Origin of the sequence: Promicromonospora alba, from assembly GCF_042654905.1 — a bacterium.
Lineage (GTDB): Bacteria > Actinomycetota > Actinomycetes > Actinomycetales > Cellulomonadaceae > Promicromonospora > Promicromonospora alba.
Map to the genome: position 1 here is coordinate 339,334 of NZ_JBHSFI010000002.1, position 112,386 is coordinate 451,719.

Below are 112,386 nucleotides of genomic sequence, written 5' to 3' on the forward strand. Positions count from 1 at the left end.
GCGTCTACGTCGCGGACACGCCGGTCGGCGTCGACAGCCGCCAGCTCTACGTGAACGGGATCATCGCGCAGCGCGCCTCCTTGCCGCTGGCCAACTCCTCCGTTACGCCCACCCCGACCGGCCTGACCATCAACAACCAGCAGCTCGGCTACCTGAGCGACCTGCCGGACCAGGGGCGGATCGAGTTCCAGTCGCTCGGGGACTTCACCAACCGCTACTCCCCCGTCGAGTCCATCGACGGCTCGACGATCACCATGGCGCAGCCCGCGTGGGACAACAACACCTGGGGCTGGGACACCGTGCAGAACTCGTTCCTGGCCGGGCCCACGTGGTCGCTGGAGAACTCCCTCGCGTTCCTCGACACCGTCGGCGAGTGGTACCTCGACCCGTCCGCGGGGAAGCTCTACTACAAGCCCGGCGACGGCGTCGACCCCGACGACCTGGACGTCGAGCTCCCGCAGGTGGAGTCGCTGGTGAGCATCGGCGGCACGTACGACGAGCCGGTGACGGGCCTCGCGTTCGACGGCATCGAGTTCACCGGTACCTCGTGGCTGGGCCCGTCCAGCCACGGCTACGCGACCCAGCAGAACGGCGCCTTCATCAAGGACGCGTACGACTACCGCCCGGACGATGCCTTCACGAGCTGCTCCCGCGGCTGCGAGATGTTCGAACGAGCCCGCTTCGACGCCTGGTACCAGGAGCCGGCGGCGGTGCAGGTCTCCGCGGCCCACGGCATCTCCCTGACGAACAACCGCTTCACGAACCTCGGGCAGACCGCGCTCGGCATCGGCAACGACGCCAACGCGATGCTCTCGGGCGTCGGCCTGGGCGCCAGCGGCATCGACGTGATGGGGAACGTCTTCAACGAGGTCGGCGGCCACGGGATCGCCGTCGGCGGGGTGCGGGAGGACGCGCACCACCCGAGCGACCCGCGGATGATCAACAAGGACATCCGCATCGAGAACAACACGGTCAACCGGGTAGCCGTCGAGTACAAGGACAACTCGGGCATCCTCAGCACGTACGCGACGAACGTCCAGATCGTGCACAACGAGGTCGCCAACGTCGCCTACGACGGCATCGACACGGGTTACGGCTGGGGCATCAACGACGCGGGCGGCTCCGCGGAATACGTCCGCCGCGGCTACTACAACTGGCACCCCCGGTACACGACGCCGACGACGCTCAAGGACAACCTCGTCGCGGGCAACCTCATCCACCACACCAAGGCGCGGTTCGCGGACGGCGGGTCGCTGTACAACCTCTCGGCCAGCCCGGGCACCGTGGTGGAGCGCAACTACCTGTTCAACGTCTCCGGCGTCGGCCTCTACCTCGACGAGGGGACGCGCTACACGACCTACCGGCAGAACGTGCTCCAGGGCACCAACCCGTGGATCTTCACCAACGCCTACAGCGACGGCAACAACACGAGCGACAACATGATCCGCGAGAACTGGTTCAACTCCGGCGGAGCCCAGATCCCGAACGCCGAGGAGCGGAACAACCAGCTCATCGACAACGTCTCGGTCGCGGGCACGAGCTGGCCGCAGGGGGCGCTGGACGTGATGTGCGAGGCCGGCGTCGCGCCGCAGTACCGCACGACGCTGAACGCCAACCTGTTCGGGCTCGCCCAGTGCCCGGCGGACGCACCGGTCGGTGACGGGTACGAGACCACTGCCGCCTCCGCGAGCGACAGCTACTTCGGGCAGCAGGGCGCCGCCTTCGGCGTCGCGGCCGCGGGCGCTGACGTGTGGGGCGGGGGCGGCCAGCGGGACGACGCGTTCGGAGCGCTCTACCGGACGGGGTCCTTCAGTGCCCGGTCGAGCGTGTCCGTGCGCGTGGACACGATCAACGACACCAACGCCTGGGCCAAGAGCGGGGTCATGGTCCGCAACGACATGACCGCCCCCGGGGCGTCCTCCGGGTACGCGATAGCGGCAGTGACGCCGCGCAACGGCGTCGTCTTCCAGTGGGACGCGAACGGCGACGGCTACCTGGACGGCGCGAGCCAGGTACGGGTCGACACGCACCGCGCGGTGTGGGTCAGGCTGGACCGCGTCGGCGATCAGGTGTCGGCGTCCTACTCCTACGACGGCGTCAACTACCGGCAGGTCGGGTCGCCGGTGACGCTCCCGGGCGCGGCCGAGGTCCAGGACGGCGGCGTCTTCTCGACGTCGCACGACGCCGCCCGGGCCGCGATCAACGTGTTCAGCGACCTCGCCCCAGCTGCGCCGGGCAGCGCCACCCAGCCGTAGCATCCTGCCGAAGTAGAGCGCCTGTCCGGACAGGCGCTCTACTTCGCCGACCACCGATCGGCGAAGTAGAGCGTGCGTCCGGACAGGCGCTCTACTTCGGCAGCAGGGGGTTAGGGGCCTGAGTGATTGAGAGAACCGCCCAGGGCGGGAGGTCGACGTCGATGTCCAGAACACCGGCCTCCGAGACCGTCAGCGTCGACGTGCGCAGCGCGTCGGCAGTGGTGCGCAGCTCGGCCGTCTGGGCCGGGGTGAGGTTGAGCGGCTCCCCCATCCGGTGCCAGGCCTCCGCGACGTTGCCGTGCTCCCAGTCGACCGACTCGACCCGGAAGACCGTGCCGGGGGCGAGGCCCTCGACCGTATGGCGGATGCTGCGGTCCGGCCCGATGTGGGCGAGCTTGCGCGTGGCCTCGTAGGTCGTCTCGGAGCCGACCGCCCTGGTACCCATGTCGTCGGGGTAGTTGAGGAAGACCGCGGACAACGCCCCCGTCGCCGAGTCCCGGGTGATCACCCCGTGCGGGGTGGACGTCAGCACCGTGTCGCCGAGCCGGGACAGCATGGAGAAGGCGTGGAACGTCGGCTTGTGCAGCCCTTGCTCGTTGACCAGGCCGAACCCGCCGTGGAACGGGCCGATGCCGGCTCCGCCCTCCTCGAACACGTCGGTGAAGGTCCAGTACGCGATCGAGTCGGCCAGGGCTGCGCACCGCAGGTAGGCCCGGGTGATGTAGGTCGCGGCGAACACCGTGTCGTGGATGGTGTCGCGGCTCGACGGCGAGCTCGACCACTCGGTGATGTGCAGCTCGGCCTCCGGGAACGGGCTGCCGGCGATGATCTTGCGGAGCGCGACCAGGTCGTCATAGGTCGCGTCCACGTGGCGCCGGATGTGGCGCGCCTGCCCGGAGGCCCCGAACGCAACATCCGTCGGGTACAGGTGGGTGGACAGGAAGTCCAGCGGGACGTCGCGGCGTGCGCACCAGTCGATGAACTCCTCGATCCACACGGGACGCCAGTCGAGCGCGTCGACGTCGTCCGCCTCCGCTGCCGCGTGCTCGACGGAGCGGTCCTCCCACTCCCCCTTGTAGCGGTCGTCGGGGACGAACACGCTCGTGGACGGCCCGCCCACCTTGAGCTCCCCGTCGACCGCCTTGATCGCCAGGGCCGTGGCCTCGTACAGCTCGAAGTACTGCGTCCGGGTGCCGGTCCAGAAGTAGGGCACCAGGTTGGGTTCGTTCCACACCTCGAACCGCCACTGGCGCACCTCGTCCAGGCCGTACCGCTCGACCCAGTGCGTCACCGTGGACGTGACCAGGTCGACCCAGCGCGCCATGTCCTTGGGCGGGCTGCAGTGGGCCTTCCACCAGAACAGCGTCTCGGTCTCCGTGGCCAGCTCGCGCGGCATGAAGCCGAGCTCCACGAACGGGCGCGCGCCGGTCTCCAGGATGAAGTCGAAGACCTTGTCGACGTAGGAGAAGGTCAGCACCGGCTCGTCGAGGGGGGTCTGCGGGCCGAAACCCCCGCCGTCGCTGGCGCGGTACACGAACATGTCGTCGTGGAACAGCCCGTGGAAGCGCACGAACCGCGCCCCGAGCTCCGTGACGGCCTCGCGGAAGTGGCCCTGCCAGTCCGCGCGGAGCGCCTCGTTCGCGCGGCCGGCGCCGACGCACTCGTTCCACACGTGCCGGAGCGGCGCCTCGGTCGGCGCCACGCCGTCGATCGTCAGTGCCGTCGATCCTGTCAGTTCCGGCAGGGTCATCTCGGTCTCCACCACGCTCTCTCTGTTCTCTCTCATGGATTCGGGTCAGCCCTTGACGGCGCCGAGGCTGAGCCCGGACTGCCAGAAGCGCTGCAGGCAGATGAAGGCCACGATCAGCGGGATGATCGTGAGCAGCGACGACGTCAGGACGAGGTTCTGCAGCAGCTCCCCGTTGCCGGCGGTGGAGGCGAGCTTGTTCCACTGGTTGATGCCCACGGTCAGCGGGTACCAGTCGGGGTCCTTGAGCATGATCAGCGGCAGGAAGTAGTTGTTCCAGATCGACACGAACGAGAAGAGCAGCACCGTCACGGTCGCCGGGACGAGCATCGGCAGGGCGATCTGCCAGAACGTCCGGAACTCGCCCGCGCCGTCGATCTTCGCCGCCTCCAGCAGGCCGGTGGGTACGGCCTCGGCCGCGAAGACCCACATGAGGTACAGCCCGAACGGGTTGAGGAACGACGGGATCAGCACCGCCCACGGGGTGTTCGTCAGGCCGAGCTGCGCGAAGAGCAGGAACTGCGGGATGGCCAGCGCGATGCCCGGGACCGAGATGGCACCGAGCACCACGAACAGGAAGACCCGCTTGCCCGTGAACTCCAGCTTCGCGAGCGCGTAGCCGCCGAGCGCGGCGAGGAACGTCGAGACCACCGCCCCGGCGACCACGTACAGGAGGGTGTTGAGCAGCCAGCGCCCGAAGATGCCGCCGTCGTAGGTGAAGACCTCGGCGATGTTGTCGAACAGCGCGAACCGCGTCCCGAACGAGAAGCCGAAGCTGGTGACGAAGTCCTCCTGGGACTTGGTGGAGTTGATCGCCAGCCAGACCAGCGGCACCAGGCAGTAGAGGGTGAACAGCCCCGTCAGGAAGGTGAGCGTGCCGCTCTTGCGGGGGTTGGTGAGGGTGTACAGGTGCCGGCGCGCCGTGCGGCCGGGACGCCGGACATCAGCGGTTGTCGTCATGAGGGGTCTCCGGCGGCTACTGGTCGAGGGCATTTCGCATGCCTCGGATCTGGACCACGTACGCGATGGCGATGGTGAACGCGGCCATCACGAGCGCGAGGGCGGCGGCATAGCCCTGCTGCGAGCCCGTGAACGCGAGGTTGAACGCGTAGAGGTTGGGCGTGTAGTAGGTAGTGATGCCGCTGTTGGCGACCATCGACGGGAGGATCTGGGGCTCGTTGAAGATCTGGAACGTCCCGATGATCGAGAAGATGATCGTGATCACGAGCGAACCGCGCAGCGCGGGCAGCTTGATGGCCCGGATCACCCGGAACTCCCCCGCGCCGTCGATCGCCGCCGCCTCGTACAGCTCGTGCGGCACCGCCTTGAGCACGCTGTCGAAGATCAGCATGTTGTACCCGGTGAAGGCCCAGGTGACCATGATCCCGATGGCGATGAGCGTCGTGCTCGGGCGGAACGGGTCGAGGTCGGTGCCGAGCCAGCCGTTGATGCTGCCGAACAGCCCGTAGCGGACGCCGAGCATGAAGCCCCACATGAGCGTCGAGACGATCGCCGGCACCGCGTACGGCAGGAAGATCGCCACCCGCATGAACCGCATGCCGCGCAGCCGCATCGAGTCCATCGCCAGTGCCAGCAGCAGGGCGAGCACCAGCATGATCGGCACCTGGATCAGCGTGAACCAGACGACGCGGGTGACGCCGTCCCAGAACTGCGGGTCCACGAACAGCTTGCTGTAGTTGTCCAGGCCGACGAAGGACCTGCCGCCCACCATCTGGTCCTGGAAGAGGCTGAGATATGCGGCATAGGTGATCGGCACGATGAACACCAGGGCGAACAGGATGCCGAACGGAGCGACGAACGCCCAGCCGATCTGCCGCCTGCGCTTAGTCAACGGTGAACCCCTGCTCGTTGCCGTACTCGATGGATCGCTCCTGCCAGGTCTGCAGGACCTCCGCGAGCGAGCCCTCGCCCGAGGTGTAGAACGGCGTGGCGATGTCGGCGTAGGTGCTGCGGGCCCACTCGAAGAACGGCGGGTACTGCCAGCCGACGGCGGCGATGTTCGAGGCCTCAGCGAGGACCTCGCCCGTCTTCTGGTCGCCGAAGTAGGGGTTCCTCACGTCCTGGAACTCCGGGCTGTCGAGCACCGACGTGTTCGGCACGAACGCACCGGCGTCGACCCGGGGCTGCAGGCCCTCGCCGTGCGTGAAGTACTCGAGGAACGTGAAGGCCGCCTCCTTGTTGGCCGCGGCCTCCGGGATACCGAAGGCCGAGCCGCCGTTCTCGGCGCCGACCTTCTCGCCCTCCTCCCACTGGGGCATGAGGGAGACGCGGAAGTCGCCCTTGGCGTCCGGAGCCCGCTCGGGCAGGGTCGAGGTCAGCCAGCCGCCCATGTTCTGCGAGGCGAGCGTGCCGTCGTTGAGCGCGCGGTTCCAGTCGTCGGACCAGGCGCTGATCTTGGTGTTGACCAGGTCCTCGTCGAGCATCCTCTGCCAGAAGGCGACCGCCTTCTGGGTGCCATCGTCGGAGAAGTCGATGTGCACCGTGGTGCCGTCGACCTCGAACGGGCGCCCGCCGGCCTGCCAGATCAGGGAGAGCAGGAAGAAGAGGTCGTTCGTGTCCTGCGTGATGTAGTAGTCGTCGCCCAGCGCGCGGATCTTCTTGGCGGCCTCGTAGTACTCGTCCCAGGTCGCGGGCGCCTCCTTGATCCCCGCCTTGGCGAACGTCGCCTCGTTCCAGAACATGACGGCGGGGCCGTAGTCCGAGGGCAGGGCGTAGACGCCGTCGTCGATGGTGACGTTGTTCCACGCCGAGGGCACGTAGTCGGCCTCCAGCTCGGTCGCGCCCAGCGGGCCCAGGTCGGCGAGCTTGCCGGGGATCGCGAAGTACGGGACCGCGAAGTACTCGAACATCACCAGGTCGGGCACTCCCGAGCCGGCCTGGATCGCGTTGTCGAGCGCCTGGTACTCGTCGGAGGACGAGCCGGCGTTCACGACCTCGACCTCGATGCCGGGGTTGGCCTTCTCGAACCCCGGTACCGCGAGCTCGACCGTGCCGTCCCAGCTCCACACGGTCAGCTTCACCGGGTCGTCAGCGGTGCCACCACCGCCGCCGGCGCTGCTCGGCGCACCTCCCGCACCCGAGCACGCGGCGAGCGCACCGGCCGTCGCGAGCGCGACGCCGGCCGTCCATGCCTTGGTGAAGAGCCTCATCACCCTGTCCCTCCTCGTTGAGAGCGTCGCGAAAGACTTTCGCAACTTTATCGATCAAGCAGGGACTCTATCGACGACTTCCACCACCCGTCAACGGTCGAGAAGCCGGGGCTTGAAAGCGAGATTGACGCCGTGCGCGACGACCGGTAGGGTTCGAAATAGTTTCGAGGAAGGAAACATCATGGTCGGCAGGCCTTCCACCGGGCGCCCGACGCTCGCCGATGTCGCACGAGAGGCGGGTGTCTCCCCCGGCACCGCCTCCAAGGCGCTCAACGGTCGCCTCGACATCGCCGAGGACACCCGCCAGCGGGTGCTGGAGGCGGTCGCGATGCTCGGCTACCGGCCCACCACCGCGCAGTGGGAACCGACGCGCACCCGCACCATCGCGGCGGTGACCGACGTCGTGACGTCGCCGTACATCTCGAACGTGCTCCAGGGCCTCCTCGCGGCAGCCACGGGCGCCAGGACCGACGTCCTGGTGCGGCTGGCGCCCGACCGCGCGGTGCGTGCCACCAAGGCCGCCGCGCGGGCGTGGGTGGCCGAGCAGAAGGAGTCCGGCGTCGTGGGCATCGTCGGCATCACGCTGGCGGAGCCCAACGCCGTGCTCCAGGCCGCGAAGGAGGTGTACATGCCGTTCGTGATGATCGACCCGGTCAGCCTGGACGACCCTCGGACCATCAGCGTCGGGTCGGCCAACTGGGCCGGCGCGCGCACCGCCACGGAGCATCTCCTGGAGCTGGGCCACCGGCGCATCGCCTGGATCGGCGGACCCACCGCCTCGGCCGCCGCCCGCGAGCGCTTCCATGGTTACCGGGCGGCGCTGGACTCCGCGGGGATCAGCCTGGACCAGACCCTGGTACGCAGCGACCCGTTCTCGATCGAGACCGGACTCGTGCACGGCCGCGAGCTGCTCTCGCTGCCCGAGCCGCCGACAGCGGTCGTCACCGGTGACGACGAGATCGCCGTCGGCGTACTCGCCGCGGCGCGCGAGCTACAGGTCTCCGTGCCCGAGCAGCTCAGCGTCGTCGGCTTCGACGACACGCCACAGGCCAGCTGGACGACGCCGCAGCTCACCTCGGTGCACCAGCCCCTGGCGGGGATGGGTCAGATGGCCGTCGAGACGGTGCTCGCCATGGCGGACGGCGTCCAGCCCGCGTCACGCCACATCCAGCTCGCCACCAGCCTCACCGTCCGGGACTCGACCGCGCCACCGCCAGGGGCGACCGAGGAGCGGGCGACCAAGGACTAGTGCACGTTCCGACGCCGGGTCAGTGCTGGGCGAACTGGACCCCGGTCGGCTGCACGACGTCCGCGCGCACCGGAAGTGCGCTGACGGTCAGCCGTTCGCCGTAGATGTCCGTGAGCCTGATGTCGCCGCCGCACCCGCTGCCGTTCTCGGAGAGGAAGTAGTTGTACCCGGTACGGGGCAGCGCCCGCCAGCCGTCCCCGCCGTCGACCTCCAGCTTCGCTACCGGGTTCCGGTGGTCGATCGCCTGGATGCCGCACCACCACTGGCTCGACCCGTCCTTGTACCGGATCGAGATCGTGTCGGCCGTGCCGGGGCTCAGCAGGCTCCAGGTGACCGGGATCCGGCCGAGCATCGGGTCGTCGAGCTCGGCGAACGCCTCCTGGCTGAGGTCGAGCTGCCCGGGTGCGCAGGGCAGGGGGCACACGTTGGTGACGCGCACCGTGACGGAGTTGCCGTTCGCCGCGGTGACGAGCACGGTGGCGCCGCAGGCCCTGGAGGTCTCGTAGTCGGTCTCGTTCATCGCCACGATCATCATGTCGTCGCTCGGGCCGAAGCTGCAGGCGCCGTTGCCGTCCTCGGCCTCGTAGACGGTGGCGTCGCCCTCGTACGTGGTCCCGGGGCTGATCCGTCCCGCGGACGCGGCGGTGGTCGACGACGACGGCGGGGCGGCGCTGGGCGAAGCCTGCTGCGTCCGGGCGAAAGCACGGGACTTCGGAGCCGGGGAGGCCGTCGGGGTCGGGCTGCCTGTGGGGGTCGGGGTGCCCGACGCGGTAGCGGTCGGCGCGCTCGCCTGCGCGCCGCCGGCGGCTGCAACAGCCGCGGTCCGCGTAGCGTCGGCCGCGCCGCCGGAGAGCGACCCGATGACCGGGTAGGCGAGAACGGCCACGACTGCCACCGCGAGCGCTGCGCCCCACACGGCCCGGTACCTGAGCGCGGTGTTCCGCGCCGAGTGCCTCGCTGTCTTCATGGTTGTCCGTTCGAAGGATCGAGGCAGTGATACGCGGTTCGGTGACCACAAGCCGCGCAAAGGTTACCAACGCCGCAACGCTTCCGAAAGGCCCAATGTGAGCGCTAACAGGACACGGCGGCGCCCGGCGATTCCTCGCCCAAGGACGGGACCGGGCAGTCGGCCGGGCCTCCGTCCTTGGTCATCTCGCTAGGTCCGGTAGCGGAAGAGGATCCGGCCGCGGTCGAGGTCGTAGGGGCTCAGTTCGAGCAGGACGCGGTCGAGCGGCATGATCCTGAAGTGGTTACGGCGGATCTTCCCGCTGATATGAGCGAGCACCAGGTGCCCGCCGACGACTTCCACGCGGAAGGTCGCGTTGCGAAGGCAGCCCGGGTTCGAACGCCCGGCCTCGTCGACGCTCAGGCGCCGATCGTGGCGGTGTCGATGACGAAGCGCCCCGGTCGGCGAGATGTTCGGACCGCGGTACGCCGTGCTGATCGGCACCGTGGCGACCTTGCTGGTGGCCTGACGACGCTCCGCGTCGACCTGGCGCGCACGGGTACCCAGTGATTAGGCCCGAACTCGCGCTGAGTGCGGGCCCAATCCCTGGATAGAAGCGTGCATTCGATAGCCCCGGCCCCGCACGGCGGCCTCATGCGGACCTGACCGTCACCGGTAGCCTGCGAGGGGCGACAGGGCCGGAACTCGTGAGAAGGGCAACGGGAGAATGCCTCCGATCAATGAGATCCATGGGCTGTTGATCGCCGATCGTGAGCGCACGACCGGCCTGATCTCCTCTCTTTCCGGCAACATTGCCTCGATGGTGGAGGCGTCGCGGCTCACCGCCACCGACGACGAGCACGACCCCGAAGGGTCGACGATCGCCTTCGAGCGCTCACAGGCGAGCACTCTGCTCGCTGCGGCCAGAAACCACCTGACCGACGTGGACGCCGCGCTCGCGAGGATCGCCGCCGGCAGCTACGGCCGCTGCGAACGCTGTGGACAAGAAATCGCACGTGACCGCCTGATGGCCCGGCCTACGGCCCGCACCTGCATCGGCTGCGCCGCCGCCGGCTAGCTGACACCGCGCTGTCGACGGAGGTACGCCGAAAGCGGCTGGGCGCACCCGACCGGGTTCTGTCAGGGACACTGGAGAACAGCAATGTCTGCCGAGTTGAGGAGTTTTAGGGTGCCCCAGGGAACTGTCCGATGGTTCGACGCCGACAGAGGGTTCGGCTTCATCGACGTCGGGAACGAGGCCGAGGACCTGTTCGTGCACGCGTCCGAGATCGTCGGCGACGACGGACCGAAGCTGCTCCGCGAGGGGCAGGCCGTCGAGTTCGAGGTGGGCGAGGGCGAGCGTGGCCCGCAGGCGCGCCGCGTCCGGGTCACGGGCGACCGGGCCGCCGACGCGCCAGTGGGTGTGCTCGGCACCGTCAGCTGGTACGAGCCGGCCAAGGGATACGGCTTCGCCACGCCCGACGACGGTAGCGGCGAGATCTTCGTGCACAGCTCGGCCATCGTCGGGGGCGGCGTGATCTCGGAGGGGCAGCGGGTGGCGTTCCTCGTCGTCGACGGGGAGAAGGGGCCGCAGGCGGACCACCTGCTACCGCTCGGGGCGCAGGCCGCACAGGCTGCACCGGCCGGACGGTCGGTATCCGACGGCGCGGACGGCACGGTGTCCTGGTACGACGACACCAAGGGCTTCGGCTTCATCGCTCCCGACTCGGGCGACGAGGACGTCTTCGTCCACGTCCGTGCGCTCGGCCCGGGCCTGACCGAGCTTGCCGAGGGTGCCCGCGTGACGTTCGACGTCGTCGCCGGCGACAAGGGGCCGAACGCCCGCAACGTGCGGCTCGTGCGCGGCTCCGGGAGTGCGCGCACGGCCACGGACCGCGGCCGGCCGGGCCGCCCCGCGGCATCGGGCGGGCCTGTGCGCGGCGGTGAGGGCACCGTCGCGCGCTACGACGCGGACCGCGGCTTCGGCTTCATCACCCCCGACGCCGGGGGCGCGGACCTGTTCGTGCACGTGTCGGTCGTGCGGGGCGACGAGGTCCTGGAGGAGGGTGACCGGGTCCGGTTCAAGGTGCGCCAGAGCGACCGGGGGCCGCAGGCGGACGGCGTCGAGCTGCTGTGAGCTGAGGGCGCCTGGCCTGCTCGCTCGCACGGAGCGAGCAGGTTTACCCGGCTGTCCAGAGAGCGGGGCACAGCTCGGCGTGGTCGCGAAAGACGATGTCTTTGTGGTCGAGGAACTCCACTGCCCACTCGTCGTCGTCGACGCGGGCGGTGATCACGCCGATGCCCCACTGCCCTGGCCGCCAGCGTGCGGCGAACACCGCGGTGCCGACCGGATACGGGTCCTCTCTCTGCAGGAAGTCCTGCACGAGCGCCTCCGGAGGCCGCGGACCGCCGGGGGCGGCGTCGACCCACCGCTGCATGGGCTCGAGCAGGGCCCATGCTTGGGCGAGCTCGCCGACGTACTTCACGCCGGCATCTTCGGAGGCCGACCAGGGTGGGAGCGTCATGGTGCAACGGTTCCACCGCGCCGGCTGGTCTGCCTCTTATCTAGGTCATATGAGCGGGTGAACCCGCCGGCCGCTGGATAACGGCTGTCCAGACGACGTCGCGACCCCCGATACTCGAACGTTGCACCGACCGTATGCATCTGCATCTCAGGTGCACGGCACCAGCCGGCCGGCCGTTCGGACAGGGGAAGCATGATCGACGTAGACGGATACCTGGCCGTGCTGGGTATGGACCGACCGACCGCACCGACCGTCGAGCATCTGCGCGCGCTGCACCGGGCGCAGGTGGAACGGGTCGCGTACGAGACCATCGACAACCAGCTGGGACGGCGGACGGGCATCGGCGCCGCGGAATCCGTGGCCCGGATCCTGCGGGGACGCGGCGGCTACTGCTTCCACCTCAACGGAGCCTTCGCCGCGCTGCTGACGGCCCTCGGCTACGACGTGAGCCTGCACAAGGCCGGAGTACAGGACGAGGTCGAGGATCCCGAGGGTCCGGGAGGCGACCATCTGGCCCTCACCGTAGAGCTCGACGGCGAGCGGTGGCTGGTCGACACCGGGCTCGCCGGCGGCATGTACGAACCACTGCCCCTGCGCCAGGGCAGCTACACCCAGGGGCCGTTCACCTATGCGATGGCCCCGTCGGTGGTGGTGCCCGGCGGCTGGCGGTTCACCCACGACCCCCGCGGTGCCTTCACGGCGATGGTCTTCGCGCCCGAGCCGGTGGAGCTGTCCTCGTTCGCCGCGATGCACCACCGGTTGTCCACCTCCCCCGAGTCCGGGTTCGTCCGGGTGCTCCAGGCCCAGCTCCGCGACGCCACGGGCGTGGACATGCTGCGCGGCTGTGTGCTGCGCCGGATCGACGCCGCGGGCACGTCCGAGCGGACCCTCGACTCGGCCGACGACTGGTACGACGTGCTGGCCGAGGTGTTCCACCTGGACCTGGCGGACGTCGAAGCCCCCGAACGGGCCGCGCTGTGGCACCGCGTCTACCGCGCGCACCAGGAGTGGGAAGCCACGGCACAGCGCGCGACAACGCCCTGAACCTGCGGGAAAAGACCGGGGCAACCGGTGCGCCTGCTGGTCTAATTCGAGGATGGTCGACGTCCCGAACCTCGAAGCCTCGCTGACCGACCCGTGGCCTGCGTACTTCGCCGGCCGCGGGCACCCAGGTGTCCGTCGTGTCGGCGCCGGGGTCGAGGGTGTGGTCTACCGGTTGAGCGCAGGGCTGGTCGCCAAGGTCTGGAGCGGTCGGCCGCCTACCGGTCTCGACCTCACTCGACAGGTGTACGCGGACATCGCCCGGCACCCTCTGCCGTTCGCCACCCCCGAGATCCTCGAGGTCGAGGACCACGGGGGCGTCCTGGTGACCTACGAGCGTGAGCTGCCCGGGGTCTCGGCAGAGGTCTCCTCCCCGCCCGCGGATCACGAGCGCCGACTACCCGCGCAGCACGGTGCGGCGCTGCTCACCGTGCTGCGCGGCCTGGCCTCGGTGCCCGGCACCGAGGCCATGCGCCGCCTGTCCGTCCAGGGCGACGACCGTCCGTTGTGGCAGGGGCACGACCGCTTCCCCGACGCGCTCGCCGACCTGGTCGCACGGGCCGCGGCCAGGCACGGTGCCGCCCTGGCCGGCCTCGTACCGGACCTCGACGCGGGAGTCGAACGCACGCGAGAAGCCCTGCGCTCGCTCCCCGACGCCCCGGTCACCACGATCCACGGCGACCTCGTCCCGCCCAACATCCACGTCGACGCCACCGGACGGCCGGTCGCAGTGCTCGACTTCGGGTTCTTCACGACCGCGGGCGATCCGGCCTTCGAGGCCGCCGTCACCGCCGCAGTCTGGGACATGTACGGTCCGCACGCCGCGGAGCACACCACGGAGCTCACCCAGCTCTTCGCCCACGAGCTCGGGTACGCGGAGGCGACCCTGGAGACCTACCAGGCCGCGTACGCACTCACTACCTACGACCTCTTCGGCACGGGCGAGGACGACGGGCACTTCCGGTGGTGCGCAGCGCAGCTCCGCCGCAACACCGTGTTCAACGCATGACAGGCGAGCGACGGCCACCAGCCGCCGCTCGCCGCCGTCCGGCCGCACCTCGATGACTCCCGTGGCTCCACGGCGCGGGCCGGAGCCCTCATGCGTCGCCGTGAACCGATTCCGTCCCCCGCGCGGATACCTGGATGACAGTGGTTCCGACGGGCAGGGAGACACGATGCGAAGGAAGCACCTCAAGACCAGGGGCGGGACGGCGCCATGACGGCGGCCGCCGAGCTGGCGAGCACCGAGCTGATGAGTACCGGCGCCGCGCCCGAGGTGGGCCGGACCGACGCGCAGCTCATCGCGTCGTCCATGCACGAGCCAGAGGACTTCGCGGCGATCTACGGCCGGCACGCGAGCACGGTGCACCGGTACGCGTACCGGCGCGTGGGTCCGGAGCACGCCGAGGACGTGGTGGCCGAGACGTTCGTGGCGGCGTTTCGCCGTCGGGCCTCCTACGACCTGGACCGGCCCGACGCCCGTCCGTGGCTGCTCGGGATAGCGACCAGGGAGGTCGCCCAGCACCGCCGGGCGGAGGAGACCCGCTACCGCGCCATGGCGCGAGTCGGGACAGCGCTCCCTGAGGACGGTCTCGCCGACCTGGCGACGACGAACGTCGCCGCCCGGGCCGCGGGGAGCGCGCTCGGCGCGGCGCTCGGTGACCTCCGGCCAGGCGACCGGGACGTGCTGCTGCTCTGGGCATGGGGCGACCTCAGCTACGAGGAGATCGCGACGACCCTCGACATCAAGAAGGGCACGGTGCGCTCCCGGCTGCACCGGGCACGCAAGCTGGTCCGCGCGGCACTTCCGGGTGGGCTCTGGGACGAAGAGGAGGACGCGCGATGAGCACGAGCACCAGGTGGACCGGGCACGAGCCCGGTGGGACCGAGCTGGACGCACTGCACACGACGGGCGCGCTGCTCGACCCGTCGGAGGCCGAGCAGGAGGCCGCGCTCCGGTCGGCGCAGGCGCGGCTGACCGCTGAGCTGGGGTCGCCCGGCGCCGCGGCAGACGGGCAGCACGCGCACTCGGCCGGGAGCGGCCTGCTCCGGGCCGTGCGATGTCCGGGCGCCCGCCGCGGGTCGGCCGACCGGCGCCGGCCGGGCGGCCGGCGCCGGACCGGAGGCGCGCGCAGGCCCGCGGTCCGCGCTGCTGTGGGGCTGGGCCTCGCGGCCACGGTCGCGGGGGGCCTGCTCTTCGCGCCCACGGCCACGCTGTCGATGCCGTGGGAGGACGACGGCGGCCCGGCCGCGGTACCGCCCGGATCGGCGTCGGCCGCGGAGATCCTGCAGGCCGCCGCCACCCGGACCGTCGCCGCCGCGGACGACTCGTGGGACGAGGTCCGGGGCGACCAGTTCGTGTACTACCGCACGACGGGAACCAACCGGTACCAGGTCATGGGAGGGGAAGAGGGCGAGGGCGTCACGAAGATCTCCGAGGACTACACGGGCTGGTTCTCGGTCGACGGCACCCAGGACGGCCGGGCCACGGCGACGTACTCCGTCGGGGATCCGCTCGACACGCCGCTGTACACCTGTGAGGACGGTGGGCTCGAGCGGGCCCTCGCGGACGGTGGCGGCGACTGCAGCTCGGAGCCGGCGCTCAAGCTGGACGCACCCACCGACGCCGACGCGATGTACGACTACCTGCGGGATCTGCCGCAGATGGAGGACGAAGGACCTGCGGCGTCGATGGTCATCAACGCCGGCGAGCTGCTGCGCTCCCTGACGCCGAGGGCGCAGGCCGCGGTCTTCGTGGCGCTGAGCCGGGTGGACGGGCTGATCGTCACCCCAGGGGTCACCGACGCGATCGGGCGGCCCGGCATCGCCGTGGGCGTCGAGCTGCAGTACTACCGGCAGGACCTGATCTTCGATCCGGAGACCAAGGACCTGCTCGGTGTGGCGAACTCCTACCCCGACGGCATGACGGACGCGCACGCGATCGTCGAACGGACCATCGTGGACGAGGTTGGCCAGGAGCCCTGACCGAGGGCGACTGACGAAGGTTCGCCAACCCAGTGATCTGGCCCGGAGCTCCCATGAGTTCCGGGCCAGATCGCTGGGTCGGCGGACCTTCGCCTCGCGGCCCGGGGCGTGACGGACCTGCCGCCCGAGGCTGGCGTCGCGGTGTACGTCCGGGGCGAGTCGGGGCTGCTGAGCGCCGCCCGCATCTACGACGACTCGAACCCGCCGCTGTCGGCCTGACCATCGCCGCGGAGCCCCGCGTCTCGTGCCGCCGGTCCGCTCGGCGGCACGAGCGCACGCGGGACACGCTAGATCTCGAAGACCCGCTCCGCCGTGCCCGCCATGACCGCCTGCCGCTCACCGGCGGTCAGGTCCGCCGTCGCGTACCGGAACGCCTCGATCACGTCGGTGTAGCTGGAGTACAGCCGCTCGACGGGCCAGTTCGACCCGAGGAAGACCCGGTCGGCGCCGAACGCCTCGATCGGCGCCAGCACCCACGGGCGGCGGGACACCGGGGTCCAGCCCGGTTCGGTCATGCCGAGCGACGACACCTTGCAGAACGTGTTCGGCTCCGCCGCGAGCGCCCGCAGCATGGTCCGCCACACCTCGAACGTCTCCGGGGTGCGGTCCGGCGGCATGCCGGCCTGGTCGAGCACGAAGCCCGTCCCGGGGTGGGACCGCACCAGGTCGAGCGCCGCCGCGGTGTTCTCCGGGCCGACGGTGTGGAAGAACAGCCCGCCGACCCGGCCGAGCTCGGCGTACCCGCGGCGGAACGCGGGATCGGCGAACCGGGCGGCCGGCCCCATCTCGCGCACACCCCGGAACACACGGTGGGCGCGGTGCCGGGCGAGCTGCTCGGCGGCGTCGGCTGCGGCGAGGTCGCACCTGACGACGGCGGCGTCGGGCCAGCCGGTCTCGTCGGCGAGCCGCTGGAGCCAGGCCGTCTCGGTGACCGGGTCGCGGGCACCGAGGGCCGCGTTCATGTGCACCACCTTGGTCAGGCCCGCGAGCCGCCCCTCCGCGCGCAGCTCGGGCACGGAGAAGCGGGCGGTGCGGACGGCGACGAGGTCCCCGAAGGGGAAGTCGTCGCCGTCCAGCCACCCGTACCCGAGGTCGTGGTCGCGCCGGTCCCACAGGTGCACGTGGGTGTCGACGAACGGGGTGCCGCCGACCATCAGGCGTGCGGTTTGATGTTGAGGTTGACCCCCAGTGCGGCCTCGGTGTCCAGGACGGTCCAGGAGCCGCCCGGGTAGTACGCCTCGACGCGTTTGGCGAAGCCTGCCATCTCGAGGCCCTCGACGACGGCGTCGCGGGCGTCGCCGACCGCGAACCCGAGGTGGTGGACTCCCTCGCCGTGCTCCGTCAGGAACTCGCGAAACGTCGACGGGTTGGCGTCGGGCTCGTTGAGCTCGATGACGACCTGGCTGCCGGGGACCGTGATGACGGCGAGCCGCAGCCGGTAGCCGGCGGGCTGCCCGCGGTACGTCTCGTCGGGGTTGGGCTCCAGTGTGACGACCTCGGGCCGCTCGACGTCGAACAGGGCGCACCACCGGTCGAGCGAGGCCTCGATGTCCTCGACCGCGAGCGCCACCTGGATCAGCCCGCCGACGGGCACGGGGGCGCTCATGCCCACGGCTCGTCCGCGACGACGACGTCCTGGTGGGTGCGCGCCGACTCCTCGATCGCCAGGCCGAGGGCGTGGTCCTGGCAGGCCGCGGCGAGCGAGTAGGGCCCCTCGGCCTCCCCGCGCGCCCAGGCGCCGACGGCGACGAGGTTGTCGGCCACCGCCAGGTCGTCCTCCGAGAGGCGGGTGCCTACCCAGGCGTTGCGCCACACGACCTTGCCGTTGAAGGAGGCGTGGACGACCTCGTTGCCCTCGAGGTTCATGTCGACGCCCGTGCGGCGGTACTCGATGCGGGAGGTGACCGGGTCGTGGCCGTCCCACGAGGTCACGGTGTCGTCGACCAGCTCGCCGAGCGTGCCGCGCACCACCACGCGGCGCGCCAGCAGCGGGTTCCACCACTGCATGTTCATGAAGTCGTAGACGCCGACCCGGCCGTCGCCGAAGTCGAGCGTCGCGTAGGTGGACGTCTGCACCTCGGGCTGCGGGTCGGTGTTCCACCCGTCGAACCCGAGCGGCAGCGCCATCCGGGTGTCGAAGGTGCGCCCGGACACGACCGCGCGGTCGGTGCCGACATCGAGGAACGCGCGGATGAGCGACGTCGCGTGGTACAGGTGCGTCGAGGCGATCTCAACGGCCTGCGGCGTGCCGATGACGCCGTCGGCGATGACCGCCAGGCGGGCCGCGTGGCCGGGCATGAGCACGTACTGCTCGGCCACCTGGACCAGGGACTCGTCCTTGATGGTGGTCCACAGGTCGCGCAGGCCGGCCAGGTCCGGCGCGGGCGGGGTCTCGGCGAGCACGCGCACGCCGCGGGCGGTCAGCTCCTTGAGGATGCCGGGCATGGCGGGCCAGGAGACGTCGGCGATCACGAACTCCGGCTCGTGGGCGAGGAGGTCGTCCAGCGAGGTGACGCCGGGCACGCCGTACCGGGCCTGGATCGCGTCGGCCTTGGCCTGGTCACGTGCCATGACGGCGACCGCCTCGAGCCGGGCGGGGTCGGCGGCGGCGACACGCAGGTGGAACTGCGCGCGCCACCCCGTGCCGATGACGGCGAAACGTGCGGGGTTGCTCATGGGTGCTGTCCTCTCGGTCATACGTCAGTACTTTCTTTCGGGTCGGACGGGTCAGACCTGGCTCATGCCGCCGTCGACGGTGAGCTCGATCCCCGCGACGTAGCTGGACTCGTCGCTCGCCAGGAAGCAGACCGCGGCGGCGACCTCCTCGGGGAGCCCGACCCGGCGCAGCGGGATCTGCGCGACGACGGCCGCCTCGACGTCGGCCGAGCCGCCGGTGAACGCGTCGAACCCGGCCGTACGGGTGGGGCCGGGGCTCACCGCGTTCGCGCGGATCCCCCGGTGGCCGAGCTCGGCCGTGAGGGTGCGCGCCAGGGAGCGCACCGCGGCCTTGCTCGCGTTGTAGACGGCGTGGCCGGGACCGCCGTTGGTGCCCGCGATCGACGACGTGAGCACGATCGATGCGCCGTCCGCCAGGTGCGCGGCCAGCGCCTGCACCGTCAGGACCGTGCCGCGGAACGTCAGCCCCGCGACGGCGTCGAACTTCTCGGGCGTCAGCGAGCTCACCGGCGTGGGCTCGACGTCGCGGCCCGCGTTGACGTGCAGCACGTCGATCTTGCGGCCCAGCCGGGCGACGGCGTCCGCCAGCCGGGCGAGGTCCTCGACGCTGCCCGCGTCGCCGACCACGCCGACGGCCCGCGGCCCGAGCCGGGTCACCGCGGCCTCGACCGAGGCGGCCGAACGCGACGTGACGACGACGGTCGCGCCCTCGGCGACGAAGCGGGTCGCGACCGCCAGGCCGATGCCCGCCGTCCCCGCAGTGACGACGGCGAGCCGCCCTTCGAGCATGCCCACGGGGCTCTCCTTGGTGTTCACTTCAGCGCACCCGCCGCGAGCCCGCGCTCGAAGTACTTCTGCAGCGCGAGGTAGGCGACGAGCATGGGGACGGCGGCGATGACGGCCGCGGCGAGCACCCCGGTCTGGTCGTTCGTGTACTGGCTGACGAAGTACGACGGGAGCAGCGTCAGGACCTGCCGGCCGGGGTCGTTGAGCATGAGCATCGGCAGCAGGTACGCGTTCCACGCCGCGATGAGCGTGAGCACCACGATCGCGGCGGCGATGGGCCGGGTGAGCGGCAGGACCACCCGCCAGAAGACCTGCCAGATGTTGGCGCCGTCGACACGGGCGGCGTCCATGATCTCCGACGGGATGCCGTCGTAGAAGTTGCGGGCCAGCAGCGTCGTGAACGGGATCTGCAACGCGGCGACGGGCAGGATGACCGCGACGAGCTGGTTGTACATGTCGAAGGTCGAGGCGGTGACGAACAGCGGGGTGAGCAGCACGGCCTCGGGCATGGTCAGCGCCAGGAGCAGCGCCCAGAACCAGATCTCCTTGCCCGCGATGCGCAGCTTGGAGAACCCGAACGCCGCGAGCATGGTGCAGGCGTACACGATCAGGATCGCGAAGACCGAGATCAGCACGGAGTTGAGCAGGTAGGTGGGCAGGACGCCGGTCTCCCAGACCTTGACGTAGTTGCCGAGCCCCCGGCCGCCGAGCGACCCCTGGACCATCGCCACCAGCGGCAGCAGGAACGGGAGCGCCATCAGCGTCACGACGAGCTGGATGACGATCTTCGAGCCGAGCGAACGTGTCACGAGCATGGTCAGGCCTTTCCCTCGTGGCGGTTGCGCAGCGACATGAAGACGCCGCAGGCGAGTGCGAGCACCAGGAGGGCGACGGAGATCGCGGCGGCGTAACCGAACCGCTTCTCGGACAGCATCGTGTGGTAGATGTACGTGCCCAGGAACTCGGTCGCGTAGTTGGGGCCGCCCTTGGTGATGAGGTACGGCCAGTCGAACGTCTTGAGCGCGCCGATCAGACCGAGGGTCGCGAGGGCCACCGTGGTGCCCTTGCACATGGGCCACACGACCGACCACAGGGTGCGCAGGTTCCCGGCGCCGTCCATACGGGCCGCTTCGAGGATCTCGGTGTCGATCTGGCTCATGGCGGCGTAGAAGAGGATGAAGGTCAGGCCGGTCCACTGCCAGATCGTGGCGAGCATGACCACGCCCATCGCGGTCGTCCCGCCGGCCAGCCAGGTCTGCGTGAGGCCGTCGAGCCCGACGGCCCGCAGGAGGGTGTTGAGCTGGCCGTCCGCGTCGAAGATCTGGCGGAAGACGGGCGCCATGGTGGCAGGGGCGAGCACGGTCGGTACGAAGACGACGACCTTGTACACCCCGCGCAGGTAGACCTGGGAGTGCATGAGCGCCGCGAACGTGAAGCCGAGCGCCGTCTGCACGGTGAAGGTGACGACGTAGAAGACGGCGGTGTGCGTCAGCGCCTTCCAGAAGACCGGGTCGCCGAACATCTCGGCGAAGTTCGCCAGGCCCAGGAACGTGGGCTCGGTGAGGATGAAGCCGTTCCAGTCCAGGGCGGAGACGTAACCGGTGTAGCCGATCGAGAAGTAGATCAGGCCGACCACGACGACGATCGCGGGCAGGATCCACGGCAGGCCGTTCGCCGTCGGTCTCAGCCCCCGGCGGCGTCGCGCCACCACGGGCGCACCTCCGGTGGGTGTCGCGGCGTCAGGCAGCGTTGCGCTGATGCTCATTGCTTGTCCTTCGGGTCTTGGATGACTCGTGCCTGATGAGGGGGTGGACCGGCCGCAAGGGGTCGGCCGGCCCACCCCGGTCCGTCACTCCGCGGCGGCAACGCCCTGGAGGGTCTGCAGGGCGTCCGGGATCGACGTGTCCCCGCCGGCGACGCCGACCAGGGCGTCACGGAACGCGGTGTTGAGCTCGGCGCTGACGGTGGCGAAGCGCGGCTGCGTCGAGGCCGCGGCCGTCTCGGTGTACGCCGACAGGACGTCGGCCTGCGCCTCCGGGTCCACCAGGTCGATCTGGTCCCAGTCGGGCGTGATGCCCGCCAGCGCGGGGATGTTGTTCAGCGTGTCCGCGACCGACTGCTGGCCGGCCTGCGACGTCGCGAGCCAGGTGACGAACGTGGTGGCCGCCGCCTGGTTGTCCGAGCGGCCGGAGACGGCGAGGCCGTAGTCCGCGTCCCCGAACATGTTGCCGACGTTGCCGGTGCCCGCGAGGTCGGGGAAGTCGACGGGGACGAGGGTGATCGGCTCGGGGTCCGACACGCCCGCTGCCTCCATGGCCGTGACCATCGAGTCCTTCACGGCGTACTGCGTGTACCAGGAGCCCATCATGATCATGGCGTACTTGCCCTGCATGAACTCGTTGTTCGCGTCGGGGTACTGCTGCAGGCCGACGGCGCCCTCCTGCATGATCCCCTCGTCGAACAGCGACTTCCAGGTCTCCATCGCCTGCGTGAACTTCTGGCCCGAGTCGCCCTCGGTGAACGACGCCTCCCCCACGGTCGCCTTCTGGTAGAGCCCGGGCTCGATGTTCTCGACGATGGCCTCGAACGTGTCCATGTCGAACGCCCACTGGCCGGCACCCTGGACGAAGCAGCCCTCGCCCGCCGCCTCGAGCGTGTCGCACACCTCCTTCCAGGAGGCGAGGTCGGTCGGGGGCTCGAGGTCGTACTTCTCGAAGATGCCCTGGTTGATCCAGAGGTTCCCGGAGTAGACGGCGCCGGCGGAGAGCCCGACCAGCTTGTCGTCGACGGTGAGGCCGCTGATGCCCAGCTCGGAGACCTTGCTGGACCAGTCCGGCCCGAGCGCCTCCTCGACGGCGGGAGTGAGGTCGATCGCGCCCGGCCCGAAGGTGTCGACGCCGCCGTTCGCCGAGCCCGGCGCCACGTTGAACACGTCCGGCCCGTCCGACGACGTGATGGCCGGCGAGAGCACCGAGTCGTAGCTGTCGATCGGCTTGGAGACGAACTCGACCTCGATGTCGGGGTACTCCTCGTTGAACGCCGCGATGAGCTTCTCGGCGTTGATCGCGTCCGGGGTCCAGCCCCACCAGGTGATGCTGCCCGCGGTCGCATCCCCGGTCGTCGCGCCGCCCTGGCTGCCCGGCGTGCACGCCGCCAGGAGCAGGCTCGCCGTGGCCACCGCCGCGACGGCCCCGACTCGGCGGGCCGACAACGTCTTCTTCGACGTCTGCATCTCTGCGTCCTTTCCTCGTCCTCGGGACCGATGCGGCACCTCCGAGGTGCGAAAGTTTCTTTAACGCTTTCGCTTCCCGGTACGATAGGGTGCGGTCACGACGACGTCAACACCCGTCGTCAGCACGGTTCGGCGACGAGGAGGGGCGCGAGATGACAGGGACGGCCACGAGGCCCGAGGCCGGCGCGGGACGCAGGGAGCGACGCGGCGGGGTCACCATCGCCGAGGTCGCCGAGGCGGCCGGGGTCTCGACCCCCACCGTCTCCAAGGTGCTCAACGGCCGCCCGGGGGTGTCCGCGGCCACGCGCCGCCAGGTCGAGCAGGTGCTCGCCGAGCGCGGCTACGAGCAGCGCCGCCCGCACCCGGGCGCCGGCAGCGGCCTGGTCGACTTCGTGATCGAGACCCTCGACACCCAGTGGGCCACGACCCTGCTGCGCGGCGCGCAGACCGAGGCCGCCCGGCTCGGCCTCGACCTGGTGCTCACGACCAGCAGCGGCGACTCGTTCGGCACCGCGGCGTGGGTGAACCACCTCGCCGAGCGCGGCTCCGAGGGCGTGGTGCTCGTGGCGGCGCACGTGCACGACTCGGTCGAGGCCGAGCTCTCCCGCCTGCGCATGCCCGTCGTGCTGGTCGACCCGGTCGGGGCCGCCGCCCCGGCGCTGCCCACGGTGGCCGCCACGAACTGGGCCGGCGGGCGGGACGCCACGGAGCACCTCATCGCGCTGGGCCACACGCGCATCGCCGTGATCACCGGGCCCATGGACGAGGAGTCGCACCGCGACCGCCTCGACGGCTACCGCAGCGCGCTCCAGCGGCACGGGCTGCCCGTCGACGACTCGCTGATCCGCCACGGCGACTCGCTGGTCACCGGCGGCCGCACGCACGGGCGGGACCTGCTGGACCGCCCGGACCGCCCCACCGCCGTCGTCTCCGGCTCGGACGAGCAGGCGTACGGCGTCTACCTCGCCGCCGAGGAGCTCGGGCTCACCGTCCCGGGGGACCTCTCCGTCGTCGGGTTCGACGACGTCGAGCTGTGCCAGTGGGTCACTCCCCACCTGACGACGGTGCGCCAGCCGCTGCTCGAGATGGGCCGCGAGGCGGCCCGGATCGTGATCGAGATGTCCCGCAACGAGCTGCGGCCCGCTCCGCGCACCGAGCTCGCCACGTCGCTCGTCGAACGCCACTCCACGGCCGCCCCGCGGCACTGACGCATTCGGCACTGAAACACTCAAGGAAAGTTTCCATGGCCCAGACGGTCGAGATCTCCGCCGATCCCCGCTTCGCGCACCGGCACACCCGCGCCACCGTCACGGTCTCGGACGCCACGGGACAGCCGCTGGCCGGCCGCGAGGTGCGGGTCGAGCAGACCCGTCACGCGTTCTTGTTCGGCAACATCGGCTTCGACTTCGTCGGCCTGGCCAACGGTCTGGGCACGACGCCGCTCTACTCCCCGTTCGGTGGTGCCACTGTCAAGACCGCCCGCACGCTCGCGCCGCTGTGGTTCGACCTGTTCAACCAGGTGACGCTGCCGTTCTACTGGCGCGGGTTCGAGCCCGAGCGCGGCGCGCCGGACACCGACCGGCTGCGGCGCACCGCCGTCTGGTTCGCCGAGCGCGGCGTCGCCGTCAAGGGCCATCCCCTGCTCTGGCACACGATGGCGCCCACGTGGCTCCTGGAGCTCGCCGACGAGGACGTCGAGCGCGAGATCCGCCTGCGGATCGGCCGTGAGGTCTCCGGGCTCGGCGACGCCGTGCCCACGTGGGACGCCATCAACGAGACCGTGATCATGCCCGTGTTCGACCGCGAGGAGAACGCGGTGACCCGTCTGGCGCAGCGCCTCGGCCGGGTCGGCATGGTTCGGCTCGCCGTCGACGCCGCCCGCCAGGCCGACCCGTCCGTCACGCTCCTGCTCAACGACTTCAACCTGTCGGCCGACTACGAGCGGCTCGTCGAGGAGGTGCTCGACGCCGGGGTGCGGATCGACGCGCTGGGGCTCCAGTCGCACATGCACCAGGGCTACCGCGGCGAGGAGTACTTCGCTGACGTGCTCGACCGCTTCAGCCGCTTCGGGCTACCACTCCACCTCACGGAGAACACGCTGCTGTCGGGCGACCTCATGCCGGCCGACGTCACCGACCTGAACGACTACGTGGTGGACTCGTGGCCCTCCACGCCGGAGGGCGAGGCCCGGCAGGCCGACGAGATCGTGCGCCACTACGGCCAGCTCGTGGCGCACCCCGCCGTCCAGGCCGTGAACTACTGGGGTCTCACCGACGAGGGCGCGTGGCTGGGCGCGCCGTGCGGGCTGGTGCGCGCCGACGGCACGCCCAAACCCGCGTACGACGCCCTGCACGGCCTGATCAAGGATGCGTGGTGGCTCCCGCCCACGACGGCGCGGACCGACGAGCACGGCCGGATCCGGGTGGACGCCTTCGCCGGCGACTTCCGGGTCACGGTCGGCGACGACACCGGCGAGCTCACGCTGCCCGCCGGTGCGCAGTCAGGGTCGGTCACCCTCGGCCGGGGTGAGCGCTGACCCGACGGGCATCGGGCCGACCAAGCTCACGATCCGGGCCGGCCGCCATGCTCGCCGTCGATACGGTGCGCGGCCAGGTCCAGGCGTACCGCACGATGAGGGCGAGAACGATCAGCTCCAGTACGACGCCGAGACCGTAGAAGTACAGCCAGAACCCGCCCGCCACGTTGAAGACCGTGACGGGGACGTAGAGCGAGGCCACGACGAGGTTGGCGATGCGGTTCGCCCGGGCGGGCAGCGTCGCTGACAGCACGACCATGAAGATCGGGACGGCCATGAGGGTCAGTGCCGTGGTCGAGAAGGTCTGGGAGAGGTCGAACTCGAAGACCTTGCCGTCGAGGATGTCCTCGACGATGCCGGGTGTGAAGAAGCCGAGAATGTCCACGTAGGCGTACAGGAACATGAAGCTTGTCCACGCTGCGGCGAGCTTGACTCTGACCGGGACCGGCTGGTCGTCCAGCGTGGTGGTGGGTTGGCGTGTTCTCATCGTGGGCTCCGTTGTCGTGGTGAGGATCGGTGCGTCCACGATCGCCGAGCCGGGGCGGCGGGCGCATCGGCACGGAGGCCGGAGCTCCCCCGGCCGATGTGATGGTCTCTCTCTCGTCCTTTCGGCGGGTACGCCGGAGCGCGCCGATCTCTAGGCTGGAGCTGTGAACATCGTCCGGCGCGCCATCTGGCACGAGCCGCGGCCCGCTGACGCCCCGCCCATCGGTCGTCTCGACTGTCTGCTCGTGGGCGTGTTCGCAGCCGCCGTGCTGATCGAGAGCATCGTTCGGCCGGACCTGGCCTGGCGGCCCCTGGTGACGGTGCTCGCCCTGGCGCTGATACCTGCCCTGCTCTGGCGGCGGGGCCGACCCCTGGTCGCCACCCTGGCCGGATGGGGCGTCGCCGGTCTGCTCTCGGTTGTTCAGCTGACCACGCACGCCGGTGATCTCGGCCCCTACTCCATGATGGCTGTCCTGATCCTGCTCTACTCCTTGGTGCGGTGGGGCTCGGGACGGGAGATGGTCCTGGGGACGGCGTTCGTGGCAGGCGTCGTCGTGCTGGGGATGTACGCCTCCTCCGGGGGCTGGACCGACATCTTCGGCGGGAGCGTCCTCCTGCTGTCGCTCGTCGCTCTCGCGGCGGTGTTCCGCTACCGCGCGGACCTCTGGCACCGCAGACAGCACGAGATCCGCAACCAGGAGCGGGCGGCACTGGCACGCGAGCTGCACGACACCGTGGCCCACCACGTCTCGGCCATCGCGGTGCAGGCGCAGGCCGGTGGCGTGGTCGCCGGCACCCATCCCGAGAAGGCTGCCGAGGTCCTGGCCGCTATCGAGTCCGAGGCGTCGCGCACCCTCGCGGAGATGAGATCCATGGTGCGGGTGCTGCGCGAGGAGGAAGCCGTCGCCTACTCACCGCAGCCGGGCGTCGCGGACCTGCCGGCTCTGGCGCGCGCCGACGCGACGCCCACCGTCGAGGTCTCGCTGGACGGCTCGTTGGCCCGGCTGGCAGGACCCGTGAACACCGCGCTCTACCGGCTCGCGCAGGAGTCGCTGACCAACGCCCTCCGGCACGCCCGGGGGGCGAGCCGCGTCGGGATCGACGTACGCAAGGAGGGCGACGCCGTCAGGCTCCGGGTCAGCGACGACGGACAGACCGAGCCGGGACCGGCCCCGGAACGCGGGTTCGGCCTGCTGGGCATGGCCGAACGCGCCCATCTCCTCGGCGGATCGCTCTCCGCGGGGCCAGGGCCCGCGGGCGGCTGGGTCGTCGAGGCCCTGCTGCCGCTGGCGGCACTGCCATGAGCATCCGTGTGGTCGTGGCCGACGACCAGGACCTGGTCCGGGCCGGGCTGGTGATGATCCTCGGCGCGCAGCCCGACCTCGAGGTCGTCGGGGAAGCAGCGGACGGGCTCGCAGCGCTCGACCTGGCTACCCGGCTGCGTCCCGACGTCGTCCTCGTCGACATCCGGATGCCCGGTCTCGACGGCGTCGAGGTGACGCGGCGCCTGGCCGGGCCAGAGGTGGCGGACCCGCTGGCGGTCGTCGTGATCACCACCTTCGACCTCGACGAGTACGTCCTCGGCGCCCTGCGCGCCGGCGCCCGAGGCTTCCTGCTCAAGGACGCCGGGCCGGAGCTCCTCGTGCAGGCCGTCCACGCGGCGGCGAACGGGGACGCGCTGATCGCCCCCAACGTCACCCGCCGGCTGCTGGCGACTCTCGCCGACCAGGCACCGGTAGCACCGGTCCAGCCCACCGACCCGCTCACCGGCCGCGAGGAAGAGGTGCTCGCGCTGGTCGCACGGGGCCGGACCAACGCAGAGATCGCCACCGAGCTCTTCGTCGGCCTGAGCACCGTCAAGACCCACGTCGCGTCGTTGCTGACCAAGCTCGGCGCCCGCAACCGCGTCGAGATCGCGATCTGGGCCTACGACACCCGACGCATGAAAGCCACTTAGTGGGTACAGATCGCGACACAGGCCCCGCGTGACGCTCCCCCGCAGGGCTACGACGCGCGGCCGCTCCCGGCCGGCGAGGCACTGAGCTCCCTGGCCAGCTGCCGCCTGCGGGCAGCACCACCGAGCCGCAGGACGAACGACCGCACCGCCTCGGTCCCCCGGCCCGATGGGACGAACATCTGCTGTTTGAGGTGCGCGATGCGCTGATGCCTCAGGATCGACGGACGCAGCGCCGCCTCCCAGGCGGCCAGCGCGGCGCGGACGTCGTCCGGCGTGCTCCGCAGCGCCTTGCCCAGCTCCGCGCCACCCCGGAGCGCGCTCGTGGCGCCCATGCCCGAGTAGAGGTTCAGGCACCAGGCCGCGTCGCCCACCAGCACCACCCGGCCCGTGCTCCACCGCGGCATCCTGACCTGGTGGACCGAGTCGAACAGGAACTCGGGCGCTCGTTCGAGCTCGTCCAGGACGTACCGCACGACCGGATCGTCCATACCGGAGTAGACCGAACGCAGCCGCTCGATCCGGTCCCCCGTGAACTGCCCGGAGATGTCCGCCGTGCGGTAGGTCAGCAGGGCCGTGGGCGCCCGGTCGGCGAAGCCGAACACCCAGGCCGCACGCCCCGCGCGGGCGCTGATGATGCTGTCCTGGTCGTCGTAGCCCGGGACCTGGCCCGGAAGCTGGAAGGCACAGATCATGGCGTCCCAGTCCTGGATGTACCGCGCGTGCGGACCGAAGGCCAGGCGGCGCACGTCGGACCGCAACCCGTCCGCACCGACGACGAGGTCGAACTCCTCGCGGTACTCCTCCCCGGTCCCGCCGTCCCGGAGCAGCACCCGGACGATGTCGCCCGCGTCGCTGAGCTCGACGGGTCTGGTGGCGAACCGCACGTCGATCCGCGCGCCGGTGCCCGCCCGGCCGAGGCCCTGCCAGAGCGCGGCCTCGATATCGCCGCGGACCACCGCCGCGGGCTGCCCGGGCTGATGCAGGAACCCCAGCCCCGGCGCGCGGTTCCCGCGCCGGTCCAGCTCCCAGGCCCTTCCGCCGTCGGCGGGGTTGCGGGTGTGCAGGTCGTCGGCGATGCCCAGATCGATCGCCGCCTGCCTGCCGTCGGGCAGGAGGCCGACGAAGTACCCGCCCTGCCGCCGTTCCGGCGCCCGTTCGACGACCACCGGCGTCCACCCGGCCGCCCGCAGCCCGATCGCCGCCGACATGCCCGCGATCCCCAGCCCGACGACCAATGCTCGTTTCCGCATCGCACTCTCCCGTTCCTTAACTAAGTTCAGGACCTGAGAGACCCAGACTGCCTGAACTTTGTTAAGGTGTCAACCACGGGCGGGTAGCTGCACGGACCAGGCCCGCCGTTCCTCGCTGCGTGGGTCCTCCACCACCGCCCACTCCGCGTCGATGTGCATGGTGGACCGGCGCCGGTCGTCGTACCGGGCCCACCCCGGGTCGCCGGTGCGGGCGAACCGCACCCAGGCCCCGTGCACACGCGCCGCGAGTCCGGCCGGAGGGCGCCGGGGGCCGAGCATCGCGTGCGGCCCGTTCAGGACCGGCAGGCCGGTCGTGTCGAAGACGAAGGGCAGCTCGATCGCGTGGGTGGCGCCCAGCTGTCCGTCGAGCGCTTCCGAACGCCATGCGAACTCGTAGGCGAACGTGGACGACGGCGCACGGGTGGCGTGCGCCTCGGCGAGCGCCCAGCTGCCGGCGCCGAACAGGGCGTCACCCATGATCGCGGAGCGCAGCTCGCCGGGGGACGCACCGGGCCTGGACGCGCGGTAGGTCTGGACGAGGCGCGACGGGCTGGGGTGGGACGCGTTCGCCGCACGTGTGACGTCCGCCGCGTCCGAGGACGCGAACTTGTCGACCGGGACCAGGTAGAGGTGGCCTTCTTCCGTGTTGGTGCCGATGAGCAGGTCGACGTCGGCGGAGGCTCCCGCAGCGACCGACACGGCGGGTTGTTCGTCGAGGACCAGGCTGAACGGGCTCAGCCCGATCAGCGGGTCGTAGTGGGTCCCGGTCCGCAGGTCGATGCCGCCGAGCCGGGACGCGGCCTCGACGAGCTGTGCGTCCGAGAGCTGTGCAAGCTGCCCGACTCGGGGCTCGACACCGAGCGCCTCGGCCGCCGCCCTGGTGACCCGGGAAGCCTGCTCGGTGGTGAAGGCGCCGAGCCCGCTCCCGCTCTGGACTATCGCGCGACGGAAGAGTCCCGACGCCGGACGGTGCGCGAGGACCCCGCCGACGATCGTCGCCCCAGCCGACTGCCCGAACAGGGTGACGTTGCGCGGGTCTCCCCCGAACGCCGTGATGTTCCGCTGGACCCAGTGCAGCGCCGCGACGACGTCGAGCAGACCGCGGTTCGCAGGGGCTCCCGGGACGTCGAGAAACCCGGCGATGCCGAGCCGGTAATTGACGGTCACCAGGACGACGTCGTCCCGGGCGAAGGCGGAACCGTCATAGATCGCGGCGTTCGTCGATCCGGCGACGAACCCGCCCCCGTGGACGAACACCATGACCGGAAGGTCGCTCGTCGTTCCAGCGGGCGTCCAGACGTTGACGGTCAGGTAGTCGTCGCCGCGGCTCCAGCCGGTGCCGAAGTACGGCGACATGTCGATGCTGCCGAGGCGGCGTTCGGCCTGAGGTGCGGTGGGACCGGGCCGGGTCGCGTCGCGGACCCCGTCCCACGGCGCATGCAGCTGCGGCGGCGCGAACCGCCCCGCACCACGGGGCGGGGCGGCGTACGGGATGCCGAGGAACACGGCCGCGGTGTCCCCGCGGGTACCACGAACGGCTCCCCGGTCCGTGGTGACGACGACTTCGGTATCGCTGGTCATCTGCTGGGTATCGCTGTTCATCTGCTGCCTCTTCACGGGGGTCAGGACGGCTCGGTCGGGTACAGGGAGAACGGCGCCCAGCTCTTCACGGCGAAGGCGCTGCCGTCGCGCGAGACCTCCGCGGCGCCGTGGCCGCCGAGGTGCGCGGGGATGACCAGCGCGTTGTTGTCCGCGGCCCAGCCGAGCACCTTGCGCCGGGTCGCACGGGCGAGCGCCGGGTCCTCGCAGAAGCAGCTGTTGGAGTCCGGCTCGAGGAGCTGCACGGGGTTGTGCAGCATGTCGCCGACGAAGACGGCGCGGTCGCTCCCCGACGTCAGCGTGAGCGTGGACGATCCGGGCGTGTGCCCGGGTGCCGCGTCGAGCCGCAGGTGCTCGTCGATCTGGTGGCTGTCCTCCCAGAGCAGCACCTGGCCGGCCTGGTGCACCGGAGCGACGCTGTCCTCGAACACGTTCTGGTTGCCGCGGCCGAGAGCGGGCCGGTGGTTGTTGGCCGGGTTCCAGAAGTCGAAGTCGTCCTTCGGCATCAGGTAGGTGGCGTTGGGAAAGGTCGGGACCCAGCTCCGGCCGTCCAGGTACGTGTTCCAGCCGACGTGATCGACGTGGAGATGCGTGTTGATCACGACGTCGACGTCCTCGGGCCGGACGCCGGCGCGAGCGAGGTTGTGCAGGAAGTCCGTCTCCAGGTGGCTCCAGACCGGAGAGTACGGACGCTCCTTGTGGTTACCGACGCCGGTGTCGACGAGGATCGTCCTGCCCTCGCTGCGCAACAGCCAGGTCTGGATCGCCGAGTTCACGATGTTGGTCGTGGGGTCCACGAAGTGCGGTGCCAGCCAGGGAGCGCCGTCCCACACCTCCTTGGAGCTGTCCGGGAAGAACGTCTCGGGAGTCATCTCGACGGGGCCGAAGTACTCCAGGACCCGGGTGATGGTGACGTCCCCGAGGGTGATCTGCGACATGGGTGTCCTTGTCTCTGCGGAAGCCTGCTCCGCGACCCTAGGAAGCCGGGCCGCTCCGCCGGTATCCGTCAGTCGACTGCACCTGGCGGTCGCGCACGGGGCCGATCCGCGGGCTGACCACCGGGCTCGTAGGATGATCAGTCATGAAGCCGCAGGACGGTCGTCGGGACCAGGTCTGGGACTTCGCCCAGCTCACGAGCGCGCGGAGCGCGACATCGGCCAGGGTGGACGGCGTGGCTCGACTTCTGCACGCGGTCGAGGAGCCAGGCGGTGCTGGCACCGTCCAGCTGCTCGTGGGCGACGCCGGGATGGGCAGGACCACCCTGCTGGACTCTCTGGCCGGCCACGCCGGGTCGCGCGGATCCGTCGTGCTGCGCGCTCAGGGGAGCGAGTCCGAGCGAACACTCGCCTTCTCCACGCTGCACCAGCTGCTCCGTCCCGTGACAGACCGGATCGACCTGCTGCCCGGGCGGCAGGGGGCCGCGCTGCGCTCGGCCACGGGTACGGACGCCGGAGCGGACACCAGCTCGCCTCGCCCGGACGTCATGGCGACGGGGAACGCGGTGCTCGAGCTGCTGTCCGACCTGGCTGCCCAGCGGCCGGTCCTGCTCCTCCTGGACGACGCGCACCTGTCCGACCAGGTCTCGCTCGACACCCTCGCCTTCGCGGCACGACGGCTGGGCGGGGAGGCCGTCACGCTGCTGATGGCCGCCGAGACCGGACATGCGCTCAGGGGTGCAGCGCGTGACGCGCCGGTCACGGTGCTCGAACCCCTGGACGATGCCGAGGCCTCGCGCCTTCTCGAGGGTCTGCCGGCACGCCCCACGGCGCGGCTCAGCGCCGACATCCTCGAGCAGGCTGCCGGCAATCCGCTCGCGCTCACCGAGCTCTCCAGGGCCGCCGCTCTGGACGCGGCAGGTCACCAGACCTCGGCGGGTCCGCTCCCCCTCACCGACGAGCTGGCGCGCGTGTTCGGCGCGGGAGCGGCCGGGCTGCCGCACGTCACCCGGCAAGCGCTGCTGCGCCTGGCGGCGATGGACCCTGTCGACGTGGCGATCATCCCCGCGCCGACACCGCCGGGCACCGCGCTCGACGCCTGGGAGCCCGCGGCCCGGGCAGGGCTGATCGTTCGCACGGACAGGCGTGTGCGGTTCCGTCACCCTCTCGTCCGCTCCGCGATCTATCAGACAGCGGCTCCAGACGATCGGCGCGCGGCCCACCAGGCGGTCGCGGAGCTGCTGCACGACGAGCCGGACCGGCAGGCCTGGCACCTCGCGGCATCCTGCACGGGACAGGACGCCGCGATCTCGGAGCTGCTGGAGCGGTCCGCCGAGCAGGCCCGCCGTCGCGGGGGCCCCGCGGCCGCAGGCAAAGCCCTGCACCGCGCGGCGGAGCTCACCCCCCACGCCGGGCACGACGTCCGACTGCTCGTCGAGGCGGCCAGGAGCGCGGTGCTGACCGGCGATCTCGCCTGGGTGGAGCACCTGGCGCGGGCGGTGCACACCCGGACCGGGGACACCTCGCTCATGGCCGCCGCCACCGTCCAGGTGAGCCGGCTGACGGTGCTGACCGCCCGCCACACCACGGCGTTCGCTCGACTGATGCGGGCGGCCGGCCAGTTCGCGACGGAACAGCCCGACAGCGCGCTGAACATCCTCGCGGACGCCGCCGTGGCCCGGTTCTACTCAGGAAGGGAGGCCGAGCGGCACGCGATCCACGACATGCTGCGGAGCGTCCCCGAGCACGCCGGTCAGGACTGGCTGCGGGCCTGGGTGCGGATCGTCTGTGATCCGATGCACGACAGGCGCGCGGATCTGCGGATGCTGGGCGCGCGGCTCGCCGCCGAGAGGCGCACCCGACCGGAGCAGCTGACGTACCTCGGCATCGCGGCGTGGCTCCTGGACGAGACGCCGCAGGCGGTCGACACGTTCGACCTGGCCCTGGACGCCGTGCACGCGGGAACCACCCTTCCGAACGGCCTGGGCGGCGCGGCTGCCTGGGCCTACCTGGAGCGCGGGAGGTGGGACCAGGCGCGCGAGGTCGGCGCCCGCATCATCACGACAGCGAAGGCGGCCGGGCTCGACCATGCCGTGGCCTGCGCGACAGCGGTGGACGCCATGGTGCTCGCGCTCCGGGGCGACGTCCTCGGCGCCCGGGCCCAGGCGGCGCGCGCCATCGCGCTCGTCGATCCTCTGGAGAGCCGTTCGGTGTTCGTGTACGTCCGGCGCGCCCTTGCCGCCGCCGCGTCCGCCGAGGGCGACCACGAGACCGCTTACCACCAGCTGCGGACGGCCTTCACCGAAGACGACGGGCCCTTGCACTACCACGCCTCGTACGCCGCCCTCGCTGACCTCGCGGCCGCCGCGGCGCGCAGCGGTCATCGGCAGGAGGCCGCCGAGATCGTCGAGACCGCGGCGCAGGACCTGGGCGAGGGTGTCTCGTCTCGGCTCCGTGCGCTCCTCCACCGGGCGCGCGGTCTGCTGGCCGAACCCGAGAGCGCGGAACCGCACTTCCGGGCTGCCCTGGACGACCCGTTCACCGAGCACTGGCCGTTCGAACGGTCGCAGGCGTCGCTCGACCTCGCGGAGTGGCTCCGTCGTCGCCGACGGGTGGCCGAGGCCAGGGCGCCGCTGGCCGAGGCGCTGGAGACCTTCCGTCGCCTGGGCGCCGAGCCATGGGCCGAGCGGGCGCGAACGGAGTCACGGGCCGCCGGCGTCGACCTGGGCACGTCGACGAGCGAGGCGCTCGCCGACCTCTCGCCGCAGCAGCAAGAGATCATCCGGCTCGCCGCCCGCGGTCTCACCAACCGCGAGATCGGGGAGAGGCTCTTCATCTCCCCCCGCACCGTGGGCTCTCATCTCTACCGCAGCTTCCCCCGTCTGGGGGTCACCGCGCGATCGCAGCTCCGGGCCGTCGTCGAAGGCACCTGATCCTCGGCGTGCGGGCGGCATCCACGTCCCCGCCAGCAGTCGACCGACGGATACCGCCTGCCGCCGCGCAGGACCACGCTTGCTGGATCCTACGGCGACGGAGGTTCTGGGAACGTGGGCACAACCACCATGGGACGGGCCAGGAAGCGGCTCCTGACGCTCGACCCGGGACTGCTGCGACTGTCAACGGGTGCACGGACCGCTCTCGGTCTGGCCGGCGCGCTGGCCGTGCTCGTCACGCTCGACGTGCCCCGGGAGGGCGTGCTCGCGGGCGGGTTCATGGCAGTGGCGACGGCTCTGGCGATCAGTGAGCATCACGTGCGCCGACAACTCACGGCGCTCCTCCTGGGCACCGCGGTGGCCGTGCCTGCCCTCGCTCTCGGCACTCTGCTGGCCGTGGTTCCCGCGGCGTGGGGTGCGGGGCTTCTCGTCGTGGTCTTCGTGGGGGCCCACGCCCGTCGCAGCGGGCGGCGGGGCACTGACCTCGGGATCCTCGCCTTCATGACGTACCTGCTCCCCCAGTTCGCCGGTCTCCGGCCACCGGACCTCCCGGTGGCGACGGGTGCCGCCGCTGTCGCCGCCGCCACCTTCGCGGCGGCCCGGTTCTGCGTGCTGCCGGTCCGGTCTCGCCCACGGTTCCGGGTGCTGCTCGAGTCGCTCGAGGCCTGCAGGTCCGACGTGGGCAGGGCGACGACCGAGCTGGTGCGGCACACCGGGCCCCGGGCACGCCGCCCGGAGCGCCTGCTGAGGCGACGACTGGTCAGGCTGCACGCCTGCACCGGGCTCGTCCACGAGTTCCTGGACGAGGCACCGGCGGGCTCGGTCCCCGGCGCGGCACCGGCTGTCCGCCGGGCGGAGCGGGCCGCCGCCGCGGCCTGGGCGCGCGGAACGCTCGCGATCCTGGACGCACGGGCCGGATCAGCGCGCGGCGTCGGTCCGGGACGTGTGTCACCGAGGTGCGAGGCGCACCTCCACACCCGCCGCTCCGGTACGGTCCCGCGAACGGCACCGAGCTGGCTGTCGGTACGACCCGCGACGCGGCAGGCGCTCCAGGTGACGACGGCGGTCGCTCTGGCCTTCGTCGGCGGGCACCTGTTGTCGCCCCAGCTGTGGTACTGGGCGGTCGTGACGGCCTGGGTCGTCTTCGTCCGGGCCCAGCACACCGAGGACGTGCTGCTGCAGAGTGCCCGGCGGCTCGTTGGCACGGTCGCCGGTGTGCTCGTCGGGTACGGCCTCGCCGCAGTGGCTGCCGGCCACGAGCTCGTGCTCGTCGTCCTCCTCCTCGGGTTCGTCCTCGGGATGTTCGCCACCCCGGTGAGGAGGTACTGGGCGGTGACCTTCTTCATCACCGGGGGCCTGAGCATGGCGCTGACCCTGCAGGGCACCCTCTCGGCAGCGGTGCTCCTCCTGCGGGTCCACGAGACCCTGCTGGGCGCCCTCTGCGCCGTCGGCGCTGCGGTTCTCGTGGCGCCGGTCGGCGCCGGCAGGATCGCTCAGGAGCGGCTGAGCGAGCTCCTCCGGGTCGCGGACGGCCACGCGGGGCCCGGCCTCGTCCATGATGGCTCGCGGTGCGCCGGAAGCACGCGCGACCTGCAGCGGTCGCTCGAGGACTACCGTGACGCCGTGCGCCCGCTGCTGCACCCGCTGAGCCTGCGTCGGCGCGAGCGCGTCCGGGTTCGCAGCACCCTGGAACGTGTCGAGACGTCGATCTTCGGTGCGAGCTGTCCCGTGGCGCCGGCACGTCGGTGACGGTCGGCGCCACCCGGCCTCAGCCGGCGTCCCCGGCACCCAGGTAACGCAGCACGGCGAGCACCCGGCGGTTGTCCGCCGCGTCGTACGGCAGGTCGAGCTTCTGGAAGATCGCCGCGACGTTCTTCTCCACGGCGCCCTGGGAGAGGAACAGCTGCTCCGCGATGCCGCCGTTCGACCGGCCCTGCGCGATCAGGTCGAGCACCTCCCGCTCCCTGTCGGTCAGCCGCACCCGCCCGACGTCCCGGTCGGAGGCGCCCATGAGCTGGGAGACCACCTCCGGGTCCAGCACCGTCTCGCCCCGGGCCACGCGCGCGAGCGCCTGGGTGAACTCCCCCGTGTCGACGACGCGGTCCTTGAGCAGATACCCCACGCCACGTGCGTCACCCTTGAGCAGCTCCCCGGCGTACCTCGTCTCCACGTACTGCGAGAAGAGGAGCACGGGCAGCCCGGGGAACTGGGCCCGCAACGCGACCACGGTGCGCAGGCCCTCGTCGGTGAACGTGGGCGGCATGCGGATGTCCGCGACCACGACGTCGGGCAGGGACGACTCGCTCGCGAGGTGCAGGACCTCGCGCTCCAGGCTCTCGCCGTCCGGCACGGCCGTCACCTCGTGCCCCCGCCGCGTCAGCAGGGCGACGAGCCCGTCGCGCAGGATCCCGGAGTCCTCGGCGAGCACCACCCGCAGTCCGGCCGACGGCGTCGCGTCCGCCCCGGTCATGCGCGGCCACCGGCGCCCGTGCGGCGCGCACCTGCCGCGGCGGCGCGCACGGCCGGGAGCGTCATGGTCACGACGGTCGGCCCGCCGGCGGGGCTGGACAGGTCGAACGTGCCGTCGACCGACCCGACGCGCTCGGCGAGCCCCGCAAGGCCCGACCGCAGCCCGGACCCGTCGGGGGCGACGACGGTCGCTCCCCCGCCGCCGTCGTCCCGCACCTGGATGTGCAGGATGCCGCTCCCGCCGTCGGCGGCGACCTCGACCCGCACGTGGACCCGCGACGCGTGCGCATGCTTGGCCGCGTTGGTGACCAGCTCGGCGATCGAGAAGTAGACGATCGACTCGACCGCCGGCGCCAGGCGGCCGCCTGCCTCGACCCTGGGGTCGATGTCCGCCGTGACCGGCAGCGGCGCGCGTGCGGCGAGCGTCTCGAGGGCGACCGCCAGGCCGCTGTCCAGGGCCGGCGGGTGGATGCCCCGGGCCAGCTCGCGGAGCTCGGCCAGGGCGTCCTTGGTCGACGCGTGCGCCACCTCCAGGAGCTCACCCACGGCGTCCGTCTCGCCGGACACAAGCTGTTCGCGTGCCTCGCCGAGCTGCATGCCGACGGCGACCAGGCGCGCCTGGGTACCGTCGTGCAGGTCGCGCTCGATGCGGCGCAGCCGGGCGTCGGCGTCCTCCACCGTGCCCGCGCGGGAGCGCTCCAGCTCGGCGACCCGCAGGCTGGCCGCCGTCGGTCCGAGCAGCACCCTGGTCAGCAGCTTCAGCAGCGCGACGAAACCCGACTGGGCCAGCGGCCACAGGACCAGCAGCGCCAGGCCGCCCAGAGCGACGACGGCAAGGCCGGCCGGGTTGTGCCACGAGCTGTCCATGGCCAGCTCGGGCGGCAGCGACCAGAACCAGGACCAGTAGGTCACGCCGCCGAGCCCGAGCACGAGGCATGCGGTGCTCACGATGAACCCGGCGAGCGTCACCGGCAGGGCCGCGAGCATGAACAGCAGTGCTCGCCAGCCCGCCGGGTCGCCGAGCGCTCCGCCGAGCCGCGGCCAGAAGCCCTGACGCGGCCGGCGGGGCACGGGCGGCGCGACGTGCGTGTCGAGCAGGTGGCCCGCCAGGCGGCGGTAGGTGGCACCCCACCACCGCCCGCCCACCACGAGCCCGCCCGCGACGAACAGCCCGACGACCGTCACGGCGGCCCCGGCCGTGACCGCCACGGTGACCAGCACGTAGGCGAGCGCGAACGGTCCCAGGAGCAGCATGAACCACAGGTAGCCGTACGACCGCCAGGTGACGGAGGACAACGGCGCGCCGAGCAGGTGCGTCCAGCCGGGTCCCCGCCCGGAGCGCCCCGCTCGTGGGTCGAGGGTCATGGTCTTCATACTGCCAGCCTGCCGCGCGGCCGCCCTGCCGGGACAGGGTGCGTTCCCCCGGGAGGGGTAGGGATTTCCTCCGGGATTTCTTCCGGGGTCCGGACCGGGCTCATGCCGTCGGCGCGGGGTCCGGGAGCACGAGGGCCGAGTGGGCGGGCTGCGGCGTCGTCGCCGGCATGACGGCCAGCTCGCGGAGCATGGCGTTGCGCCGTTCCAGCGCACCGGCGGTCGTCGGGAAGAGCCGGGCGCCACCCTTGTCGACCAGGGCCTGGTTCATCGTGACGAACGCGCGGGTGTCGCGCTCGTAGGCGGCGAAGGCCTCGACGTGGCCCCCGTGCGTGGCCAGCGACCTGGCAAGCATGTAGGCACCCACCAGCGCCAGGCTGGATCCCTGCCCGGTCAGGAACGACGGCGCGTAGGCGGCGTCGCCGACGAACGCCACCCGGCCGCTCGACCAGCTCGGCATGCGGATCTGGCCCGCCGTGTCGAAGAACAGGTCGTCCGCCTGGTGCATGGCCTTGATGATGCCCGGGACCTCCCAGCCCGCACCGGCGAAGGTGTCGGCGACCAGGTCCCGCTGGGCGCCCGGGTCCCGCAGGTCCTCCCGCACGACATGGAGCGGCCGTTCCGGCTGGTGGAAGTTCAGGAAGGCGTGCAGGTCGTCGCCGGCGCCCCCGGTGGCGTAGAGGGCGGCGGCCCGGCCCGGGGTGTTCCACATCATCAGCTCGCGCGACAGCCCGAGCGTGTTGGGCATGGTGAACACGGCAAAGGCGTAGCCCAGGTACCGGTGGAACTGTTCCTCGGGCCCGAACAGGACCTTCCGCGTGCCCGAGTGCATGCCGTCGGCGCCGACCACCACGTCGAACGTGCGCTGCCTGCCGCTGCGGAAGGTGACGTCGACCCCGTGCCCGTGCTGGTCGAGGGTGTCGACGGAGTCGTCGAACACGAGCTCCACGTCGTCCCGGACGGTCTCGTACAGCGCCGCGGTCAGGTCCCCGCGCGCCACCTCGAGGTCCTGCCCCTCGACGCTCCCGGCGACCGCAGAGGGGCGGAGGACGGCCACCTCGGCTCCGTCGGCGTCGAGGAAGGTGAACCGTCCGGTGTCGATGTGCGCCGCCTGCAGCCGCGGCAGGATCCCCATCCGCCGGACCACCTCGATCGCAGTGCCGCGGACGTCGATCGGGTAGCCGCCCCCACGAGGTGCGTGCGCCTTCTCGACCACCGTGACGTCGAACCCGTACCGGTGCAGCCAGTACGCCAGCGTGGGGCCGGCGAGGCTGGCGCCGGCGATCAGGACGTTGCGCCGGAATGCGCGGGAGCGGGAGGTGCCGGACCGAGATGTCATGACTGGACTTCCTTCTTCAGATGGCGGACGACGAGCAGGGACAGCACGGCCACGAGTGCGGCGACGAGGAATCCGGTGACGAAGGCCGACTCGGCAGGCACCCCGGACGCCGGGTCGTTGCCCGCGTCGAGGACCGAGCCGGCGAGCTGTCCGCCCGCGACGGCCCCGATCAGGCGGATCACGACGAGGAGGCTTGTGGCGATGCCGGTGTCCTTGGCGGCCACGGCGGTGGCGGTGCTGGCGAGCAGCGCGGTGGTGATCAGGCCGCCGACGAAGGCGGCGAGCGCCCGGGCGACGACGAGCTGCCACACCGTGTCGTGCAGCGCGGCGACGGCGACGAGGATGCCCGCGGTTGCCACGGCGCCGGTGGTGGCCACGGCCCGGGCGCCGTAGCGCTGCACGGCGAGCCCGCCGACCGAGCCTGCCAGCACGCCGGCGATGGAGGCCGGCATCATGAACAGCCCGATGTCGGTGGTGTCGAGCCCCAGTCCGTAGCCGTCGCCCGACACCTCGAACAGCTTGGGGACGTAGGTCTGCAGCATCGCGGAGATGGCGGCGATGGCGATGGTGAGCACGGCCGCGCTCCACAGGGCGGGCGCCGTCAGCATGCGCAGCTCGACCATCGGCGAGACGGCGCGGCGTTCGACGGCCACCCAGGCCGCGGCGAGCGCGGCGACGACGAGCACGATGCCGCCCACCGCGAGCGGCGGGATGCCGCCGCCGGTGACCGCGAGGAGCCCCAGCATGAGCGCGACCAGGGTGGCGCTCAGCAGTGCCACACCCGCCCAGTCGATGGTGGTGCCCTGTTCGCCCGGCGGATCGTTCGGCATGAGCCGGAGCACGACGGCAGTCGCCGCCACGATCACGATCGTCGGTGCCGCAAAGATCCAGTGCCAGGACAGGCCCTCGGCCAGCGGCCCGGCGACGAGCGTCCCGACGATGCCCCCTGCGGTGAACAGCGCGCTGACCACCCCGACGGCCACCTGCGTCTGCCCCTCCGGGAAGTTCTTGCGCACCAGGATGAACGAGAGCGGCAGTGCGCCCACCATCGCGCCCTGCAGCGTCTGACCGACCAGCAGCACCGGCAGGTTCGGCGCGAGGCTCGATACCACGCCGCCTGCCGAGACCAGCGCCATCAGCACGAGCAGCACCCGCTTCCCGCCGTAGCGGTCACCGAGCTTGCCCGCGATGGGCGCGACGATCGCTCCGGTGATCAGCAGCGTGCTGGCGATCAGCGCGGCCGCGGCCGAGTCGACACCCAGCTCGCGCTCCAGCAGCGGACGGGCCGGGTCCACCACGGTCTGCAGGGTGCCGAGTGCGAGGGCGAGGATGCCCAGGGCGCCGATCGCCGGCCTGCCGATACGGGCCGGGGCCGGGTGTCCGGCCGGGGCTGGTGGCTCGAGGACGATGGTCATCTCAGTCCCTTCCTGGGGTGGTCGGCTGCGCGAGCACGGATGTGATCCGTCTGTTTTCCATACCTCGAACGTAGGTTTCGGGGCATGTGCCCTGGAATGGTGGGATCCGCCGTGGGCGCGGAGGATTTCCTCCGCGCCCACGGCGGGCGGACGTCCCGGCCGCTACTCGACCGAGACGGCCGCCTCGGCCGGTCGTCCGCGCGTGGCCCGCCACGCGGGGAGCAGCGTCGCGCCGAGGGTCAGCAGGACGACCAGCGCGATGATCGCCACGTACACCAGCGGGGGCCCCGCGGGTATCACGAAGCCGAGCCGTTTGAGGCTCACCGGGACCAGGATGCCCAGCGCCGCGATGGTGCCCAGCGCGAGGCCGGTGACGGCCACGATCGCCGCCTCGATCCCCACCATCTGCAGCACCTGACGGCGGGTCGAGCCCACGAGCCGCTGGAGCCCGAACTCTCGCTGCCGCGCCGACGTGCTGGACACGAGGGTGTTGATCATGGTGATCGCCGAGTACCCGACGAGCATGAGGACCATGATGTAGATCGCGTAGGACGCCGTCTTCTTCTGGTCCTCGTACTCGTCGAACAGGATCCCCCGGTCGGCGACGGTCAGCCCGTCCCGGGCCGCGGTCAGCCGGGTCAGCTCCGCCACCAGCTGCTCCGGATCGGTGCCGTCCTGCGCACTGACCAGGATGCGGGTCGGGAACCCGGCGGTGGTGTGAGCGGCCAGCGTGTCGGCCGGGAGCAACAGCGTGTCGTAGTCCTCCGCGGCGGTGAACAGCGCGGCCACCCGCACGTCGAGGAAGGTGTTGTCCCCCATCCGGAGCGTGATCGGGTCGCCCACGCCGACGCCGAGGGTGCCGGCATGCCCTTCCTCGACCGCGACCGTCGCGCCGTGCAGGTCGGCGAGCGCACCGGCGGTGACGTCGACCGGCGTGCTCGCGGCGGCGCTCTCCGCGCTGACTCCCTGGAGGGTCCAGCCCTCACCCATCGGTGACACGTCGTGCGGGCTCTCGACGAAACCGACGCTGCTGACGTACTCGGACGCTCCGGCGACGCCGGGCAGCTGGTTGATCTCCTCGACCAGCCGCGGGTCGACCCGGTCCTCGGCCGTCACCACCGCGTCGGCGACGATGCTGCCGGCGAACGCCTCCTGGTCGGCGGCGTCGTTCGTCGTCTGCAGGTACAGCATCCCGGTCGATATCCCGGTCAGCAGGATGACGGGGCCGATGACGGCGGCCAGCCGACTGGTCCGGCCGCGTGCGTTGAGCACCGCGAGGTCGCCCGTGAGCCCGCCGAGGGCGCGCACCGGCCCCTGGACGACGAAGATCATGACCTTCGCCAGGACGGGCGCCAGCAACGCGAGCCCGATGGTGAACACGATCACCGCGGGGGCGGCCGTCGCCGGGGCGAGCGGCCCGCTCAGCACCGCGACGGTGACGATGGTCAGCGCGATCCCGACCCCCACGAAGAGCAGACCCGCCAGGACTCGCCATCCGCCGATCACCCGGTCGTCGAGCGCGGCCTCGGCGAGCGCCTGGCTCGGCCTGGTCCGTGCCGCCCGCCTCCCCGCGCCCAGTGCGCCCCCGAGAGCCGCGAGGATCGCGACCGCCATCGCCGCCACCGACGGTATCCAGCCCTGGTGGAAGGCCACACCCGCCGTGGCGATGCCCTGTTCGGCCAGGAAGTCGAACACGAGCTCGCCCAGGAACTGGCCCGGGAAGTAGGCCGCGGCGGTGGCGACCAGCGAGAGCACGAGCGTCTCGCGGAGGACGAGCCGTCGCACCTGACGAGGCGTCGCCCCGATGGCACGCAGCAGCGCCAGCTCCTTCTGCCGCTGAGCGATCGACAGCCCGAGCATCGACGCCACCCCGAAGATCGACACCAGGAGCGCGAAGGCACTGAACACACCGGCGAGAGAGACCACGTTCACGCTCGTGGCCGTGGCGTCACGCAGCTCGGCGCGGCCTCGTTCGTCGCCGACGAGGGTCAACGTCTCGCCGTCCAGCTCCGCGTCGATCCGCTCACGCAGCTCGTCGACGTCGGCATCCGGCTCGGCGACCACGCCGATGGCGTCGACGGTCCCCGCAGGCGGGCTGCCCTCGAAGACGTAGGTCCTGGTCTCGCGCACGCCGGGTAGCGCCGAGATGGCGCTCTCGAGCCCGGCGTCGACGCGGACGCGCTCGGGCAGGATCGCCGGCTCGTCCTCGTCGCCGCCGGGTGCGTGGTGCGCCTGGTCGCCGGCGACGACCACGTCGGCAGCACTCAGCTGCCGCGGAGGGGCCGCCGCGCGGAGGCCCGTCTCGATCAGCCCGCCGCAGGCCATCAGGACGATCGCGGCGAAGAACATGGCGAGGAACGCCGCCACGAACGTACCCGTGCGGAACCGCAGGGTGCGGAGCGCGAGCTGGAGCATCAGTGCTGCCCTCCCGCGGCCGTCGTCAGCGCTTCGTCCGTGTAGGCGCCCAGGTGGGTCATCCGCTCGGCCACGGCGTCCGCCGTCGGCGAGCGCAGCTCACCCACCACGCGCCCGTCGGCGAGGAACAGCACACGGTCGGCGTAGGACGCCGCGACCGGGTCGTGCGTCACCATCACGATCGTCTGACCGGTCTCCTGCACCGAACGGCGCAGCAGACCGAGCACGTCCCGCGCGGTCCTGGTGTCCAGCGCACCGGTCGGCTCGTCGGCGAAGATGACGGCAGGCTCGGTGATCAGGGCCCGTGCGATGGCGACCCGCTGCTGCTGCCCGCCGGACAGCTCCGCCGGGCGGTGCTTGCGCCGTTCGCGCAGACCCACCTGCTCGAGCACGTTCGCCACCCGGCCCTTGGCCGGGCTCCGGCCCGCGAGCCGGAGCGGCAGCGTCACGTTCTGCTCCACCGTCAGGACCGGGAGAAGGTTGAACGCCTGGAAGATGAAGCCGACCCGGTCGCGCCGCAGCTCGGTCAGCTCGGTCTCGCTCATCGTGCTGAGCTCGCTGTCCTCCAGGACGACCGAACCCGACGTCGGCTGGTCGAGCCCCGCGGCGCACTGCAGCAGCGTGCTCTTGCCGGAACCGGACGGACCCATGATCGCGGTGAACGTGCCGCGCCCGAACTGTGTCGTCACGTCGTCGAGCGCGACGACCTCGTTCCCCCGCCTGCCGTAGACCTTGCGGACAGCTGTCAGCCGGACCGCGTCGGTGGCTGTACCTGTACCTGTACCTGTGAACATTCCTCGCACCATTTCCCCGTGCCGCGCCGGGTTGCGCGGGCACGAGACGACGCTACGAAGACGCTCAGGTCGCCCACCATGGTGCCAACCGGTCAGCTGCGGTAAGGAAAACTGCATCCTCGGCCGCGTGGCAGCGATCCGGTGGCTCACGACCGTGGCGCCCTGAGGGCGGCCACGGTCGTGACCCGAACGCCCGGTCAGATCGAGTTCACGATCCGCTCGTGCTCCAGCTCTCCCTCGCGGGTCTGGATCCCCGCAGCCAGCAGCTCGTGCGCACGCCGGGTGACGTCGGGCCCCATCGTCGCCATCAGCCCGTCGTTCTCCACCGCGTACGCCGCGCGCGGGACCGCAGGTGCCATCGCGTTCACCGCGGCCTTGATCGCGGACACGACCTCCGGCCGGAGGCGCGCGATCCGCCCCGCGAGCTCGCTCACGAAACCGTCCAGCTCCGCGGCGGGCAGAGCCCGGTTCACCAGCCCGTACCGCTCGGCCAGCTCGGCGTCCACGAGCTCGCCGCCCAGGATGAGCTCAAGAGCACGGGCCCGGCCCGCCAGGCGGGTCATGTGCACGGTCCCGCCGCCGCCGGGAAGGATGCCCATCAGGGCCTCCGTCTGCGACTGACCCGACAGGCCGATCGCCGCGAACCTCATGTCGAGGTACATGAGGAACTCGTTGCCGGCACCGCGCGCGAAGCCGGACAGCTTGCCGATGGTGACCTGCGGTAGGTCGTGCACCTCCTCGCTCAGGGCCTGCAGGATGTTCATGCCGTCCGGCACAGGTGTGTCCTCGGCGGCGGCGATCGCGGCTCGGGTCGCCGCCGACAGGGCGTCCGGGTCCGTGAGGTAGCCCATGTCCCCGTGCGCGCTGAAGAACTCCGGGTCGGCGCTCTCGAACACGATCACGCGGATGCTCTCGTCCCGCCGCACCCGGTTGACGAACCCGCGCAGCGAGGGCAGCAGGACGCCGTCCATCAGGTTGAGGGGAGGGTGGTCGAGGATCACGGTCGCGACGCCGTCCGACGATGTGATGCGGAGGCCTGGCAGGTTGTCGTAGCTCATGGGTCGTGACCCTAGGAAGCGACCGGGTTACCGACCGGGAACCTAGGATCGTGCTATGTCCGAGCTGGCTGTCGACATGTTCGACGAGATCTGCCCGTCGCCGATGCAGCCCCTACGGATGAGGGACAAGTGGGCGCCGATGGTCCTGCGCTGCCTGGAGGACGGACCGCGCAGGTTCTCGGAGCTGCGCGTCCCGCTGCACCGCACGAGTGCCAAGGAGCTCACCCGGTCGCTCCGCAACCTGCAGCATGACGGCTTCGTGTGCCGGACGTCGGTGGGGCGCACCGTGACCTACGAGCTCACCGATCTCGGGCGCAGCCTGCTCGATCTGCTCGACACGGTCTACGCATGGAGCGAGGAGCACGGGGCGGATCTCCTCGACGCCTACGACCCGGATGACGCCGAGGGCGGTCGAGGAGGCCTCGCCCCGTGAGCGGCCTGCGAGGTTCCGGACGGACTAGTCCTCGGGCAGCCGCTGGTGCACCCGCTTCTGCGCGCTCTGGAAGACGATCTGGCTCCGGAACGTGACGACCTCCCGTGGCTGGCTGAGGCGGTCGATGAGGAACGCGTGCAGGTGGTCGAGGTCCCGGGCGGTCACATGGGCGAGCAGGTCCTCGTCTCCGGCGAGGACATAGACGGCGATGACCTCGGGCAGCTTGATCAGTGCGGCCTTGAACGAGTCGATGACGTCGCGGTTGAGCGGGCGCAGCCGGATGGAGACGAACGCCTCGACCCTGCGGTTGAGCGCCGCCGGGTCGATCTCGGCGTGATACCCGCGGATGACGCCGCGGGCGCGCAGGAGCCGCACCCGTTCCAGGCAGGTGGAGGGTGCGATGCCGAGGTGACGGGCCAGGTCCCGGTTGGTCTGCCGCGCATCGCGCTGGAGTTCCTGCACGATCGCCGAATCAAGTTCGTCCATGGTCGGGAGCCTATCGACCCTGCCGAATGAAGTTCGGCCCCGTCCCCAGGCGTACGTTCCTGTGCCTATCCTCACGCCGACATCTTGGTCATCTGACCGAGGATGGCCATCGGCAGAGGACGGTACATGGAAGAGAACGCTCGCCCGGGCACGCACCCCGCCCGAGGGCTCGGCGCCGTGACGGGGGCGGTCATGCTGCTCGGCGCGGTCCTCGGGCCGGGGGCGCTGGCGCTGCCCACGCTGGCCGCCGATGCCGCAGGGCCCGCGTCCTTGCTGGCGTGGGCGCTGCTGCTCCTCGCCAGTGTCCCCGTCGCGGCGACCTTCGCGGCGCTCGGCGGCACCCATCCCGACGGCGGAGGCGTCGCGCACTTCGCGGCGATCGCCTTCGACGGACGGATCGCCGCGGCGGTCAGCTGGTGGTTCCTGACGGCGGTGCCGCTCGGCGTCACGGCGGCCGCGCTGATGGGCGGGCACTACATCGCGGCCGCCCTGGGTGCGGGTCCAGGGTTCGCCATGGGGGTGGGCTTCGGCCTGCTCGTGGCGTCGTTCGCCCTGAACGCGGCAGGCCTCCACGCGACCGGACGGATCCAGGTCCTGACCGCCACCGTGATGGTGACCCTCCTGGTCGTGACCGTCACGGTCTCGTTCGGCGGCGTGCGCTCCGAGGCGTTCACACCGTTCGCGCCCCACGGATGGGGCAGCGTGGGCACCGCCGCCACCGTGCTGTTCTTCGCGTTCGCCGGCTGGGAGGCCGCCACCCACCTCTCGGCGGACTTCGCGGACCCCGTCCGTGGTCTGCGACGTGCGACGACGCTCACTCTCGCCCTCGTGATCGCGCTCTACCTGGGGCTGGCGGTCGTCACGCTCGGCGTCCTGGGCCCGTCCGCCGGAAGTGACCCGGCGCCGCTGCTCACCCTCCTCCGGCGGGCGTTCGGCCCCACCGGGACCGCGCTGGCCACCGCTGCCGCCCTGCTGCTGACCTTCGGGGCCAGCAACGCCTACCTGGCGAGCGGCGCCCGGCTGGGCGCGGCACTCGGACGGGACGGGGCCCTGCCCCGCCGGCTCGTCGGCCGGACGACGCCGGGCCGGGAGCCGCGCCGCAGCCTGGCGTTCCTCGGCGCCTGCTGCCTGGTCGTCGCCGTCCCGGTCCTCGGCGGTGTCGTCACGCTCGACGGACTGGTCCGCGCCACGTCAGCGCTGCTCGCGGCGGTGACCCTCACCGGCACCCTGGCCGGTATCAGGCTGCTGCGCGGACGGCAGCGCGGCAACGCCGTCGTGGCGTCGGCGTTCCTCGCAGTGGTGCTGGTGTTCTGCGGGGCGCTGCTCGTGATCCCTGCGGTCATCGGCGCCGCCGCGGTGCTTGCGGCTGGGAGCGCCCGGGTCGGGTCGTAGGCGACGGCTCGCGGGAGTCGGCCACTTTACCGGTAAACAACAAGTTCCGACGATGCGCATGCACCTCGCGCCGTCGACCGATCTCACCCGCACCAATCCGGGCGACAAGCGTTGACACCTTCCGAGATGCCCTCTACTTTATCGATAAACGTCACGCCAGTGACGGGCTACTCGAGGAAGAGAAGCTGTGACCGATCCGCGTCTACCTGGATACGTGAGCGAGCGTCGACTCGCGGACCACGATCCGAGCCGACATCACCGACTCCACCACGTCCTCCACCTCCCCCGCGTCCGGCGTAGCGGCCTCGACACGGCGCAGGAGCAGCTCCATCACGCGCTCGGCCATCGAGTCGTTGCCGGGATCCATGGTCGTCAGCCGAGGGACGAGGTACTCGCCCTCCGCGTCGTTGTCGAAGCCGACGACCTGGACGTCGTCCGGGACGCGCAGCCCGATGTCGGCCAGCGCGCGCAGGACCCCCATCGCGGCGGCGTCGGTCAGGGCGAAGGCGCCGTCGAACGAGACGCCGTCGCGATGCAGGCGCATGACTGCCTCGTAGCCGTCCTTCGTGGTGAACGACGCGCCATCGACGACGAGCCGTTCGTCGACCGGCACGCCGGCCTTGACGTGCGCGCTGCGGTAGCCACGGCTGCGCAGGGTCGGCATGCTGTCGACGCCCGTCTCCGGCCGACCGCCGATCAGGGCGATGCGCCGCGCACCGCGCTCGAGCATGTACGAGGTGGCAAGCTCGGCGCCGCCCACGTTGTCCATCATCACGTGGTCGAACTCGCCGCCGATCCGCCGCTCGCCGAGCAGGACCACGGGGACCTCGATGCCGGCGCGGCGCACGTCCGCCGTGTCGATCTGGACCGGGCTGAACACGATGCCGCTGTAGGGCCGCACACGCTCCGCGGAGAGGGCCGCGAGCTCTCCCTCCCTGCTCGCGCCGGTGCGCTCGATGATGACGTGGTAGCCCCTCGACTGCGCGAGGGTGTCCAGGCGCGCCGCGAGGTGGGGGTAGTAGGGCCCGTCGAGGTGCGGAACCAGCAGGCCGATCGCACCGCTGCGGCCGGCCCGGAGCTGGCGCGCCGTCGCGTTCACCCGGTAGCCCAGCCGGGCCACCGCCTCGAGCACGCGGGCACGGGTGTCCTCGCTCGCTCCCGGGCGGCCGTTGATGACGTTCGAGACCGTCATCTTCGAGACACCGGCTTCGAGTGCCACATCGCTCATCTTCACCACGTTGCCCATCATGACACCCCGCGATGCACGGCCTGGTCCCGTCGCGCAGGTATCACCCAAGGCTCTGATCAAGGAGGATCCAGAACGCCGTGAAGCAGCTCCTGTACTCCAAGAAACTCGCGCCCTACCTGTTCATCCTGCCGTTCCTCGTGACCCTCGCCGTCTTCTGGGTCATTCCACTGGGCCGGTCGTTCGTGATGAGCACCCAGGAGGTGCTCTACGGGCAGGCCACGTTCATCGGGCTCGACAACTACGACCGGCTCTGGCGGGACCGCATCTTCTGGCAGGCGCTGTTCAACAGCCTGCGCTACATGGTGCTGACCCTGGTGCTCCTCATCCCGATCCCGCTGGCCCTGGCCGCACTGATCAACTCGAACATCGGCAGCGCGCGCATCAAGGCGTTCTTCAAGGCCTCGATGTTCGTGCCCGCGCTGACCTCCGTCGTGGTGGCCGGCATCGTCTTCCGGCTCATCTTCGCGGAGTCGGACGCCGCGATCATGAACCAGGTCGCCGACTTCTTCGGGTTCGGCCCGGTCCGCTGGCTGCGCGGCGACGTCACCGGCCTGGTGGCCCTTCTGGCCATCGCGCTGTGGCGGTGGACCGGCGTCAACATGATGTATTTCCTCGCCGGCATGCAGGCGATCCCGGCCGAGTACTACGAGGCGGCCTCGATCGACGGCGCGAGCAAGCTCCGCCAGTTCATCCACATCACGATCCCGAACATCCGGCCGACCATCGTCTACGTCGTCACGATCAGCGTCTACGGCGGCCTCTCGATGTTCCTCGAGAGCTTCATGCTCTACGCCGGCAACAACTCCCCCAACAACCAGGGCCTCACGGTCGTGGGCTACCTCTACCGCAAGGGCATCGAGGAGAACGACCTCGGCTTCGCCTCCGCCGTCGGCGTGGTGCTGCTCGTCGTGATCATGGCGATCAACATCTCCTACCTCGTCGCCAGCGGCACCTTCAAGAAGGAGGCCGTCTGATGGCCGTGCAGCCGACCACCCTCAGCCCGACGACGGACACGCGTCGGCGGACCCCCGCCCGCCGGTCCTCCGCGCCGTCCACTGCGGCCTGGATCCAGAGCGCCTTCCTCATCGTGATGGCGCTCATCTCCCTGGTGCCGCTCCTGGCGATCTTCGTGGGCACGTTCCAGGACGGCAACGAGGTGATCCGGCGCGGCATGACGTTCGACGTCGACCTCGGCTCGCTCAGCCTGGACAACTACGTCCTGCTGTTCACGGACTCCGGGCCGTACTTCCGCTGGTTCGCCAACACCCTGCTCCTGACGGTCGGGCAGGTGGCGGGCACGCTCCTGGTGAGCTCGTTCGTGGCCTACGGCTTCGCGATGTATGAGTTCCGGACCAAGACCCTGTGGTTCATCATGGTCCTGCTCGTCATGACCGTGCCGTTCGAGATGCTCATGCTCCCCCTGTACGTCCAGGTCAACGACATGGGCCTGGCCGACACGTACACGGTGATCGCGCTCCCCTTCCTGGCCGCGGCGGTGACCATCTTCTTCTTCCGCCAGTACTTCCTGGGGATACCGAAGGAGATCATCGAGGCCGGCCGGATGGACGGCGTCAGCGAGTTCGGCATCTTCTTCCGCCTGGTGCTGCCCATCACCAAGCCGGCGATGGCCGCCATGGCGATCCTCAACGGGATGCTCTGCTGGAACAACTTCCTCTGGCCGCTGCTGGTGCTGCGCAGCCCCGAGAAGTTCACGCTCCCGATCGGCCTCAACACGCTGCTGACGCCGTACGGCAACAACTACGAGCTGCTCATCATCGGGGCCTTCTTCTCGCTGATCCCGATCCTCATTCTTTTCCTCGCATTCCAGCGGTTCTTCATCGAAGGAATCACCGCGGGAGCGGTCAAAGGCTGACCCTCCCTCGACCGAACGACCGACAGAACAAATGAACGGAGCAATCATGACAAGGCTCAGGACGATGGCGTCCACACTGGTCGCCGCACTGGCGGTGACGGCGCTCACCGCATGCGGTGGCGGCCAGCCGGAAGCACCCGTGAAGAACGCCGACGGTTCGACCACGCTGAACATGTGGACGTTCGCCGACGTGCACGCGACGTACTACGAGGAGATGGCCGAGAAGTGGAACGAGGCCAACCCCGACAAGGAGATCCAGCTCGAGGTCACCGTCTACCCCTACGACGACATGCACAACAAGCTGCAGCTCGCCGTGAACTCCGGTGAGGGCCTGCCGGACGTCGTCGACATCGAGGTCAACAAGTTCGCCAACTTCGTCAAGGGCGAGAACCCCCCGCTGCTCGACCTGACCGAGGCCGCGGCCCCGTACAAGGACGACGTCGTCCAGGCGCGCCTCGACCTGTACAGCAAGGACGGCACGATCTACGGGTTCCCGACCCACGTGGGCGCGTTCACCACGTTCTACAACACGGAGGCGCTCGAGGGCGCCGGCATCGACTACACGACCATCAAGACCTGGGACGACTTCAAGGAGGCCGGGGTCAAGTACAACGAGGAGACCGGCAAGGCGTTCGGCGTCGCCAGCACCAGCGTCATGTTCCTGGAGCCGCTCATCACGGCGCAGCTCGGCGGGCAGTTCTTCGACGATGCCGGCAACGTGCAGGTCAACAGCCCCGAGGTCGTCGAGACCCTCTCGATGATGAAGGACATGCAGGACGCCGGCGCGATCTCCACGATCCCCGGCGGGAGCCCCGACTCCGAGGAGGCGTACGGCGCCATCAACGACGGCGACTACGCCGCGATCGTCTACCCGGCCTGGTACACGTCCCGGTTCGTCGACTACATGCCCGACCTCGCCGGCAAGGTGGCCATCGCTCCGGCACCGGTCACGGACGACGCCGTCGTGCAGACCATCGGTGGTGGCGGCACCGGGGCGGCGGTCCCCGCCGTCTCGCCGAACAAGGACCTGGCCGCCGAGTGGCTGGCGTTCGCCAAGCTCTCCCCCGAGGCGAACGTCGCCGTCTGGGAGGTGCTCGGCTTCGACCCCGTGAACATGGCGGTCTGGGAGGACGAGGAAGTCACCAAGAACCCGGAGAACAAGTTCAACAAGTACTTCCAGACCAACCTGTTCGACGTGCTCAACGAGGTCAAGGACGGCATCGGGCACTTCCAGTCGTTCAGCGACCCGAACTGGCCCACGGTCGACGACACGTTCCGCACGGTCACCCTCAACGAGATCTACGAGAACGGCACGTCGGCCCAGGAGGCCCTGGACCAGACGCAGGCCGACCTGCAGAACCAGCTGGGGCAGTAAGGCCCTGACCCACTGAGCCTGACCCACTGAACGCACAGGCGGGGCGGTCGCGGCATCCACTGCCACGGCGGCCGCCCCGCCTGCGTGCGCCGTGCCCGCACGGCTACCCCACGAACCGACCGCCGCACGAACCATCGAGGAGTACATCGCTCATGCTGTCCGCTTCCGTCACCATCGACCCGGCGTTCGTCGTCGGACCGGTGCGCCCCCGTACGTTCGGCTCGTTCGTCGAGCACCTGGGCCGCAGCGTGTACACGGGTCTGCACGACCCCGACCACCCGACCGCCGACGCCGACGGCTTCCGGGGCGACGTCGTCGAGCTCACGCGCGAGCTCGGCGTCTCGACGGTGCGCTACCCCGGCGGCAACTTCGTCTCGGGATACCGCTGGGAGGACGGCATCGGCCCGGTCGAGCAGCGCCCCCGCCGGCTGGACCTCGCGTGGCACTCGACCGACCCGAACCTCGTGGGCGTGGACGAGTTCATGCGCTGGTGCGCCCGGACCGGCGTCGAGCCCATGATGGCCGTCAACCTCGGCACGCGCGGCGTGCAGGAGGCCCTCGACCTGCTCGAGTACTGCAACGTGCCCGGCGGCACGAGATGGAGCGACCTTCGCCGGGCGAACGGCGCGGAGGAGCCGTACCGCATCAAGATGTGGTGCCTGGGCAACGAGATGGACGGCCCGTGGCAGATCGGCCACAAGACCGCGCACGAGTACGGGCGGCTCGCGGCCGAGACCGCTCGCGCCATGCGGATGATCGACCCGGACATCGAGCTCGTCGCGTGCGGCTCGTCGGGGTCCCAGATGCCCACGTTCGGGGAGTGGGAGCACACGGTCCTGACCGAGGCGTACGAGCACGTGGACCACATCTCGGCGCACGCCTACTACTGGGAGGAGGAGGGCGACCTCGCGTCGTTCCTCGCCTCCGCGGTGAACATGGACCACTTCGTCGACTCGGTGGCCGCCACGGCGGACGCCGTACGCGCGGCGGGGAAGCACACCAAGCGGATCCACGTCTCGTTCGACGAGTGGAACGTCTGGTACCAGAAGCGCGCCGAGTCGCGGCCGCCGTCGGGCGACGACTGGCCCGTGGCCCCGGTGCTGCTGGAGGACCGCTACAACGTGGCCGACGCCGTCGTGGTCGGCAACCTGCTCATCTCGCTGCTGCGCCACACCGACCGCGTGCACGCGGCCTCGCTCGCGCAGCTCGTCAACGTCATCGCACCGATCATGACCGAGCCGGGCGGGCGGTCCTGGCGGCAGACGACGTTCCACCCCTTCGCGCTCACCGCCGGGCACGCCGCCGGCGAGGTGCTGCGCCTCTCGGTGGACGCGCCCGTGCAGGAGACGGCCAAGTTCGGCCCGGTCCCGGTGATCGACGCCGTCGCCACGCACGACCCCGAGACGGGTGGCGTCGTGGTGTTCGCGGTGAACCGGTCGCTCACCGACGACGTGGCGCTCGGGGTGGACCTGCGCGGCTTCCCGGGGCTCCGGGTGGCGGACGCGGTCACCCTCTCCAACCCCGACCACACCTGGTCGGCCACGGCCGAGGACGCGACCTCGGTGCTGCCGCGCTCCAACACGTCCGCGAAGGTCGCCGACGACCACGCCCACGTGGACCTGCCGCCCGTGTCGTGGTCGATGCTCCGCCTGGAACGCGTCTGACCCCACCTACGTGACAGCGGTACCCGCACGGGTGCCGGTCATGCGCGAGGCACGGCGTGGAGCCGTTCCTCGTGTGCCGATATCGATTTCGAACGAGAGGCAAGTCAATGACGATGGAATCTCAGCCAAGACCCGCCCACCCGGCCCGACGAGGACGACAGACGCTCGCGGCCGCCGCCGCGACCGCGGTGGTGGCGGGGGCGCTGCTCGCCGCGCCGTCCGCCGCCGCACAGGCGGTGAGCGCCGACCCGTGGGTGAGCGAGGTGCCGAACAACCCGATCTCGGACGTCTACCGCTTCACGGTCCCCCGCGCGGCGGTGACCGAGGCGACCGGCATCGGGGAAGGCCCCGTCGCGGTGCAGGGGAACTTCGGCCCGGGCAAGGCGTGGACCGACCTCAACATGGGAGCCAGCGGGTCGAACCTGACCGCCACGCTCGGCCCCCTCGAGCCCGGCCTGTACTACTACCAGTACGCCGCGCGCCCCGCCGCGGACCAGGACGCGGTCGCCTTCCGCAACCCCGACGCGCCCCAGGAGGTGACGTCGAAGCCCACCTACAGCACCATGTTCGTCCCCGGACCGGGCGCGGAGTGGCTCGACGACGTGGACGGCGGCGGCGAGCTCGAGACGCTCGAGTACGGGCGGACGCGCGACAAGGAGGCGCTCGTCTGGACGCCCCCGGGCTACGACGCGGACCGCAGGAAGGAGTACCCCGTGCTGTACCTGCTGCAGGACGAGGGGCAGAGCTACCGCGAGTGGGTGGAGCTGGGCCGGCTCGGCCAGATCATGGACAACCTCACGCTCGACGGCGACGCCGAGCCGATGGTGGTCGTCATGGGCGACGCCGGCACACCGGGCCCCGCCGGCGTGACGAAGGAGCTGCTGCCCGCCGTCGAGCGTGCGTTCAACGTCTCCGACAAGGGGTCGGACCGAGCGATCGCCGGAATCGGCCGCGGTGGGGAGGCGGCCCTGAGCGCCGTGGTGGACAAGCCGCGAGAGTTCGCCAACGTTGGCTCGTTCTCGGCCGGCTACGACAAGGCGATCTCGCGGGGCAAAGCCAAGCAGATCAACCACTCGACCGACGTCGTCCGCGTGTACGCGGGCAACGTCACCGACCCCGCGTACAACGACACGGTCGCACTGGCCGACAGACTCACGAGGGCCGGCGTGGAGTTCCAGTCGGACGGTTCGGACCCTGAGACCGGCGGCACGTGGGACACGTGGCAGAAGAACCTGCACGACTTCGCCGGGCGTCTCTTCCAGGAGGTCGACGACGAGGGCCCGAGCGAGGGCCACCTGCCATTCGTGAAGCACGAGCTGCCGGCGCCGGGCACGACGCCGACGCCGTGGGTCGACGAGAACGGCGTCGTCACCTTCGAGCTCGGCACCGAGTTCGCCGACGCGAACAACATCACCGTCTGGGGCAACTTCGGCCCGGCCGGAAGCTGGCCGCGCACCCACATGGTCCAGCAGGACGACGGTTCGTGGCGGCTCTCGCTGGCCGTCGAGGGCGGCTCCTACTACTACAAGTTCGTGGTCGACGGCGTGGACCACAAGGACGCCGGGAACCCCACGAAGGTGTCCTCGGAGCCGACGTGGAGCACCTTCACCGCCGAGGGCGACACGATCCGCGCTCAGTACACCGCCCAGGTGCCGGCCGAGGCACGCGGCGAGGTCAGCGTCATGAGCTACCCGAGCACCGCGGGCGGCGGCACGCAGCGCTCGGCGTACGTGTGGACGCCCCCGGGCTACGACGCGGACCGCGCCGAGGAGTACCCGGTCTTCTACCTGCAGCACGGTGGCGGGCAGACGTGGACCGACTGGGTAGAGGTGGGCTACGTCCAGCGCATCCTGGACAACCACTACCTGCGGGGCAACATCGTGCCGATGGTGGTCGTCATGGCCAACGGCAACGGCGTCGACTTCCCCACGGAGGTCACGACGCGCATCGTGCCGGCCGCCGAGGAGCAGTTCAACATCAGCTCCGAGGGCGACCAGCGCGCTCTTGCGGGCCTCTCGATGGGCTCGGGCCACACGCTCAGCACGCTCTGGGCGCACCCGGGCGAGTTCGGCTACATCGGTGCCATGTCGGCGTTCGGTGCGCCGCCGGCCACCGCCGACGTCGAGGCCATCAACGAGGGCACCAAGCTGCTCCGCGTGTACTCCGGTGACGTGCAGGACTTCACCTACGGCGCGACGCTGCAGCTGATCGCCGCCATGGAGAGCCGCGGGGTGAACCACGAGTTCGCGCCCATCGTCCCGGGGCCGCACAGCTGGGACGTCTGGCAGAAGTCGCTCATCGACTTCCTCCCCCGGCTGTTCACGGAGGGTGAGGACGCGTAGCGACGCGAGCACACGAACACGGCGCGGTCGGCGGGTTCATCCCGCCGGCCGCGCCGTCGCTCATGGCGAGTACTCACGGACCGGGACAGGCTGGTGGCCCGGTCGGGTTGAGCCTGGTCAGGGCTGAGGGCGCGTAGGCCGTGACGCGGTGACGGGAAGCTCGCCGCGCAGCATCCGGCCCCCGTCGTTCGTCAGCCGCAGGTAGTAGTCCGACGAGCACGCCGTGCCGTCCTCGTCGAGCGCCCAGATGCCCGAGCCCGCCGGCACGTCACCGGCCGTCGCCGCGGTCTTGGCGATCTGGTTGCCCTCGTTGTACTCGTCGAACATCGAGATGTAGGCGCTCGCCACCCCGGCGCGGGCGTGGTTGTAGAACTGGCGCCACATGAAGTCGCCGTGCGCCCGCTGCCGCTCCTGCAGGTCGCCCGGCAGCACGCAGGGCTGGTAGTCGATCCCGAGGCGGGTGCACTCGGCCAGGTCCGGCACGGTGGCGCGGCCGTAGAAGTCGTCGGCACCGGCGACGTTGCCGATCCTGCCCACGAGCCACGGCGAGATCATGTCGAAGGAGCGGTACACGCCCGCGAACCCGTCCCGGGAGTCGTCGCCCTCGGTACGCCACCAGGTGGGCACGCCGCCCATGACGTAGCAGCCCTGGCCCTTGAACCAGTCGACGACCTCCTGGCACTCCTGCGGCGAGAACGGCCGCTGCGGGTCGTCGAAGCCGAAGCCCCAGATGCCGACCACGGGCTTGCCGTTCTGCCGGGCGTACGCCGACGAGCCGGTGTGGGCCGACATCTTGGTCGCCCAGTCCTGCGTGATCTGCGAGCGCATCTCGTGCCAGTCGCTCACGTCGTACATGACGTAGTACTTCACGCCGGTCCGCTCGGCGGCCGAGCGGACGCGGCCCGCCACCGCGTCGCGCGTCGGGCCCTCGGCGCCGAACGGGTTGAACCGCTGCAGCGCGGCCGTGTGGATCCCGTTCTCGGCCATCCAGCGCAGGTGCACGTCGACGGTCTGCTGGTCGTACGAGGAGAACAGGCGCGCGGCGCGCCCGTCGTTCAGGGCGGGAAACCCGGTCTGGTACGTGGCCGCGTACTCGCGCACGTCGGGCCACGACTTGATCGCGGAGTTGGAGATCGAGGGCGCCTGGTCGGCCTGCCGGGCCCAGTGCCACCACAGGTTGATGGGGGCGCCGTCGCCCCGGCAGGCGAACCAGCCCTGGTAGCCGGCGGTGATCTTGCCGACGACGTCGCAGGGCGGGCTCGCGGCGGCGGCCCCCGCGGTGCCGGGCGCGGCCGAGGCGAGCGCCGATGCCGCGCCGGGTGCGGCGGCCGTGGCCGCGACCGCCGCGGAGAGACTGAGGAAGGAACGTCGGGAGATGGTCATGAGGTCATCCGTTCGTCGAGAGGACGGGCGCGACGTCGTCGTCGTGCCCGGGTACGGCGATCACGCGTGGTGCGGCGGAACGATGCTGGACCTCCCTCCGGCGGGGTGCGGGGTCGCGGGCGGGCCGGGGAGCCGGTCGACGTCGAACCGCAGCCCGTACGAGACGGACTCCCCCGGCGCCAGGACCGGCAGGGTGCCCGCCTCCCGCGCGGTCGCCCGCCCCTGGATCGCGGGCGCGTTCGCGGGTTCGAGCCCCAGGACGTTCTGGCCGGGGGCAAACATCTTCCACTGGTAGAGCACGGGCAGCGTCGCGGTGGGGAACGTGACGGTCAGCCGCAGGCCGAGCTCGGGGTTGGTCACGGTGGCACGCCCTGTCCCGGGTGCGAGGTCGTGCCGGTGCACGCGCTGGCGGTAGCCGGCCTCGGGTGCGGTGACCCGGCGCCAGTCGTCCCCGACCGCGTCGGGGCCGTCCGGCTCGACCCGCGACGACGAGACGTCGACCTCGGCGGCCTCGGACACGAGCGGCCACCCCAGGTTGGCGTGGTAGAGCAGCAGGTGCGGCTCGGGGCGCCAGCCCTCGTTGGTCACCGTGTCCTCGACCGTGACCGACGTCGACCCCAGGCCCGCCCGGATCCGGCGGCGGAGCACCAGGTGCTCCTCGTGCAGGGTCGCCTGGCGCACCACGCCCTCCACGACCAGCTCGTCGCCGACGACGGCCGCCCGCTCGACGCTCGCGGGCACCGCGGTGAGGCGGCCGTGCTGCGGGAACCGCCGTCCGCCGTCGACGACCGGCGAGCCCACGTGGTCGAGGCCGCACGTGACGAGCAGGCCGCCGCCGAACGACGTGCCGAAGTCGTCGGGCCGGTACAGGCCCGGCGCGGTGAAGCCGCCGGGCGCCACCCAGGCGAGCGGCACCCCGTGCACCGTGAGCCGGCCCAGGTCGAGGGCCCGGTCGGGCAGCACGTCGAGCTCGAGCCCGCCGCCCGTCACGAGCCGCAGCCGGCGGGCGCCCCGGGCCGGGCCGTCCGACTCGACGAGCTGCTCGACGCGCGCCACCTGCGCCAGCGAACCCACCCGGCGAGCCACTTCGGCACGGCTCGCCCCCCGGACGGTCACTGGCTCGGGATGCCCCCCAGCTGCCGACATGTGCTCGGTTCCTCTCTCGTTCGGGACGAGGCCCGCACCGCGGGCCCGTGGTCCGGCCGGGGACGTGGGTGCGCCCCCGGCCGGGTGCCTCAGCGGCAGTCCACCGCGCGGTACGGCACGCCGACGACGCCCGTCGCGCCGTCCGCGTCGGTGACCGTCAGCTCGACGTCGCCCGCTGCGATGACGCGTGCGTGGGCGGGGAACGGCCGGCGGACGTCCCTGCCCGGGCGCAGCTCGTCGACCTGACGCTGCCCGAACGGCGACGACAGCCGCACGGCGAGCGGCCGGTCCCCCACATTGCGCAGGTGCGCCACCACCTGGGCCCGCTTGCCGGTGCACCTGCTCACCGCCGTGGCCTCGACCCAGGCCTCGGGCGCGGGCTCGAAGGTCGCGATCAGCTCCGTGTCGGCCGTGAGCGCGAACGTGTACCGGTCCGCGGACGAGACGGTCTCGCCCGCGCCGTCGCGCCACCCGGCGAACCGCGACCCGGCCGCCGGTTCGGCGACAACGGTCACGGTGCTGCCGGTCTCGTAGCGGCCAGGTTCGCTCTCGTTGCCCTCGACGCGGGCGGTCCCGGCGCCGTCGGCCGTGACGGTGAGCGCGGAGGTGGCCATGGTGATCGCCATCGGGTTGACGATCGTGACCGGGCCCCGGCTGGTGGTGCCGTTGTAGCGCATGAGGTTGACCACCCGGACGGCGCTGGACGCGTCGGCGTCCACCGTGTGCCCGCCGGGCCCGAGGTTGTCGGTGCCCAGGTTGAACGCCGTCACCGTCGCGCCGTCGCGCGCGACGATCCCGTCGTGGGAACCGTAGGCGAACGTGTTGCGCACCTCGAGGTCCTGGGCGCCCACGGCGTGGACCAGCACCTCGCGCTCGCGGCTGATCCCGTCGATGACCTGGGCGAAGAGGTTGGCCTCCTCGACCCAGCCGGGCAGCCCGTACGCGTTGCGGGTCATGACGTTGCCGTTGGACAGCACGCCGTCCACGACGCCGTCGGACGCCGCGCCCACGCGCACGCCCTGGTCGAGGAAGATGCCGAGCACCCGCCGCACCAGGAACCCGTCGGCCCGGGCGGTGAGGTCCACCGCGTTCCAGGCGTTGTCGAGGCCGACGTTCTCCGCGTAGACACCCGGGGCGTCGCCGCGCACGGCGAACGGGTAGGGCACGGCGCCGTCGGGCGACGCCGGGTTGTTCTCCGGGTGCAGCACCCGCAGACCCCGCACGCCCGCGTCCTGCCCGGCGAGCGTCACGACGGCGGGCGCCGCGGCGGCCGCCTCGACCGCCGCCTGGTCGGTGCCGTCCTGCCGGCCCGCGTAGGCCATCAGCACCGTTCCCGACGACTCCACGAGCGACGTGCGGTTCGGCACCGCCGACGCGCCGCGCAGCTCGACCCCGGCCGGCACCGACAGGTGCCCGCGCACCGTGTACCAGCCGGCGGGCAGGTACACGACGCCGCCACCGGCCTCCCCTGCGTCGTCGAGCGCCGCCTGGATCCCGGCGGTCGCGTCGGCGTCGGAGAGCTGCTTCGGCGTGCGCGGCACGTCGTAGGGCGCCGCCGTGACGTCGAAGAGGCGCCCGTCGGGCTTCGGGGCGGTCCGGGTCTCCCCCGGCTCAGGCACCTGACCAGGCCCCTCCAGCGTGTGCACCGTCCCCTCGAGGGCGCCGCTGACGGTGGTGTCCGTGAGCTTGACGTAACCCGCCGAGGTATTGCGGACGGCCGCCTCGGACCCCTCCAGGACGCTGGACGCGAAGGCCGAACCCCACCGCTGGTCGGAGTTCTCGACCAGCACGGCGACGTCGGTGTCCCTGATCTCGGCGTCGACGAACACGCCCGTGAACGACGCGCGCGGACCCTTGACCATCCGGATCCCCACGGCGTAGTCGGCGGCGTGCAGGCCGACGAACTGGTCCCACTCCAGGTCGGCGAGCACGAAGCCCGTGCCGTGCGCACGCGTCCAGGCGTCGAGCACCGCCCGGTCCGGAGCGCCGTACGCGGCGCCTGCCCCGGCCCAGTAGCCGTTGTCGAAGCGCACGTCCTCCCAGACGCCCACGTCGGCGCCGTTGTACCCGGCGGCGCCCTCGCGCAGCACGGTGCCGGACACGTTGCGGACGTTCGCCAGCTCGTGCCCCTGCGCGCCGGGGCCCTCGCCGCGGTCGTTGCGCATGGTGGAGATGCCGATGCCGCGGTAGGAGTTCAGGAGGGTGACGTCCTGGACCGTGCTGAGCATGTAGTTCTCGTTGCCGATCCACGCCAGGCCGGGTACCTCGACGGTCCAGCCGAAGGGCACGGGGTCGGCGGCGTCCTGCTCCGGGTAGTAGGTCGTCAGGCCGACGACGCCCGCCGAACCGCCCACGCGCAGCAGCGCCGGGCCGTCGTCGCCGGACGGCAGGCGCGCCTCCAGCACCGTGCCGAGCCCGGCCGGTGCGTCCGGGTCACCGAGCGGCTGCTCGTCCAGGTCGCGGTGGTCGCCGCGCAGCGTGCAGTAGGCGAAGACCTCCAGGGTATCGCTCACGCGGTAGGTCCCGGCCGGCAGCCACACCGTGCCGCCCCCGGCGTCGCGGCAGGTCGCGAGCGCCTCCTGGATCGCGGCGGTCGAGTCCTGCTCCCCCGTGGCGTCCGCGCCGAAGTCCGTGGCGTCGAGGTCGGCGACCACGACGTCGTCGGTCGGGAACACCGTCTCGACCACCCGCGACGCCAGGTCCACGAGCCGCGCGTCGCGCACCTCGAGCGCCGTCAGCCCGAAGGCGCCCCGCTGCGCGGCACGCTCGTCCAGGGCGAGGCGCACGTAGCGCGCGGTGGTCTCCGAGAACCGGGTGCGCACGGGGGTGGCGCCGAGCGATCCGGCGGTCGCCACGGTGCGGAACTCGGTGCCGTCGTCCGACACCTGGATGCGGTAGACGTGCGCGTAGTCGGCGGTCCAGTCGACCACGACGTCGTCGAACCGGGTGGGCTCGCCCAGGTCCACCTGGACCCAGGCCGACTCCTCGTCCCGGCCGGAGAACCACGCCGAGCCGGTCCCGTCGGTGACCGCGCCGGGTGTGCCCGCGCTGGTCGAGCTCGCGGTGGCGGTCGCGCCGCGGGCGAGGTCGGTGGTCCGCTCGGCCGCCAGGAACTCCTCCAGGGCCTGCTGCAGGGTGTCCGTCGCGGCGTCGAGCTGCGGCCCGGAGGCCTCCGGGTCGTCCAGCACCGTCTGCGCGGCCTCGATCGCGGCACGCAGCTCGGCCCTGGACCCGACGGGGAACTGCCCGTCGCGCTCGCCCTCGCGGGCGGCGTAGTGCGCCACGTCGGCCTGCTCGACGAGCTTGCGCAGCCCGACGGCGGGGTCCACCGCGCGGGGCACGACCGTCACGGCGAGCGAGTCGATCCGGACGTCGCGCGTCGAGCCCTCGACGGAGAGCCGGAAGTCGGAGCCGTTGGACCGGTTGGTCAGGATCGCGTCCTCCAGCAGCCACGACCGCGAGCGCCACGTGCCGTCGTCGGTCAGGTCGTGGCGGGCGGACGGCCGGAACATATCCGGGATGGTGTCGCCCGGCGAGTCGTACTGAAGGAACATCGAGCCGCCGCCCTCCTGGACGGTCGCGTCGACCAGCACGCGGTCGCGGACGTCGCGGGCGTAGCCGTCGGAGACGTTGGCGTAGACGAAGTTCGTGCCCTGCTCCCGGCCGGTCTGCCAGTAGCCGCGGCCGTCCGCCGTGCCGGTCGCCAGGCCCGCGGTGTCGTCGCCGGCTCGTACGGCGATACCGCGCTCGGCCACGGCCGGGCCGAGGTCCGCGCTGGTGCCCTGGGCCACCACGCGCACGGCGGCGACGGTCAGCTCGCCGCCGTCGCCGGCGAGCTCGACCTCGGGAGACGTGCCGGCGTCGAGCGTCCCTGCGGGCAGCACGACGACGGTGGTCGTCCAGCCGTCCTCGTCGGCGTCGGCCTCGGGGTCGCCCGCCGTCAGCGGCTCCCCGGAGCCGGTCGCGACCACGGCCTCCCCCGTACGGTGGTCCACGACGAGGTAGCCGGACGTGCCGTCGAGCCGCCCGACGTACTCGTCGGCGAGGTCGAGGGCGAGTCGTTCGGCCCCCGCCGCGGCGTCGGTGCGCCAGTACCCGCGTGCGGCGTGCTCGCCCGTCACCTGCCCGCCCGCGGTGGGTGCGGTGGCCACGGCGATGCCGTGGGTGCGCGGGGTCGCCGACAGGTCGGCGCCGACGCCGGCCGGGTACCGGTCGACGTCGACCAGCGGGCCGGCGGCGGCCGGGGCGACGAACCCCGCCGCCGCGATCGCGACGGCCGCGGCGGTCGCGACCACCCGGCTTCTTCGTGCGTTCATGTTCATCCTCAACACCTTTGTTCGGACTGACGTGATCGGACTGGCTGGAACTCTCCCGGCCGGGCAGGGCCGCCAGGAGCTGGGACGTACCGGGGGGCGCCGTGTCAGGCGCGCACCCCCTCGGCGAGCGCCGTGACGGACGGGTCGAGCGCGTCGCCCGTGCGCCACGAGTGGACGGGATCGAACCCGAACAGCTCGCGTACGGCGGTCGTGTCGATGACGGACGCGAACGCCTCCAGCGGGCGCGTGACGCGCGACGCCGGGTGGTACCGCGCCAGCAGCTCCGCGGTCGGGACGTCGCTGGTGGTGTCGGGCGCCGCGACGTTGACCACGTGGTACCCGGTCACCCCGGATCCGAGCACTGCCCGCACCACGCCCGCGGCGTCGCGGGTGTCGAGCCAGGTCCACAGCTCCTGCCTGCTCGCGGCGGGGTCGCGGTGCGTACGGTCGACCGCCTCGCGCAGCCGGTCCCCCGTGCCGACGAACGGCAGGCGCAGCAGCGTGGCCGGCATGCCGTACCGGCGTGTGGTGTAGGCGCCGACCTGCTCACCCGCCAGCTTGGACAGCGCGTAGGCATCGACGGCGACGGGATCCTGCGCCTCGTCGATGGGCACGTACGCGGGCGACAGGTGCCGCCCGGCCCAGGGGTAGCCGTACGCGGAGAACGACGACGCCGCCACGGCCACCCGCACGCCCGCGCGGCCCGCTCCGTCGAGCACGCAGAACGTACCCTGCACGTTCTGCGTGAACGTCTGGTCGTCGGGCACCTGGCCGGGCGAGGCGATCGCCGCGAGGTGCACGACGCCGTCGACCGCCGAGGCCCCCGGCCCGCCGCCGGCCCGCAGCGCCGACCCGACGAACGCGGGGTCCCGCGAGTCGCCCACGAGCACCGCGTCGGCGGCTGGCGCGTCGAACGGCGCGCGGTCGGTCGCCACGACGCGGTAGCCGGCGTCGGCGAGCGCCGGCACCACCACCCGGCCGATGCCGCCCGCTGCGCCCGTGACCAGCACGGTGTCGCCGGGGTGGAGCGCAGCGGCGACGGCCGTGGGCGCGGCGACGACGGGTGACAGGGTCACGGCGGGCGGTGTGGCGGCGGGTGAGGTGTGGTTCATGTAGCTGTGGGTTCCGATCTGTTCGGCGGCCGCGGCCGGCGGGTGGTGGGTCATCCCTTGACCGCTCCGGCGAGCCCGTTGACGAAGTACCGCTGGGTGGCGAGGAACAGGATGATCACGGGGATCACCACGATCAGGGCGCCGGCCATGAGCTGGTTGTACTGGACGACGTTCGAGGACTGGAGCTGTTGCAGCGCGATGGGCAGCGTGAACATGGCGGGGTCGTTGAGCGAGACCCGGGAGAGCAGGTACTCGTTCCACGTCGGGATCGCGGTGAGCAGTGCGATCGTGATGAGCGCGGGCCGCGCGAGCGGCAGGTAGATGCGCGTGAAGATCCGCAGCTCGCCCGCGCCGTCGACCCGGGCGGCGTCGCGCAGCTCGTCCGGCACGGACCGGAACGAGTTGGTGAGCAGCAGGATCGACAGCGGCGCCGTGCCGTTGACGAACGGCAGGATCAGTCCCAGGTGCGTGCCGAGGATGCCCATCTGGTTCTCCAGCAGGACGATCGGCAGCAGCGTGACCACGCCGGGGACGAAGAGCAGCACCAGGAAGAGCCGGAAGAACGCCTGCCTGCCGGGGAACCGGAGCACCGCGAACGCGTACGAGGCAGCCGAGTAGACCACGACCACCCCGAGCGTCGTGAGCGCGGTGACCTTGAGGCTGTTGAGGAAGTAGTCGAAGAAGTGCAGCTGCGCCCACGTGTCGAGGATGGTCGCGAAGGTGGGGTCGCGCGGGATCAGGTGCCCGCCCCGGATGACCTCCTCCTGCGTCTTGAAGGCGGCAGAGACCATCCAGAGGAAGGGGTACAGGCTCACCACGGCGTACCCGGCGAGCAGCACGCCCACGACCGACCGGGCCAGGACCACCTTCGCGGGGGCGCGACGGTGGCGGGGCGCCGTCGTACGGGTGGCCGCCGCCCCGGCGGCGGGTGCGGTGACGGTGGTCATGGCTTCTCCCTCGCGACGCGCTGGTTGACGATCGCGACCGCGAGCGCGACGAAGAACAGCAGCCAGCCCAGGGCGCTGGCGAGGCCGAGCGTGGGCGCGAGCTCCTGCTGGAAGGCCAGGTCGTACGTCTCCAGCCCGAGCACGTTGGTGCGCCCGGCGGGGCCGCCGTTGGTCATGATGAGGAAGATCTGGAAGCCCTGGAGCGCCTCGCGCACGTTGAGCAGGGTGATCACCGCGGTGGTCCCGGCCAGGAGCGGCCACACCACCGACAGGTTGGTGCGCCACCAGCCGGCGCCGTCGAGCTGGGCGGCCTCCAGGAGCGAGGTGTCGATGGCCTGCAAGCCCGTCAGGTACAGGAGCATCGCGACGGGCACACCCGACCAGACCATGATGACCACCAGGGTGGGCATGGCCGTTGCCGGGTTGCCGAGCCAGCCCTGCGGCTGCTCGAGGCTGCCCAGGCCGAGGGAGCGCAGCAGCAGGTTGACCGCGCCGTTCGGTTCGAGCACGTACTGCCAGGCCATGTACACCGCGATGCCCGCCGTCACGTACGGCACGAAGTACACGGACCGCAGCAGGCCGGCGAACCGGCGGGCCTGGTTGAGCACCACCGCGAGCGGGAACGAGACCAGCACGGTGAGCAGCGGTACGGCGACCATCACGCCGAGCGTGTTGAGCGCGGCCCGGTGGACGACCGGTGCGTACACCGGGCTGGCCCACAGCAGGTCGGCGTAGTTCTTCAGCCCCACCCACTCCCACATCGGGGTCAGGCCGTTCCAGCGGACGAACGACAGCTGGGCGCTGAAGAAGAGCGTGTAGACGCCCATGACGAGGAAGAGCAGGAGGGCCGGGGCGATGAAGACGTAACCCCAGGCGACCTCCTGGCCGCGGTAGTGCACAGGGTGCCGGCGGCGGCCCCGCCGGCCGCCACCGCCGTCCCCCGTGGGGGCGGCGGTGGCGATCAGGGTCGGCGCGGTCACTTCGACTGGGACCAGAAGGTGTCGACGAGCGTCGCGACGTCCTCGCTCACCATGGTGACGTCCTTGGTCTCCAGCGGCGTCAGCTCCATGACGGCGTCGCCCACCTGCGCGGCGTCGTAGGCTGCGGGGCGGTAGGACGTGTCACCGGGGTTGTACGCGTTCTTCCCCTCGCCGAACGCACCGATCATCGCGCCCAGCACCGGCCCGACCGTCGTGGTCGGGTCCTCACCCAGGTCCACCGGCGGGACGTCCAACGCGTCTTGGGCGAACGTCGCGGCCACGTCGGTCTCCGAGAGGTACTCGACCCACTGCAGGGCGCCGTCCTTGTTGCCCGAGGAGGCCGAGACCGAGATCCCGGTGAGGCCGAACGGCGCGAGCTCCAGGTCGTCGATCGCACCGTCCTCGGGGGCCGGCACGGGGAACGTCATGATGTTCTCCGGGTCCATCCCGTTCTGGTCGAGGAACGCGAGGGTGAACGTGCCACCGATGTCGAACGACGACCTGCCCTGGGCGAAGGCGATGTCGGCGTCGTCGATCGTGAGGGACTGCGTGCCGGGCATCCAGTAGGGCTGGACCTGGCTGTAGGCCTCCAGCACCTTCGTGCCGTTGTCCGACGCGAAGTTCTTGGCCGGGTCCTGACCGAACAGCGCGCCGAAGTCCTCCTTGCCGAGCTGGCCGTAGGCCATGGGCTGCATGAGCCACTCGAGGCCCGTGGTGGAGGACTGGAAGCCGATGCTCACGCCGCCGTCGTCGGGACGCACCTCGTGCACGGCCTCCAGCGCCGCGATGAACTCCTCCCAGGTGGTGGGCGCCTCGGTGATCCCGGCCTCCTCCAGCCGCTCCTTGTTCGCGTAGACGATGCCGAACGTGCCGATGGTCAGCGGTACGGAGTAGCGCTGGCCCTTCTCGACGCCTGCGGTCTTGGACCCCTCCGCGAGGGACTGCTCGTAGTAGGCGTCGGTGACCGTGCCGTCGTTCGCCACGGCGGGCAGGAACCGCGAGGTCCACTCCTCGTCGACGTCGTCGGACAGGTCCTCCAGCAGGCCGGCGGCGCCGAACGTGAAGTCGTCGCCGTGGGTGTGCACCTCCAGCACGTCGGGCAGGTCGCCGGTCTGGGCGGCAGCCTGCACCTTGGTGATGAAGGCGTCGTCCGGCGTGTAGGCCTGGACGTCGACGGAGATACCCGTCTTCTTCTCGAACGTCTCGGCGGCGTTGCGCAGCGGCTCGACGTGGGACTGCTTGAAGGTCCACATGGTCAGGGCGTCGGGGTCGCCCTCGGCGGCACCCCCGGAGGCGCCGCCGACCGGGCCGCTGCAGGCGGCGAGCGCGCCGACGAGCAGCGTGGTGGCGGTGATGGTGGTCAGTCGTGCGGAGAACGGTCGACGTCGGTGTCGGATCACGGGCTGAGCCTCTCGGGTCATGGGCGGCATCGGTGCCGCGGCCATCGGAACATAAATCAATTCGATGTACAGTGTCAACGGGCACCCTGGCGGCGCCCCTTTCACTGCGCGGGACGCTCCCCGCGAACAGCCCGTCCGGATCGAGGTCACCGATGACAGCACCGCAGGCAACCACCGACGACGCCCGCGACACCCCCCGCGCCGAGGTGCTCGCCCCGGCCCCGTGGACCCCCGCCGAGGCCGACGGCGTGCGGGTCACCGCGGTGCGCACGTTCCTCACGGGCCCGCAGGGCTGCCCGTACGTCGTCACCCGCGTCGAGACCAACCAGCCCGGGCTGTACGGGCTCGGCGACGCGAGCGACCCGCAGCGCCCGCTGGCGACCCGGGCGGTGCTCGACGAGTACCTCGGGCCGCTGCTGGTCGGCCGCGACCCCGCCGACATCGAGGACCTGCACCGCCTGCTGCTGAACAGCGGCTACTGGCGCGGCGGCTCGATCGAGCACAACGCGCTCGCCGCGGTCGACCTGGCGCTGTGGGACCTCAAGGGCAAGGTCGCCGGGCTGCCGGTGCACCAGCTCCTGGGCGGCAAGGCGCGAGCCTGGGCGGAGGCCTACACGCACGTCGACGGCGCCGACGCGGCGGAGGTGGCCGACAAGGTACTCACCGCCGTCGGCCAGGGCTACCGGCACGTGCGCGTGCAGGTGGCCGTGCCAGGCCGGGACACGTACGGCACGGCGCCGCGCGACGCGGCGGAGGCGGCCCGGCGTCGGACCCGCACCGACCGCTGGGACACGTTGGCGTACCTGCGGCACGTACCGGCGATCCTCGCGGACGTCCGCGACCGGGTGGGTCCCGACGTCGAGCTGCTGCACGACGCCCACGAGCGCATGACCCCGGCCGAGGCCCGGCAGTTCGTCCGCGCCGTCGAGGACGCGCACCTGTACTTCCTGGAGGACGCGCTGGCGCCCGAGGACGTCGCGCACTTCCCGGAGCTGCGCGCCGCGGGAACCACGCCGCTCGCGGTCGGCGAGCTCTACCACGACCCGCGCGCGTACCTGCCGCTCCTGGTCGGGCGCTCGATCGACTTCGCCCGCATCCGCATCCCCACGCTCGGCGGGCTCACCCCGGCCCGCAAGCTGGTCGCGGTGTGCGAGATGTTCGGCGTGCGCACCGCGCCGCACGGCCCGGGTGACGTCACGCCCGTCGGCATGGCGGCCAACATGGCGCTGAACATCTCCTCCCCCGCGTTCGGCGTGCAGGAGGCCGCGACCTTCCGCGACGCGACGCTCGAGGTCTTTCCGGGCGCGCCCGTGCCCACGGACGGGCACCTGCTGGCGCCCGAGGTGCCCGGGTTGGGCATCGACTTCGACGAGCGGGCGGCGCGCCGCTACCCGGTGGGCGCGCCGCTCGAGCACGACCGGTGGGCCCTGCTGCGCGCCACGGACGGGAGCGTGCACCGGGCGTGAGCGCGCCGGGCGGATCAGCCGATCAGGAGCGCGTGCGGCTGCGGCGAGAGCGTCTGGTCCAGCACGAGGCAGGCCGCGCCGACGGCGCCGACGTCCTCGCCGAGCTGCGTGTTGACCACCTGGATGTCGTGCATCTTCTCCACGAACGGCCAGCTCGTGATCATCGGCTCGACCACCGCCAGGAAGCGCTCGGACAGCATCGGCCAGATAGGCCCGCCGAACACGACCAGTTCGGAGTCGAGCAACGTCGCGGCCGCCGCGACCCCCTTGCCCACCCGCCGGGCCCACCGGTCGATGATCACCTGGGCGCCGCGCTCCCCCGCCGCCGCGAGGTCCGCCAGCCGGCCGAGCTGCTCCGCGACGGCCTGCGGCCCCGGAACCGGCGCGGCGTCCAGGACGCCCGCGGACACGGCCTCGTCGACGAGCGAGCGAGTGGTGCAGTTGGCGTCCAGCCCGCCCACCTCGCCGGCGTTGCCGGATGCACCGCGCAGCACGACGTCGTCCGCCACCACGCCCATGCCGGACCCGGTGCCGAGGTAGAAGAACAGGAAGTTGCCGGAATGGGTGGCGGCGCCCGCCCAGCGCTCGGCCACCGCGGCCGCGATGACGTCCTTGTCCATGAGGACCGGCAGCCCCGTGGCCTCGACGAGCCGGTCGCGCAGCGGTACCCGCCCCCAGCCCTTGAGCTGCGGCGGGTCGACCACCGACCCGGTGGCGAAGTCGACGGGGCCGGGCACCGCGAGGCCCAGGCCGAGGATCCGGTCGCGGGCCGCACCGGACTCCCGGATGACGGTCTCGATGGTGTCGCTCATCTCGGCGATCGTCGACTCCTGGTCGACGACGGCGGGCGTGGGCCGGTGGACGCTGTGCACCACCTGCCCCGCGAGGTCGAGCACCACGTACGTGACGACCGCCGGGTCGAGGTGCACGCCGAGCGCGTACCGGCCACCGGGCACCACCTGCAGGACAGTGCGCGGCTTGCCCGCACGCCCGCCCTTCTTGCCGGTCTCGGCGAGCAGCCCCGAGTCGAGCAGACGGCGGCAGATGTTCGAGACGGTCTGCGCCGACAGCCCGGTCGCGCCCGCGAGCTCCACCCGGCTCAGCCCGTCCCGCGCGCGGCGCACCGCGTCGAGGATGACGGACTCGTTGAAGTCACCCATGCGCGGCAGGTTGGTCCCCCGGCGCACGGTCGACGGGGCGGCCGACTGGTCGATCGTCACTGCGGACCTCCTGCTCGATGACCGGCCGGCGGGCGGCCCGGATACCCGCCCCCGCACATCCTCGCACCCCGGTGCGCCTGGTGCGCCCGCTCAGTGTAAATCAACGTGATGAACTCTCCCTCCCCGCCCCCGGCATCCCGTCAGCGAGCAGGGTCCATGAGCTGCGGCAGGAACAGCTGCCCACCTCCAAGGTGGCCAAGGCGTTCACGCACGTCCAGTTCCACGCCCGCTCCCCGATCCGGGTCCCGAGCGAGGCGCTGCCGGCGCTCGTCCGACTGTCCAGGCCGGCAGGCGCCCCCGACCGGAAGGCGCTGGTCGTTCGAGCGATCACCCGGAAGACGGGCGGAGCCGTGCGGAGCTCGTCGACGGCCTGCGGCGCGCGCAGCGCGGTGACACTTCCTTCTGGTCGGGCGCAGGGCTGGAGTTGGGGTAGTATTTCCGTCGGCCCCAAAGGGCCAAAACCGGTAGTGTCGAGCATGCTCGAAACAACCGCGGGCTGTGGCGCAGCTTGGTAGCGCACTTGACTGGGGGTCAAGGGGTCGCAGGTTCAAATCCTGTCAGCCCGACAGATCGCCCCTCACCTGTTCACGCAGGTGAGGGGCGTCTTTCGTTTCATCGAGGGTGGGACCTACTCCGACGGCGAGTACCGTTCCTCCGGCTCGAAGACGTGCTCGACCTCGGGATCGAGCTCGATGTGGACGGCTCCCCGAAGATCGGTGAGGACAACCACTTTGCTCCCGTCCTTCGGTACCCGCTCCGTCGAGCTGCGCATCCGAGCCGCCACCTCGTGCCGTCCCGCCGGAGACGTTCGATGGTCTCCTGCCGCTGTCGCGCATGACGCAGCGCCGCAGGAAGCTGGGTCGCGACGACCACGGCCCAGACGGCGGCCACCACCGTCACGACAGCCGAGACGAGCACCGCCTCGGTCCCGGGCACGCCGTCGAGCGCCCGGCGTGCATGCTCCGACCACGAGGGGCCGAGCGCCAACGCCACCCCGACGCCCGAGCCCATGGTGATGCCCGCGAGCAGCGGCGTCTGATAGAAGAGCGATGCCGTGCGCCGCTGCCCGAAGCGCTCACGCGCTCGTTCGGCGAGGCCTACCGTGGCCAGCAGCGCCAGGTAGCCGAGAACGACAACGCCGCCGATCAGCCACCCCTGGCCGACGTCGGTGAGGCACTCTCCGGACATCCCGCGTGGTCCCACCCGTCGGTCGAGGCATCGTTCCGGGGCTTCGGCTGGTTCATCCGAGCCCCCGGACGCCGGTGCGGGTTACCTCGAGCAGGTGCCCGTCCACCGCGACGAGTGTCGGGGCGGGCGCGTTCTCATCGATCGCGCCCGTGGCGACGTCCTGCCTGGCCGCGGCAGCCTCGCTGCTCTCCTGCCAGAGCAGCTCGCCGGTCGCCGCGTCGAGCGACACCATCCGGGAGACGCCCAACTCGGTCCCGGTCAGGAGCAGCAGCACGGCACGGCCGTCGGTGAAGATCTGGAACACGACGTCGCCCTCCGCGGAGACGTCCCACCGCCACCGTTCCTCGCCCGTGCCGACGTCGCGCCCCCAGACGGCCGTGCCGTGCGCCGAGACCACGGCCGTGCGGCCCACCTGCGCGAGGAAGACCTGCTCGGGAGCCTGCACCTCCACGTCCCATCGTGGGACTCCGTCCGCGCCGTAGCCGAGCAGGCGCTGGCCGGTCTCGTCGGTTCCGAGCAAGGTGTCGGGGCCCGTTCCGTCCGCGATCGTCGGGCCGCGCACATAGCCGGGAAGCTCGGTGACGACGGCGCCGTCGGCGGCGTACACGACGGTGCGCCCCGGACCGCTGTAGTCCAGGTACACGTAACCACCCAGGCCAAGGCTCTCGACGTAGCCCGTCCCGGGCGCGGGCTCAGGATCCAGCAGCACCACCCCGTCCGGAGTGACGGTGGCCGCGACGCCGCACCCGTTCAGCCGCACCAGGTCGGTGGCGACCTGCGCGCCGAACACGTCAGGCTTCACCTCCCCGTCGAAGGCGGAGCCACTGCTCTGGTCCTGCCAGGAACCGTCCAAGCACTCCCAGACGTCCGCCTCCTCGAACGGGACGGTCACGGTCCAGAGCTCCTCTCCGGTGACGGCGTCCTCCGCCCGGAGCCCGACGTCCCGCCCGGCGGCGATGGTCCCGCTGCACTCCCCCGTGTCCTCGCACCTGGCGTCGCCCAGGTCGACCTGTGACTCCGGCCCGATCCGGGTGACCCGCAGGACGGTTCCGTCGGCTCCGGGCCGGCCCGGCCCGTGCCGGCGCGTGTCCGAGGGGTCGAGCGTCCGCGGTGCGGAGACCGTGCCGTCGGGTCGCACCGTCACGACCTCGCGGTCCGCTGCTGTGCCGTACAAGCACACCAGCAGCGATGTCGACCGGACCGACATGCCCTCGTAGGGCGAGATGCCCTTCGGCCCGCACGCCGGATCGTCGCCGAGCGGGACGTCCCAGGCCTCCTCGCCCGTCGCGGGATCGAGCGCGACCAGGCTGCGGCCGGACTGGAACGCCAGGACGTCGTCGAGGACCATCGCCTCGGTCCCGTCCCAGCCCTGGCCGACGCCGACGGTCCCGTCCCACGACCACTTCTCCGTCAGCGGCGTCGACACGTCCTCGACGGCGCCGCCGAAGTCACGCATCCGCTCGATCCGCGCGGCGTCCCGCACACCGTCCGAGGCGATGCCCGTCCCGAGCGCGATCGCCAGGACCGCCGCGACCGTCGGGACGGTCCGCCGCCAGGCGTCCGCCCCGCGGGCGGGCGGTACGTCCGGCTCGCTGTCGGCGTCGTCGAGGACAGCGAAGGCCGCCACCTGGACCGTTCCGTCCGGACCGAGGGCCCCAGGCACCCCTCCCGGACCAGGCTCGTCGTGCTCGACCAGGTCGAAGACGAGTGCGGAGCCCTCATCCGGATCGCTCGGCATGGAGCGAGCATAGATGCGGATAGAGCACCGTAGGGGATGAATCCCCCGACGCTCGCTCCCTCGACAACTACCCGGTCACCGCGGCGGCGTACGCCTCCAGTTTGTCCGCCAGCTCGACGGGCCGGCCCAGCGCGACGCAGTGGCTGCCGGCGATCTCGTCGGGCACGATGCCCAGGCGGTCGGAGGCCAGCCGGCGGAAGAAGTCCGGCGGGAAGAAGCGGTCCTCGCTGCAGAGCAGGAACCGGGTGGGCACGTCGGGCCACGCGGCCAAGGGCCACGGGGCCGCCGACGCGGCGCTCGACGGATGCGCACGTTCCTTGCTCATCGCCTCGTCCGCGATCTTCCGCGGCACGTCGTGATAGAAGCTCACGTACGGGTCCGCGCTGCCGGTCAGGCCGCCGTCCCGCTCGGCCGCCTCCGCCACCGCGCTCCCGTAGCCCGTGTTCGCCCACCAGTCGTCCGGAGACTCCCCCGGCGCCGGGATCATCCCGGCCAGCAGGACCAGCGCGTCCGCGCGCAGACGTTCGGCGACGAGCGGCGCGGTGAACGCGCCGAACGAGTGGCCGACGACGACCAGGTCCCGCTTCGAGCCGACGGCCTCCACGACGACGTCCGCGTAGTCCGCGAGGGTCTTCGAGTCGTCGTCGGCCGGGAGGTCAGGGGCTACGACGTCGTGCCCGCGCGCTCGCAGCTCGGCCTCCACCCGGTGGAAGTGCCAGCCGACGTCTCCGCCACCGTGGATCAGTACGAAGGTGCTCATCGTGCTACCGCCTCACTGTGCGAAGTGGTGGGAGGCCCGTCCCGGAGGACTCCCCATACGTGGTCGAGCGTCATCTCGTCCGGGTCGAGCTCCGTCAGGCACCAGGTGGCGCCGGCGGCGGCGTACCCGGCGGGGTCCGCGCCGGGCGCGACGGGCACCACCAGGTCGTAGGGCGCCGAGGGGTCCGGCCGGAGGCCGCTGATCGTCTCGCGCAGCTCCGCTATCTGGTCGGGGTGCCGGACGCCGATCGGGAAATAGCCGTCGAACCTTGCCGCGCGGCGCATCGGGTTGACGCGGCCCGCGTAGCCCGCGACCCAGACCGGCACCCGCTGTTCCTGCACGGGCGTGGGCAGGAACGTGATGTCGTCGACCACGTAGTGCTTGCCGCGGTGGTGCACGGGCAGCCCCGACCAGGCAGCGGTGAGGATGTCCAGCGTCTCGTCCAGCCGCTCCGCCCGGACCCGCGCGTCGACCTCCTCTCCGGTGCTGACGAACTCCGCGCCGTAGACGTCGCTGCCGAGCCCGACGCCGAGGGTCAGCCTCCCGCCGGAGAGCTGGTCCAGCGAGGCCGTCTCCCGGGCCAGCTTCACGGGCCGACGGCGCGCCACCGGCGTGACCATCGGCCCCAGCCGGATCGACTCGGTAGCGGTCGCCGCGGCCGCGAGCGAGATCCACGGGTCGCCGACCTGCTGCACCGGCGCGGCCCACGCGATGTGGTCCCAGAGGAAGAACCCGTCCCAGCCGATCTCCTCGGCCTCGGCCGCGAGCCGTGCCACCACCCGCGGGTCCGCCAGCTCGTCGAAGACCGGGATCCAGAATGCCGATCGAATGTGTGTGGTCATGGCTGCAACGCTAGGACCGCGCCGCCATCGTGAAAAGCGATGAAATGCGATGGTGACGATCGCCTCTGGCGATATACCCTCGGTGACATGACCGACGTCGAGCTCCGGCATCTCGCGACCTTCGCCTTCGTCATCGGCGAGGGGTCGTTCGGCCGGGCGGCAGCCCGGCTCGGGTACACCCAGTCGACGGTCAGCCAGCACATCGCCGGCCTCGAGCGCGCCGTCGGCGGCCGCGTCTTCGACCGGCCGGGCGGCCCGCGCCCCGTCCAGCTCACCCCGCTCGGCAGCGTGGTGCAGGTGCACGCCGCCGAGCTGCTCGCCAGGGCCGACGCGCTGGACGCCGCCGTCGAAGGGTTCAAGGCCGGCGAGGGCCGCCTCACGATCGGCACCTTCCAGAGCGTGTCCAACACCCTGCTCCCGGCCCTGGTCCGCAGGCTTCTCGACGAGTTTCCCGGCTGTGAGATCCGGCTCTCCGAGGACGAGTCCGACTCCCCCGACCTCGCACGGGTCGACCTGCTCTTCTACGACGTCCGCAAGGACGACGCCGGCGTCGAGTACGTCAAGCTCCTCGACGACCCGTACTTCCTCGTGGCCTCCCGCGGGCGCTTTCCCGACGGCCCCGTGGACCTCGCCGCGCTCGACGGGGCGCCGATGGTCGCCTGGCCGCCGGACTGCGCGCAGCCGGCCCTCGAAGAGGCGCTCGCCGCGAGCGGCGTCCGGCCCGAGTACATGTTCCGGGCCGGCGGCAACGAGGCGGTGCTCTCGATGACCCGCGCCGGTCTGGGCTCGGCGATCCTCCCCTGGCTGGCCATCCACGGCGCCGGAGCGACGACCGACGAGACGCTGAGCATCCACGAGCTGCGCCCCGCGGTGGCGCACCGCGAGCTCTACCTGCTCCGCCGGGCCCACCGCACCCTGTCCCCGCTCGCCGCCCGGGCCGTGGAGCTCACCGTCGAGATCGCGCAGGACCTCCGACGTCTCCAGTGAGCGGGCTCAGGCCCGGGCGCTCGCTCTGTCCAGCCCAGCGGCCGGGCCGGCATCAGCACCAGCACCGACGCCGGCGACCAGGGCGTCGCCCAGCTCGGAACGCAGGTACAGGACCGAACGTCCGTGCCGCGCACTGGTGAGCAGGCCCGCATCACGCAGTGCCCGCAGGTGCTGGTTGACGGCGGACGTCGTCACCCCGAGCCGGCCCGCCAGCTCGGTCGACGACGCCGGCGCCGCCAGGACCGTGAGCAAGCCGGCGCGCGGCGCACCCACCAGGCCCGCGAGCGCCGCCGGCGCGCGGCGGGGCTCGGCCTGCCAGAGCGTTCCCACGCCGCGCGCGCCGTACATGACGACGGGCGGTTCCTCCGGTGAGATCGGGGCTGTCGCGCCGCGGGTGAACAGCGTCGGCACGAGGGTGAGCCCTTCGCCGGTGGTGGGCCGCCGGAACCGGGCGTCGGTGCCCAGGCAGACGCGCACGACGCCGTCGACCAGCCGCACGCGGTCGCTGAGGTCGGCGAACATGGCCGCCGTCCCGTAGGCGGAGATGACCTGCCCGCGGTGGACGACGTCGGCCTGGAGGACCGCGCGCATGCGCGGCCACCAGGGTTCGAAGCAGGTGTCCCAGTACGCGCGCAGGGCCGTCGCGATGCGTTCGCGGACCGTCTCGGGGTCGCCGCGCAGCGGTGCGGGCAGTGCGTCGGGGTGAACGGCGCGCAGGTCGTCGAGCATCCGCGGGAGGTGGACGTTCTCGACGGCCGCGAGCTCGTCCCCGATGCGGGTGAGCGGGCTGTACGGCCTGGGCGTGAGGTAGTCGGGCGTCCACAGCACGCTGTTGGTCAGCGCCCGCAGCAGCGGCAGGTCCAGCGCTGAGCGAGCCTGCTCGGTGCGCTGGAGCCAGGGCAGGTGCACCGGGTAGCGGCCGGGGTCGCGGAACGTGCGCAGGGACAGGGTGAGCTCGGTGAGGGGCGACACCGCGAAGCGCACGTCGGCGACGTCCATGCCGGCGAGCTCGTACTCGATCAGCCCGCCGGTCCGTTGGCGTTCCATGTAGCCGCACGCTACATCAATTGAGCTGGAGGCCCTCCGCGGCGGACAAAGGGGCGTGCAGCAGACCTTCTTCCCCAGCGACCGTGTCGCGCGCTCCCTGACTCTCAGTACCATGGCGTTCGCCCTGTCCAGCGGCGTCTTCTACACCGTCAGCGCCCTGTACTTCACGCGCGTCATCGGGCTCGGTGCCACGACGGTGGGCCTCGGCCTGGGCATCGCGGGCGGCGTGGGCGTGCTGGCCGCCTACGGGGCCGGGTGGCTGTCGGACCGGGTCGGTGCCCACCACGTCCAGGCCTGGGCCACGGGCCTGAACGGGCTGGCGATGCTCGCCTACACCCTCGCGGCGGACGCCGTCGTGTTCACCCTGGTCGCGAGCCTCGCCATCGGCCTGCGCTCGGCGAGCGGCTCGTCCAAGCAGGCGATGCTGGCGCGGTGGTACACCGGGCCCGAGCGCGTAGAGGTCAGGGCACGAATGCGCGTGGTCACCAACGTCTTCATCGGGCTGGGCACGGTGGCCGCCGCGGCGGCCCTCCTGGTGGACACCCCTGCCGTCTATCGGACGGCGATGCTCGCCGTCGGCGTCCTGCTCCTGCTGGCCGCCCTGCCGCTCGCGCGCCTCGGCCGCCAGGTTCCCGAGCTTGCCGCCAGGATGGTCCAGCGCGTAGCCACCGAGCAGCCCACCGACGAGCAGTCCGACGAGCAGGGCAGGCGGCGCGGATCCTCGCCCTGGCGGGACCGCCGGTACGTCGCCGCCGTGGCCTGCAACGCGGTGGTGGCTATGCACTTCGGCCTCCAGACCGTCGGCGTCCCGCTCTGGGTGGCCACCACTGAGGCCCCGACGGCGATGGTCGCGGTGCTGCTCGTCCTCAACACCGTGGTCGTGGCCTCGCTGCAGGTGCGCGCGTCGCGCGGCACGCACGACGTCCGTCACGCGGGAGTGACCGTCCGGCGCGCGTCCTGGCTGCTCGCGGCGGCCTGCGTCCTGTACGCGCTGGCCGGGTACGGCAACCTCGCGGCCGCCTGCGCGCTGCTGGTGGTCGCCGCCCTCGCCCACTCCCTGGGCGAGATCCTCGGCGAGGCGGGCGGCTGGGGCATGGCCTTCGAGCTCGCCGGCCCCCAGCACGCCGGCGCGTACCAGGGCCTCAGCCAGACCGGCTACGCCGTCGCGTCGATGGTCGCCCCCGCGCTCGTGACGGCCACCGCCATCGAGCACGGGACGGTGGGCTGGCTGGGTCTGGCCGCCTTGTTCGTCGCCGCCGGGACGGCCGCCGCGATGGTGGCCCGCGGCGGGGTCGGGAAACCTACCGCGGCCCTGGTGCGTTGACCCGCAGAACGCACTAACCGTACAAAATGCACGGGCCGCCAGGCCCGACCGGGGAGAGACCATGATGGCTGAGTTCGCGCGGGCCGCCGCGGCGAGCGGGAACGCCGTATGGGGCGGCGTAGGGATCGCGGTCCTGTGGGCGGTCGCCGGGCTGGTGGTGCTGGCCGTCGCCGTGCTCGTGACGCTCGTGCTGGTGATGCGCACCAAGGACCCGCGGGCGCTCGCCGTCGTCCGCGGGTTCAACCGGCGGTTCAACAACCCCCGGATGCTGCGGACCGCCGGCCGGCCCGGATCCCCGCTCGCGGTGGTCCGGCACGTCGGGCGACGCTCGGGGACGGCGTACGCCACCCCGATCGGCGTCTTCCCCATGGAGGACGACTTCCTCGCCGTCCTCTCGTACGGGCCCGACACGGACTGGCTGCGGAACATCCGCGCGGCCGGCGTCGCGGACCTGGAGCTGGACGGGAAGACCTACCGGGTGGCCGCCCCGCGGGTCGTCGGCAGGGCCGAGGCGCTGCCCTACGTGCCTGCGGGACAGCTGCCGTTCGTCCGCCTGTTCGGCGTCAACGACTTCCTGGTGCTGCGCCGGGCTCAGGCCGCCTGACGGTCCGGCGCGGTCAGACGCCGACCCGCTCGGCGCCGGCCGCCACCGCCTGGGACGGCACCGCCTTGGACAGGTGGGCCACTCCCTCGGACGTGGACTCGTGGCGGTACCCGGCCCGGCCGTAGATGCGGAGGTTCCTGGAGCTCAGCGCGCCGGTGAACAACCTGAGGAGGGTAGTGCCCTCGGGGGCCTGCGCCTCCACCCAGGACAGGAGGAACCGGCCCAGCCCGCGACCCCGGTGGTCGGGCGCCACCATGAGGCGTCCGACCTCCCAGGCCGCCCCCTGGCTCCGCGCCCGCACGGCACCCACGATCCGCCCGCCGTCCCGCAGCACCCAGGTGGCGTGCTCGGCGATTCCCCGCCGGACGACGTCGAGCGGCTCGTGCAGCGCCTGGATGTCGAGGGTCGCGTTGACCACCGCCTCCTCGACCCAGCAGCAGCGCTGCAGGACCAGCAGCTCGCCCGCGTCGTCGTCCCGGGCCGGCTCGATGGTGATGCCGGCGTGCTCCGGCGCGGTGAGCCGTGCCCGCCCGGGACGACGGAGCGGGCCGAGCAGCCCCGCGAGCTCGTGCAGCTCGTCGAGGATGCGCACGGCTGCAGCGGAGCGCCTCGCGTCCGGGACGAGCCCGTCGTCGTCGAAGCTGTCCGCGATGCGCAGGTTCACCGTCGCCCGGATCGGTACCATGCCCAGCGTGACGGCGACGCTCTTGCCCATGTGCGCCGCGCGCGTGCCCGCCGAGGTGTTGCCGTAGCTGACGAACGCTATGGGCTTGTCCGCCCACTCGGCCGACAGGGCGTCGAACGCGTTCTTCAGCGCCGCCGGCATGGCGTGGTTGTACTCCGGCGTACAGACGACGAACGCGTCCGAACCCCCGACCAGCTCGCTCCACCGGCGCGTGTGCTCGTGCACGTACTGCCCGGTCGAAGGGTGCTCCGGCTCGTCGAGGAACGGCAGGTCGATCTCCGCCAGGTCGGCGAGGGCGCACCGCACGCCGAGCGCCTCCGCACGCCCGGCGACGGCCGAGGTGAACCACTCGGCCACCGCCGGCCCGCGCCGCCCGGGGCGGGTGCTGGGCACCATCACGAGGACCTGCGGCTTTTTCGTTGACGTGTACATGAAATCGAACCTAGAGGTAGGGTCATAGACATGTCAACGACCGACCCGGCACCGTTCCCCGGGCAGCGCGGCACCCGGCGCTGGCTGACACCCGACGAGGAGGCGGCGTGGCGCGCGTTCCGCCGCATGCTCGTCGCGGTCACCGAGCGGACGACGAAGGACCTCTCCCCCACGGACCTGTCGATGCCCGACTACGACGTGCTCAGCACGCTCGCCGACCGGGCCGACCGCCGGTGGGGACTGCGGGAGATGGCGGAGAAGATGGAGTGGTCGCGCAGCCGCCTCTCGCACCAGATCAGCAGGATGCAGACGCGCGGGCTCGTCGACCGCCTGCCCGACGACACCGACCGCCGCGGTGTCGTGCTCCAGCTCACCCCCGCAGGCCTGGCCGCGCTGCGTGAGGCGACCAGCACGCACCTCGCTTCGGTACGACGCCGGTTCGTCGACCACCTGAGCCCCGAGGAGCTCGAGACGATCAGGGATCTGGCGACCAGGATCGCGGACGCTCCGGGCTGACCCGGCGCTCGGCACGACACCCGGCCCGGCACTAGGCCCGGCACCCAGCCCGGCCCTCAGACGGAGGGCGAGGCACCCTCGCCCGTCAGCGACCAGCTCGCGAGCAGGCTCAGCGCCCGCTGGGACGGGGAGCTCGCCTCGGTCGAGTAGACGTAGAGCGTCGTGTGGGGGTCGCCCGGGAGCATCAGGGTCTCGTACTCGACCGTGAGGTCTCCGACCAGCGGATGCCGCAGCCGCTTGGACCCGTGCGTGCGCTGGTTGACCCGGTGCTCGTCCCACCACCTGTCGAACTCGGCGCTGGACTCCCGCAGCTCCGCAACGAGCTCGGCCGTCGCCCGGTCCGCCGGGTCGTTCCCGGCCTCCAGCCGCAGGTTCTCCGCGGCGACGCGGGCCTGCTCCTCCCAGTCGACGAACAGCGACCGCGCGCCGTCGTCGAGGAACATCCAGCGCGCGTAGTTGCGCTGCGGGGCCGGGAACCGCTCGAAGTCGGTGAAGAGCGCCTTGCCCAGCCGGTTCTGCGCGAGCACGTCCGCACGGCGTCCCAACACCAGCACCGGCACGTCGGCCAGGGCGTCGAGCAGCTGGTACAGGCCAGGGCGGACCCGCTGGACGGGACGCGTGCGCGGCGACGGCGTCGCGGTGCCGAGGCCGATCAGGTCCGCGAGGTGGGCGCGTCCCGCCTCGTCCAGGCCCAGCGCCCGGCCGACGGCGTCGACCACCGACGGCGACGGGACGATGCGCCGGCCCTGTTCCAGCCGCGCGTAGTAGTCGGTCGAGACGCCGGCCAGGAACGCGACCTCCTCGCGGCGCAGACCCGGCACCCGGCGCACCCGGCCGTCCGCGGGCAGACCGGCCCTGGACGCGTCGACCTGGCCCCGGGCCCGGCGCAGGAAGTCCGCGAGCTCCGTGTTCTTCTCCGACATGCCTTCATTCTGGGCACCGGTCCGCCCCGGCGCACCCGTCCTGGGTGGACCGCTGAGTCCTAGTCATGGCGGGTCCAGGACGAGGGGGGCCAGCTATGACCGCCTGGAGCGGGCCTCCCGGACGGAGTCTTGATGTGCCGGCACACCGAGCCGGACAGCCACTCAGCACTCCCACTCAGCACTCCCGAGGAGACCCCCATGACCTACCCCACCGACCGTCCCGCCACCTGGTTCGTCACCGGCGCCTCGCGCGGCCTCGGGCTCGAGCTCGTCCGGCAGCTGCTCGGGCGCGGCGACAACGTCGCGGCGACCACCCGCTCCACCGAGCGCCTGACCGGCGCCCTCGAGGGCACCGACACGTCCCGCCTGCTCCCCCTCGCGGTCGACCTCGCCGACGAGGCACAGGTCTCGCGGGCGGTGGCACGGACCACGGAGCGCTTCGGCACCCTGGACGTCGTCGTGAACAACGCCGGCTACGGCTACCTCGCCGCCGTCGAGGAGGTCTCCGACGCCGACGCCCGCACGATGTTCGACGTCCAGGTCTTCGGCGTCTGGAACGTGCTGCGCGCCGTGCTGCCGGGCCTCCGGGCGAACCGCAGCGGCCACGTCATCAACGTGTCGTCGATCGTCGGGCTGGTCCCGTTCCCCGGCTGGGGCCTGTACGGCGCCGGCAAGTTCGCCCTGGAGGCGATCTCGGAGTCCCTGGCCTCCGAGGTCGCGGACCACGGCATCCGCGTGAACACCGTCGAGCCGGGCTACATGCGCACCGACTTCCTGCGCCCGGTCTCGCTCGGCCTGCCCTCGTCGACCAGCGACGCCTACCCCGCCGTCCGCGAGATGGTCGAGCAGCACCTGGACATGCCCGGGACGCAGCTCGGCGACCCCGCGAAGGCCGCAGCGGCGATCATCACCGTCGCGACCACCGGCGACGCACCCCTGCACCAGCTGCTCGGCTCGGACTCCGTGTCCCTGGCGGACGCCCGCCTCCAGGCCCTGGCCGACGAGTTCGCGGCCGGCCGTGCGCTCGCGACCACCACGGATATCCGCACCACGGACACCGCCGCGGTCTGAGCTCTACGACAGCGGGTTCTCGTAGATGGTGCCTACGGACCTGACTCGGCGTACCAGGTACGCCGAGTCAGGTCCGTAGGCCGACCAGCGCTCTGACTGCCGGGGACGGCGTCGTCAGCCCTCCGCGGCGCCCGTCATGATCGCTACCGCCTCGGTCATGGTGTGCGACTGCGGCGTGATCGTCGCCGCACGCCTGCCGAGCCGCTGGATGTGGATCCGGTCCGCGACCTCGAAGACCTGCGGCATGTTGTGGCTGATGATGATCACCGGCACGCCCTTGTCGCGCAGGGTGCGCACCAGCTCCAGCACCTGGCCCGACTCGCGGACGCCGAGGGCCGCCGTCGGCTCGTCGAGGACCACGACCTTCGAGCCGAAGGCCGCGGCCCGCGCGACGGCGACCGCCTGACGCTGCCCGCCGGACAGGTTCTCGACGGGGACCGTCACGTCCTGCAGCGTCGAGATGCCGAGATCGCGCAGCTCGCGACGAGCCCGGTCCCGCATCCCCGCGCGGTCAGTCATGCGCAGCACCGAGCCGAGCGGGCCCTTGCGCCGCACCTCGCGGCCGAGGAAGAGGTTCGCCGCGACGTCGAGCGACGGGGCGACGGCGAGCGTCTGGTAGACGGTCTCGATCCCGGCCGCCCGCGCGTCCTGCGGCCGCTTGAAGTGCACCGGCTCGCCGTCGAGGAGGACCTCGCCCCGGTCGGGGACCTCGGCGCCGGTCAGGCACTTGACGAGCGTCGACTTGCCGGCGCCGTTGTCGCCGATGATCGCGAGCACCTCGCCGCGGTAGAGCTCGATGTCCACGCCGTCGAGCCCGACCACATGGCCGAAGGTCTTGACGAGCCCGCGGGCCTGGAGGACGGGCTGCCGCTCGTCGGCGGCCGGCCCGCCTGCCGTTGCGCTTGTCGCGTCGGGGGCGGTGCCGGGGGGCGTGCCCGTGTCGGTGGTAGTCACTTGCGCACCTTCCGGATCCACTGGTCGAGGGAGACCGCGACGATCACGAGGACGCCCACGGCGAGGGTCTGGTAGAGCACGTCGAGGCCGGCGAGCGACAGCCCGTTCCGGAACACCCCGACGATCAGCGCGCCGAGCAGGGTGCCCCAGACCGTGCCCCGTCCGCCGAACAGGCTCGTCCCGCCGATGACGACGGCGGTGATCGAGTCGAGGTTCATGTCGATGCCGACGTTGGGGCTCGCGGCGTTGGCCCGCCCGATCTGGATCCAGGCGGCGAGCGCGAGGATCGCCCCGGCCGCGAGGTACACGCTCACCAGCACGCGGTTGACGCTGATGCCCGACAGCCGGGCGGCGTCGCGGTCGTCTCCGACGGCGTAGACGTGCGTACCCCAGGCCGTACGCCCCAGCACGAACGCCACCACGAGGTAGGCGGCGAGCATGAGGATCACGCCCGTGGAGACCCGCACGCCGAACACCGGGAACGTGGTGCCCGTCCAGGTCAGGGCCGCGGGCATGTCACCGCCGCGCACGGTGGCCCCGTGCGAGTACAGGAGCGTGACCGCGAGGTAGATGTTGAGCGTCCCGAGCGTGGCGATGAACGGTGGCAGCTTGAAGCGGGTCACGAGCAGCCCGTTGAGGCCACCCGCGGCGAGGCCGGCGACCAGCCCGAGCAGCAGCGCCACCACCGGCGATGCCCCGGCCGACGTCGTGATCTGGGCCATGACCATCGAGGCCAGGACCATCGTCGCGCCGACCGACAGGTCGATGCCCGCGGTGAGGATCACGAGCGTCTGGGCGACGGCGAGGGTGCCCACCACCGCGACCTGCTGCGTGATCAGGGAGAGGTTCGCGGGCGCCCAGAACCGGTCGTTGAGGAGGCCGAAGACGATCACGGACACGACGAGCACGATCGCCGGGCTCAGCGCCGGGTAGCGGTGCAGCACGCCGCGCGCGCGTTCGAGCGAGGTCCGGCGGTCGAGGAACTCGGCGGCCGCGTCGTGCGCCGGTTCTCGAGCCGGTCCGTTGGCCGCCGTGGGCAGGGTGGAGGTGCTCATCTTCAGCCCCAGCAGAGGTCGGTGGCGGCGGCCGAGTCGATCGACTCGACGCCGTCGGCGGGCGTGTCCGTCACGAGCGCGACGCCGGTGTCGAAGAAGTCGAGCCCCTCGGTGGTCTCGGGCGCCTTGCCCGACTCGGCCAGCTCGGCGATCGCCTCGACGCCCAGCTCGGCCATCTTCACCGGGTACTGCTGGCTCGTGGCGCCGATGACGCCTTCCTTCACGTTGTCGACGCCCGCGCAGCCGCCGTCGACGGAGACCAGGACGACGTCCTTCTCCCGGCCCGCGGCCTCCAGGGCCTGGTACGCGCCGTACGCGGCCGGCTCGTTGATCGTGTAGACGACGTTGACGTCCGGGTTCTTGGTGAGCAGGTTCTCCATCGCGGTGCGCCCGCCGTCCTCGGCGCCCTGGCTCGCCTCGTTGCCCACGATCTCGTAGTCCCCGCCGCTGTACGTGCCGGTCGGGGCCTCGTCGCCGTTGACAGCGGGATCGGCGACGTCGATGCCCATGCCCTCGAGGAAGCCCTGGTCGCGGTCGTAGTCGACCGAGACGACCTTGTCGTCGAAGAGGTCGAGCAGCGCGATGGTGGCCTTCTCGCCGTCCAGCTGGGTGGCCGCCCACTCCCCGATCAGCACGCCCGCCTGGCGGTTGTCGGTCGCGAACGTGATGTCGACGGCGTCGGCGGGGTCCGGCGGCGTGTCCAGCGCGATGACGTACAGGCCCGCGTCGCGCGCCTTCTTCAGCGCGTCCACGACGGACGGGCCGTTCGGCGTGATGAGGATGCCCGCGTCGCCCCGGGCGATCGCGTTCTCGATCGCCTGGATCTGGGTCTCCTCGTCGCCGTCCGCCTTACCGGCGGCCATGGTCAGGTTGACGCCCTGGTCGACGGCGGCCGCCTCCGCGCCGTCCTGCATCGCGACGAAGAACGGGTTGGTCGTGGTCTTGACGATCAGCGAGACGCCGACACCGTTGTCACCGCTGTCACTGTCGCCGCACGCGGTGAGGCCGAGCGCCCCGAGTGCGATCGCGCCGGTCAGCGCGATACCGCGCCGCAGCGCGGGTCGGTCATTGGTCAGTGTGTTCACCGTCGAACTCCTTCGTGGGGCCGGTTGCCCGACAACGTTGTCAGGTCCATGTCTAACCGAAACTCCCGGTAGGGTCAAGGCAACAACGCAAAGGAGCGGCCCAGATATGACATCGGTGTCAGACGATTCCTCGCCGTCGGTGCGCCAGCGGCGGCCGACGATGCGCGACGTGGCGCGTGTCGCCGGCGTCGGCATCAAGACGGTCTCGCGGGTCATCAACGGCGAGCCCAACGTCTCTCCCGCGACCGCCGAACGTGTCAACCGCGCCGCGGCGGACCTGCACTACGAACCGGACCTGCAGGCAGGCAACCTGCGCCGGTCCGACGGCCGCTCCCGCACCCTCGGCCTCCTCGTCTCCAGCGTCGCCAACCCGTTCGCCGCGCAGGTGCACCGGGCGATCGAGCGTGTGGCCACCGAGTACGGGTACGCGGTGCTCGCGGCGAGCCTGGAGGACGACCCCGCCGCGGAGCTGCGGGCGGTCACCGCGCTCGCCCGGCGTCGGGTGGACGGGTTCATCGTCACGCCGGTCCGGGACGACCAGTCGTACCTGCGGGTGCACGTCGACCGCGGGACGCCGCTGGTGTGCGTCGACCGGACGCCGCACGGCATAGAGACCGACTGCGTGGTGACGGGGAACGTCGACGGCGCCCGCGACGCCGTCCGCCATCTCGTCTCGTACGGGCACCGGAGGATCGCGTTCCTCGGCGACCTCGAACGCATCGAGACGGCGCGCCTGCGCCGGGAGGGCTACCTGACCGAGCTCGCCACGGCGGGGATCGACGCCGACCCGGCCCTGATGGTGCTCGGCCTGCACGACGACGCGAGCGCCACCGCCGTCGTGCGCACGCTCCTCGCCCTCCCCGACCCGCCGACCGCGATCTTCTCGAGCCAGAACCTGATCACGATCGGCACCATCCGGGCCCTGCAGCAGCTCGGCCGGGAGAACGACATCGCCCTGGTCGGGTTCGACGACGTCGAGACGGGCGACCTCATGAAGCCCGCCGTGACGACCATCGCGCAGGACCCGGACCGCATCGGCCGCCTCGCGGCGGAGCGGCTCTTCGCGCACCTGGAGGGCGACACCAGCGCCGCGCGGCAGGTCGTGGTGCCGACCCGCCTCATCGTGCGGGGCTCGGGCGAGATCCCTGGGCCTGCCTGATCAGCGCCCGATCGAGTGCCCGTCGGGTCAGCCGTGCAGGCTTGACCGGTCGAGCGGGCCCGGCTGGAAGGTGACCGTCGGCCGGCCCGAGCCGTCGTCGTGGCTCACGCGGGCCCGGACGCCGTAGACCTCGGCGATGAGCTCGGCGGTCAGGACGTCTGCCGGCGGACCCGCGGTGACCACCCGCCCCCGCTGGAGCACGACCACCGTGTCGCAGAACATCGCGGCGAGGTTGAGGTCGTGCAGGGCGACGATCGCGGTCAGCGGCAGCGCCGCCACGAGCTCGAGCAGCTCGAGCTGGTGGCGGATGTCGAGGTGGTTCGTCGGCTCGTCGAGCAGCAGCTCGCGCGGCTCCTGGGCGAGCGCCCTGGCGATGTGCGCCCGCTGGCGTTCGCCGCCGGACAGGGTGTGCCAGGGATGACCCGCCTTCGCGGTGAGCCCGACGTGCTCCAGCGCCTCCGCGACTATCCGTTCGTCCCGCGCGAGCTCGCCGCTGAGAGCCGACCGGTGCGGCGTCCGGCCGAGCCGGACGACGTCGCGCACCACGATGTCGACGTCCGTGTCGGCGTGCTGGGTGACGCTCGCGACGGTCCTGGCGACCTCGCGGCGGCGCAGCCGGGCGAGGTCGGTGCCGTCGAGCGTGATCGTCCCGGAGTCGGGCCTCGCGATGCCCTGCAGCAGCCGCAGGAGCGAGGACTTGCCGGAACCGTTGGGACCGAGCAGGCCGATGGTCGAACCCGGCTCGGGTCGCAGCGTGACGCCGTCGAGCACGAGTGTCCCGCCGCGCCGCCAGGAGACGTCTCGGGTCTGGAGCGTCATGCGCGTCCCCTTCTACGCAGCAGCAGGAGCACGAACACCGGGACGCCCACGAGCGCGGTCCCGACACCGACCGGCAGGGGCGTGGGCGCGAAGGCGACCCGGGAGACGGCGTCGACCCAGACCATGAACACCGCGCCGAGGACGATGGTCGCCGGGATCACCCGCGCATGCCGCTGCCCGAACAGCAGCCGCGCCGCGTGCGGCAGCACGAGCCCCACGAAACCGACGGCGCCCGCGATGCTCACCAGCGTCGCGGTGAGCAGGGCCGTCAGGACGAGCAGCAGGACGCGGGTCCGGGCCACCGCGATCCCGAGGGACGCCGCGACGTCCTCACCGAAGGCGAACGCGTCCAGCGTGCGGGCCGAGGCAACACAGACGACGGCGCCGATGGCGACCACCACGGTGCTCAGGACGACGTCGTCCCACCGCATCCCCTCCAGGGAGCCCAGGAGCCAGAACATCACGCCGCGGGCCTCGTCGGAGTCGGCGAACGCGAACATGACCAGCGAGGTCAGCGCCGAGAAGAGCTGCGTGCTCGCCACGCCCGCGAGGATCACCCCCGAGGTGCCGCCGCTCGCGAACCGCGCCAGCAGCAGCACGAGGCCGAAGGCCGCCAGGGCGCCGAGGAACGCGCCGCCGGAGAGGCCGAGCGCCCCGCCACCGAGGCCGAGCATCCCGAACAGAACAGCCCCCGTGGAGGCACCGGACGAGACGCCGAGCACGAACGGGTCCGCCAGCGGGTTCCGCAGCAGCGACTGCAGGATCGCCCCGCACAGCCCCAGCCCCGACCCGCACGCGGCAGCGACGAGCGCGCGGGGCAGCCGCTCCTGCCACACGATGGCGTCCTCCGAGACCCGCACCGGGATCTCGGCGAGCCCCAGGTGGTTCAGCAGGATGTCCCGCACGTTCACGAGCGACACGTCGGCAGGTCCGAGCGTGACGGCGACCCCTACCGACACGGCGAGCAGGACGATCCCGCCGAGCGTCAGGCCTGCGACGGCGAGCGGCTTCGCGCTCAGGGCTGGTCCTTGTTCGGCTGGCCGGTGTTCAGCGAGTCCTTGTTCGCGAGCCACCACGCCTGGATCTTCTCCAGGCCGTCGACGAACCGGATGGACGGGTTCATCTCCGCACCGTGCAGCGGGATGAACCGCTCCTCCTGGACGGCGTCCAGGGTGCTGGTCAGCTCGTCCTGCGTGAGGAACTCGACCTTGTCGTCGAGCCGGTCGCCAGGGAACCGGTCGCGCTGCAGGTCGCCCAGCACGAGGATGTCGGGGTCCGCCTCGACCACGCTCTCCCAGCCCACGGCGGGCCAGTCGTCGGTGGCGTCCTTGAGGACGTTCACCATGCCGGTGTCCGTCGCCAGCAGGGACGCCGCGCCCAGGCCGCCCGCCACGTACGGGGTCTTGGTGTCGGCGAACCAGAACATGACGGTCCGGCCCTCGAGGTCCACGCCCTCCGTGGCGGCCGCCGCGCGCTCCTTCAGGTCCGCGACCAGCTTCTCGCCACGGTCGGCGACGTCGAAGATCCGCGCCAGCTCCCGGATCTCCAGGTACAGCGCGTCGACGGTGAGCGGCGTCGTGCGCGGGGTGCCGCCGTTGACGCTCTTGCCGTTGTCGCAGTCCGTCGGCGAGAGGTACGAGCCGATGCCGGTCTCCCCGAGCCGGTCGCGGGAGACCACGCCACCCTCGGTGTTGTAGTGCCGCCCGAACGACGCCGTGACGAAGTCGGGGTCCGCACCCAGGAGCACCTCGTACGTCGGCGCGTTGTCGGCGAGCCGCGGCACGCCCTCGTTCGCCTCGGCGAGCGAGTCCAGCACGGGGTCCGTCCAGGACGCCGTGCCGACGATCCGGTCCTCGAGGCCGAGCGACAGCAGGATCTCGGTGGAGTTCTGGTCGAGGGACACCACCCGCGCGGGGGCCGCCTCGACGGTGACGTCCTGGCCGCAGTTCTCCAGCGTGAGCGGGTACTCGGTGCGGCCCTCGCCGGCCGGCGCCGCCTGGGCGGGCTCCACGACCTCGGACGCGCCGCATCCGGTGAGGCCGACGAGGACGACGGCGGCGAGCGCCGCCGTGCGTGCGCGCATTCCAGTGATAACCACGGGTCTCCTGAGGTCGTGCTGCGGTGCCCCGCGGTCACGGAGCGTTCGAGCGTTGTGAGGTGAGGTTAACCTAACTTTTCGCCCGGCCCGTTCACACGGGGCAGGCAGGAGAGGGTGCGGAGGGCGATATCCGCCGGAAGTTTGGGTCTGCGCGTGCTTGTGTTCGGGTGTCCGAACTTTTAGGGTCATGCCATGCCCCGCACTCGCCGCGCCGTCGCCGCCGTCCGCCTCGCACTCCCCCTGGTCCTGGTCGCGGGGGGCATGTCCGGGTGCGCGGCCTCGGCGCAGGGTTCGGGGTCTGACGACCGGCCGGTGGTGCTGACCACGTTCACCGTGCTCGCGGACGTCGCGCAGAACGTGGCGGGCGACCACCTCCGTGTCGAGTCGATCACCAAGGTCGGCGCGGAGATCCACGGGTACGAGCCGACGCCGCGCGATATCGCCAAGGCGTCCGAGGCCGACCTGATTCTCGACAACGGTCTCAACCTCGAGTCGTGGTTCGGGCAGTTCGTCGAGTCGGTGGACGTGCCGCACGTCGTCGTGTCCGACGGCGTGGAGCCGCTGGACATCACGGAGGACGCCTACGCGGGCAAGCCGAACCCGCACGCGTGGATGAGCCCGGTGAACGTCCAGCTCTACGTCGACAACATGGTCGACGCGTTCGCCGAGCTCGACCCGGCGCACGCCGCCGACTTCGAGACCAACGGCGCGGCGTACCAGGCGGAGCTGCAAAAGGTGCAGGACGAGCTCGTCACCGGGCTGTCGGCGCTGCCCGAGAACCAGCGGGCGCTGGTGACCTGCGAGGGCGCGTTCTCCTACCTCGCCCGCGACGCCGGGCTGACCGAGCAGTACATCTGGCCCGTGAACGCCGAGCAGCAGGCCACCCCGCAGCAGATCACCTCGGCCATCGAGTTCGTCCAGGCCAACGACGTCCCGGCCGTGTTCTGCGAGTCGACGGTCTCCGACAAGCCCATGCAGCAGGTGGTCGAGGCGACCGGCGCGGCGTTCGGGGGCACCCTCTACGTCGACTCGCTCTCCGCGGCCGACGGGCCGGTGCCGACCTACCTCGACCTGATCCGGTACGACGCCACGACGATCGTCGACGCACTCACCGGGAGCGAGTCATGACCCCCGCGAACCAGCTTCCAGCGAACCAGCCCCCCGCCATCGAGGTGTCCGACGTCGTCGTCCGCTACGGCGAGGTCGTGGCCCTCGACGGCGTGTCCCTCAGCGTCGCTTCCGGCCGCGTGACCGGGCTCGTCGGGATGAACGGGTCGGGCAAGTCGACGCTGTTCAAGGCGATCATGGGGACGGTCCGCCCCGACACCGGAACCGTCCTGATCGACGGCACCGCCCCCGTCGCGGCCCGCAAGCAGGGCCTGGTCGGGTACGTGCCGCAGAGCGAGGACGTCGACTGGGCCTTCCCCGTCTCCGTCCGGGACGTGGTCATGATGGGCCGCTACGGCCGCCAGGGCCTGACCCGGCGGGCCCGGCACGTCGACCATGCCGCCGTCGCCGAGGCTCTTGAGCGGGTGGAGCTCACCGGCTACGCCGACCGGCAGATCGGGCAGCTCTCGGGCGGGCAGCGCAAACGTGCGTTCGTCGCCCGCGGTATCGCGCAGGACGCCCGGATCCTCCTGCTGGACGAACCCTTCGCCGGCGTCGACAAACGCTCGGAGGCCACGATCGTGCGGCTGCTCAGAGAGCTCGCCGACGACGGCCGGACCGTCCTGGTCTCGACCCACGACCTGCACGCCCTCCCCCGGCTCGCGGACGAGGCGGTGCTCCTGCTGCACCGGGTCCTGTTCCACGGCGGGGTCGCGGAGGCGCTGCGGCCCGACAACCTCGCCCACGCGTTCGGGCTGGACGTGCTCGACCGGGACCTGGACAGGGGCTCCGACAGAGACCGCGACAGAGACTTCGACAGGGAGGGATCCGCATGAGCCTCCTCGACCTCCTGCTGGAGCCGCTGCAGTTCGACTTCATGGTCCGCGCCCTCGTGACGACGGTCATCGCCGCCGTCGTCTGCGCGCTGCTCTCGTGCTGGCTCGTGCTGGTCGGCTGGTCGCTGATGGGCGACGCCGTCTCCCACGCCGTTCTGCCCGGGGTGGTGATCGCCTACGTGCTGGGTGCGCCGTTCGCGCTCGGGGCCCTCGTGTTCGGGTTCCTCGCGGTCGCCCTCATCGGCGCGATCCGGGGCACGAGCCGGATCAAGGAGGACGCCGCGATCGGGATCGTGTTCACGACCCTCTTCGCGCTCGGCCTCGTCCTGATCTCCGTCACGCCGAGCAACACGGACCTGAACCACATCATCTTCGGCAACATCCTCGGCGTCTCCACCCCCGACCTGATCCAGATCGCCGTCCTGGCCACGATCGCCTTCGTGATCCTGGTGCTCAAGCGCCGCGACCTGACGCTGTACGCGTTCGACCCCATGCACGCCCACGCGATAGGGCTCTCGCCCCGGTTCCTCGGGGCCCTGCTGCTCGGGCTGCTCGCGCTGACCGCCGTCGTCGCCCTCCAGGTGGTCGGCGTGATCCTGGTCGTCGCGATGCTGATCATCCCCGGCGCCACCGCGCACCTGCTCACCGACCGGTTCGGGCGCATGCTCGTGATCGCCCCCGTGCTGTCGGCGGCCTGCTCGGTAGTGGGTATCTACCTCAGCTACTGGCTCGACGCCGCCTCGGGCGGGCTCGTCGTCCTCGTGCAGGGCGCCGCGTTCCTGCTCGTCTACCTGTTCAGCCCGCGCCACGGCCTGATCAGCAAGCTGCCGACGGCCCGACGGCGGATCGCCGTCGCCAGCTGAGCCCGCGCCGCGGACATCCCGCGCTGCCGCCGCGCGGCTCGCGACTTCGGTCGCTTGCACGGTTTGGTTCGTGACTTCGGTCCGTTGCCCTGAGATCGGTCGGTTGATTGACCGATCTCAGGGCAACGGACCGAAGTCACGCGGCACGCCCAGCGACCCCGCTCACCGGCCGGTGAAGACCGGCGTCTCGCGGTTCAGGAACGAGGCGACGGCGTCCACGTGATCGCTCGTCGCGCCGCACGCGATCTGGCCGAGCGCCTCGGCCTCGAGCGCCTCGTCGAGGCTGAGGCCCGGCGCGTGCCCGATCAGGCGCTTGCTCTGCGCGAACGCGGCGGTCGGCCCGGCGGCGAGCTGCCTGGCGAGGTCGACGGCCCTGGGCAGCACGTCCTCGGCGATGGCCGTCTCGCCCGAGATGCCCCAGGCGATCGCCTCCTCGGCGGTGAACGTGCGCCCGAACAGCATCAGCTCCTTCGCCCGGGCGTCCCCCACCGCGCGCGGCAGCGTCACCGACAGGCCGGTGTCGAAGGTCAGCCCGATCCCGGCGAAGGCGGTGGCCAGCTTCACGCCGTCCGCGAAGACCCGGTGGTCGCAGGCCAGCGCGAGGCCGAGCCCCGCGCCGACACACGTGCCGCCCACCGCGGCGATCACCGGTTTGGGCATGGTCAGCAGGTTCCGGACGATCGGCGTGTAGTGCTCGCGGACCGTCGCGAACGCCGACTCCGCGCCGCCCTCCAGGGCCTTCGCGTGCTCGCCGAGGTCCTGCCCGAGACAGAACGCCCTGGCCGACCCCGTGAGCACCACCGCCCGCACCTGCTCGTCGGCCGCGATGTCCGCGACGGCGTCGCGCAGCATCACCTTGGCCGCGGCGGTCAGCGCGTTGCGGTGCTCGGGGTCGTCGAGCGTGATCGTCGCTACCGCGTCCCTGCGGTCGACGACGACGGGGGTCTCGGTCATAACGGCTCCTCCAGAGTCTGCGGTCCGAGCATGTGCGAACGTGTCAGACGCAGGGGTCACCCCGGTGACCTGTAGGTCTGACACGTCAGTTGCGTCACCATGTGTAGAAACCCTTGCCGGTCTTGCGTCCCAGCTCACCGGCCGCGACCTTGTCCCGGAGCACCCGTGGTGGCGCGAACCGCGGCCCCAGCTCGCGTTCGAGGTGCTCGGCGATGTTCAGCCGCACGTCGAGCCCGACGATATCGGTGGTGCGCAGCGGGCCCACCGGATGCCGGTAGCCCAGCGTCATCGCCGTGTCGATGTCGGCGGCGTCGGCCACGCCCTCCTCCAGCATGCGCATCGCCTCCAGCGCGATCGCGACACCGAGCCGGCTGCTGGCGAAGCCCGGCGAGTCCCTGACCGTGATCGCCGTCTTGCCCAGGCCGGCGACCCAGCCGCGGGCCGACTCGACCAGGGCGGGTGCGGTCCGCCGTCCGACCACCACCTCGACCAGGTCGCTCACCGGGACCGGGTTGAAGAAGTGCAGGCCGACCAGCCGGGACGGGTCGGGCAGCGCCTCCGCGAGGACGTCGATCGACAGGGAGCTCGTGTTGCTGCCGATCATCGCGTCCGGGACGACGGCGGCGACCCGCCGCAGCACGTCGTGCTTGAGGTCGACCAGCTCGGGCACGGCCTCGACGACGAGCGCGCACCCGGCCAGGGCCGCGGCGTCGGTCACCACCTCGAACGTGCCGGTGGGCCGTGCACCCCTGCTGGCGCCCTTGGCCGCCGCCTTGGCGAGGCTCGCCTCGATCCGCTCGCGTGCCGCCCGGGCCGACGACGCGTCGGTCTCGATCACGGTGACGGCCGCCCCTGCGAGAGCGAACGCGTGCGCGATCCCGGCCCCCATCCGGCCGCCGCCGTACACGCCGACGGTCCGCGGGACGACGTCGGCGGTGCTGGACGTGCCGGGCGTGCCCAGGGTGCTCGAGGTCTCCGCGGTCATCGCTGCTCCTTACGGCTTCCCGGGCGGCGTTCGAGAAACGCGGTCATCCGGTCCGTCTTCTCCTGGGTCTCGAACAGCACCGCCTGCGCTATGTCGTCGACCAGCGGGTGCGCGTCGCGCGGCGCGTCCAGGACGGACTTGGTGAGCCGCACGGCGAGCGGCGCCTGGGCGGCGATGCGGTCGGCGAGCCGGTGCCCGGCGGGTTCGAGGTCGCCGGCGTCGACCACCTCGTTGAGCAGGCGCACCGCCAGCGCCTCCTGGGCGTCGAGCACCCGGCCGGCCAGCAGCACCTCCTTGGCCAGGGGTTCGCCCACGAGCTCCTTGAGCCGCCAGGCCGCGCCGGCCGCCGCGAGGATCCCGAGGCCCGGCTCGGGGTTGCCGATCTTCGTCGCGGGCGTGCCGATCCGGAAGTCGCAGGCGTACGCGAGCTCCGCGCCGCCCCCGAGCGCGTACCCGTCGACCAGCGCGATCACCGGCATCGGCAGCTTCCGCACCCGTTCGAAGACGCCGGAGTTGATCCCGGCGAGCGCGTCGTCGCGGCGTCGCTCGCGCAGCTGGGCGATGTCCGCGCCCGCCGCGAAGGTGCCGCCCGCACCGATCAGGAGCGCCACCCGCGGCGCGGCCTCCAGCGCGGCGCACGCGGCGTGCAGGGCCTCGACCATCGCCCGGTCGATCGCGTTGCGGACCTCCGGCCGGTTCAGCCGCAGGACCACCCGGTCGTCGTGCTCCTCGACCAGCAGCGGCGCGGTCATGCGTCGAAGCCCGTCATGCACCGAAGCCTGTTCACGCACCGAAGCCCGCTCATGCGTCGAAGCCTGCTCATGCGTCGAAGTCCACGGTGACCTCGTCGCTGACCGGGTACGTCTGGCAGGTCAGCACGAACCCGGCGGCGACCTCCTCCGGTTCGAGCGCGTAGTTGCGCACCATGTCGACCTCGCCCGCGCAGACCTTCGCCCGGCAGGTGCCGCAGACCCCGCCCTTGCACGCGAAGGGCAGGTCGGCGCGGACCTCCTGCGCGGCGTCGAGGAGCCGCTTGTCCTGCGACATCGCACTCGTCGTCGACCGACCGTCGAGGATCACGGTCACCTCGCTCGTCGCGCCGTCCACCACCCGGTCCGGATGCCGCAGCTCGGGCGGGGGCTCGTCGACCCAGAAGAGCTCGAAGTGCACCCGCTCGGCGGGGACGCCGAGCTCCGCCAGCACCGCGCGGGCCTCGGTGAGCATGCCGAACGGCCCGCAGAGCCAGACGTGGTCCATGTCGCCGACGGGCACGACGAGGGTCAGCAGGTCGCGCAGCCGGTCGCCGTCGAGCCGGCCCGAGAACAGCTCGACGTCGCGCGGCTCCCTGGACAGCACGTGGACCAGGTCGAGCCGGTCGTGGTGGGCGTCCTTGAGGTCCGCGAGCTCCTCCGCGAACATCACGGAGCTGGTGGTGCGGTTGCCGTAGAGCAGCGTCACCCGCGCGTCGGGGTTGCGAAGCACGGTGGCCATGATCGAGAGCATCGGCGTGATGCCCGAACCCGCCGCTATGCACAGGTGCCGCCCGCCCTGCGCGGCGTCGGCCCGGAAGCTGCCGCTCGGCGGCAGCACCTCCACCCGGTCGCCGGGACGCACCTCCCGCACCAGCCAGGTCGAGAACAGGCCGTCGGGAACCTCGCGGACGCCGATCCGCGGCGCGCTGCCCGCGGGCGCGCAGATGGAGTAGCTGCGGCGCTGCTCGACGCCGGCGACGGTGCGCCGCAGCGTCAGCGACTGGCCGGCGGCGAAGTCGAACACGTCCCGCAGCTCGTCGGGCAGCTCGAAGGTGACGGCGGCCGCGTCGTCGGTGAGCTGCTCGACGTCGGTCACGGTGAGCGTGTGGAACGTGGCGGTCACGTCAGATCTCCTTCACGTGCTCGAACGGCTCGAGGCAGGCCTGGCAGCGGTACAGCGCCTTGCAGGCCGTGGAGCCGAACTCCGAGCCGACCACGACGTCGTCGGACCCGCACCGCGGGCAGCGGACGGCGCGGCGCGTGGGCGTGAGCCGCAGCGGCACCGGGCCGGACCTGCGCGGGGCGGGCCCGGGCGGCGAGATCCCGGCGGCCGCGAGCGCCGCCCGTCCCGTGGGCGTGATCCAGTCGGTGGTCCAGGCGGGTTCGAGGACCACCCGCACGCGCGCGTCGGCGAAGCCCGCGGCGTGGAGCTCGCGCACGAGGTCGTCGCGCATCGCGGCCATGGCGGGGCAGCCGGAGTAGGTGGGCGTGATCGCGGCGACGACGGCGCCGTCCTCGCCGACGGTGACGTCGCGCAGGACCCCGAGGTCGGCCAGCGTGAGCATCGGCAGTTCTGGATCGACGACGGCGGACGCGGCGTCCAGTGCCCGTTCGAGGGCGCGGTCGTGGTCGTGGCCGTGGTCGTGGTCGAGCACTGGACCGTCGTCGAGAACTGGGCGGAGCGCGGCGGTCACCACTGCCCCCTGGGGTGCGCGCGGGCAACCACCTGCATCTCGGCGAGCAGCTCAGCGAGCGCCTCGGTGTGGACGCCGTCGCGGCCCTGGTGCGCCGCGTGTTCGTGGTGCCCCGGGTCATCGTGCCCCCCGACGACCGGCGGCAGCACCGGCCGGTCGACACCGCTAGCCATGAGCACCTGGTCGAGCACCGCCTCGACGTCGGCCGCGACACCCGCCGGGTCGACGCCGACGCCGGCCAGCGCGGCGGCCCGCTCGATGTCGTGCGTCTCGAAGAGCTCCGCCCAGTACGGCCAGAGCTCGTCGAGACCGGCGAGCAGCCGGCGTCGTGACTCCTCGGTGCCGCGGGCCAGGGTCAGGAACCAGCGCCCGGCGAAGTCGCGGTGGTAGGTCAGCTCCTTGACGCCCTTGGCGGCCACGGCGGCGAGCACGGCGTCGCGGCTCCGGGTCAGCGGGTCAGACAGCCGGTCGAGGAGCGCCAGGCGCCACGAGGAGAACAGCAGGATCCGAACGACGGTCTGCGCGAAGTCGCCGTTGGGGACCTCCGCGAGCCGCACGTTGCGGAACTGCCGGGCGTCGCGGAAGAACGCCAGCCGGTCCTCGTCCGGGACGGGCGAGCCGTCGGGCAGGGCGGGTACCTGCGACGGATCAGCGGCCGCCGCCCGGGCGAGCAGCAGCCGCGCCTGGCCGAGCAGGTCGAGCGCGATGTTGGAGAGCGCGATGTCCTCCTCGAGGTCCGGCGCGTTGCTGCACCATTCCCCCAGCCGCTGGGACAGCACCAGGGCGTCGTCGCCGAGCATCAGGCAGTAGGTCGCCAGCGTCGCCGGGTCCACGCCGTCGGGCACGGTGGTGTCCACACCGGCGAGCGGGTCCTCGAAGTCGGTCCCGAACGCCCAGTGGGCGTCGTTGACGAGCAGCCCCGAGTAGGCGTTGTCGTGGTCGTCGGGCTCGTGCGTCCGGACGTCAGGCATGTCGTGCTCTCCCTACGGGTGCGGACCTGCTCGTGCGGCATGGGCGTGTACAGGACCTACATGTGCGGGACGTCGGCGGGGATCTCGTAGAACGTCGGGTGCCGGTAGACCTTGTCCCCGCTGGGCGCGAAGAGCGGATCCTTCTCGTCCGGGCTGGACGCCGTGATCGCCGACGAGCGGACCACCCAGATGCTCACGCCCTCGTTGCGGCGCGTGTAGACGTCGCGGGCGTGGCGCAGGGCCAGCTGGTCGTCCGGCGCGTGCAGCGACCCGACGTGCACGTGGTTGAGGCCGCGCTTGCCGCGGATGAACACCTCGTAGAGCGGCCACTCGCCGCTGACCTGGTTGCTCATGTCGTCGCCTTCCCGGTCGTGTCGTCCGCGTCTTCCGCAGCGCCGCCCGTGCCGCCGTCGTGCGCCGCGAAGGCGAGGGCCGCCTCGCGGACCCAGGCGCCGTCGTCCCAGGCCTTCTTGCGATGCGCCACGCGCTGGGCGTTGCACGGGCCGTTCCCCTTGACGACCTCCCAGAACTCGGCCCAGTCCGGCTGCCCGAAGTCGTGCGCGCCGCGCTCCTCGTTCCAGACCAGGTCCGGGTCGGGGAGGGTCACCCCGAGCGCTTTCGCCTGCGGCACGCTCATGTCGACGAAACGCTGGCGCAGCTCGTCGTTGGTGTGCGTCTTGACGCCCCACGCCATGGACTGCGCGGTGTTGGGCGACTCGTCGTCCGGCGGGCCGAACATCATCAGCGAAGGCCACCAGAACCGGTCCACCGACTCCTGGACCATGGCGCGCTGCTCGTCCGTGCCGCGCATCATCGTCGTGAGCAGCTCGTAGCCCTGCCGCTGGTGGAAGGACTCCTCCTTGCAGATGCGGATCATGGCCCGCCCGTAGGGACCGAACGAAGTCCGGCACAGGGGCACCTGGTTGCAGATGGCGGCGCCGTCGACCAGCCAGCCGATGGTGCCCATGTCCGCGTACGAGAGCGTGGGGTAGTTGAAGATCGAGGAGTACTTCTGCCTGCCGCTGATCAGCGCCTCGGTGAGTTCCTGGCGCGAGACGCCGAGCGTCTCCGCGGCCGAGTAGAGGTAGAGGCCGTGCCCCGCCTCGTCCTGCACCTTGGCCAGCAGGATCGCCTTGCGCCGCAGCGACGGCGCGCGGCCGATCCAGCCGCCCTCCGGCTGCATGCCGATGATCTCGGAGTGGGCGTGCTGGGCGACCTGCCGCACGAGCGTCCTGCGGTAGGCGTCGGGCATCCAGTCGCGGGGCTCGATGCGGTCCTTGCGGTCGATCACGGCCTGAAAGCGCGCCTCGAGCTCTGCCTCTGGCCCGGCCTGTGACTCGGGCTCGACAACTACCGGCATGGCACCTCCAGGGCATGGCTGCGACTATTTACTGACCGATCGTTCTGTACTAGATTGACACAGCCGCAGCGGGTTGCACAACGGCCCGGGGCCTACCGACACCGATCAACGCCGATCGCTTGATCCGAGGGGATGCGCACAGTGAGCACAGAGCCGGTGAGCACACAGACCGTGAGCACACACCTGGAGAGCTACGTCGCGGGCCGCTGGTTCCGCGGGACGGACGACGGCGAACCGGTGCTGGACGCCGTGACCGGGCAGGAGGTCACCCGTGTCTCGAGCCACGGCCTCGACTTCGCGGCGCTGGTCGCCCACGCCCGCGACGTCGGCGGCCCCGCCGTCCGGCGGTTGACGTTCCACGAGCGGGCGACGCTGCTCAAGGAGCTCGCCCTGCACCTGGGCCGGTTCAAGGACGACTTCTACGCGCTCTCGCTCCGCACGGGCGCCACCCGGCGCGACTCCATGGTCGACATCGACGGCGGCATCGGCACGATGTTCAGCTTCGCGAGCAAGGGCAAGCGTGAGCTCCCGAACGACACAGTGGTGCTCGACGGCGCGCTCGAACCGCTCGGCAAGGGCGGCACCTTCGTGGGCCAGCACCTGTACACCTCGCGCCCCGGCGTCGCCGTGCAGATCAACGCCTTCAACTTCCCCGTCTGGGGCATGCTCGAGAAGCTCGCGCCCGCGTTCCTCGCGGGCCTGCCCAGCATCGTCAAGCCCGGCAGCCAGACGGCGTACGTCACCGAGGCGGTGGTCCGGCAGATCGTCGCCTCCGGCATCCTGCCCGAGGGCAGCCTGCAGCTGGTCTGCGGCAGTGCGGGCACGCTGCTGGACGAGCTCGGCGAGCAGGACGCCGTCGCGTTCACCGGCTCGGCGCACACCGCCGCGATCCTGCGCGAGCACCCGGCCGTGCTGCACCGCGGCGTCCGCCTCGGCGTCGAGGCCGACTCGCTGAACTGCTCGATCCTCGGCCCCGACGTGACGGTGGAGGACCCGGAGTTCGACCTGTTCGTCAAGGGCGTCGTCACCGAGATGACCGTCAAGGCCGGCCAGAAGTGCACGGCCATCCGCCGCGTCATCGTCCCGGAGCCGGTTGCCGACGCCGTCGTCGAGGCGATCAGCGCCCGCCTGGCCAGGATCACAGTCGGCGACCCCGCCGACGAGAGCGTCCGCATGGGCGCGCTCGCGAGCCTCGGCCAGCGCGACGAGGTGCGCAAGGCCATCGAGGCGCTGCGCACGTCCGCCGACATCGTGTACGGCGACCCGGCGCACGTCGAGGTCGTGGGCGCCGACGCCGAGCGCGGGGCCTTCCTCTCCCCCGTCCTGCTCCGGGCCCGCCCCGGCGCGGCCGAGCCGCACGACGTGGAGCCGTTCGGACCGGTCGCCACGGTGCTCACCTTCGGAACCGTCGAGGAGGCGGTGGACCTGGCGGCCCGGGGCCGCGGCAGTCTGGTGGCGTCGCTCGCCACCCACGACCCGCAGGTCGCCCGCGAGGTGGCCCGCGGGCTCGCGCCCTGGCACGGCCGGCTGCTGATCCTCGACCGCGACGACGCCGCCGAGTCGACGGGCCACGGCAGCCCGCTGCCGATGCTCGTGCACGGCGGCCCGGGCCGCGCCGGCGGCGGCGAGGAGCTGGGCGGCGTCCGCGCCGTCCTGCACCACATGCAGCGCACGGCCATCCAGGGCTCCCCCGACATGCTCACCGCGGTCACGGGCCGGTGGACCACGGGTTCGCGACGCGTCCTCGACGGCGTGCACCCGTTCCGCAAGTCGCTGGCGGAGCTGCGCATCGGCGACACCATAGAGACGGCGACGCGGACGGTCACGCTCGACGACATCAACCACTTCGCCGAGTTCACCGGCGACACGTTCTACGCGCACACCGACCCCGAGGCCGCCGCGGCGAACCCGTTCTTCGGCGGCATCGTCGCGCACGGCTACCTCGTGGTGTCCCTCGCTGCGGGCCTGTTCGTGGACCCTGCGCCGGGCCCGGTGCTGGCCAACTTCGGCGTCGACGGCCTGCGCTTCCTCACCCCCGTCAAGGTGGACGACACCATCCGGGTGAGCCTGACCGTCAAGCAGATCACGCCGCGATCCTCCGCCGACTACGGCGAGGTGCGCTGGGACGCGACGGTCACCAACCAGGACGACGAGCTGGTGGCGACGTACGACGTGCTGACGCTGGTCGCGAAGACCGCCCACCGGGCCGAGCACTGACCGCCGGGAAGCGACCCCCACACACTGCACGCCTTCGTCGGCGTGTCGCGTGCCGTGTGTTGGGGTCGCTTCGATGGCCACCCACCCGGTCTCCAGCGGGGCGAAGGGCTGGTCTCACGTCTGGGACGATGACGCCATGACCACAGAGGCGACGGCGGCAGGCTCGATGTCGGCGGGTGCGGCATCGGCGGGCGCGGCGTCGACAGGCGCGGCGTCGGCGGGTGCGCCCGCCCGACGTCCGCGCGGGCGTCCGGGTCACGACCGCGAGGCGGTACTCAGGACGGCGATCACGCTCTTCAACCAGCGCGGTTACGACGCGACGTCGATCAGCGACCTGGCCGCCGAGCTGGGCGTCACCAAGTCGGCGGTCTACCACCACTTCGTCAGCAAGGAGGCGCTGCTCGCGGCGGCCCTCGACGAGGCGCTGGAGGGGCTGAGCGAGGCGGTCGAGGCGGCGTCGGTCGCGACGGACGGCGAGCCCAGCTCCGTCCGCCTGCGGACCACCGTCGAGGCGGCCGTGCGCATCCTCGCCGACAACCTGCCCGCCGTCACGCTCCTGCTGCGCGTCCGCGGCAACAGCGACCTGGAACGTTCGGCGATGGAACGACGCAGGCACATCGACGAACGCCTCGCCGTGCTCGTCCGGCAGTCAGCCGCGGAGGGCGACCTGCGCGCCGACGTCGACCCCGACGTCATCAGCCGGCTCATCTTCGGCATGGTCAACTCCCTCGCCGACTGGTACCGGCCCGGCGGGCCGTTGCCCGCCGACGCGCTGGCCGCCACGATCTCCAGCGTGCTGTTCGACGGCCTGGGGCCGGCGCGGGGCGGCGTCGATCCGGGCAGCGATCCCGCACCGTTCAGGAGAAGTCCGCGGCCGTGATCCCGTCCGGGCGTCCGGGTGGCCACTCCACCAGCTCCAACCGGTAGCCGTCCGGGTCGGTGAGCCACGACGTCTTCGGACCGTCAGGGCCGCCGGGGTACTCGACGGGACCTGGCTCCAGGCCGGCAGCGGCCAGGTGCTCCTGGGTGGCGACCAGGTCGTCGACCTGGATCGCGAGGTGGTCGAAACCGCTGCCGACGTCGACGCGACCACCGTCAGGACGGTGGACCAGCTCGAGCGACGCCGCAGGTTCACCGGGGAACTGGAGGAGCACGAGGCGGCTCCCGTTCCCGATGTCGACCACGCCGAGCTCGGTGTAGCCCAGAGCGGTGTAGAAGTCGAGCGAGCGCACCAGGTCTGTGACGCGATAGGAGACGAAGAGGGTCTTCATGCCGCTTCCCCTGGTCGACGGATCCGGTAGCGGAGGTGCGTGACGTCTCGATCCTCGAGGCGCCGCACGAGGTCGAGCTCGATGTGATCCTCACCGAGGTGGTCGAACAGACGCCGGCCGGTCCCGAGGAGCACCTGCACGAGGTGGATCTCCATCTCGTCCAGCTGACCGGCCCGGAGGAGCGCTTGAGCCGCACCCGCGCCATGCACCATGACTGCGCGGTCGCCGGCAGCTGCACGCGCCTGACGGGCGCAGTCGTCCACATCGGTGACGAACCGCGCGTTGCCGAGCGGTATGTCGCCGTCGTCGGCGTCATGGGTCAGGACGAAGATAGGCACCCCGGCATGATGGTCACCCTGCCAACGCCCGGCGAGCTCGAAGGTCCGACGGCCGGAGATCAGCGCCCCGGTCTCCGAGGCCTCGCGATACACCTGTCCGCTGGGACTGTCCGACTCCCGGTCGTCGAGCCAGCTGAACAAGCGTCCGCCACCGCGTCCGAGCTCCTGGCCCGGTCGATCGTCGGGACCAGCGATGTAGCCGTCGAGCGACATCGACATGTACAGCCGGATCGGACCACTCGTCTCAGTTTCCATCTCTCCTCCTGGGGTAGGGATGCTCCGCGTCGCGCTCTGCCGGGACGGACAGAGGGACACGGGGATGACTTCCGGCGGTAGGCAAACTCGTCGGAAGCCACCAGCGACGGTGTGCGGTAACGGCGTCCGGTAACGCCATACAGTGACCGCATGTCGAAACCGTGGACGATCACGCTGGGCGCGCTCGACGAGAAGCTGGGTATCCGCGTGCTGGAGCAGTCGGCGCAGCGGGTGGTGGCGACCATGCCGGTGGCGGGCAACACCCAGTCGCTGGGCCGCCTGCACGGCGGCGCGACGGCGGCGTTCGCGGAGGCGCTGGGATCCTGGTGCGCGCTGATCCACGCCAGCACGCTGGGCAAGGTATGCGCGGGCGTGGACCTGAACATCACGCATCACCGGGGCGCGACGGACGGGACCCTCACCGGCACGGCGTCGCCGGTCCACCTCGGCCGGACGATCACGTCCCACGAGATAGTCGTGACAGACGAGCAGGGCCGCCGCATCTGCACGGCCCGCATCACCAACCAGCTGATCGAGCCGCGCTGACGTCTTTCGGGCCGACCGGACCCGCCAACCGGACATACCAACCAGGCTCCGAGGGCCCGGCCGCTCAGGCGACTTCGGTGGTGGGCGGTGGGGCTTCGATGGCTTCAGGTAGGCGGATGCGGTGCCCACGGGCGTCCGTGAACGCCCACCCGGTCTCGAGGAGGACACCGGCCGTGGTGTCGGTGGGCTTGCCGGTCCAGTGCATGGTGATGCCGCGGGTGTCGACGAGCTGGTGGTGGTACCAGCACAGCAACGCACTGTTCGTCACGGAGGTGTCTCCGCCGTCGGCCCAGTGGGTCAGGGCGTGGTGGACCTCGCACCGTGACGGCGGTTGGTCACAGCCCGGGTAGACGCAGTGCTGGTCTCTTGCGATGACGGCGCGGCGCATCTGCCCTGACACCGTGCGCTGGGCACGTCCGACGTCGAGGACGGCGCCGTCGGGGCCGAACACGATCCGGGTGATCGCGCTGTGGCACGCCAGGCGGCGGATCAGCGCGCGTGGGGCACGGCCGCCGGTCTCGGTGAACACCGGACCACCGGAGGACAAGAACCCGGACACTGTCATATCCGCGGTACTCCAGCCACCCGGACCTCCACCCAGACTTCCACCCGGACTACCGGCCGGGCTTCTGGTGGGGCTTCCGGTCGGGCTTCCGGCCGTTGGGCCACCACTCAGACCACCTGTGCCCGCACCGGCATCTGCACTTGTGCCCGCACCCGTGCCCGCGCAGGTGCCAGTGCCGGTGCCAGTGGTGCCGGTGCCAGTGGTGCCGGTGCCAGTGGTGCTGGTGGTGCTGGTGCCGGTGCCGGTGCCGGTGCCGGGGATGCTCGGCCCCACGCCGAAGCGGGTGCCGCGCCCTGGTGCGGTCTGCCCGCAGGTCAGGCACAGGCCGTCCCGGGTCCTCGTGACCTGGGTGACGAACTCGTCCCACGACACCGTCACGTTCAGGTGCGGTGCGATCGCAGCGCCCGGGGAGGCCTGGTTGGTGTCCAGCACCACCCGCGCCACATCCGCCAGACCCTGCGCCCGACGCTGGGTCGTCGTGCGGGTGTCCTCCGCCGCCGGGGCGCCCAGGACCGCGTTGATCGCGGTCGTCAGCTGCAGGCCGTGCTCGTCGGTGAGGAACCCGGCCACGTGATACCCGCCGAACGTCTTGGCCAGATCGAAGAACTCGCCCTGCGCGGCCTTGTCGTCGTCCACATCGTCGGTGTCGGGGTCGGTCACAGTCGCGAACCGGCGGGCGACCTTCCGGAACTGGTCCGCGTTGAGCACACCAGCCTCACGCAGCACCAGGGCTTCACCGGTGACCAGGGTCCCCTCCGTGATCGCGCCCTCCAGGACCTGCGTGACCAGCTCACGGGTGCGTGTCCCGTCGGGGTCCTCGGTGGGGTCGGGGAAGTCGACCGGCACGGTCTGGACGAACTGTTCCGGGGTGGTGGTGTGCCCGGTGCGGGTGTCGATCAGCCAGGCCAAGGCGTCGGTGCGGGTCTCGCTGGTGGGCGCGACCTCCGTCATCACCCTCGCGTGGTCGACACCCAGGGTTCCCGCGACCAGCCGCTCCCGCGTCACGGGCAGCGCGGTCGCCAGGCGGCGGGCGATCGTCATGTCCTTACCCGCCGTCGAGGCGGAGATGCCTTCGCGCAGGCGCAGCCAGGTCGTGAACGTCCGGGCCGTGGCACCGGAGCGCCAGGACCCCTCGTTCTCGATGCGGGGTAGCAGGGTGTACCGGACACCGTCCAGGCGACCGGTCACCTGGCGGATCCGGGTGTGCGCATCAGCCAGGCGAGTGACCGTCGGCGCGTCCCAACCGGTCAGCGTCTCGGGGTCGGTCAGAGCAGTCAGCTCCGCGGTCGCCGCCTCGATCCGGGCCAGCACATCCTCGATCGACGCCGCAGCAGGCAGACCAGCAGCGGAACCACCGTTCGTCGTCTGCCCCATCGTGCCCACCCCCGCCCATCTCGCTGCTCGCCTCTAGTTCCTACTCCCTTGCTGTATCTATTATCTCGAACACTCGTGCGATCTGCTTGTGGATCTCAAATCTGTGGATAACTCTCCAGCGCAGCAGGTGGAAGCCTCTTCGGACTCCCGCGAACCCACCAGGCGCACAACGAGACCAACAAACCGTGCCGATCGCACTACCGAGGACCACAGCTCAGCGGCACACCATCAGTGGCACACCGTCAGAGCCGGACGATCGCCGCGGCAGGGCTCTCGATGGCGTCGGCGACGGAGCGCATGAAGCCTGCCGCCGTCCCGCCGTCGCAGACCCGGTGGTCGAAGACGAAGGACATCTGCGTGATCTTGCGCGCCACGATCTCGCCGTCGACAACCCACGGGCGGTCGATGATGCGGCCGAGGCCCAGCATCGCGACCTGCGGGTGGTTGATGATCGCCGCGCTGCCGTCGACCCGGAACCCGCCGTAGTTGTTCAGCGTGAACGTCCCCGCGGTGAGCTCCTCGGTGGTCGCCTTGCCCGTGCGGGCGCGTGCGACGAGGTCGCGGAGGGCCACGTCGAGCTCGGTCGTGGTCATCGAGCCGGCGTCGAGCACTGCCGGGACGACCAGCCCGTGCTGTCCCTGGACGGCGACGCCGAGGTTGATGACGCCGGGCATGACGATCTCGTCGCGCTCCACGTCGAGCCTGGAGTTCAGCACCGGGTACTCCTTGAGCCCGGCCACGACGAACCGCGCGACGTAGGCGAGCAGGCCCGGCCCCGCATCGTCGGGAGTCCGGGCGGCCTCGCGCAGGCTCCAGAGCGCGGTCGCGTCGACGTCGACCCAGACCGTCGCCTCGGGAATCTCCGCGCGGCTCCGTGACAGCACCTTGGCCGCCGTCTTCTGGAAGCCGCTGAGCGGGATGCGCCGCTCCCCGCGCGCGGGAACGCTCGGGAGGACGGCGGAAGAAGCGCTCGGCAGGACGGCGGTCGCAGGAACGTCCGGCACGACGGCGGCCGGGGCGCGCACCGGGGTCTCCGTCGCTGCCGCAGCCTGCGACGGCGTCAGCGACGGCGCCTGCCGCGCCCGTTCGATGGCGGTCCACACGTCGGACCTGGTGACGACCCCGCCGGCCCCGGTCGGCGCGATCGCGTGCAGGTCCAGCCCCGCCTCCCGGGCGAGCCGCCGGACGATCGGCGAGATCACCTTCACCGGGCCACCGCTGGAAGCCGCAGCGGCTCCCGGGCCTGCAACGACCCCCGAAGCCGCAGCCATGGCGGGCACCGCCGACGGGACAGCACGTGGCCGGCGCCGTCGGCCCGAACCCGGATGCACAGAGGTCCCGTACCCGATGAGCACGTTGCCGGAGCCCGCCCGTTCCTCCTCGCGGTAGGTCTCGGCAGCCACGCCGTCACCGTCCGCGGCCACCCCCTCGCCGTCGGCGGTCACACCAGCCGCCACACCGACAGCGATCGTGATCAGCGGCCTGCCCACCTCGACAAGCTCCCCCTCGGCGGCGTGCAGCACGCCGACCCGGCCCGCGTACGGGCTGGGCACCTCGACGACGGACTTGGCCGTCTCGACCTCCACCACGGGCTGGTCCACCGTGACGACGTCCCCCTCCGCGACCAGCCACTGCACCACCGAGGCCTCGGTCAGCCCTTCGCCGAGGTCAGGCAGCAGGAAGGTCTGCTCCGTCGCGGTGGTGGTCATGCGTCCTCCCACTGCAGGTCGTCGACGGCGTCGAGGATCCGGTCGACCGACGGCAGCTGGAGGTGCTCGAGCTTGGGCGGCGGGTACGGGATGTCGAACCCGGTCACGCGCCGCACCGGCGCCGACAACGAGTGGAAGCAGCGTTCGCTCACCCGGGCCGCGATCTCGGACGCGACGCTGGCGAAGCCCGTCGCTTCCGCGACGACGACGGCGCGTCCCGTCGACTCGACGGCCGCGCAGACCGTGGCGTCGTCGAACGGCACTATCGAGCGCAGGTCGACGACCTGCAGGCTGCGGCCCTTGCGCGCGGCCTCCTCGGCGGCCTCCAGGGCGACCGGTACGGCGGGTCCGTAGGCGATGAGGGTCGCGTCGGTGCCCTGGCGCCGGACCACGGCCGTGCCGATGCCCGGCTCGCGGTCGCCGCCCAGGGCGACGTCGCCCTTCGCCCAGTAGAGCTTCTTCGGCTCGAGGAAGACCACCGGGTCCGGCGAGGCGATGGCCTCACGGAGCAGCGAGTAGGCGTCCGAGGGGTTCGACGGCGCGACGACGTGCAGGCCGGGCGTGTGCGCGTAGTACGCCTCCGACGAGTCGCAGTGGTGCTCGACCCCGCCGATGCCGCCCGCGTACGGGACCCGGATGACGAGCGGCAGCTCGACCCGGCCCCTGGTGCGGTTCCGCATCTTGGCGATGTGGCTCACGACTTGCTCGAAGGCGGGATAGGCGAAGGCGTCGAACTGCATCTCGATCACCGGCCGCATGCCGTTCATGGCCAGGCCGACGGCGAAGCCGGCGATGCCGGCCTCCGCGAGCGGGGTGTCGAAGCAGCGGTCCTCGCCGAACGTCGCGGTGAGGCCGTCGGTGACCCGGAAGACGCCGCCGAGCGGGCCTACGTCCTCCCCGAGCACCAGTACCGAGGGGTCCTCGGTCATCGCGTCGTGCAGCGCCCGGTTGATCGCCTGCGCGGTGCTGAGCGTCTCGTGTGCGACGGCGGTGGCGGTCATGGGCGGGCCTCCAGTTCAGTTCGGCTCAGCTCGTCGTGCACGACGGCGAGCTGCTCGACCAGCTGCGGCGTCGGCCGCGAGTACACGAAGCGGAACAGGTCGTCGGGGTCCGGCTCGACGTCCCGGTTCATGCCGTCCCGCGTGCGCCGGGCGACCTCCTCGGCGGCCTCGGTGAAGGCTGCGGCGCGGGCGTCGTCGAGGATGCCCTCGGCGCGGAGGTAGGTCTCGAGCCGGACCAGCGGGTCCTTGGCCGCCCAGGCGGTGACCTCGTCGTCGGTGCGGTAGCGGGTGGCGTCGTCGGCGTTGGTGTGGGCCTGGATCCGGTAGGTGCGCCCCTCGACGAGCTGGGGCCCCTCCCCCGCCCGCGCCCGTGCGACCGCCCCGGACAGGACACCGAGGAGCGCCGCGAGATCATTGCCGTCCACCTGCTCCCCTGGGATGCCGTAGCCCACGCCCTTGTGCGCCAGCGACGGGGCGACCGACTGCCTGGCCAGGGGCACCGAGATCGCGTACTGGTTGTTCTGGACGAAGAAGACGACGGGCGCGTGGAAGACGGCGGCGAAGTTCAGCGCCTCGTGGAAGTCGCCCTCGCTCGTGGCGCCGTCGCCGCACATCGCCAGCACGACGGTGCGCTCCCCGCGCAGCCGGGCCGCGTGCGCTACCCCGACGGCGTGCGGGAGCTGCGTGGCGAGCGGCGTCGTCAGGGGCCCGACGCGCAGCCCGTAGGGGTCGTACCCCGAGTGCCAGTCGCCCTTGAGCAGGCCGAGCACCTCGACGGGGTCGCCCCCGCGCGCGACGACGGCGGCGGTGTCGCGGTAGGTCGGGAAGAGCCAGTCCTCGGCGTCGAGCACCTGCGCGGCGGCGACCTGGCAGGCCTCCTGACCGTGGGAGGAGGGGTAGACCGCGAGACGTCCCTGCCGGACGAGCGCGCTGGCCTGGTCGTTGAACCGGCGGGCGGCGACCATGCCCGCGAACCCTCGGAGCAGCTCGTCGTCCGCGGGCAGGTGCGCGGTGCCGGCGGCCGTCGGACGGCCGTCCGGACCGAGCAGCATGACCGGCATCTTCGACGGCAACATGCGATCCACGTCACTTGTCATAGAGATATACTCGTCAAGGTTCTATTCGGAATCCATCAACGGCGAGGATCCGAGAAACCGTCCAGCAATGGGCAGGTAATGCGATCCAAATGTCCAGCGGCGAAGGGGCTGAGGGCGTGGCTGCGAGACAAGTGGCACCGGGCCTCGACGACGTCGACCAGCGCATCGTCGACGAGCTCCGTCACGACGGCCGGATGTCCATGCGATCGCTGGCCGAGAAGCTGCACATCTCGCGGGCCAACGCCTACGCGCGAGTGCAGCGCCTGGAGTCCAGCGGCGTCATCCGCGGGTACAGCGCGGACATCGACCCGGTGCTCGCCGGGCTCGGCACGTCGGCCTACGTCACGGTCAACCTGGAGCAGGCGGAGTGGCGCTCGGTCCGCGAGGAGCTGCGCACCCTGCGCGGCGTCGACCACATCGGGCTGGTCGGCGGTGAGTTCGACCTCGTCCTGCTGGTCCGTGCCCGGGACAACGCGGACCTGCGCCACCTGATCCTGGACCAGATCCAGGGCATGAAGGGCATCCTGAACACGCACACGCTGCTGGTGTTCGAGGAGCCGGTCCCCGCGGGCCCGCCCCCGGCCGCCGCGCCCCCAGACCAACGACACCGTTGAACGGGGTTACTGGTCCGGGGCCTCCTGGAGGGCGCGGACCTCGATGCGGGACTGCAGGGCGGCGGAGGCCTTCTCGGCCCAGCCGAGCGCGGCCTCCTCGTCGGCGACGTCGATGATCCAGAAGCCACCCACGTACTCGGGCGCTTCCACGAACGGCCCAGGGACGCGCTCCACGTCGCCACCCGAGGCGTCGACGGTGATCGCAGTCGACGGCGGCTGCAGGCCGCCCGCGGTGACGAGCGCCCCCGGACTCGGTCAGCGCGGTGTTGAAGGCGCCAACCGCGGCGAACACCGCCTCCAGCTCGGCCGGATCCATCTCCTGCATCGACTCCATCGTCGGCTCCTCGGCACTGTCGTGCGGGAGGGTCAGGAAGTACTGGGTCATGGGACTGCTCCGTTCTGTTCGGTCTGGCTATTAGTGGTGTGGACGAGACGAGACAAGGAAACTCATCACTCCTCGGACGCGTTCTCCTGGATCATCACTGCGGAGGCGTGGATGCAGACGATCCGGAGCGTCCCGGCGCCGGTGTTGGTGAAGCGGTGCCAGGTGTCGGCGGGGGCGACGGCGGTGTCGCCCGCGCGGGCCACGAACGTCCTGTCGCCGACGACGATGGTCGCCTCGCCCTCCAGCACCGACCAGGTCTCGTCGTAGGGGTGCCGGTGCAGGCCGGGACCCTGACCGGGGTCCGAGGTGACGAGGAAGAACGACACGTTCGACCCGTACTGGGCGCCCTCGAAGCGGAGGGTGCGGCTCTCGCCGATGCGGATCTCGTCGGCGGGGATCGCCGCGGGGACTGCTGCGGTGGCGGTCGCGGGGGTGGCTGCTGCGGCTGCGGAGCTGTTCATGATGGGTACTTCCTCTCGGGTGAAGACTGCGTCCTGATGAGACCTACTCTCGGCCGACCGCACCCCCGCTGACTACGCTTTCGATGTGGATCGAAAGTTCGTCGAGTTCCGGCTCGGTTCCAGCGACATCTCAGCCGTGCGGTTCGGCATCTCCCCAGGTCACGAGCTCGTGCACGCCGTGCGCACCATCCTTCGCCCGCAGAGCGCACCCCTGCACTGGGGCTGGTTCCGCAGCGTCCAGGCCGGCGTCCACGCCGGTGTACAGGCTGGTGTACAGGGCAGCGGCAAGCCACCCAGCGAGGCCTTTCGCCTGATGGCGGTCATCAGCGGCGTCGACGGCTACATGCCCGACTTCCTCACCGCGACGCCGTCGGGCGACATGACTCCCGAGGAGGAGGCAGAACGCCTCCGTGAGGTCCCCGACGAACGGCTCCGGTTCGACCTGGAGAAGATGGTGCTCCGCTCGACCGGCGCCCGCCAGCAGGAGATCCGCGACCTGATCGCGGCACCGGACCACGCCCGGAAGGTCATCGTCGAGGCCTGGCAGGAGGTCTGGGACACGCTGCTCGCGCCCGTCTGGCCGCAGATGCTCCGCCTCCTGCGGGCCGACATAGGCGTCCGCGCCCGCCGCAGCAGCGACGCCGGGCTCGCGGAGATGGCGAGCACCCTGCACTCCACGGTGACCTGGGCCGACGAGATAGTGCGCGTCCAGATGCGCAAGCACGAGGAGATCGTCGACTGCGGCGGCACCGGCCTGGTGCTCGTCCCGTCGGTCATGGTGGCCACCCGCGGCTGCGCCGTGCTGACCGAGCGCCCCGCGCAACCGACGATCTTCTACCCGGCCCACGGGGTGTCGGAGACCTGGCACCGCGACGGCGCGGACGCCCTCGCCGCGCTCTCCGCCCTGCTCGGGCCGACCCGCGCCCGCCTCGTCCTCGAGCTCCAGCAACCCCTCTCGACGTCCGAGTGCGCGGCGCTGACCGAGCTCGCGGTGTCGACGGCGTCGCACCACCTCACCGTCCTGCGCGACGCCGGACTGATCGACAGCCGCCGCAACGGCGTCCGCGTCCTGCACACCCGGACCCCGCTGGGCGAGGCGCTCGCGGGCGTCGGCTAGTCCCTGCTCCGTGCGCGGCTGTGGCCTGGGCGCGCCGCGCGCTTGGCACACTTTTCTGCGCAACCCGGCCCGACATGAAGCGGCGCGTCATCGCCGGTAACGTCGCACGGACAGCGCAAACAGTCCGAGCGAACCAAGGGGCGCACGTCATGACCAATGTCGCTGACACGATCGTCGAGATCATCAAGGATGCGGGCGTGGACCGGGTCTACGGCCTGCCCGGCGACTCGCTGAACGGCTTCACCGACGCCATCCGGACCAGCGACGGCGTCGCCTGGCAGCACGTGCGGCACGAGGAGGCGGCAGCCTTCGCGGCGGCTGCCGAGGCCGCGCTCACCGGAGAGCTGGCCGTCTGCGCGGGCAGCTGCGGGCCGGGCAACCTGCACCTGATCAACGGGCTCTTCGACGCCAACCGCAGCCGGGTTCCGGTGCTCGCGATCGCGGCGCAGATCCCGGGCGCCGAGATCGGCAGCAACTACTTCCAGGAGACCCACCCGCAGGACCTGTTCCGGGAGTGCAGCGTCTACACCGAGCTGGTGAGCATGCCCGAGCAGCTGCCGCGCGTGCTCGAGATCGCCATGCGCACGGCGGTCGAGAAGCGCGGTGTCGCCGTCGTCGTCATCCCCGGCGAGATCTTCCTCGCCGAGAGCGCGGGCCGCAGGAAGTCCGCGCCG

101 protein-coding genes and 1 tRNA gene (2 of these 102 cut by a window edge) are annotated in these 112,386 nt (G+C 71.6%); 38 read left to right on the forward strand and 64 right to left on the reverse strand.

The features are described from left to right. Window positions 1–2,255, forward strand: the 3' portion of a protein-coding gene (locus ACFO6V_RS04670) for a right-handed parallel beta-helix repeat-containing protein (protein WP_377132738.1). It extends 388 nt beyond the left edge of the window; the window shows 2,255 of its 2,643 coding nt (coding positions 389–2,643); the start codon falls outside the window, past its left edge; its stop codon occupies window positions 2,253–2,255. Between the two features lie 91 nt (window positions 2,256–2,346). Here ACFO6V_RS04670 and ACFO6V_RS04675 read toward each other — a convergent pair whose 3' ends face one another. Genes ACFO6V_RS04675 through ACFO6V_RS04690 form a run of 4 tightly spaced genes read right to left on the reverse strand, consistent with a single transcriptional unit; the run spans window position 2,347 to window position 7,172 of the window. Next, window positions 2,347–4,005: a GH39 family glycosyl hydrolase gene (locus ACFO6V_RS04675; RefSeq protein WP_377132740.1), complete on the reverse strand. Its 1,659-nt coding sequence runs from the start codon at window positions 4,003–4,005 to the stop codon at window positions 2,347–2,349. A 45-nt stretch (window positions 4,006–4,050) separates the two neighbouring features. Further along, window positions 4,051–4,962: a carbohydrate ABC transporter permease gene (locus ACFO6V_RS04680; protein WP_377132742.1), complete on the reverse strand. Its 912-nt coding sequence runs from the start codon at window positions 4,960–4,962 to the stop codon at window positions 4,051–4,053. Between the two features lie 16 nt (window positions 4,963–4,978). Then, entirely contained in the window at window positions 4,979–5,854 is an 876-nt protein-coding gene (locus tag ACFO6V_RS04685) for a carbohydrate ABC transporter permease (protein ID WP_377132744.1), read from the reverse strand. Continuing rightward, window positions 5,847–7,172 (reverse strand): ABC transporter substrate-binding protein, encoded by a 1,326-nt coding sequence (locus ACFO6V_RS04690; RefSeq protein ID WP_377132746.1) that lies wholly within the window; start codon window positions 7,170–7,172, stop codon window positions 5,847–5,849. The genes ACFO6V_RS04685 and ACFO6V_RS04690 overlap by 8 nt, the downstream gene beginning before the upstream one ends. 181 nt (window positions 7,173–7,353) lie before the next feature. Here ACFO6V_RS04690 and ACFO6V_RS04695 point away from each other — a divergent pair, with 181 nt between their 5' ends. Beyond that, window positions 7,354–8,421: a LacI family DNA-binding transcriptional regulator gene (locus tag ACFO6V_RS04695; protein WP_377132748.1), complete on the forward strand. Its 1,068-nt coding sequence runs from the start codon at window positions 7,354–7,356 to the stop codon at window positions 8,419–8,421. A 19-nt stretch (window positions 8,422–8,440) separates the two neighbouring features. Here the strand turns inward: ACFO6V_RS04695 and ACFO6V_RS04700 are convergent, their stop codons facing one another. Beyond that, window positions 8,441–9,388, reverse strand: coding sequence for an expansin EXLX1 family cellulose-binding protein (locus ACFO6V_RS04700; protein ID WP_377132750.1), 948 nt, complete (start codon window positions 9,386–9,388; stop codon window positions 8,441–8,443). 189 nt (window positions 9,389–9,577) lie between these two features. Then, window positions 9,578–9,790, reverse strand: coding sequence for a translation initiation factor IF-1 (gene infA, locus ACFO6V_RS04705; RefSeq protein WP_377132969.1), 213 nt, complete (start codon window positions 9,788–9,790; stop codon window positions 9,578–9,580). A gap of 304 nt (window positions 9,791–10,094) precedes the next feature. Here infA and ACFO6V_RS04710 point away from each other — a divergent pair, with 304 nt between their 5' ends. Both ACFO6V_RS04710 and ACFO6V_RS04715 read left to right on the forward strand, forming a co-directional pair. After that, a complete protein-coding gene (locus ACFO6V_RS04710; RefSeq protein WP_377132752.1) occupies window positions 10,095–10,445 on the forward strand; it encodes a TraR/DksA family transcriptional regulator in 351 nt (116 codons plus the stop codon). Between the two features lie 111 nt (window positions 10,446–10,556). Next, complete coding sequence (locus ACFO6V_RS04715; protein ID WP_377132754.1) at window positions 10,557–11,504, forward strand: cold-shock protein; 948 nt, start codon at window positions 10,557–10,559, stop codon at window positions 11,502–11,504. A 43-nt stretch (window positions 11,505–11,547) separates the two neighbouring features. On the opposite strand, the gene ACFO6V_RS04720 is transcribed toward ACFO6V_RS04715, so the two are convergent. Beyond that, window positions 11,548–11,892 (reverse strand): hypothetical protein, encoded by a 345-nt coding sequence (locus tag ACFO6V_RS04720; protein ID WP_377132756.1) that lies wholly within the window; start codon window positions 11,890–11,892, stop codon window positions 11,548–11,550. 192 nt (window positions 11,893–12,084) lie between these two features. Between ACFO6V_RS04720 and ACFO6V_RS04725 the strand changes: the two genes are divergently transcribed. The 4 genes from ACFO6V_RS04725 to ACFO6V_RS04740 all read left to right on the forward strand — a co-directional run bounded on the left by ACFO6V_RS04725 (window position 12,085) and on the right by ACFO6V_RS04740 (window position 15,918). Continuing rightward, window positions 12,085–12,936: an arylamine N-acetyltransferase family protein gene (locus tag ACFO6V_RS04725; protein ID WP_377132758.1), complete on the forward strand. Its 852-nt coding sequence runs from the start codon at window positions 12,085–12,087 to the stop codon at window positions 12,934–12,936. Window positions 12,937–12,988: 52 nt separating this feature from the next. Further along, entirely contained in the window at window positions 12,989–13,942 is a 954-nt protein-coding gene (locus tag ACFO6V_RS04730) for a phosphotransferase family protein (protein ID WP_377132760.1), read from the forward strand. Window positions 13,943–14,149: 207 nt separating this feature from the next. Then, window positions 14,150–14,779, forward strand: coding sequence for an RNA polymerase sigma factor (locus ACFO6V_RS04735; protein ID WP_377132762.1), 630 nt, complete (start codon window positions 14,150–14,152; stop codon window positions 14,777–14,779). Then, window positions 14,776–15,918: a CU044_5270 family protein gene (locus ACFO6V_RS04740; RefSeq protein WP_377132764.1), complete on the forward strand. Its 1,143-nt coding sequence runs from the start codon at window positions 14,776–14,778 to the stop codon at window positions 15,916–15,918. Before ACFO6V_RS04735 ends, ACFO6V_RS04740 begins: the two co-directional genes overlap by 4 nt. Before the next feature lie 287 nt (window positions 15,919–16,205). Here ACFO6V_RS04740 and ACFO6V_RS04745 read toward each other — a convergent pair whose 3' ends face one another. The 7 genes from ACFO6V_RS04745 to ACFO6V_RS04775 all read right to left on the reverse strand — a co-directional run bounded on the left by ACFO6V_RS04745 (window position 16,206) and on the right by ACFO6V_RS04775 (window position 22,612). Beyond that, window positions 16,206–17,072 carry an amidohydrolase family protein gene (locus ACFO6V_RS04745; protein ID WP_377132766.1) on the reverse strand — a complete coding sequence of 289 codons (867 nt, stop codon included), beginning with the start codon at window positions 17,070–17,072 and terminating at the stop codon, window positions 16,206–16,208. Beyond that, window positions 17,072–17,524 carry a VOC family protein gene (locus ACFO6V_RS04750; protein ID WP_377132768.1) on the reverse strand — a complete coding sequence of 151 codons (453 nt, stop codon included), beginning with the start codon at window positions 17,522–17,524 and terminating at the stop codon, window positions 17,072–17,074. Before ACFO6V_RS04750 ends, ACFO6V_RS04745 begins: the two co-directional genes overlap by 1 nt. Continuing rightward, the gene (locus tag ACFO6V_RS04755; protein WP_377132770.1) at window positions 17,521–18,594 is read right to left on the reverse strand and encodes a Gfo/Idh/MocA family protein; all 1,074 of its coding nucleotides are present in this window, start codon (window positions 18,592–18,594) and stop codon (window positions 17,521–17,523) included. The genes ACFO6V_RS04750 and ACFO6V_RS04755 overlap by 4 nt, the downstream gene beginning before the upstream one ends. 51 nt (window positions 18,595–18,645) lie before the next feature. After that, window positions 18,646–19,383 carry an SDR family oxidoreductase gene (locus tag ACFO6V_RS04760; protein WP_377132971.1) on the reverse strand — a complete coding sequence of 246 codons (738 nt, stop codon included), beginning with the start codon at window positions 19,381–19,383 and terminating at the stop codon, window positions 18,646–18,648. Between the two features lie 23 nt (window positions 19,384–19,406). Next, a complete protein-coding gene (locus ACFO6V_RS04765) occupies window positions 19,407–20,195 on the reverse strand; it encodes a carbohydrate ABC transporter permease (protein WP_377132772.1) in 789 nt (262 codons plus the stop codon). Window positions 20,196–20,197: 2 nt separating this feature from the next. Further along, a complete protein-coding gene (locus ACFO6V_RS04770) occupies window positions 20,198–21,145 on the reverse strand; it encodes a carbohydrate ABC transporter permease (protein WP_377132774.1) in 948 nt (315 codons plus the stop codon). 84 nt (window positions 21,146–21,229) lie between these two features. Beyond that, a complete protein-coding gene (locus ACFO6V_RS04775; RefSeq protein WP_377132776.1) occupies window positions 21,230–22,612 on the reverse strand; it encodes an ABC transporter substrate-binding protein in 1,383 nt (460 codons plus the stop codon). 152 nt (window positions 22,613–22,764) lie between these two features. Here ACFO6V_RS04775 and ACFO6V_RS04780 point away from each other — a divergent pair, with 152 nt between their 5' ends. Beyond that, window positions 22,765–23,820 (forward strand): LacI family DNA-binding transcriptional regulator, encoded by a 1,056-nt coding sequence (locus ACFO6V_RS04780; RefSeq protein ID WP_377132778.1) that lies wholly within the window; start codon window positions 22,765–22,767, stop codon window positions 23,818–23,820. Between the two features lie 35 nt (window positions 23,821–23,855). Beyond that, window positions 23,856–25,148, forward strand: coding sequence for an endo-1,4-beta-xylanase (locus ACFO6V_RS04785; RefSeq protein WP_377132780.1), 1,293 nt, complete (start codon window positions 23,856–23,858; stop codon window positions 25,146–25,148). On the opposite strand, the gene ACFO6V_RS04790 is transcribed toward ACFO6V_RS04785, so the two are convergent. Beyond that, window positions 25,123–25,635: a DUF6326 family protein gene (locus ACFO6V_RS04790; RefSeq protein WP_377132782.1), complete on the reverse strand. Its 513-nt coding sequence runs from the start codon at window positions 25,633–25,635 to the stop codon at window positions 25,123–25,125. The genes ACFO6V_RS04785 and ACFO6V_RS04790 overlap by 26 nt on opposite strands. A 163-nt stretch (window positions 25,636–25,798) precedes the next feature. Between ACFO6V_RS04790 and ACFO6V_RS04795 the strand changes: the two genes are divergently transcribed. After that, window positions 25,799–26,938, forward strand: a complete 1,140-nt coding sequence (locus ACFO6V_RS04795; protein ID WP_377132784.1) for a sensor histidine kinase — start codon at window positions 25,799–25,801, stop codon at window positions 26,936–26,938. Continuing rightward, window positions 26,935–27,591: a response regulator gene (locus ACFO6V_RS04800; RefSeq protein ID WP_377132786.1), complete on the forward strand. Its 657-nt coding sequence runs from the start codon at window positions 26,935–26,937 to the stop codon at window positions 27,589–27,591. Before ACFO6V_RS04795 ends, ACFO6V_RS04800 begins: the two co-directional genes overlap by 4 nt. Before the next feature lie 47 nt (window positions 27,592–27,638). On the opposite strand, the gene ACFO6V_RS04805 is transcribed toward ACFO6V_RS04800, so the two are convergent. The 3 genes from ACFO6V_RS04805 to ACFO6V_RS04815 all read right to left on the reverse strand — a co-directional run bounded on the left by ACFO6V_RS04805 (window position 27,639) and on the right by ACFO6V_RS04815 (window position 31,378). Further along, window positions 27,639–28,841 carry an FAD-dependent monooxygenase gene (locus ACFO6V_RS04805; protein WP_377132788.1) on the reverse strand — a complete coding sequence of 401 codons (1,203 nt, stop codon included), beginning with the start codon at window positions 28,839–28,841 and terminating at the stop codon, window positions 27,639–27,641. Between the two features lie 69 nt (window positions 28,842–28,910). Continuing rightward, window positions 28,911–30,443: a carboxylesterase/lipase family protein gene (locus tag ACFO6V_RS04810; RefSeq protein ID WP_377132790.1), complete on the reverse strand. Its 1,533-nt coding sequence runs from the start codon at window positions 30,441–30,443 to the stop codon at window positions 28,911–28,913. 20 nt (window positions 30,444–30,463) lie between these two features. Beyond that, window positions 30,464–31,378: an MBL fold metallo-hydrolase gene (locus ACFO6V_RS04815; RefSeq protein WP_377132792.1), complete on the reverse strand. Its 915-nt coding sequence runs from the start codon at window positions 31,376–31,378 to the stop codon at window positions 30,464–30,466. Between the two features lie 143 nt (window positions 31,379–31,521). On the opposite strand from ACFO6V_RS04815, the gene ACFO6V_RS04820 reads away from it, so the two are divergent. Together ACFO6V_RS04820 and ACFO6V_RS04825 are read left to right on the forward strand one after the other, a co-directional pair. Next, window positions 31,522–34,308, forward strand: coding sequence for a helix-turn-helix transcriptional regulator (locus ACFO6V_RS04820; RefSeq protein ID WP_377132794.1), 2,787 nt, complete (start codon window positions 31,522–31,524; stop codon window positions 34,306–34,308). Window positions 34,309–34,422: 114 nt separating this feature from the next. Beyond that, window positions 34,423–36,057, forward strand: a complete 1,635-nt coding sequence (locus ACFO6V_RS04825; RefSeq protein WP_377132796.1) for an FUSC family protein — start codon at window positions 34,423–34,425, stop codon at window positions 36,055–36,057. 19 nt (window positions 36,058–36,076) lie between these two features. Here ACFO6V_RS04825 and ACFO6V_RS04830 read toward each other — a convergent pair whose 3' ends face one another. The 7 genes from ACFO6V_RS04830 to ACFO6V_RS04860 form a co-directional block, all read right to left on the reverse strand. Beyond that, window positions 36,077–36,778: a LuxR C-terminal-related transcriptional regulator gene (locus tag ACFO6V_RS04830; RefSeq protein ID WP_377132798.1), complete on the reverse strand. Its 702-nt coding sequence runs from the start codon at window positions 36,776–36,778 to the stop codon at window positions 36,077–36,079. Continuing rightward, on the reverse strand, window positions 36,775–38,151 hold the full coding sequence (locus tag ACFO6V_RS04835) for a sensor histidine kinase (protein ID WP_377132800.1): 1,377 nt from the start codon (window positions 38,149–38,151) through the stop codon (window positions 36,775–36,777). Before ACFO6V_RS04835 ends, ACFO6V_RS04830 begins: the two co-directional genes overlap by 4 nt. Window positions 38,152–38,251: 100 nt before the next feature. After that, window positions 38,252–39,487: an FAD-dependent monooxygenase gene (locus ACFO6V_RS04840; protein ID WP_377132802.1), complete on the reverse strand. Its 1,236-nt coding sequence runs from the start codon at window positions 39,485–39,487 to the stop codon at window positions 38,252–38,254. Then, complete coding sequence (locus ACFO6V_RS04845) at window positions 39,484–40,902, reverse strand: MFS transporter (RefSeq protein ID WP_377132804.1); 1,419 nt, start codon at window positions 40,900–40,902, stop codon at window positions 39,484–39,486. The genes ACFO6V_RS04840 and ACFO6V_RS04845 overlap by 4 nt, the downstream gene beginning before the upstream one ends. Window positions 40,903–41,064: 162 nt before the next feature. Beyond that, window positions 41,065–43,317 carry an FtsX-like permease family protein gene (locus ACFO6V_RS04850; protein WP_377132806.1) on the reverse strand — a complete coding sequence of 751 codons (2,253 nt, stop codon included), beginning with the start codon at window positions 43,315–43,317 and terminating at the stop codon, window positions 41,065–41,067. Further along, window positions 43,317–44,111 (reverse strand): ABC transporter ATP-binding protein, encoded by a 795-nt coding sequence (locus ACFO6V_RS04855; protein ID WP_377132808.1) that lies wholly within the window; start codon window positions 44,109–44,111, stop codon window positions 43,317–43,319. Before ACFO6V_RS04855 ends, ACFO6V_RS04850 begins: the two co-directional genes overlap by 1 nt. A gap of 197 nt (window positions 44,112–44,308) precedes the next feature. Beyond that, window positions 44,309–45,169, reverse strand: a complete 861-nt coding sequence (locus tag ACFO6V_RS04860; protein WP_377132810.1) for an enoyl-CoA hydratase/isomerase family protein — start codon at window positions 45,167–45,169, stop codon at window positions 44,309–44,311. A 55-nt stretch (window positions 45,170–45,224) separates the two neighbouring features. On the opposite strand from ACFO6V_RS04860, the gene ACFO6V_RS04865 reads away from it, so the two are divergent. Next, on the forward strand, window positions 45,225–45,602 hold the full coding sequence (locus ACFO6V_RS04865) for a winged helix-turn-helix transcriptional regulator (RefSeq protein WP_377132812.1): 378 nt from the start codon (window positions 45,225–45,227) through the stop codon (window positions 45,600–45,602). 24 nt (window positions 45,603–45,626) lie between these two features. Here ACFO6V_RS04865 and ACFO6V_RS04870 read toward each other — a convergent pair whose 3' ends face one another. After that, window positions 45,627–46,088: an Lrp/AsnC family transcriptional regulator gene (locus ACFO6V_RS04870; protein ID WP_377132814.1), complete on the reverse strand. Its 462-nt coding sequence runs from the start codon at window positions 46,086–46,088 to the stop codon at window positions 45,627–45,629. A gap of 126 nt (window positions 46,089–46,214) precedes the next feature. Between ACFO6V_RS04870 and ACFO6V_RS04875 the strand changes: the two genes are divergently transcribed. Next, on the forward strand, window positions 46,215–47,480 hold the full coding sequence (locus tag ACFO6V_RS04875; protein WP_377132816.1) for an amino acid permease: 1,266 nt from the start codon (window positions 46,215–46,217) through the stop codon (window positions 47,478–47,480). A gap of 202 nt (window positions 47,481–47,682) precedes the next feature. On the opposite strand, the gene ACFO6V_RS04880 is transcribed toward ACFO6V_RS04875, so the two are convergent. After that, a complete protein-coding gene (locus ACFO6V_RS04880; protein WP_377132818.1) occupies window positions 47,683–48,708 on the reverse strand; it encodes a LacI family DNA-binding transcriptional regulator in 1,026 nt (341 codons plus the stop codon). 98 nt (window positions 48,709–48,806) lie between these two features. Here ACFO6V_RS04880 and ACFO6V_RS04885 point away from each other — a divergent pair, with 98 nt between their 5' ends. The 5 genes from ACFO6V_RS04885 (at window position 48,807) to ACFO6V_RS04905 (ending at window position 55,983) form a co-directional block, all read left to right on the forward strand. Next, entirely contained in the window at window positions 48,807–49,703 is an 897-nt protein-coding gene (locus tag ACFO6V_RS04885) for a carbohydrate ABC transporter permease (protein ID WP_377132820.1), read from the forward strand. Then, complete coding sequence (locus ACFO6V_RS04890) at window positions 49,703–50,602, forward strand: carbohydrate ABC transporter permease (RefSeq protein ID WP_377132822.1); 900 nt, start codon at window positions 49,703–49,705, stop codon at window positions 50,600–50,602. Before ACFO6V_RS04885 ends, ACFO6V_RS04890 begins: the two co-directional genes overlap by 1 nt. Before the next feature lie 64 nt (window positions 50,603–50,666). Continuing rightward, the gene (locus ACFO6V_RS04895) at window positions 50,667–51,977 is read left to right on the forward strand and encodes an ABC transporter substrate-binding protein (RefSeq protein ID WP_377132824.1); all 1,311 of its coding nucleotides are present in this window, start codon (window positions 50,667–50,669) and stop codon (window positions 51,975–51,977) included. A gap of 152 nt (window positions 51,978–52,129) precedes the next feature. Further along, complete coding sequence (gene arfA / locus ACFO6V_RS04900; protein ID WP_377132826.1) at window positions 52,130–53,641, forward strand: arabinosylfuranosidase ArfA; 1,512 nt, start codon at window positions 52,130–52,132, stop codon at window positions 53,639–53,641. Between the two features lie 107 nt (window positions 53,642–53,748). After that, window positions 53,749–55,983, forward strand: a complete 2,235-nt coding sequence (locus ACFO6V_RS04905; RefSeq protein WP_377132828.1) for an alpha/beta hydrolase-fold protein — start codon at window positions 53,749–53,751, stop codon at window positions 55,981–55,983. A gap of 117 nt (window positions 55,984–56,100) precedes the next feature. Here the strand turns inward: ACFO6V_RS04905 and ACFO6V_RS04910 are convergent, their stop codons facing one another. The 7 genes from ACFO6V_RS04910 to ACFO6V_RS04940 form a co-directional block, all read right to left on the reverse strand. Further along, window positions 56,101–57,366, reverse strand: a complete 1,266-nt coding sequence (locus ACFO6V_RS04910; RefSeq protein ID WP_377132830.1) for a glycoside hydrolase family 99 protein — start codon at window positions 57,364–57,366, stop codon at window positions 56,101–56,103. 60 nt (window positions 57,367–57,426) lie between these two features. Continuing rightward, on the reverse strand, window positions 57,427–58,512 hold the full coding sequence (locus tag ACFO6V_RS04915; protein ID WP_377132832.1) for an aldose 1-epimerase family protein: 1,086 nt from the start codon (window positions 58,510–58,512) through the stop codon (window positions 57,427–57,429). Between the two features lie 89 nt (window positions 58,513–58,601). Next, window positions 58,602–62,828 (reverse strand): glycosyl hydrolase family 28-related protein, encoded by a 4,227-nt coding sequence (locus ACFO6V_RS04920; protein ID WP_377132834.1) that lies wholly within the window; start codon window positions 62,826–62,828, stop codon window positions 58,602–58,604. Between the two features lie 104 nt (window positions 62,829–62,932). Then, window positions 62,933–63,940, reverse strand: a complete 1,008-nt coding sequence (locus ACFO6V_RS04925) for an NAD-dependent epimerase/dehydratase family protein (RefSeq protein WP_377132836.1) — start codon at window positions 63,938–63,940, stop codon at window positions 62,933–62,935. A gap of 50 nt (window positions 63,941–63,990) precedes the next feature. Beyond that, window positions 63,991–64,887 carry a carbohydrate ABC transporter permease gene (locus tag ACFO6V_RS04930; RefSeq protein WP_377132838.1) on the reverse strand — a complete coding sequence of 299 codons (897 nt, stop codon included), beginning with the start codon at window positions 64,885–64,887 and terminating at the stop codon, window positions 63,991–63,993. Further along, window positions 64,884–65,867 (reverse strand): carbohydrate ABC transporter permease, encoded by a 984-nt coding sequence (locus ACFO6V_RS04935; RefSeq protein ID WP_377132840.1) that lies wholly within the window; start codon window positions 65,865–65,867, stop codon window positions 64,884–64,886. Before ACFO6V_RS04935 ends, ACFO6V_RS04930 begins: the two co-directional genes overlap by 4 nt. Beyond that, entirely contained in the window at window positions 65,864–67,267 is a 1,404-nt protein-coding gene (locus ACFO6V_RS04940) for an ABC transporter substrate-binding protein (protein WP_377132842.1), read from the reverse strand. The genes ACFO6V_RS04935 and ACFO6V_RS04940 overlap by 4 nt, the downstream gene beginning before the upstream one ends. A 152-nt stretch (window positions 67,268–67,419) precedes the next feature. On the opposite strand from ACFO6V_RS04940, the gene ACFO6V_RS04945 reads away from it, so the two are divergent. Further along, window positions 67,420–68,733 carry an enolase C-terminal domain-like protein gene (locus ACFO6V_RS04945; protein ID WP_377132844.1) on the forward strand — a complete coding sequence of 438 codons (1,314 nt, stop codon included), beginning with the start codon at window positions 67,420–67,422 and terminating at the stop codon, window positions 68,731–68,733. 14 nt (window positions 68,734–68,747) lie between these two features. Here ACFO6V_RS04945 and ACFO6V_RS04950 read toward each other — a convergent pair whose 3' ends face one another. Further along, window positions 68,748–69,953, reverse strand: coding sequence for an ROK family protein (locus tag ACFO6V_RS04950; RefSeq protein WP_377132846.1), 1,206 nt, complete (start codon window positions 69,951–69,953; stop codon window positions 68,748–68,750). Window positions 69,954–70,445: 492 nt separating this feature from the next. On the opposite strand from ACFO6V_RS04950, the gene ACFO6V_RS04955 reads away from it, so the two are divergent. Further along, window positions 70,446–70,519, forward strand: a tRNA-Pro gene (locus tag ACFO6V_RS04955). Between the two features lie 62 nt (window positions 70,520–70,581). Here ACFO6V_RS04955 and ACFO6V_RS04960 read toward each other — a convergent pair. The 4 genes from ACFO6V_RS04960 to ACFO6V_RS04975 all read right to left on the reverse strand — a co-directional run bounded on the left by ACFO6V_RS04960 (window position 70,582) and on the right by ACFO6V_RS04975 (window position 74,481). Beyond that, complete coding sequence (locus ACFO6V_RS04960) at window positions 70,582–70,725, reverse strand: hypothetical protein (protein WP_377132848.1); 144 nt, start codon at window positions 70,723–70,725, stop codon at window positions 70,582–70,584. Between the two features lie 468 nt (window positions 70,726–71,193). After that, a complete protein-coding gene (locus ACFO6V_RS04965; RefSeq protein ID WP_377132850.1) occupies window positions 71,194–72,879 on the reverse strand; it encodes an outer membrane protein assembly factor BamB family protein in 1,686 nt (561 codons plus the stop codon). Window positions 72,880–72,946: 67 nt separating this feature from the next. Then, window positions 72,947–73,639 carry an alpha/beta fold hydrolase gene (locus ACFO6V_RS04970; RefSeq protein ID WP_377132852.1) on the reverse strand — a complete coding sequence of 231 codons (693 nt, stop codon included), beginning with the start codon at window positions 73,637–73,639 and terminating at the stop codon, window positions 72,947–72,949. Further along, window positions 73,636–74,481 (reverse strand): LLM class flavin-dependent oxidoreductase, encoded by an 846-nt coding sequence (locus tag ACFO6V_RS04975; RefSeq protein WP_377132854.1) that lies wholly within the window; start codon window positions 74,479–74,481, stop codon window positions 73,636–73,638. The genes ACFO6V_RS04970 and ACFO6V_RS04975 overlap by 4 nt, the downstream gene beginning before the upstream one ends. 87 nt (window positions 74,482–74,568) lie before the next feature. On the opposite strand from ACFO6V_RS04975, the gene ACFO6V_RS04980 reads away from it, so the two are divergent. Next, a complete protein-coding gene (locus ACFO6V_RS04980; RefSeq protein ID WP_377132856.1) occupies window positions 74,569–75,468 on the forward strand; it encodes a LysR family transcriptional regulator in 900 nt (299 codons plus the stop codon). Between the two features lie 6 nt (window positions 75,469–75,474). Here ACFO6V_RS04980 and ACFO6V_RS04985 read toward each other — a convergent pair whose 3' ends face one another. Beyond that, window positions 75,475–76,515, reverse strand: a complete 1,041-nt coding sequence (locus tag ACFO6V_RS04985; protein WP_377132858.1) for an ArsR/SmtB family transcription factor — start codon at window positions 76,513–76,515, stop codon at window positions 75,475–75,477. A 55-nt stretch (window positions 76,516–76,570) separates the two neighbouring features. Here ACFO6V_RS04985 and ACFO6V_RS04990 point away from each other — a divergent pair, with 55 nt between their 5' ends. Together ACFO6V_RS04990 and ACFO6V_RS04995 are read left to right on the forward strand one after the other, a co-directional pair. After that, a complete protein-coding gene (locus ACFO6V_RS04990; protein WP_377132860.1) occupies window positions 76,571–77,839 on the forward strand; it encodes an MFS transporter in 1,269 nt (422 codons plus the stop codon). 61 nt (window positions 77,840–77,900) lie between these two features. Next, the gene (locus ACFO6V_RS04995) at window positions 77,901–78,443 is read left to right on the forward strand and encodes a nitroreductase family deazaflavin-dependent oxidoreductase (RefSeq protein ID WP_377132862.1); all 543 of its coding nucleotides are present in this window, start codon (window positions 77,901–77,903) and stop codon (window positions 78,441–78,443) included. 13 nt (window positions 78,444–78,456) lie between these two features. Here ACFO6V_RS04995 and ACFO6V_RS05000 read toward each other — a convergent pair whose 3' ends face one another. Next, entirely contained in the window at window positions 78,457–79,560 is a 1,104-nt protein-coding gene (locus ACFO6V_RS05000) for a GNAT family N-acetyltransferase (RefSeq protein ID WP_377132864.1), read from the reverse strand. A 30-nt stretch (window positions 79,561–79,590) separates the two neighbouring features. On the opposite strand from ACFO6V_RS05000, the gene ACFO6V_RS05005 reads away from it, so the two are divergent. Continuing rightward, the gene (locus ACFO6V_RS05005) at window positions 79,591–80,076 is read left to right on the forward strand and encodes a MarR family winged helix-turn-helix transcriptional regulator (protein ID WP_377132866.1); all 486 of its coding nucleotides are present in this window, start codon (window positions 79,591–79,593) and stop codon (window positions 80,074–80,076) included. 56 nt (window positions 80,077–80,132) lie between these two features. On the opposite strand, the gene ACFO6V_RS05010 is transcribed toward ACFO6V_RS05005, so the two are convergent. Continuing rightward, complete coding sequence (locus ACFO6V_RS05010; protein ID WP_377132868.1) at window positions 80,133–80,999, reverse strand: helix-turn-helix transcriptional regulator; 867 nt, start codon at window positions 80,997–80,999, stop codon at window positions 80,133–80,135. A 198-nt stretch (window positions 81,000–81,197) separates the two neighbouring features. On the opposite strand from ACFO6V_RS05010, the gene ACFO6V_RS05015 reads away from it, so the two are divergent. Further along, the gene (locus ACFO6V_RS05015; RefSeq protein ID WP_377132870.1) at window positions 81,198–82,070 is read left to right on the forward strand and encodes an SDR family NAD(P)-dependent oxidoreductase; all 873 of its coding nucleotides are present in this window, start codon (window positions 81,198–81,200) and stop codon (window positions 82,068–82,070) included. 114 nt (window positions 82,071–82,184) lie between these two features. Here ACFO6V_RS05015 and ACFO6V_RS05020 read toward each other — a convergent pair whose 3' ends face one another. The 3 genes from ACFO6V_RS05020 to ACFO6V_RS05030 form a co-directional block, all read right to left on the reverse strand. Further along, window positions 82,185–82,892, reverse strand: coding sequence for an ATP-binding cassette domain-containing protein (locus tag ACFO6V_RS05020; protein ID WP_357508577.1), 708 nt, complete (start codon window positions 82,890–82,892; stop codon window positions 82,185–82,187). Window positions 82,893–83,020: 128 nt separating this feature from the next. After that, window positions 83,021–84,079 carry an ABC transporter permease gene (locus ACFO6V_RS05025; protein WP_377132872.1) on the reverse strand — a complete coding sequence of 353 codons (1,059 nt, stop codon included), beginning with the start codon at window positions 84,077–84,079 and terminating at the stop codon, window positions 83,021–83,023. Between the two features lie 2 nt (window positions 84,080–84,081). Then, window positions 84,082–85,155 carry a substrate-binding domain-containing protein gene (locus ACFO6V_RS05030; RefSeq protein ID WP_377132974.1) on the reverse strand — a complete coding sequence of 358 codons (1,074 nt, stop codon included), beginning with the start codon at window positions 85,153–85,155 and terminating at the stop codon, window positions 84,082–84,084. A 115-nt stretch (window positions 85,156–85,270) separates the two neighbouring features. Here ACFO6V_RS05030 and ACFO6V_RS05035 point away from each other — a divergent pair, with 115 nt between their 5' ends. After that, window positions 85,271–86,323, forward strand: a complete 1,053-nt coding sequence (locus ACFO6V_RS05035) for a LacI family DNA-binding transcriptional regulator (RefSeq protein WP_377132874.1) — start codon at window positions 85,271–85,273, stop codon at window positions 86,321–86,323. A gap of 27 nt (window positions 86,324–86,350) precedes the next feature. On the opposite strand, the gene ACFO6V_RS05040 is transcribed toward ACFO6V_RS05035, so the two are convergent. The 3 genes from ACFO6V_RS05040 to ACFO6V_RS05050 are packed head-to-tail and all read right to left on the reverse strand — an operon-like array spanning window position 86,351 to window position 89,225. Next, on the reverse strand, window positions 86,351–87,142 hold the full coding sequence (locus ACFO6V_RS05040) for an ABC transporter ATP-binding protein (protein WP_377132876.1): 792 nt from the start codon (window positions 87,140–87,142) through the stop codon (window positions 86,351–86,353). After that, entirely contained in the window at window positions 87,139–88,131 is a 993-nt protein-coding gene (locus ACFO6V_RS05045; RefSeq protein ID WP_377132976.1) for a FecCD family ABC transporter permease, read from the reverse strand. The genes ACFO6V_RS05040 and ACFO6V_RS05045 overlap by 4 nt, the downstream gene beginning before the upstream one ends. Window positions 88,132–88,157: 26 nt before the next feature. After that, on the reverse strand, window positions 88,158–89,225 hold the full coding sequence (locus ACFO6V_RS05050) for an ABC transporter substrate-binding protein (protein ID WP_377132879.1): 1,068 nt from the start codon (window positions 89,223–89,225) through the stop codon (window positions 88,158–88,160). A 207-nt stretch (window positions 89,226–89,432) separates the two neighbouring features. Here ACFO6V_RS05050 and ACFO6V_RS05055 point away from each other — a divergent pair, with 207 nt between their 5' ends. Genes ACFO6V_RS05055 through ACFO6V_RS05065 form a run of 3 tightly spaced genes read left to right on the forward strand, consistent with a single transcriptional unit; the run spans window position 89,433 to window position 92,046 of the window. Next, on the forward strand, window positions 89,433–90,368 hold the full coding sequence (locus ACFO6V_RS05055) for a metal ABC transporter substrate-binding protein (RefSeq protein WP_377132881.1): 936 nt from the start codon (window positions 89,433–89,435) through the stop codon (window positions 90,366–90,368). Continuing rightward, window positions 90,365–91,183, forward strand: a complete 819-nt coding sequence (locus tag ACFO6V_RS05060) for a metal ABC transporter ATP-binding protein (RefSeq protein ID WP_377132883.1) — start codon at window positions 90,365–90,367, stop codon at window positions 91,181–91,183. The genes ACFO6V_RS05055 and ACFO6V_RS05060 overlap by 4 nt, the downstream gene beginning before the upstream one ends. Continuing rightward, window positions 91,180–92,046, forward strand: coding sequence for a metal ABC transporter permease (locus ACFO6V_RS05065; RefSeq protein WP_377132885.1), 867 nt, complete (start codon window positions 91,180–91,182; stop codon window positions 92,044–92,046). The genes ACFO6V_RS05060 and ACFO6V_RS05065 overlap by 4 nt, the downstream gene beginning before the upstream one ends. 162 nt (window positions 92,047–92,208) lie before the next feature. On the opposite strand, the gene ACFO6V_RS05070 is transcribed toward ACFO6V_RS05065, so the two are convergent. The 8 genes from ACFO6V_RS05070 to paaA all read right to left on the reverse strand — a co-directional run bounded on the left by ACFO6V_RS05070 (window position 92,209) and on the right by paaA (window position 98,762). Then, window positions 92,209–93,000 carry an enoyl-CoA hydratase/isomerase family protein gene (locus ACFO6V_RS05070; protein WP_377132887.1) on the reverse strand — a complete coding sequence of 264 codons (792 nt, stop codon included), beginning with the start codon at window positions 92,998–93,000 and terminating at the stop codon, window positions 92,209–92,211. A 94-nt stretch (window positions 93,001–93,094) separates the two neighbouring features. Next, window positions 93,095–93,985 (reverse strand): 3-hydroxyacyl-CoA dehydrogenase family protein, encoded by an 891-nt coding sequence (locus tag ACFO6V_RS05075; protein ID WP_377132889.1) that lies wholly within the window; start codon window positions 93,983–93,985, stop codon window positions 93,095–93,097. Next, complete coding sequence (locus ACFO6V_RS05080; protein ID WP_377132891.1) at window positions 93,982–94,737, reverse strand: enoyl-CoA hydratase/isomerase family protein; 756 nt, start codon at window positions 94,735–94,737, stop codon at window positions 93,982–93,984. The genes ACFO6V_RS05075 and ACFO6V_RS05080 overlap by 4 nt, the downstream gene beginning before the upstream one ends. A 67-nt stretch (window positions 94,738–94,804) precedes the next feature. After that, on the reverse strand, window positions 94,805–95,860 hold the full coding sequence (paaE, locus tag ACFO6V_RS05085; RefSeq protein ID WP_377132893.1) for a 1,2-phenylacetyl-CoA epoxidase subunit PaaE: 1,056 nt from the start codon (window positions 95,858–95,860) through the stop codon (window positions 94,805–94,807). A 1-nt stretch (window position 95,861) separates the two neighbouring features. After that, window positions 95,862–96,431 carry a 1,2-phenylacetyl-CoA epoxidase subunit PaaD gene (paaD, locus tag ACFO6V_RS05090; protein ID WP_377132895.1) on the reverse strand — a complete coding sequence of 190 codons (570 nt, stop codon included), beginning with the start codon at window positions 96,429–96,431 and terminating at the stop codon, window positions 95,862–95,864. Next, entirely contained in the window at window positions 96,428–97,402 is a 975-nt protein-coding gene (paaC, locus tag ACFO6V_RS05095; RefSeq protein WP_377132897.1) for a 1,2-phenylacetyl-CoA epoxidase subunit PaaC, read from the reverse strand. Before paaC ends, paaD begins: the two co-directional genes overlap by 4 nt. Window positions 97,403–97,458: 56 nt before the next feature. Then, on the reverse strand, window positions 97,459–97,755 hold the full coding sequence (gene paaB / locus ACFO6V_RS05100; protein ID WP_377132899.1) for a 1,2-phenylacetyl-CoA epoxidase subunit PaaB: 297 nt from the start codon (window positions 97,753–97,755) through the stop codon (window positions 97,459–97,461). Next, window positions 97,752–98,762, reverse strand: a complete 1,011-nt coding sequence (paaA, locus tag ACFO6V_RS05105) for a 1,2-phenylacetyl-CoA epoxidase subunit PaaA (protein ID WP_377132901.1) — start codon at window positions 98,760–98,762, stop codon at window positions 97,752–97,754. Before paaA ends, paaB begins: the two co-directional genes overlap by 4 nt. A gap of 132 nt (window positions 98,763–98,894) precedes the next feature. On the opposite strand from paaA, the gene paaZ reads away from it, so the two are divergent. Both paaZ and ACFO6V_RS05115 read left to right on the forward strand, forming a co-directional pair. Further along, window positions 98,895–100,979, forward strand: coding sequence for a phenylacetic acid degradation bifunctional protein PaaZ (paaZ, locus tag ACFO6V_RS05110; protein WP_377132903.1), 2,085 nt, complete (start codon window positions 98,895–98,897; stop codon window positions 100,977–100,979). Between the two features lie 136 nt (window positions 100,980–101,115). Next, window positions 101,116–101,859, forward strand: coding sequence for a TetR/AcrR family transcriptional regulator (locus ACFO6V_RS05115; protein WP_377132905.1), 744 nt, complete (start codon window positions 101,116–101,118; stop codon window positions 101,857–101,859). On the opposite strand, the gene ACFO6V_RS05120 is transcribed toward ACFO6V_RS05115, so the two are convergent. Further along, on the reverse strand, window positions 101,837–102,250 hold the full coding sequence (locus ACFO6V_RS05120; protein ID WP_377132907.1) for a VOC family protein: 414 nt from the start codon (window positions 102,248–102,250) through the stop codon (window positions 101,837–101,839). The genes ACFO6V_RS05115 and ACFO6V_RS05120 overlap by 23 nt on opposite strands. Further along, window positions 102,247–102,843, reverse strand: a complete 597-nt coding sequence (locus ACFO6V_RS05125; protein WP_377132909.1) for a dihydrofolate reductase family protein — start codon at window positions 102,841–102,843, stop codon at window positions 102,247–102,249. The genes ACFO6V_RS05120 and ACFO6V_RS05125 overlap by 4 nt, the downstream gene beginning before the upstream one ends. Window positions 102,844–102,993: 150 nt before the next feature. On the opposite strand from ACFO6V_RS05125, the gene ACFO6V_RS05130 reads away from it, so the two are divergent. Continuing rightward, complete coding sequence (locus ACFO6V_RS05130; protein WP_377132912.1) at window positions 102,994–103,389, forward strand: PaaI family thioesterase; 396 nt, start codon at window positions 102,994–102,996, stop codon at window positions 103,387–103,389. Between the two features lie 64 nt (window positions 103,390–103,453). On the opposite strand, the gene ACFO6V_RS05135 is transcribed toward ACFO6V_RS05130, so the two are convergent. From ACFO6V_RS05135 to ACFO6V_RS05150, 4 genes are all read right to left on the reverse strand, one after another. Beyond that, window positions 103,454–105,328, reverse strand: a complete 1,875-nt coding sequence (locus tag ACFO6V_RS05135) for an HNH endonuclease signature motif containing protein (RefSeq protein ID WP_377132914.1) — start codon at window positions 105,326–105,328, stop codon at window positions 103,454–103,456. A gap of 242 nt (window positions 105,329–105,570) precedes the next feature. Continuing rightward, a complete protein-coding gene (locus ACFO6V_RS05140; protein WP_377132916.1) occupies window positions 105,571–107,037 on the reverse strand; it encodes a dihydrolipoamide acetyltransferase family protein in 1,467 nt (488 codons plus the stop codon). Beyond that, window positions 107,034–108,038, reverse strand: coding sequence for an alpha-ketoacid dehydrogenase subunit beta (locus tag ACFO6V_RS05145; RefSeq protein ID WP_377132918.1), 1,005 nt, complete (start codon window positions 108,036–108,038; stop codon window positions 107,034–107,036). Before ACFO6V_RS05145 ends, ACFO6V_RS05140 begins: the two co-directional genes overlap by 4 nt. Continuing rightward, entirely contained in the window at window positions 108,035–109,114 is a 1,080-nt protein-coding gene (locus ACFO6V_RS05150; RefSeq protein WP_377132978.1) for a thiamine pyrophosphate-dependent dehydrogenase E1 component subunit alpha, read from the reverse strand. Before ACFO6V_RS05150 ends, ACFO6V_RS05145 begins: the two co-directional genes overlap by 4 nt. Window positions 109,115–109,251: 137 nt before the next feature. On the opposite strand from ACFO6V_RS05150, the gene ACFO6V_RS05155 reads away from it, so the two are divergent. Further along, window positions 109,252–109,749, forward strand: coding sequence for an Lrp/AsnC family transcriptional regulator (locus ACFO6V_RS05155; protein WP_377132920.1), 498 nt, complete (start codon window positions 109,252–109,254; stop codon window positions 109,747–109,749). Window positions 109,750–109,755: 6 nt separating this feature from the next. On the opposite strand, the gene ACFO6V_RS05160 is transcribed toward ACFO6V_RS05155, so the two are convergent. Beyond that, on the reverse strand, window positions 109,756–109,923 hold the full coding sequence (locus tag ACFO6V_RS05160; protein WP_377132922.1) for a YciI family protein: 168 nt from the start codon (window positions 109,921–109,923) through the stop codon (window positions 109,756–109,758). A gap of 276 nt (window positions 109,924–110,199) precedes the next feature. Continuing rightward, complete coding sequence (locus ACFO6V_RS05165) at window positions 110,200–110,595, reverse strand: cupin domain-containing protein (protein WP_377132924.1); 396 nt, start codon at window positions 110,593–110,595, stop codon at window positions 110,200–110,202. An 85-nt stretch (window positions 110,596–110,680) separates the two neighbouring features. Between ACFO6V_RS05165 and ACFO6V_RS05170 the strand changes: the two genes are divergently transcribed. Both ACFO6V_RS05170 and poxB read left to right on the forward strand, forming a co-directional pair. Next, window positions 110,681–111,712, forward strand: a complete 1,032-nt coding sequence (locus tag ACFO6V_RS05170) for an ArsR/SmtB family transcription factor (protein WP_377132926.1) — start codon at window positions 110,681–110,683, stop codon at window positions 111,710–111,712. 149 nt (window positions 111,713–111,861) lie between these two features. Continuing rightward, a protein-coding gene (gene poxB, locus ACFO6V_RS05175; RefSeq protein ID WP_377132928.1) for a ubiquinone-dependent pyruvate dehydrogenase crosses the window boundary here: on the forward strand, window positions 111,862–112,386 show its beginning. 1,209 nt of this gene lie beyond the right edge of the window; only the first 525 of its 1,734 coding nucleotides appear in the window; its start codon is at window positions 111,862–111,864; its stop codon lies beyond the right edge, outside the window.

Bases quoted from the DNA above. Each gene is read 5' to 3' on its own strand.
- ACFO6V_RS04675 (WP_377132740.1), bottom strand. From the start codon at position 4,005: ATGACCCTGCCGGAACTGACAGGATCGACGGCACTGACGATCGACGGC.
- ACFO6V_RS04680 (WP_377132742.1), bottom strand. From the start codon at position 4,962: ATGACGACAACCGCTGATGTCCGGCGTCCCGGCCGCACGGCGCGCCGG.
- ACFO6V_RS04690 (WP_377132746.1), bottom strand. From the start codon at position 7,172: ATGAGGCTCTTCACCAAGGCATGGACGGCCGGCGTCGCGCTCGCGACG.
- ACFO6V_RS04695 (WP_377132748.1), top strand. From the start codon at position 7,354: ATGGTCGGCAGGCCTTCCACCGGGCGCCCGACGCTCGCCGATGTCGCA.
- ACFO6V_RS04700 (WP_377132750.1), bottom strand. From the start codon at position 9,388: ATGAAGACAGCGAGGCACTCGGCGCGGAACACCGCGCTCAGGTACCGG.
- ACFO6V_RS04710 (WP_377132752.1), top strand. From the start codon at position 10,095: ATGCCTCCGATCAATGAGATCCATGGGCTGTTGATCGCCGATCGTGAG.
- ACFO6V_RS04720 (WP_377132756.1), bottom strand. From the start codon at position 11,892: ATGACGCTCCCACCCTGGTCGGCCTCCGAAGATGCCGGCGTGAAGTAC.
- ACFO6V_RS04725 (WP_377132758.1), top strand. From the start codon at position 12,085: ATGATCGACGTAGACGGATACCTGGCCGTGCTGGGTATGGACCGACCG.
- ACFO6V_RS04730 (WP_377132760.1), top strand. From the start codon at position 12,989: ATGGTCGACGTCCCGAACCTCGAAGCCTCGCTGACCGACCCGTGGCCT.
- ACFO6V_RS04735 (WP_377132762.1), top strand. From the start codon at position 14,150: ATGACGGCGGCCGCCGAGCTGGCGAGCACCGAGCTGATGAGTACCGGC.
- ACFO6V_RS04740 (WP_377132764.1), top strand. From the start codon at position 14,776: ATGAGCACGAGCACCAGGTGGACCGGGCACGAGCCCGGTGGGACCGAG.
- ACFO6V_RS04745 (WP_377132766.1), bottom strand. From the start codon at position 17,072: ATGGTCGGCGGCACCCCGTTCGTCGACACCCACGTGCACCTGTGGGAC.
- ACFO6V_RS04750 (WP_377132768.1), bottom strand. From the start codon at position 17,524: ATGAGCGCCCCCGTGCCCGTCGGCGGGCTGATCCAGGTGGCGCTCGCG.
- ACFO6V_RS04755 (WP_377132770.1), bottom strand. From the start codon at position 18,594: ATGAGCAACCCCGCACGTTTCGCCGTCATCGGCACGGGGTGGCGCGCG.
- ACFO6V_RS04760 (WP_377132971.1), bottom strand. From the start codon at position 19,383: ATGCTCGAAGGGCGGCTCGCCGTCGTCACTGCGGGGACGGCGGGCATC.
- ACFO6V_RS04765 (WP_377132772.1), bottom strand. From the start codon at position 20,195: ATGCTCGTGACACGTTCGCTCGGCTCGAAGATCGTCATCCAGCTCGTC.
- ACFO6V_RS04770 (WP_377132774.1), bottom strand. From the start codon at position 21,145: ATGAGCATCAGCGCAACGCTGCCTGACGCCGCGACACCCACCGGAGGT.
- ACFO6V_RS04775 (WP_377132776.1), bottom strand. From the start codon at position 22,612: ATGCAGACGTCGAAGAAGACGTTGTCGGCCCGCCGAGTCGGGGCCGTC.
- ACFO6V_RS04780 (WP_377132778.1), top strand. From the start codon at position 22,765: ATGACAGGGACGGCCACGAGGCCCGAGGCCGGCGCGGGACGCAGGGAG.
- ACFO6V_RS04785 (WP_377132780.1), top strand. From the start codon at position 23,856: ATGGCCCAGACGGTCGAGATCTCCGCCGATCCCCGCTTCGCGCACCGG.
- ACFO6V_RS04790 (WP_377132782.1), bottom strand. From the start codon at position 25,635: ATGAGAACACGCCAACCCACCACCACGCTGGACGACCAGCCGGTCCCG.
- ACFO6V_RS04800 (WP_377132786.1), top strand. From the start codon at position 26,935: ATGAGCATCCGTGTGGTCGTGGCCGACGACCAGGACCTGGTCCGGGCC.
- ACFO6V_RS04805 (WP_377132788.1), bottom strand. From the start codon at position 28,841: ATGCGGAAACGAGCATTGGTCGTCGGGCTGGGGATCGCGGGCATGTCG.
- ACFO6V_RS04810 (WP_377132790.1), bottom strand. From the start codon at position 30,443: ATGAACAGCGATACCCAGCAGATGACCAGCGATACCGAAGTCGTCGTC.
- ACFO6V_RS04815 (WP_377132792.1), bottom strand. From the start codon at position 31,378: ATGTCGCAGATCACCCTCGGGGACGTCACCATCACCCGGGTCCTGGAG.
- ACFO6V_RS04820 (WP_377132794.1), top strand. From the start codon at position 31,522: ATGAAGCCGCAGGACGGTCGTCGGGACCAGGTCTGGGACTTCGCCCAG.
- ACFO6V_RS04830 (WP_377132798.1), bottom strand. From the start codon at position 36,778: ATGACCGGGGCGGACGCGACGCCGTCGGCCGGACTGCGGGTGGTGCTC.
- ACFO6V_RS04835 (WP_377132800.1), bottom strand. From the start codon at position 38,151: ATGAAGACCATGACCCTCGACCCACGAGCGGGGCGCTCCGGGCGGGGA.
- ACFO6V_RS04840 (WP_377132802.1), bottom strand. From the start codon at position 39,487: ATGACATCTCGGTCCGGCACCTCCCGCTCCCGCGCATTCCGGCGCAAC.
- ACFO6V_RS04845 (WP_377132804.1), bottom strand. From the start codon at position 40,902: ATGACCATCGTCCTCGAGCCACCAGCCCCGGCCGGACACCCGGCCCCG.
- ACFO6V_RS04850 (WP_377132806.1), bottom strand. From the start codon at position 43,317: ATGCTCCAGCTCGCGCTCCGCACCCTGCGGTTCCGCACGGGTACGTTC.
- ACFO6V_RS04855 (WP_377132808.1), bottom strand. From the start codon at position 44,111: ATGTTCACAGGTACAGGTACAGGTACAGCCACCGACGCGGTCCGGCTG.
- ACFO6V_RS04860 (WP_377132810.1), bottom strand. From the start codon at position 45,169: ATGAGCTACGACAACCTGCCAGGCCTCCGCATCACATCGTCGGACGGC.
- ACFO6V_RS04865 (WP_377132812.1), top strand. From the start codon at position 45,225: ATGTCCGAGCTGGCTGTCGACATGTTCGACGAGATCTGCCCGTCGCCG.
- ACFO6V_RS04870 (WP_377132814.1), bottom strand. From the start codon at position 46,088: ATGGACGAACTTGATTCGGCGATCGTGCAGGAACTCCAGCGCGATGCG.
- ACFO6V_RS04875 (WP_377132816.1), top strand. From the start codon at position 46,215: ATGGAAGAGAACGCTCGCCCGGGCACGCACCCCGCCCGAGGGCTCGGC.
- ACFO6V_RS04880 (WP_377132818.1), bottom strand. From the start codon at position 48,708: ATGAGCGATGTGGCACTCGAAGCCGGTGTCTCGAAGATGACGGTCTCG.
- ACFO6V_RS04890 (WP_377132822.1), top strand. From the start codon at position 49,703: ATGGCCGTGCAGCCGACCACCCTCAGCCCGACGACGGACACGCGTCGG.
- ACFO6V_RS04895 (WP_377132824.1), top strand. From the start codon at position 50,667: ATGGCGTCCACACTGGTCGCCGCACTGGCGGTGACGGCGCTCACCGCA.
- arfA (WP_377132826.1), top strand. From the start codon at position 52,130: ATGCTGTCCGCTTCCGTCACCATCGACCCGGCGTTCGTCGTCGGACCG.
- ACFO6V_RS04905 (WP_377132828.1), top strand. From the start codon at position 53,749: ATGACGATGGAATCTCAGCCAAGACCCGCCCACCCGGCCCGACGAGGA.
- ACFO6V_RS04910 (WP_377132830.1), bottom strand. From the start codon at position 57,366: ATGACCATCTCCCGACGTTCCTTCCTCAGTCTCTCCGCGGCGGTCGCG.
- ACFO6V_RS04915 (WP_377132832.1), bottom strand. From the start codon at position 58,512: ATGTCGGCAGCTGGGGGGCATCCCGAGCCAGTGACCGTCCGGGGGGCG.
- ACFO6V_RS04920 (WP_377132834.1), bottom strand. From the start codon at position 62,828: ATGAACGCACGAAGAAGCCGGGTGGTCGCGACCGCCGCGGCCGTCGCG.
- ACFO6V_RS04925 (WP_377132836.1), bottom strand. From the start codon at position 63,940: ATGAACCACACCTCACCCGCCGCCACACCGCCCGCCGTGACCCTGTCA.
- ACFO6V_RS04930 (WP_377132838.1), bottom strand. From the start codon at position 64,887: ATGACCACCGTCACCGCACCCGCCGCCGGGGCGGCGGCCACCCGTACG.
- ACFO6V_RS04945 (WP_377132844.1), top strand. From the start codon at position 67,420: ATGACAGCACCGCAGGCAACCACCGACGACGCCCGCGACACCCCCCGC.
- ACFO6V_RS04960 (WP_377132848.1), bottom strand. From the start codon at position 70,725: ATGCGCAGCTCGACGGAGCGGGTACCGAAGGACGGGAGCAAAGTGGTT.
- ACFO6V_RS04965 (WP_377132850.1), bottom strand. From the start codon at position 72,879: ATGCCGAGCGATCCGGATGAGGGCTCCGCACTCGTCTTCGACCTGGTC.
- ACFO6V_RS04970 (WP_377132852.1), bottom strand. From the start codon at position 73,639: ATGAGCACCTTCGTACTGATCCACGGTGGCGGAGACGTCGGCTGGCAC.
- ACFO6V_RS04975 (WP_377132854.1), bottom strand. From the start codon at position 74,481: ATGACCACACACATTCGATCGGCATTCTGGATCCCGGTCTTCGACGAG.
- ACFO6V_RS04980 (WP_377132856.1), top strand. From the start codon at position 74,569: ATGACCGACGTCGAGCTCCGGCATCTCGCGACCTTCGCCTTCGTCATC.
- ACFO6V_RS04985 (WP_377132858.1), bottom strand. From the start codon at position 76,515: ATGGAACGCCAACGGACCGGCGGGCTGATCGAGTACGAGCTCGCCGGC.
- ACFO6V_RS04995 (WP_377132862.1), top strand. From the start codon at position 77,901: ATGATGGCTGAGTTCGCGCGGGCCGCCGCGGCGAGCGGGAACGCCGTA.
- ACFO6V_RS05000 (WP_377132864.1), bottom strand. From the start codon at position 79,560: ATGTACACGTCAACGAAAAAGCCGCAGGTCCTCGTGATGGTGCCCAGC.
- ACFO6V_RS05005 (WP_377132866.1), top strand. From the start codon at position 79,591: ATGTCAACGACCGACCCGGCACCGTTCCCCGGGCAGCGCGGCACCCGG.
- ACFO6V_RS05010 (WP_377132868.1), bottom strand. From the start codon at position 80,999: ATGTCGGAGAAGAACACGGAGCTCGCGGACTTCCTGCGCCGGGCCCGG.
- ACFO6V_RS05015 (WP_377132870.1), top strand. From the start codon at position 81,198: ATGACCTACCCCACCGACCGTCCCGCCACCTGGTTCGTCACCGGCGCC.
- ACFO6V_RS05025 (WP_377132872.1), bottom strand. From the start codon at position 84,079: ATGAGCACCTCCACCCTGCCCACGGCGGCCAACGGACCGGCTCGAGAA.
- ACFO6V_RS05035 (WP_377132874.1), top strand. From the start codon at position 85,271: ATGACATCGGTGTCAGACGATTCCTCGCCGTCGGTGCGCCAGCGGCGG.
- ACFO6V_RS05040 (WP_377132876.1), bottom strand. From the start codon at position 87,142: ATGACGCTCCAGACCCGAGACGTCTCCTGGCGGCGCGGCGGGACACTC.
- ACFO6V_RS05050 (WP_377132879.1), bottom strand. From the start codon at position 89,225: ATGCGCGCACGCACGGCGGCGCTCGCCGCCGTCGTCCTCGTCGGCCTC.
- ACFO6V_RS05055 (WP_377132881.1), top strand. From the start codon at position 89,433: ATGCCCCGCACTCGCCGCGCCGTCGCCGCCGTCCGCCTCGCACTCCCC.
- ACFO6V_RS05060 (WP_377132883.1), top strand. From the start codon at position 90,365: ATGACCCCCGCGAACCAGCTTCCAGCGAACCAGCCCCCCGCCATCGAG.
- ACFO6V_RS05065 (WP_377132885.1), top strand. From the start codon at position 91,180: ATGAGCCTCCTCGACCTCCTGCTGGAGCCGCTGCAGTTCGACTTCATG.
- ACFO6V_RS05070 (WP_377132887.1), bottom strand. From the start codon at position 93,000: ATGACCGAGACCCCCGTCGTCGTCGACCGCAGGGACGCGGTAGCGACG.
- ACFO6V_RS05075 (WP_377132889.1), bottom strand. From the start codon at position 93,985: ATGACCGCGGAGACCTCGAGCACCCTGGGCACGCCCGGCACGTCCAGC.
- ACFO6V_RS05080 (WP_377132891.1), bottom strand. From the start codon at position 94,737: ATGACCGCGCCGCTGCTGGTCGAGGAGCACGACGACCGGGTGGTCCTG.
- paaC (WP_377132897.1), bottom strand. From the start codon at position 97,402: ATGCCTGACGTCCGGACGCACGAGCCCGACGACCACGACAACGCCTAC.
- paaB (WP_377132899.1), bottom strand. From the start codon at position 97,755: ATGAGCAACCAGGTCAGCGGCGAGTGGCCGCTCTACGAGGTGTTCATC.
- paaA (WP_377132901.1), bottom strand. From the start codon at position 98,762: ATGCCGGTAGTTGTCGAGCCCGAGTCACAGGCCGGGCCAGAGGCAGAG.
- paaZ (WP_377132903.1), top strand. From the start codon at position 98,895: ATGCGCACAGTGAGCACAGAGCCGGTGAGCACACAGACCGTGAGCACA.
- ACFO6V_RS05115 (WP_377132905.1), top strand. From the start codon at position 101,116: ATGACCACAGAGGCGACGGCGGCAGGCTCGATGTCGGCGGGTGCGGCA.
- ACFO6V_RS05120 (WP_377132907.1), bottom strand. From the start codon at position 102,250: ATGAAGACCCTCTTCGTCTCCTATCGCGTCACAGACCTGGTGCGCTCG.
- ACFO6V_RS05125 (WP_377132909.1), bottom strand. From the start codon at position 102,843: ATGGAAACTGAGACGAGTGGTCCGATCCGGCTGTACATGTCGATGTCG.
- ACFO6V_RS05130 (WP_377132912.1), top strand. From the start codon at position 102,994: ATGTCGAAACCGTGGACGATCACGCTGGGCGCGCTCGACGAGAAGCTG.
- ACFO6V_RS05135 (WP_377132914.1), bottom strand. From the start codon at position 105,328: ATGGGGCAGACGACGAACGGTGGTTCCGCTGCTGGTCTGCCTGCTGCG.
- ACFO6V_RS05140 (WP_377132916.1), bottom strand. From the start codon at position 107,037: ATGACCACCACCGCGACGGAGCAGACCTTCCTGCTGCCTGACCTCGGC.
- ACFO6V_RS05145 (WP_377132918.1), bottom strand. From the start codon at position 108,038: ATGACCGCCACCGCCGTCGCACACGAGACGCTCAGCACCGCGCAGGCG.
- ACFO6V_RS05150 (WP_377132978.1), bottom strand. From the start codon at position 109,114: ATGTTGCCGTCGAAGATGCCGGTCATGCTGCTCGGTCCGGACGGCCGT.
- ACFO6V_RS05165 (WP_377132924.1), bottom strand. From the start codon at position 110,595: ATGAACAGCTCCGCAGCCGCAGCAGCCACCCCCGCGACCGCCACCGCA.